We start from the raw sequence: 93,182 nt of genomic DNA, 5'->3' as shown, positions 1-93,182 counted from the left end.
TCGCGGGGAGGGCGAGCAGGGGTGTTGGACGGCGGGCGCGACGAGGGAGGAACTGGCTCGGCTCCGGCTGGTGTGCGCCGCGGGGCGGGGGTGGGCGTGCTCATCGCGGGGCTTCTCCTTTGTGGCTGCAAAGGTGGGCGCTCGCGGGGGCGAGCAGGGTGTCGGAGGCGTTGGAGGGCGGGCTGCGAACTGGAGTGAGCTGGCGCGGTTGAGGTGAGGGTGTTTTCGGCAGCGGTTGAGGTGAGGGTGTTGTCGGCAGCAATGGGGCCGTGGGCTTGCTCATCGTGGGGCTCCTCGTCTTGTCAGGTGGGCGCTCCAGGCGGCGCCGGTGGTGATCAGTGCTGTGCCGAGCAGGAGGAGGGCGTTGCCGCTCGGGGTGGCGAACAGGATGTGCGTCGGGTGGGCTCCCATGCCCTCGCCCAGCAACAGGCCGAACACGGGCAGAGCGGCGAGGACCATCGCGCTCGCGCGGGGGCCGGACATTGCTGCCTCCGACTGGCTGGTGAACCGCAGCTCGGCCGTGATGTCCTGGCGGACCGCGTCGAGCAGATCGGCCAGTGGAAGGCCGTGGCGTTGACTCAGCGACCACGCTCGCACCAAGCGTCGCCGCGCTGCCGACAGTGGTTCGGCCGTGGTGACCGTCGCCAACGTTTCGTCGAGGTTCCCGCCAAGGCGGGCGGCGCCGGCCACCGCGTCGAGGATCTCGGCGACCGGCCGAGGTGCATCAGCCGCGGCGGACTCGGCGGCCAGCGCGGGCGTGGCGCCGGCCCGGAGGTCCACCACCATCGCGTGCAGCGCCTCGGCCATCGCCCGGCGCATCGCGAAACCGGACTTCGACCGGCGGCGCGCGTGCCATTGGCGCCAGCCGGCCAAGCCGAGCAACGCGCCTGCCGCCCACACCATCGGCGGCACGACGAACAGCAACGGCACCAACCCGAACGCGAACGCCTTCCGCGGCTTCGGCAATCCGCGGCGTTCCCGAGACGGCGCGAGCACTCCCAGGCGCGCCGCCGAGCCCCGCACCGGAGGCCAGCACAAGGCGGCCGCGGCCGCGCAGGCCAGTGAGTGGGTCAGCACGGCCGGCCTCCCCGGGGCAGCAACGCGGTGAACAACACCCGCCGCTTGGTCCATCCACCGTCCTGCCACACCGGAAGCACCCGGACGTCCCCGTTGTCGCTCCGGCTCAGCACGCCGACCTCCGACAGTTCCCGCTGCCCCGACGACGACCGGCGCATGTGGAGGACGACCTGCACGGCGGCCGCGAGCTGGCTGTGCAATGCCGAGCGGGACAGACCACCCAGCGCGGCAAGCGCTTCCAGCCGGGCAGGCACCTCCGCCGTCGAATTCGCGTGCAACGTTCCGGCGCTGCCGTCATGACCGGTGTTCAACGCATTGAGCAGGTCGCACACCTCCTGGCCACGCACCTCGCCGACCACGAGCCGGTCCGGCCGCATCCGCAGCGCTTGGCGCACCAGGTCCCGCAGGCCGACCTCGCCCGCGCCCTCGACGTTGGGCGGCCGGGCGGTCAGCCGCACGAACTGCGGGTGCGCGGGCTGGAGTTCGGCGGCGTCCTCGACGCACACGATCCGCTCGGCCGGGGACGCCGCACCGAGCATCGCGGCGAGCAGAGTGCTCTTGCCCGCGCCGGTGCCACCGGTGACGAGGAAGGCCAGCCGGGCGGCGACCACCGACTCGACCAGCTCCGCGCCTTCCGCCCCGAACGTGCCCAGCTCGCGCAACGCGGCGAGGTCGTGCACGGCGGGACGGAGGATCCGCAACGAGATGCAGGTGCCGTCGGCGGCGATCGGCGGCAGCACGGCGTGCAGCCGGACGCGGCCGTGCGGCCCGAGCCCCGGCAGCCAGCCGTCGACGTAGGGCTGGGCATCGTCGAGCCGCCGTCCGGCCGCCAGGGCCAGCCGATGGGCGAGACGGCGCACTCCCTCCTCGCCCGAGAAGTGGGCCTCGGCGCGGCGCAACCCGTCGGACCCGTCCACCCACACGTCGTCGGGCCCGGTGACCAGCACGTCGGTGACGCCGGGCAGGGCGAGCAACGGTTCCAGCGGACCGGCGCCGGCCAGCTCCTGCCGGATCAGCCGCAGCGCGTCGAGCGCCTCCGTGTGCCCGACCGGACGCCCGGCTTCGGCGCGGACCGCGTCCGCCACCGTCGCCGGGTCCGTCCCGGCCCCGGCGCCGGCCAGCCGGTGGCGGACCCGCTCGACCAGTTCGTTGTTCATGCCGCCAGCACCTGCTTCGACTGCGACTGCTCCAGGATGAGGCGCGCGGTCTCCATCAGCGCGCCACGCGGCCGCGGGAGGAAGTTGCCGCGCTCGATCTCCCGGTCCAGTTGGCGTTCGACGGCCATCGACGTCAGCAGTGGCAGCCCGATCGCGCCGGCCGCGACGCTCGGCTCGAGGTCGCCCGGCGCGGGCCCGCGGACGACGAGCCGGACCCGGCCTGCCGGGTCACCCAGCTGCTTGACCACCCGGCGGGCGGCCAGGCAGGCGCGCATCTCGGCCGGGATCACCACGATCACCAGGTCGGCGCGCGCGACGACGGCGAGGCCGGGCCCGTCGAGGTGGCGCGGCAGATCGCACACCACCGTGCGGCCCGCCCGGCGCCCGGCCTCGATCACCGCCGCGACGCCCTGTCCCGTCGGCCCGTCGCCGTTGCGGTGGCAGGACAGGAACGGCAACCGCAAGCCGCGGTACCGGAACTCGGGCAGCGATTCCAGCAGCGCCGGCATCGACAACCGGCCGGCGCCGGGCCGCAGCTCGGGCCAGCGGAGCCCCTCCGTGTTCTCGGCTCCCAGCAACGCGTCGATCCCGCCGGACAACGAATCGCAGTCCACGAGCAGCCCGCCCGGATCGGTGCGGCACGCGACCAGCGCGGTGGCCGCCGCCAGGACGGACGCCCCGGCTCCGCCGCGGCCGCCCAGCACGCCGATGATCCGCCCGCCCGGCAGTCCCGGCCCGTCGACGACGTCGGCGAGCGCCGACGCCAGCGCCGACTCGTCCTCCGGCAGCGACACGACTCCTTCGACGCCGGCGCGGAAAGCCCTCCGCCACGTACGGGAATCCGGCGCGCCCTTGGTGATCAGCAGGATGCCGGGGCGCCGCGGCAGCTCCACCTCACCGTCGACGGCCTGCTCGTCGACCAGCACCAGCGGCGCGTCCGGCCACCGCGGCCGGGCGGCGAGCAGATCGGGCGCGCGTTGCGTCTCGCAGCCCACAGCCGCGGCGACGCGCAGGATTTCGTCGAGCATGACCTCGTCGTGGGCGATGACGAGCGGACGAGCGTGTTCCATGACGGCCCCCAGTGGTGATCGGTGTTTGACCTGACTCCACCGTCGTGCTCGCGCCGTGCCGCGACAAGGAGCTCCGGCGGGACCTGTGGACAACTGGGGTCTTGTGGACAACTCGCGACCGGGGCGGGTCGGCAGAGCGGGATCGTCGGTGCGCTGTGGCAGGATCCGCGCCCGCGCGCGAAGAAAAAGGGGCGACCCCCGCCAGGGGGGAGGGGCGGGGGCCGCCGAGGGTTCAGCCCCGGGGGGTTGGACTGAACCGCCGGTGGGAACACCGGATGCGGTCCACTGTAACTCCGCCGAGCGGCCCGCAACGCCGCTCGCGACACCCACAATTCGGTAACGGCACCGGCAATCGATTTCCCCCGCGGGCAACCAATTTCCGACCGGGCGACACCGTTCGTGGTCACCTCACCGCCCGCCGACGATCTACTCCTATCCTGAAGCGGTGGCAGAACCTCCCAGCTCGCCGCCGGGCGACCGGCGCGCCGCGACCGGAACCGGCGTCGCGGCCTTCTTCGACCTGGACAAGACGATCATCGCCTCCTCCAGCGCGCTGGCGTTCAGCAAGCCGCTGCTGCGCGAGGGGCTGATCAGCAAGCGGGCGGCGCTGAAGAGCGCGTACGCGCAGTTCGTCTTCTCCCTCTCCGGCGCGGACGCCGACCGGACCGAGCGGATGCGCGCGGAGATCTCCGCGTTGTGCACGGGCTGGGACGTCGCCCAGGTTCGGGCGATCGTCAACGAGACGCTGCACGACATCGTCGACCCGCTGGTGTACTCCGAGGCCGCCGAGCTGATCGCGTGGCACAAGGCGGAGGGCCACGACGTGATCGTGCTGTCGGCGGCGGGCGACGAGGTGGTGACGCCGATCGCGGCGATGCTCGGCGCGACGGGCAGCGTCGCGACGAAAATGGCCGTCGTGGACGGTCGCTATTCCGGGGAAATCGCTTTCTACTGCTACGGCGAGCAGAAAGCGGTGGCGGCGAAACAATTGGCTGCGGAGAACGGTTACGACCTGGCGGAGTGTTACGCCTATTCCGATTCCAGTACCGACGTCCCGCTGCTGGAGGCGGTCGGGAAGCCGCACGCCGTGAACCCGGACCGCCTGCTCCGCCGGACCGCGCTCGACCGCGGCTGGCCGGTGCTCGAGTTCACCAAACCGGTCTCGCTGCGGAGCCGGTTCCCGGCGCCGTCGACGGCGACGCTGGCCGTCGGACTCGGCCTCGGCGCGGTCGCCGCGGCGGGGGTGACCTGGTACGGGCTGACGCGCAAACGCCGTGGGGGAGCATAGAAGTCTAGTCGCTGAGGGTGCCCGCCTCACCGGATCGAGCGTCTGTACCGGTGCACCCGTCCGACCCCTTGAAGTGACGGCGGTCACTGGGTACAAAGTGAAGTGCGGACGTTGTTCGGCCCAGGGCGAGACGAAGATGAGTCTCGTTCCTCCCCGAGAACCTCCGTGCGCGGACTCCAGGCACCCACGCGCAGCGCGCCGCGGGAGGCTTGTCGTCGAGGGACTGCGTACCGGGACGCCGGACGCCGAGTCCCCGTAGGTACGACACGAGTTGCAGCTTGGTCACCTGAGCAGTCCGCGCGGGCGGGCGCCGCCCGGCACATCGCCGGCGGCGCCCGCGCATTTTTATGTCCAAGGGATTAGCCCGCGAGAGTGACAGAACCTGAAAGACACTTTCGGACTCCTCCGAAAGTAAGGCGGTCGTTGACCTCGTCCCGAGCGACTGAGTAGCTTCCCCCAATGCCGGCTCGTCCGCCGGCGATCATCACAGGGGAGGGTTCGCGATGCGCCGGAGGAGTCATGTGCTTGCCGCGATCGTCGTGGGGGTTCTCGGCGTGAGCGCGGTCGGCGCGTCCTCCGCCGCAACGGGCCGCCAGGACGGCTGGGCCGAGCAGACGCTGCGGAAGATGTCGCTCGAGGAGAAGGTCGGCCAGCTCTTCGTCGCCGACGTCTGGGGCAAGTCCGCCGACCAGGCCGACGAGGGCAACCGGAAGAAGTACGGGGTGGACACGGCCGCGGAGGTCGTCCAGCGCTACCACCCGGGCGGTGTCATCTACTTCAACAACTCCGGCACCGACAACGTGGACGACCCGGCGCAGGTCGCGCGCTTCTCGAACGGGCTGCAGCAGGCCGCGCTGTCGTCGGGCGCGAAGGTGCCGCTGATCGTCTCGACCGACCAGGAGGGCGGCCGGGTCACGCGCATCGCCGCGCCCGCGACGGAGTTCCCGTCCAGCATGGCCATCGGGGCGGGCCGCAGCGCCGCCGACGCGCGGACGCTGGCCACGGTGAACGGCCACGAGCTGCGGGCCATGGGCATCAACCAGGACTTCGCGCCCGACGCGGACGTCAACTCCAACCCGCTCAACCCGGTCATCGGCTCGCGGTCGTTCTCCGCCGATCCGGCGCTGGCCGGCGAGCTGGTCGCCGCGGAGGTCGACGGCTACCAGAACTCGGGGCCGGCGACGGAGACGGTGTCCGCGGCGGCCAAGCACTTCCCCGGTCACGGCGACGCGGCCACCGACAGCCACACCGGGCTGCCGGTCATCAACCGCACGGAGGAACAGTGGCGGCAGATCGACCTGCCGCCGTTCCGGGCGGCGATCGACGCGGGCGCCGACGTGATCATGTCCGCGCACATCACCGTGCCCAGCCTGGACCCGTCCGGGGAGCCCGCGACGCTGTCGAAGCCGATCATGACCGGCATCCTCCGGGACGAGCTGCGCTACGACGGGGTGGTCGCGACCGACTCGCTGCAGATGGCCGGCGTGCGCGAGCTGCACACCGACGCGGAGATCCCGGTGCTGGCACTGGAAGCCGGGGTCGACCAGATGCTGATGCCGCCGGACCTGGGGCTGGCCGTCAACAGCGTGCTGGACGCGGTCAAGAGCGGCAGGCTGACCGAGGAGCGGATCGACCAGAGCGTGCTGCGGATCCTGAAGCTCAAGGACAAGCGCGGCATCGTGGCGAGCCCGCTGGTCAACCCGCGGGCGGTGAAGCAGGTCGTCGGCAGCCCGGCCAACCGGGAGAAGATCCAGGCCATCACCGACCGCACCACCACCGTGCTTCGCAACGACGTCGGCCTGCTCCCCCGCCGCGAGCCGGGCAAGGTCCTGGTGACCGGCTGGAACAACCCGAACTACCCCGGCTACCCGGCGGAGCCGGTCCGGGCACTGGCCGAACGGCTCGGCGGCACGGCCGTCTCGACCGGCGCCAAGCCGAACGCCGCGAAGATCGCCGAAGCGGTGGCGGCCGCCGGCGAAGCGGACACGGTCGTCGTGCTGACCAACGGGCTGCGCAGCGACACCGCTCAGGGTGATCTTGTGCGTGAACTGCTCGCGACCGGGAAACCGGTCGTCGCAGTGAGCGTCCAGGAACCGTACGACCCCGGCTACGCCGACGTACCGACCTGGGTGGCGACGTACGACTGGCGGGATGTGACGATGGCTTCGCTGGCCAAGGTGCTGACGGGCGAGATTTCGCCGCAGGGCAAGCTGCCCGTCGACATCCCGGCCGGCGACGACGCCGGGCAGATCCGGTATCCCTTCGGCACAGGACTGACATGGTGAGCTTCAACCGGCGCGGGTTCCTGGTCACCGGCGCCCTCGCGACACCCCTCTTGACCGGCGGCTCCGCGCTGGCGGAACCGGCACGCGTGTTGCCGGCCGCGTCGCGGGGGCCGGTCGTGACCGGAGCCGACATCCTCGCCCGGCAGGGCTGGCGCTCGCTCGCCGGCCGCAAGGTGGGCGTGCTGTCGAACCCGACGGGCGTGCTGGAGAACGGCGACCACATCGTCGACTCGATGATCGCCGCCGGTGTCCGGCCGGTCGCCGCCTTCGGGCCGGAGCACGGTTTCCGGGGCAGCGCGCAGGCTGGTGGTTCGGAGGGCGACTACACCGACCCGCGCACCGGCATCGCGGTGTACGACGCGTACGGCGCGGACGCCGCGAAGCTGGCCGGGATGTTCACCAAGGCAGGCGTGGACACGGTGGTGTTCGACATCGCCGATGTCGGCGCCCGCTTCTACACCTACATCTGGTCGATGTACACGGCGATGGTCGCGGCGGGCCGCACGGGCGCGGCCTTCGTCGTGCTGGACCGGCCCAACCCCATCGGCGGCAAGGCCTACGGCCCGATGCTGCGCTCGGAGTTCGCCTCCGGGGTCGGGCTCAAGCCGATCGTGCAGCAGCACGGCATGACCGTCGGCGAGCTGGCGAAGTACTTCGCCGCGGAGCTGCTGCCCGCCGAGGGGGTGCGGCTGGCGGACCTGCAGGTGGTGCAGACCGAGGGGTGGCGCCGGGACATCTTCTTCACCGGCACCGGGCTGACCTGGACGCCACCGAGCCCGAACATGCCGACCGCGGACACCGCGCTGGTCTACCCCGGCACGGGCATGTTCGAGGGCACGGTGTTCTCCGAGGGACGCGGCACGACGCGGCCCTTCGAGATCATCGGCGCCCCCGGCATCGACTGGCGCTGGCGGGACGAGCTGACCGCGCTGGGGCTCGCGGGCGTGCGGTTCCGGGAGACCTACTTCGTCCCGACGTTCGGCAAGTTCGTCAACCAGACCTGCGGCGGGGTGCAGCTCACGGTCACCGACCCGGCCTCGTTCGACGCCATCCGCACGGCGGTGGCCATGCTGGTCACGGCCAAGAAGCTGCACCCGGACCTCTTCGCCTGGCGCGCGGACAACGGCATCGACAAGCTCACCGGCTCGGACCGGCTGCGCACGATGGTCGACCGCGGGGCGGGGGTGGACGAGATCGTCGGGTCCTGGCAGGCGGAGCTCGACGAGTTCACCGCCCGCCGTCGGCCGCATCTGCTCTACTGGTGAGGCCGGCGTGCGAACGGGCAAACTACTGGTCGCGGCGGTGCTGACCGTTTCCGCCCTCACCGTCCCCGGAGCGAGTACCACCATCACCGAACAGGCGCACACCGGGCGGATCGACCGTCCGCAGTACGAGTTCGCACCGGCCGACACGGTGCTGCGCCCGGGCGCGCCCGCCGAGGTGGGGCTCGATCCCGCGCCGCTGCTGGCCGCCGAGCAGTTCCTGAGCGACTGGGCCAAACCGGATCCGGTTTCCGGGCACCCGCACTTCTCCGGCGCGGCCGGAATCCTCGCGCACGACGGGGTGATCGTCGAGGAGACCGCGACCGGCGGGGCGCTCCGGTACGCCGACGCCGCGGGCGCCGAGCTGCCGCCCGACCAGCAGGTGCCGGTTCGCGCCGACACGATCTTCGACCTGGCCTCGATCACCAAGGTGTTCACGTCCCTCGCGGTGATGCAGCTCGTGGAGGACGGCAAGGTCGCCCTGGACCGGCCAGTCGCCGAGTACCTGCCCGAGTTCGCGGCGAACGGGAAGCAGCAGGTGACCGTGCGGCAGCTGCTCACCCACACGTCTGGTCTGGCCGCCGACCCGCGCCCGTCCCTGTGGGAGGGCTACCCGGACATCCCGTCCCGGCGGAAGGCTGTGCTCGACAGTCCGCTGACGAACGAGCCGGGCACGACGTACCTCTACTCGGACATCAACCTGATGACGCTCGGCTTCCTCGTCGAGCGGATCGCCGGGCAGCCGCTCGACGTCGTGGTGCGGGACCGGATCACCCTGCCCCTCGGGATGACCGACACGGCGTTCAACCCGCCCGCGGAGAAGCTCGGCCGGATCGCGGCCACCGAGTTCCAGGCGGATCCACCACGCGGCATGGTGCGCGGCCAGGTCCACGACGAGAACGCCTGGGCGCTGGGCGGGGTATCCGGTCACGCCGGCATCTTCTCCACGGCGCCGGACCTGGCGGTGCTCGCGCAGACGATCCTCAACGGCGGCGCCTACCGGGACGCCCGCATCCTGCGCCCGGAGACCGTGCGGGACATGCTGACCGACTACAACCAGGCCTTCCCCGGTCACGCGCACGGGCTCGGGTTCGAGCTGGACCAGCGGTTCTACATGGGAGCGCTGTCCGCCCCCACCACTGCGGGCCACACCGGGTTCACCGGCACGTCGCTGGTCATCGATCCGGTGTCCCGGTCGTTCGCGATCCTGCTGACCAATCGCGTTCACCCGACCCGCGACTGGGGTTCGATCAACCCGGCCCGCGAGAAGTGGGCGAGCTCGCTGGCCGAAGCGCGGTGAAACCGGTCCGCCTGTAGGCCGAATTACCCGCGGCCGGACAGGTGATCTTTCGGCGAGCGGACACGCACCGTGCATCCGGGTGGTGTGCCACCAACCAGCGCCAACGAATTTCGGACACTCGCGTCCGTCACGAACAGTTAACGGACGGCTGCTCCATTCGTACTTAAAGTGCGCAGACTCGCGTCATACCATCGTGGCGGGGAAGTCCCTATCACTGAGACGCGAGCGGGAGCCACCGACGATCGTCGGCTGTTTCGGGAACCATCGGAAGTTGCCAAGTCGTTAACTTGATGACGTTAACAACCACGACGTAGTTGGCGACTTTCCGGGCAACTGAGTCACCGCAGCTCGGCCGTGCAGGGGCGGGCGAGTTGCGATCATCCCTAAGGATGTGGGTAACCTTGTCTCAAATGCCTACGGTTAGTAAGTTTCCCACGGAAACGGATACCGATTCCGTGACGGGGCAGGCACCGAGCGAGATCGGTTCGGTCGCACGCGAGTCCGAAACCAGTCCCCTGGTCCGGATCCGGTCGCTGCTGCCCGGTCTGGCCAGGGCGGAACAGCGTGTAGCCAAGGTCGTCCTGGATGACCCGTCTGCAGTAGCGCGCCGGTCGATCACGGAGGTGGCTCTCGCGGCGAACACCAGCGAGACCACAGTGACCCGGTTCTGCAAGGCCGTGGGGGTCGGCGGGTACCCGCAGCTGCGGATCGCGCTGGCCGCGGACACCGCCCGCTCCGAGGCGCGATCGGCTCGCAACCTGGGCGGCGAGATCGCCGTGGACGACGACCTGGCCGCAGTGGTCGGCAAGGTCAGCTTCGCCGACGCCCGCGCGGTGGAGGAGACCGCCGACCAGCTCGACATCGCGACCCTGCAGCGCGTGATCGAACTGCTCGCGAACGCCGGGCGCACCGACGTCTACGGCGTCGGCGCGAGCGCGTTCGTCGCCGCCGACCTGCAGCAGAAGCTGCACCGCATCGGCCGCGTGTGTTTCGCCTGGTCGGACACGCACATCATGCTGACCTCGGCCGCCGTGCTGGGCGCCGGCGACGTCGCGATCGGCGTCTCCCACACCGGCGCGACCACCGACACCGTCGAGGCGCTGCGGGTGGCCCGCGAGCACGGCGCGACCACGGTGGCGCTGACCAACTTCCCGCGCTCGCCGATCACCGAGGTCGCCGACTACGTGCTGACCACGGCCGCACGCGAGACGACCTTCCGCTCGGGCGCGACCGCCAGCCGGATCGCCCAGCTCACGGTCATCGACTGCCTGTTCATCGGCGTCGCGCAGCACCACATGGAGAGCGCGTCCGCCGCGCTGGAAGCCACTCGCGACGCCGTCGGCGGTCACCGCCTCGGCGTGCGACCGGACGGCCGGAGGCGGCCGCGAGAAACCGGAAAGTGAGCACGAAGGAAACGGTGAGACGCATGATGACGGTGCCGAGTCAGGTGGTCCACGTCGATTCCCCGACCGAGCAGCGCAACCCCCGCACCACCGAGATCGACCGGATGTCGACCCTCGGCATCCTGACCATGATCAACGACGAGGACCGCCGGGTCCCCGATGCGGTCGCCAAGGTCCTGCCCGAGCTGGCGGACGCGGTCGATCATGCGGTGGAGGCGCTGCGCACCGGCCATCGTGTGCACTACGTCGGCGCCGGCACGTCCGGCCGTCTGGCGACGCTGGACGCCGCCGAGCTCGTGCCGACGTTCAACGTGCCTGCCGACTGGTTCGTCGCGCACCACGCGGGCGGCGACCGGGCGTTGCGCGAAGCGGTCGAGAACGCCGAAGACGACGCCGCCGCGGGTGCCGCGGAGATCTCGGCTTCGGTGCGGGCCGGCGACTTCGTGCTGGGCCTGACCGCGTCCGGCCGCACCCCGTTCGTCATCGGCGCGCTGCAGGCGGCCGCGCGGCTGGGCGCGACGACCGGCCTGGTTTCGGGCAACGCGCGTGCGGCCAGGCCGTCCGGGGTCGACGTGTTCATCTCGGTGGACACCGGTCCGGAGGTCATCGCGGGGTCGACGCGGATGAAGGCGGGCTCGGCGCAGAAGATTCTGCTGACCGCGTTCTCCACGGCCACGATGATCAAGCTCGGCCGGACCTACTCGAACCTGATGGTCAGCCTGCGTGCGACCAACGCGAAGCTGCGCGGCCGGACGCTGCGCATCCTCAGCGAGGCGACGGGCGCGGACGAGCGGGAAGCCGCCGAGGCCCTGGCAGAGGCGAACGGTGACCTGAAGGTCGCGCTGGTGCACCTGCTGTGCGGGGTGGACGCGGCGACGGCGGCGGACATGCTGGCCGCGAACGGCGGGCACGTGCGGGAGGCGCTGCTCGCCTGCGCGACGACCTGAGGTCGCGCAGTCCCGGGGAGGTGCGCGGGGAGCGTCGCACTTCCCCGGAATTGCGCGACTGCGAGCGGTTGACGACGGCCCGCGCACGGCACCGCGGTCAACCCCGCCCCACCGCCGCGTGCGGAACGCGGCCCGCCGACGAGGCAGTTCAGCCGGCGGCGTCGGCGATGCTCTTGGCCTCCCGCGCACCGGCTTCCAGCGCTTCACAAACGAAGAGGAGCCACGAGCGCACGCCGTCGGGGCTTCCGGTCGCGAAGGCTGCCGCCGTCTCTCGGTACCGCGCTGACCGGCGGAGGAAGGCGACCTCGGGGACGCTCAGGCCCTTCGGGTCGACGCCAGTCGCCGTCATGGTCAGGCGAGCCGCGGCGCGGGCCAGCACGCCGTCCGCCGTGCCGAAGGGCCGCAGGCTGAGCAGCTCGCCGTGCACGACGGCGGTCAGCACGGGGCCTGGCACCGACGTCGCGCCCGTGACCAGCTGCGTCAGCAGGTCCAGGCGGGCACCGGCGGCCGGGTCGGGGCGGCCCAGCGCGTCCTGGTGGTCGACGAGATCGGCCGCGGCCAGGACGTGCATCCGGGCCAGCGCCTGTCGCGGGGCGCGGCGCCAGGTGGGCAGCAGCGACTCGCTCGCCTCCGCCACCCGCAGCGCGCCGGCCAGGATCGGGTCCTTCACCTCGGCGTCCGCCGGGATTTCCGGGTCCGCGCCGTCGAGCGCGGCCGACGCCCGGGCGCCCCGGACAGATGCCTCGGCCGCGGTGGCCGAGCCGCCGCGCAGGTTCACGGGGAGCCGGTGCACGGCGAAGACCGCGTCCTGCGCCTTCTTCGCCGCCTCGGCCACGCCCTCCAGTTCGAGCAGCGGCGCCAGTGGGTCGCTCATGCGTCCAGCACCTGCCCCTCGCGCCGGATCACCGGCGGCTGCTTCGACCAGGCGAAGTTGATCCACCGGTCCGTGCGCCGCCAGACGTACTCGCACTTCACCTCTGACCAGGGCTTTTCGTACACCACCGCGCACCGCACGTCCGCCACGTGGTCCGCGCAGAAGTCACGCACCAGCTTGAGCGTGGCGCCGGTGTCGGCGACGTCGTCGGCCACCAGGACCTTCGCGCCGGTCAGGTCGACGGCGTTCGGCACCGGCGGCAGCATCACCGGCAGTTCGAGCCGCTCGCCGACGCCGGTGTAGAACTCGACGTTCATGACGTGCAGGTTCTTCACGTCGAGCGCGTAGCCGAGCGCGCCGGCGACGAACAAGCCGCCGCGGGCGATGGACAGGATCACGTCCGGCTCGTACCCGCTGTCCGCCACCTGCTGGGCGAGCTCCCGGCTGGCCGAACCGAACAACTCCCAGGTGAGCTCTTCCCGCTCAGCCACTCGGACCTCCTTCGACGCGTCCCCGCGAGCATATGAGGCGACGAAGTGGACCTTGAAAGCAAGCCAGAACTGGCACTGCCGAAAGACCATTTCGGACAGGTACCGTCCCCGCGTGAACTGGCACGACCGGCCCGCGCTGCGCGGCAAGCACGTCCACCTCGAACCGCTCGGCCAGGAACACGCCGAGGGCCTGCACGAAGCCGGCCGCGACCCCGAGGTCTGGCGCTGGCTCAGCCTCCGCCAACCGGCAACCCTCGACGACACCAGGGCCATGATCGACGACATCCTCGCCGAGCCCGGCCGGATCGCGTGGGCACAGGTCGACGCCACCACCGGCCGCGTCGCGGGCACGACCTCCTACTACGAGATCGTCCCGCGCCACCGCGGCCTCGCCATCGGCTACACCTGGATCGGCAGTCCGTGGCAGCGCTCGGCGCTGAACACCGAAGCCAAACTCCTGCTGCTGGAACGCGCCTTCGACGTGCTCGGCGCACGGCGGGTCACCTGGCACACCGACCACCGCAACGAGAAGTCGCAGCGTGCCATCGAGCGGCTCGGCGCCAGCCGGGAGGGCCTGCTGCGCGCGCACCGCATTCGCCCGGACGGCAGCCGCCGCGACACCGTCGTCTACTCGCTGCTCGCCGAGGAGTGGCCTACGACACAGGAGAAACTGCTCGATCGCGTGCGGTGATCGACGCGGGACGTGCCGTGAGGTGCTGCGCTCTTTCGTCGCGGGGGCTAACGTCGCTACCGTGCATCCGGCGTCAGCCAGTGATGAGTGACTTCAGGAGGCCGTGCACCATGACAGAGCAGTCCCCCGCGCTGGACAACCTGCTCACCGAGAACCGGACGTTCCCGCCGACCGACGAGTTCGCGGCGCAGGCCAACGCGAAGGCCGATTGGTACGAGAAGGCCGACGCCGACCGCGAAGCGTTCTGGGCCGAGCAGGCGGAGCGGCTGCACTGGGACACCAAGTGGTCCCAGGTCCTCGACTGGTCGGGCGCGCCCTTCGCCAAGTGGTTCGTCGGCGGCAAGCTGAACGTCGCGTACAACTGCGTCGACCGGCACGTCGAGTCCGGGCACGGCGAGCAGGTCGCCATCCACTGGGTCGGCGAGCCGGGCGACACCCGCGACATCACCTACGCCCAGCTCAAGGACGAGGTGTCCAAGGCCGCGAACGCGCTGGCCTCCCTCGGTGTCACCTCCGGCGACCGGGTCGCCATCCAGCTGCCGATGATCCCCGAGGCGATCGTCGCGATGCTGGCCTGCGCGCGGCTGGGCGCGATGCACAGCGTCGTCTTCGGCGGGTTCTCCCCGGCGGCGCTGCGCTCCCGCGTCGACGACGCCGAGGCCAAGGTCGTGATCACCTCCGACGGCCAGTACCGCCGCGGCAAGGCCGCGCCGATGAAGACCAATGTCGACGAGGCCCTCGACGGCGCCGCGAGCGTCGAGAAGGTCATCGTCGTGCGCCGCACCGGCGAAGAGGTCCCGATGAGCGAGCGGGACGTCTGGTGGCACGAGCTCGTCGACGGCCAGTCCACCGAGCACACCCCGGAGGCGTTCGACTCCGAGCACCCGCTGTTCATCCTCTACACCAGCGGCACCACCGGGAAGCCGAAGGGCATCCTGCACACCTCCGGCGGCTACCTGACCCAGGTCGCCTACACCCACCACGTCGTCTTCGACCACAAGCCGGGCGAGGACGTCTACTGGTGCACCGCCGACATCGGCTGGGTGACCGGCCACTCCTACATCGTCTACGGCCCGCTGGCGAACCGCGCGACCCAGGTGGTCTACGAGGGCACCCCCAACACGCCGCACGAGGGCAGGCACTGGGAGATCATCCAGAACCACAAGGTCTCCATCTACTACACCGCGCCGACCCTGATCCGCACGTTCATGAAGTGGGGCGAGGACATCCCGGCGAAGTACGACCTGTCCAGCCTCCGCGTGCTGGGCAGCGTCGGCGAGCCGATCAACCCCGAGGCGTGGATGTGGTACCGCGAGCACATCGGCGCGGGCAAGGCGCCGATCGTGGACACCTGGTGGCAGACCGAAACCGGCGCGATCATGATCTCGCCGCTGCCGGGCGTCACCTCGACCAAGCCCGGTTCGGCGCAGCGCCCGCTGCCCGGCATCTCAGCGAAGGTCGTCGACGACACCGCGACCGAGGTCGGCAAGGGCGGCGGCGGTTACCTGGTGCTGGACAAGCCGTGGCCGTCGATGCTGCGCGGCATCTGGGGCGACGACGAGCGCTTCCGCGACACGTACTGGTCGCGGTTCGCCGACCAGGGCTTCTACTTCGCCGGTGACGGCGCGAAGTACGACAACGACGGCGACATCTGGCTGCTCGGCCGGGTCGACGACGTCATGAACGTGTCCGGCCACCGCATCTCCACCACGGAGGTCGAAAGCGCTCTCGTGTCGCACCCGACGGTCGCCGAAGCCGCGGTGGTGGGCGCCTCCGACCCGACCACCGGGCAGGGCATCGTCGCGTTCGTGATCCTGCGCGGCTCCGCGGCCGAGGGCGGCGACGAGGCGGTGCAGGAGCTGCGCAACCACGTCGCCAAGGAGATCGGTCCGATCGCCAAGCCGCGGCAGATCATGGTCGTGCCCGAGCTGCCGAAGACCCGCTCCGGCAAGATCATGCGCCGCCTGCTGCGCGACGTGGCCGAGAACCGGCAGATCGGCGACGTCACCACGCTGGCCGACTCCAGCGTCATGGAGCTGATCTCCAGCGGCCTGAAGTCCGGCAAGGAGGACTGACGCACGAACAAGGGCCCTGCACCTCGCGGTGCAGGGCCCTTGTCATGGGAACCCGAGGAAAGAGTGGATCAGCCGGTGACGTCCAGGTGGGCCTTCACCGGGGTCGGCCGCGGGGCCTTGCCGTTGGCGTCGGGCTTGTCGCCCGCACCCGAGCCGGCGCCGCCACCGGAGCTGGTCTTCGTCGAGGTCGGGGTGCTGGTGCCCGGCTTCGAGGTGCTCGTCGTCGGCTTGGTGGTCGGGGTCTCGCCACCGCCGTTGTCGTCGTCGCCCGGCGCGCAGGTGACCGACGCGATGTCCAGCGTCTGCAGGTTGTCGATCTTGATGGAGATCGCGGTGACGGTGATCGAACCGTCGTCCTTCTTGGTCTGCTTGTTCAGCACGACCGAGAGCAGACCCGGCACGGCGACCGTGGTGTTGGTCGGCGCGGTCACGTCGAGGGTGATGTCACCGAGCTTCGCCTTGGCCAGCGACGAGGTGCCCTTGCCGCCCTCGCACTCCGCCTCGATGGCGGTCGCGGTCAGCAGCGGCTTGCCGACGCCGAGGCCGACGTTGACGTCGGCGACGCTGGCGCGCGCCTGGCCGGCGCCCGCCGAGGCGTTGAGCAGCTTGACCTGGGCCAGGCCCGGCACGTTCAGCGTGGCGAGGGACTTCTGCTCGAAGCCCTTCTCGTCGGTCACGTACGGGCTGGGGTCGATCCCGAGGAGGCCCTTGGCGGCGATCGCGTAGGCGGAGTTGACGCCGTCCGTGGTGGTCGTGGTCGCACCCGCGGCGGGCGCGAGCAGCACCGAGGTGGCGAGCGCGGTCGCGAGCACGCCGACGCCGCCGGCCACAGCCTTCTTTCTGGACAAGGAATTCCCTTTCGTGAAATGGAAATGCGGAATGAAGCCGGCGGCCCCCCCGTGGTGCATTCCGACCGCCAGCGAAGTGCGAAGAAGCTCAGGACGTCACGTGATGTTCACGATCGTGCCGAGCGGCAGTTTGACGAGCTCGTCGAGCGCCTCGGAGGGCACCCGGATGCAGCCGTCGCTGTTCGCCTGACCGGCGAAGCTGTTGTTCGGCCAGGTGTGCAGTCCCACCGTGCCCGGGCCGCCGCCGAAGGTCTCCAGCGAATCGGAGTGGTAGCTCAGCGGCAGCACGATCGGGCTGTAGGTGTTCTTCGTTTCCTCGATCGAGGCGATGATGTAAGCACGCCCCGCCGGGGTCGGGTGTTCGGGCTTGCCGGTGCCGATCGTCCACTTGCCGATCGACTTGCCGCTCTCCAGGATCTCCAGGCTGAACGCGGCACGGTCCACATTGACCACGTAGTCGTTCTGCGCGGATTCGGCGGCGCCCTCGCTCAGGTGCACCCAGCCGGACGCGGCGTTGGGCCGGGTCGGCAGGAGGACGTGCGCCCAGTCGCCCTGCTCCGCGATCACCGGCACCCACGTCGGCGATCCCATTTGGATGGACGGCAGCTTCGCGATCGCTTTGCCGCCAACGGAGTCGTACACGACCATGTCGGCCTTGGGGTGGATCACGCGGCCGGCCGTCGCGCCACCGGATGGCTGCGGGTCGAGCGGGGCGTTCGCGACCGTGGCGAACGTGGTCGCCTCCGGCAGCTGGGTCAGGTCTTCCTGGCTCACCGCGGCCGGCTTCACGCCGTCCTCGTCGCCACCGGAGCACGCCCCGGTGAGCAGTGCCAGGGTCGAGACCCCGGCCACGGCGAGGAGCCGGACCGGGAGCCGTCCGCGGCGCGCAGAACCCGTCTGCGTGCGCGAGCTGCACGTCATGCGCATTACCACAATCCTTGAGGACCTACATCGGACAAGAATTCACCAAGGCGGTCTCCCCCGAAGACATGCGGCACCGCAGGTGCGCCTTGGGCCTTATTGCTATCAGGACCCCCCTAGGTGATCAAACTCCCGGGTGACGGGGGTCGGTTAGGGAGAGCAGGGCAAATGCTGCATTTGCCGAGGTCGCAGGAAAAACGAGATACACCCGATCGGGTACAGATAAGTAACGCCCACTTCCACCTGCCCCCATCGAGCGACACCGCTTCCTCACCCTGGCGGGTGATGGCGGCAGCGTAGCGGTACCTCCGGACGCGGCGCCCCGGGGGTACGCGGAAGTAGGTAGCGCGGGACAATCGCCAGGCACACCCCAGCGAGCGGCTATCGAACGCCTGTTCTAGAATTCGGGCCGACGTAGCCGGACCCCACGAGAGGGAGACCGCAGCACCGATGAGCTTGGACACCACGACCACCCCGCAGGAGCAGGACACCCCCGTCACGCCGGCGCCGGTCACGGACGACTCCGCAGCCGCTCCCGCTCCCGCCGCCACCTCCGCCGAAAGCGAGGAAGCCAAGCCCAAGCGCGGCCGCCCGAAGGCCTCCGCGGCGAAGAAGACCCGCACCGTCGAGCTCACGCTCACCGTCACCGGCACCGCCGACGGCGAGTGGCAGGCCGAGCTCAAGCACGGCTCGAAGTGGGTCGCGCAGGGCCTGAAGATCCCGGCCTCGGCCGTGTCCCGCGCGGCCAAGGAGCTGCACGAGGACCTCTCGACGCCGATCGACGAGGTGATCAACGCGGCCGTCGAGCAGCAGAAGGCCAAGGTCGCCGCGCTGGAGGCCGAGCTGGAGCAGGCCAGGCAGGCCCTCGCCGAGCTCGACGGCTGACCTCACCGGCGTCTACCTGGTCGGCGGGCCGAGCCGCATGCTGCTCGTCGCGGCGCTGCTCGCCGAGCAGCTCGGCGTGCTGCCGACCACCCAGGACGAGCCGGAGACCGCCGTCTCGTTCGCCCGCCGGAACCGACCGCCGACCGGCGATTCCGAGACCCGCCGGGGCGGATATCCATCGATCAGGCATCCGCCCCGGCGTTCTTTTCCCACCGGACACTTTCCGCGTACCATCTGTATACAACGTGTATGGAGGGAGCCCGGATGCCGGCGACGAGCAAGCCCGCCCAGTCCGGGCGGGCGAAGGCCTACGACTACCTGAAGAACACCGTGCTGGCCGACCCCGACGCCGAGGGCGGCTTCATCAGCGAACAGGAGGTCGCCGAGCGCGTCGGCGTCTCCCGCACCCCCGTGCGCGAGGCGTTGCTGCAGCTCGCCGCCGAGGAACTGGTGCAGCTCGTGCCCAACCGGGGCGCGTACATCGCGCCGCTGACCGGGCGCGACCTGCGGGACCTCGTCGAACTGCGCGGGCTGCTCGAACGGTTCGCGGCCGAACGCGTGATGGCGGCCGGGACCGTGCCGTGGCGGGCGATGCAGCAGGTCCTCGAACAGCAGGAGCGCTGCGACGACCCGGCGTCGGCCAAGGAGTTCATCGAACTCGACGCGCACTTCCACACGCTGCTCGTCGAGGCCGCGGGCAACTCGATGCTGAGCCGGACCTACACCGCGCTGCGAGCCCGGCAGGTGCGTGCCGGGCTCGTCGCGCTGCGGCGGTCAGGCACCCGGCACGCGGAGGTCATCCACGAGCACCAGGCCATCGTGACCGCACTGGCCAACGGTGAGGTCGAGGCGGCGCTGGCCGCCATCGACGACCACCACGCCCAGACCCTGAAGCATCAGCTGACGACCACCTGAGTCTCGTCGCGGGCCTCCCGCGCGAGCGCGATGCCGACGATGCTGACCACCGCGGTCACCACCACGTACAGCGCGAGCGCGACCCAGCTGTCGAAACCGGCCAGCAGCGAGGTGAACAGCAGCGGCGCGATGGCGCCGCCGATGACGCCGGCGAGCGTGTAGGCCAGCGAGCTGCCGGTGTAGCGCAGGCGCTCGGTGAACTGCTCGGTGATCAACGCGGCCTGCGGACCGTACAGCGCGGCGTGGATGACGAGCGCGATCACGATGCCGACCAGCAGCAGGCCGAACGAGCGGCCGGACACCAGCGGGAAGAACACGAACGGCCAGATCGCCGCCGCGATGGTCGCGAAGAGGTAGAGCTTGCGGCGGTTCATCCGGTCCGACAGCGCGCCGAACGCCGGCATCAGGATGAGCTGTCCGGCAGACCCGATCATGACCGCGGTGAGGCCCTGGCTGCGGGACATGCCCAGCTCCTGGGTCATGTAGGTCAGCACGAAGACGGTGAACAGCGCGTACAGCACGTCGGGGCAGACGCGGACGAAGATCGCGGCCAGCAGGGCCCGGCGCTCGTACTTGAAGACCTCCGAGATCGGGGCGCTGGGCCGCTCGCCGCTCTCCGCGATGCGCTTGAAGACCGGGGTCTCCTCCAGCTTGAGCCGGATCCACAGGCCGAACGCGACGAGCACGGCGGACAGCAGGAACGCCACGCGCCAGCCCCACGAGTCGAACTGCGCCTCGGTCAGCAGCAGGGCCAGCAGCGCGAGCACACCGTTGGCGAGCAGGTTGCCCGCGGGCGGGCCGACCTGGGCGGCGGAGGCCCAGAACCCGCGCTTCTTCGGATCGCCGAACTCGCTGGACAGCAGCACCGCGCCGCCCCACTCACCGCCGATGCCGACGCCCTGGGCGAAGCGCAGCAGGACCAGCAGCACCGCCGCCGAGCCGCCGATCGCGGCGTGGGTCGGCAGGACGCCGATGAGGAAGGTGGCGATGCCGGTGAGCAGCAGCGTGATCACCAGGACGCGCTTGCGGCCGAGCACGTCGCCGAGACGGCCGAAGACGAACCCGCCGAGCGGGCGGGAGAGGTAGCCGACGGCGTAGGTGGAGAACGCGGCCATCGTGCTGACCAGCGGGTCGCCGGCCGGGAAGAACTGGTGTCCGAACACGGTGGCCGCGGCCACCGAGTAGGCCGCGAAGTCGTACCACTCCAGCGACGTGCCGGACAGGCTCGCCAGGAAGGCACGCCGTAGCGACGCCCTGTCCACGGTCGGCGTTACCGAGGTCATTGCTCACATCCTGATCTATTCGGTGCCACGATGCTGTAATACTCGTTGTATACAACCTGCATGCGCAACCCCTCGCAGGTAAGAACTGGGTTACCCGAAATTACGGAGGACGACATGCCGACGCTGAGCTTCGACCTGCCCGACGGCACGACGGTGACCACTCCGGTGACGACCTTGCTGAACGCCGGGTACGCGGGCCGCGACCAGGCCGACGTCGCCGCGCACGTCGCCGAGCTGGCCGAGCTGGGCGTGCCGGCGCCGAAGGTCACGCCGGCGCTGTACCCGGTCGCCCCGTACCTGGCCGCCCAGACCGACGAGGTGCCCGCCCAGCACGACCGCACGTCCGGCGAGGCGGAGTGGGCGCTGGTGATCACCGCGGACGGGGTGCTGCTCACCGTCGCGTGCGACCACACCGACCGGGAGCTCGAGGTGCACGGGGTGGCGTGGAGCAAGAACGCGGCGCCGGACGTGCTGGGGCGCCAGGCGTGGCGGCTGGACGACGTGGCGGACCGGCTGGACTCGCTGACGCTGCGCGGCTGGGCCGACGGGCAGCTGATCCAGGACGGCACGCTCGCGGAGCTGCTGACGCCGCAGCACTGGCTGGACGTGCTGCGCGAGCGCGGGCTGTACGAGCCGGGGGTGGTGCTGATCTCCGGGACGATCCCGATGGTGCCGGGGGTGAACCAGTTCGCCGGCGAATGGCGGGTCGAACTGGGCGACCCGGCGACGGGCAACACGATCGAGGCGGCCTACCGCGTCCGGCGCTTGCCGGAGGCGATCGGCTGACCGGGCGCCCGGCTGGGAGCGAGTCCTGGCACCCGGGTAGGTATCGGCGCGGGGTCGCCGGAGGCTGCCGGTGGCAGCTGCCTGTGCCCGCGGAGCGGGCATGCCCGGGAGGGTGGGCGGAGTCCTGGCACCCGGCGGGGAATGGGTCGCCGGCGGCCACCACCCGGCAGGGGGCTACCGCACCCGCGCTGCCGGGCATGCCCGGCAGCGCGGCCGGAGCCCTGGCACCCGGGTGGGTAGAGGCTCGGGGTCGCCGGAGGCCACCACCCGGCGGCAGCTGCTGCCCCCGCGGAGCGGGCACGCGGCCGGAGCCCTGGCACCCGGCGGGGTAGAGGCGCGGGGTCGCCGGAGGCCATCGCCCGGTGGCAGCTGCTGCCCCCGCAGAGCGGGCACGCCCGGGCACGTGGGCGGAGTCCTGGCACCCGGCGGGGGCAGAGGCGCGGGATTGCCGGCGGCCACCACCCGGCGGCAGCTGCTGCCCCCGCAGAGCGGGCACGCCCGGGCACGTGGGCGGAGTCCTGGCACCCGGCGGGGGTAAAGGCGCGGGATTGCCGGAGGCCACCACCAGTAAGGGGCTCCGCGCCTGTGGAGCGGGCCCCTCAGCGAGCGTGGCCGTGCCAGCGCCCCCAGCGCAGGCAGCTCTCAGCGTCCCGGCGCGGGCAGGGGTGCGCCGGGGCGTTGGGGAGTTGGCGCGTCGGGGCGACGGTGCATCGGGGCGTTGAGGCGTTGGGGCGTCACCCTCGCAGCCTCGTGTTCAGTCGTGCGGCTTGGCGGGTCAGGTGGTCGCGTTCGGCGAGGTTCGTCGCCTTCGTGGCGGCCTCCGCGTACAGCCGGGCGGCGCTCGCCAGGTCACCATCGCGTTCGTGCAGGTACGCCGACACCGCGGCGTACCTCGGCAGCCCCTCGTCCAGGGCCGCGAGTTCCGCCAGGCCCGCGCGGGGGCCGTCCGCCTCGCCGACCGCCACCGCCCGGTTCAGGCGCACCACCGGGCTGTCCGTCAGCCGCACCAGCTCGTCGTACCACTCGACGATCTGCACCCAGTCGGTCTCCTCGGCGGTGGGCGCGTCGGCGTGCAGGGCGGCGATCGCGGCCTGCGCCTGGAACTCGCCGAGCCGGTCACGGGCCAGCGCCGCCTGCAGGATCTCCACGCCCTCCGCGATCAGGCGGGTGTCCCACCGGCCGCGGTCCTGCTCGGCGAGCGGCACCAGGCTGCCGTCGGGCGCGGTCCGGCTCGCGCGCCGGGCGTGGTGCAGCAGCATCAGGGCGAGCAGCCCGGCCACCTCGGGGTGGTCGATCACCGCCGCGAGCTGGCGGGTCAGCCGGATCGCCTCGGCGGCCAGGTCGACGTCACCGGAGTAGCCCTCGTTGAACACCAGGTAGAGCACGCGTAGCACGGTGGCGACGTCGCCGGGCTGGTCGAACCGCACCCCAGCGACCGTCCGCTTGGCGCGGCTGATCCGCTGCGCCATCGTCGCCTCCGGCACCAGGTACGCGGCGGCGATCTGCCGCGTCGTCAAGCCGCCGACGGCACGCAACGTGAGCGCGACCGCGGACGACGGGGTCAGCAACGGGTGCGCGCACAGGAAGTACAGCTGGAGCGTGTCGTCCACCCCGACGGCCTGCCCGGGCTCCGGCTCCACCTCGACGAGGTCCTCACGACGGCGCCGCGCCGCTTCCGCGCGGGTCGCGTCCAGGAACTTGCGCCACGCCACCGTGACGAGCCAGCCCTTCGGATCGCGCGGCGGGTCGTCGGGCCACACGCGCAACGCCTCGACCAGCGCCTCCTGCACCGCGTCCTCGGCCGCCGCGAAGTCGGCTCCGCGGCGGACGAGGATCGCGAGCACAGTCGGGGTGAGGCCCCGGAGCAGGGCCTCGTCCACCGCAGGGCTCATTCCGTGACCGTGGGCGGCTCGGCGAGGAAGGGGCGCAGCTCGAGCCACTCGTGGATCGGCTTCCCACCCGCCCCCGGTGCGGCCGACAGCTCCCCGGCCAGCTCCACCGCACGGTCGTAGCTGTCCACGTCGATCACCATCCACCCGGCGATCAGGTCCTTGGTCTCCGGGAACGGACCGTCGGTCACCGGCGGACGCCCCTCCCCGTCGTAGCGCACCCACGTGCCCTCCGGCGCCAGCGCCTGACCGTCGACGAACTCACCGGTCTCCTCCAACCGGGCCGCGAAATCCCGCATGTACTGCACGTGCGCCGTGATCTCCTCCGGCGCCCACTGGTCCATCGGCACGTCGTTGACCGCCGCCGGAGCGCCCCGGTAGTGCTTGAGCAGCAGATACTTCGCCATGATCGTCTCCTCGGTGTGGTGCGACCCATTCTGGCCGCGTTCGCACCGGGGACGGAGCCGTTCACGCGTTCTCGACACCGACGACCGGACTTTTTTTCCGCGTGCCAGGATCGCGGGGTGACCGATCCCGTCTCCGCGCTGGAAGCGCACGTCGAGGCGTTCAACGACCGCGACCTCGCCGCCCTGATGGCCGGGTTCACCGACGACGCCGCCTGGATCACCGGCACCACGACCGTCCGCGGCAGCGCGGAGCTGGCCGACCTGTTCGAGGGCGCGCTGCGCGGGCTCCTGCCGACGCTGACACTGGACAACGTCATCGCATCGGGTGACCAGGCCGCGGCGCAGCTCACCGAGACGCTGACCGCCGACGGCGCCGAGCACACCTTCGCGATTGCCGGTTTCTACCGTTTCCGCGACGGCCGGATCTCCGCCGCGAAGATTTACCGCGAGGGTTCCGCGGAGATTTAGGTAAGACTCAGCTAATGGGGACGATCGGCCCCGGGATGCTTCAATGACAACGTGACCGAAACGAAGGACGCCGCCGAGGCGCACGCCCACGAACCCCACCGCGAGAGCCTGGGCAGCAGGCTGAACTGGCTGCGTGCCGGGGTTCTCGGGGCCAACGACGGGATCGTGTCCGTCGCCGGGCTCGTCGTCGGCGTCGCGGGCGCGACCACCGACCACGGCGCCATTCTGATGGCCGGAATAGCCGGACTGGTCGCAGGCGCGCTTTCCATGGCGGGCGGGGAATACGTTTCGGTGAGCACGCAGCGCGATACCGAACAGGCCGCGCTCAAGCTGGAGAAACAAGAACTGAAGACGATGCCGGAAGCCGAGGAGCGGGAACTCGCCGACATCTACGAGGACAAGGGCCTGTCCCGGGAGCTCGCCGAGCAGGTGGCCCGCGAGCTGTCGCAGAAGGACGCGCTCGCCGCGCACGCGGAGGCCGAGCTCGGCATCGATCCCGACGAGCTGACCAACCCGTGGCAGGCCGCGTGGGCGTCGTTCGTGTCGTTCTCCGTCGGCGCGCTCATCCCGCTGCTGGCGATCGCGCTGCCGCCCACGTCGTGGCGGGTGTGGACGTGCGCGATCGCCGTCGTCGTGGGCCTCGCGCTGACCGGGTACACCAGCGCGCGGCTCGGCAGCGCCGCGCCGGGCCGGGCGGTCGCGCGCAACGTCGGCGTCGGCGCGCTGACCATGCTGGTCACCTACTACGTGGGCACGCTGTTCGGCATCACCGCCGGCTAGCGCAGAACGCGGTAGCGGATGTGGGTGGCCTCGGGCGTGTCGATCACCTCGAGGATCTTCAGCTCGATCCGCGCGGGCAGTACGTCGAACAGCCTGCGGCCGCCGCCGAACAGGACGGGGATCTGGTGAATCTGCACCTCGTCCAGCACGCCCGCCCGTGCACCGTGGTCGCCACCCCAGTGGTCCACCTCCTCCGCGGTCCGCCGCCCGGTGATGACCGCACCGGCCGCGCCGATCCGGTCCATCAGCTCGGCACTCGGACCGCATCAGCGCGGTTGGAAGTCCGGGGTGAACGCCCATCCGTGCAGGCGCATGAAGCCGTCGCCGCCGGGGTTTTCCCGGTCCGTCGTTCAGGCCCGCTACATAGCCGTCGAACGACACCCGACGGATTCGACCGGCTAGCGCACGCCCGACATCAGCTTCCGCACGAACGGGCTGATCAGCGCCAGCACGACACCGATCAGGACGGCCACCCCGCCGACGATGCCGAAGTACGCCGTCTCGTGGTCGGTGTCGTAGTACTCGGCCAGCGAGCCGGACAGCGCGGTGCCCAGCGAGACCGACAGGAAGTTCAACGCGACCATCTGCGTGCGGAACGCGTCCGGCGCCAGCTTCGTCGACAGCGACAGCCCGACCGGCGACAGCATCAGCTCCGCGACGGTGAACACCAGCAGGATCCCGACGAGCGCGAGCAGCGGCGTGCTGTTGGCCGCGCCGCCCGCGAAGAACAGGAACAGCAGGAACGCCACACCCATCACGGACGTGCCGAGCGCGAACTTGATCGGCGTCGACGGCTGCCGCGAGCCCAGCTTGACCCAGATCGCGGCGATCACCGGTGCGAGCAGCAGGATGAACACCGGGTTGATCGACTGCACCCAGCTGACCGGCATCTCCCAGCCGAACAGGTCGCGGTCCAGCCGCTGGTCCGAGTACACCGCGACCACCGTGAACTGCTGCTGGTACAGCGCGAAGAATGCGGCGCTGGCGATGAACATCGGGATGAACGACAGCACCCGCCGCCGCTCGATGGCGGTGATCTTGCTGCTGGTCAGGATCACCGCGAAGTACACCACCGACGCGATGCCGACGATCCACACGACCACGTCGGACAGGTTGGCCGCGGTGACGATCCCGGTCAGCACGGCCGCCACGATGACGGCGACCAGCACCAGCAGCACCCCGCCGACCGCGGGCCGCCGCTGCGCGGGCAACGGGTTGGGCACCTCGCGCGCGGTGTCGGGCAGGTTGCGCCGGAAGATCGTGTACTGGGTCAGGCCGATCGCCATGCCGATCGCGGCGAGCCCGAACCCGAGGTGGAAGCCGACCTCGCTCTGCGCCAGCCCGGTGAGCAGCGGGCCGACGAACCCGCCCAGGTTGACGCCCATGTAGAAGATCGTGAAGCCGGCGTCGCGCCGCTCGTCCTTCTCGCCGTAGAGCGTGCCGACCACGGCGGTGGCGTTGCCCTTGAGCCCGCCGCTGCCGACCGCGACGCACACCAGGCCGACGCCGATGCCCAGGAAACCGGGCAGGAACGCGAGGCTGATGTGCCCGATCATGATCAGCACGGCGCTGTAGAACAACGTGCGCTCGGACCCCAGCAGGCGGTCGGCGACCCAGGCGCCCACGATCGTGGACAGGTACACCAGACCGCCGTAGGCCCCGACGATGCTGGTGGCGGTGGCCTCCGGCATCGCGAGGCCGCCCTCGGCGACCGAGTAGTAGAGGTAGATCGGCAGGATGCCGAGCATCCCGTAGTACGAGAAGCGTTCCCACATCTCGACGCCGAACAGGTTCGCGAGCCCGATCGGGTGCCCGATGAACCGGGTGTCGCGCTTCGCCTCGGTGGAGGTCGTCACTGCCGCCGCCCTTTTAAGGTCTAGACAACGTTGGCGAGTGACATGCTACGACTCCTGTTGGGCATCATGTTACCGGCCCGTAAGGTACGATGGTCCACGGTGCGCCGGGAAGTCTGGTCGGCAAGACTCGGTCCGATCGATCCCGGAGGAGCCGTCCCGTGGGCCAGCCGCGCCGCCCCGCCAGCGAATTCGTGCGTTACCTGCGCACCGAGACCACCGGCGGGATGATCCTGCTCGCCGCCACCGCGATCGCCCTGATCTGGGCGAACTCACCGATCGGCGAGTCCTACCGGGTGGTGCGCGACTTCCACGTCGGTCCGCACCTGCTGCACCTCAACCTGTCGGTCGGCGACTGGGCCAAGGACGGCCTGCTCGCGCTGTTCTTCTTCGTCGCCGGGCTGGAACTCAAGCGCGAACTGGTCGTCGGCGAGTTGTCGCAGCTCAAGAAGGCCGTGCTGCCGATCATCGCCGCGGTCGGCGGGATGGTCGTCCCCGCCGTGGTCGCCCTGCTCGCCGGCGGTGGCGCGGAGGGCATGGAGCGTGCGTGGGCGATCCCGACCGCGACCGACATCGCGTTCGCGCTGGGTGTGCTCGCACTCACCGCGTCGAACCTGCCGAGCAGCGCCCGCGTCTTCCTGCTGTCGCTGGCGGTCGTCGACGACCTGGGCGCGATCATCCTCATCGCCGTGTTGTTCACCACGTCCTTCAACCTGGTCGCCGCGCTGGTCGCGGTCGCCGCGCTCGCGCTGTACGCGTTTCTGCAGCACAAGCGGGTGCGGGCGTGGTGGATCTACGTGCCGCTCGCGGTCGTCGTGTGGGTCGCGGTGCACTCGGCGGGGGTGCACGCCACGATCGCCGGGGTCGCGCTCGGCCTGCTCACCCGCGTCCGGCCGGACCCGGACGAGGAGCACGCGCCGGCGATCCGGCTGGAGCACCGGCTGCAGCCGTGGTCGGCGGCCGTGGCCGTGCCGGTGTTCGCGTTGTTCGCGGCCGGTATCGCGGTCAGCGGCGACTCGCTCGGCCGCGTCTTCACCGAGCCCGTGCCGCTCGCGGTGTTCCTCGGGCTGGTCGTCGGCAAGGCGATCGGGATCTTCGGCGCCTGCTTCGCGGCGGTGAAGCTGCGGCTCGCGGAGAAGCCGCGCGGGGTCGGCTGGCGGGACATCGCGGCGTTGTCGCTGCTCGGCGGCGTCGGGTTCACGGTGTCGCTGCTGATCGCGGACCTCGCGCTGGAGGGCGAGGCGAGTGAGCTGGCCCGCACGGCGGTGCTGCTGGCCTCCGCCGTGTGCTCGCTGACCGGGGCGGCGGTGCTGCTGCGGCGCAACAAGGTACACGCCGCAGCGGAGGACTAACCGAGCCCCGTGCTGGGTCTTCTGGCACGATGACCCCCGTGAGCAGCCAGGAGCACGAACGCAACGGTCGGGATGCCCACGGGGCCGTGCCCTACATCCCGCTGAGCCCGGAGGCCGAGTCCGCCTCCGACGGCCAGTCGATCGGCAGCCTCGTCAGCCAGGCCACCCAGCACCTGTCCACGCTGGTCAGGGCCGAGGTCGAGCTGGCGAAGTCCGAGGTGATGGGCGAGGTCCGCAAGGGCGCCAAGGGCAGCGTCTTCTTCATCGTCGCCGGGGTGATCGGGCTCTACAGCTCGTTCTTCTTCTTTTTCTTCCTCGGCGAGCTGCTGTCCGAGTGGCTCAAGCGGTGGGCCGCGTTCGGCATCGTGTTCCTGCTGATGCTGCTGGTCGCGGGGCTGTTCGGCTTCCTCGGCTACCGCAAGGTCAAGAAGATCCGGGCGCCGGAACGCACCATCACCAGCGTCAAGGACACGGCCGCGGCCCTCAAGCCGCGCCGGGACGCCGTCCCCGAACACAGCTGAACCGCTCAGGCGCGACCGTGACGCCGCCCGACCCGTCCATCGTCCGGATCGACGGGTCGTGGGCGCACCGCGACGTGTCCGCGAACGGCATCCGGCTGCACGTCGCCGAGGCCGGGCACGGGCCGCTGGTGTTGTTCCTGCACGGCTTCGGGCAGTTCTGGTGGACCTGGCGGCACCAGCTCACCGCCCTCGCCGACGCTGGTTACCACGCGGTGGCGGCCGACCTGCGCGGCTACGGCGATTCGGACAAACCCCCACGGGGCTACGACGCGTGGACGCTCGCCGGTGACGTCGCCGGCCTGGTCCGCGCGCTCGGCGAACGGCAGGCGCACCTGGTCGGGCACGCGTGGGGCGGGCTGCTGGCCTGGACGGCGGCCGCGCTGCACCCGCGGGTCGTGGCGTCGGTGACGGTGCTGGGCGGCGCGCACCCGATGGCTCTGCGCAGCGCGATCGCCCGCACCGCGTTCCGGCGCAAGGGGTCCAACCAGACGCGGGCGCTGGCGCACCTGTTCCGCTTCCAGGTGCCGATGGCGCCCGAGCGGTGGCTCACCGAGGACGACGGCGCCAACCTGGAGGGCCTGCTGCGCGCCTGGTCCGGTCCACGGTGGACGGCGACGCGCGACTTCGACACCAGCGCCGCGCTGTTCCGCGAAGCGGTGCGGATCCCGGGTGTGGCGCACAGCGCGCTGGAGTACTACCGGTGGGCGTTCCGGGCCCAGTTCCGCGGCGAAGGACGCCGGTTCGCCGACGCGGTCGGCGCCCGGGTGGCGGCGCCGGTGCTGCAGATCCACGGCGCGGCGGACCCGTGCGTGCTGCCGGAGACCGCCCGGGCGTCGGCTCCGTGGCGGGGCCCGCACTCGGTGCTGGAGGAACTGGCGGACGTGGGTCACTTCCCGCAGCTGGAAGCGCCCGACGAGACGACGAAGGCGCTGCTGGACTTCCTGGCGAAGGCCTGACGCCGGGACTCGTGCGGCTAGCGGGACTCGCGGCCGGAGCGCACGACCCGCACGGCCGAGCGCGGAACCAACGGCCGGGAGCGCGGGCGTCGCGGGGCCAGGCGCGGGAGCGGCGTCCAGCAGCGCGGGACTCGCGCGGCTGAGCGCGGGACCTACGTCCGGCAGCGTGAACTCGCCGGACCAATCGCAGAACTGGCGGCCGGCAGCGCGGCACTCCCGCGGCCGCGCGGAACTCGCGCCCGGGAACGCGAAATCCGCGCGCCCGAGCGCGGAACTCGCGGCCCAGAGCGCGAAACTCGCGCGTGGGTCAGGCGGCACAAGCCCCGGTGGAGACCCGGGCGCTCAGTGACGGCGCGGATTCGATCACCGGGCGCACCTGGTTGCCGGTCAGGGTGAAGCCGGTGTCTGCGTCCTCGACGGACGCCCCGAACACCACCCCGACGACCTGGCCCTGCGGGTCGACCAGCGGGCCGCCCGAGTTGCCGCTGCGCACCTGCGCCCGCACGGTGTACACGTCGCGGCGCACGGTGCGGGAGTCGTAGATGTCCGGGCCCTGCAAGGTGATCTCGTTGCGGATGCGGGCCGGCGTCGCGCGGTACGGGCCGTCCAGCGGGTACCCGAGGACGATCGCGCTGTCGCCCGCCTTCGCCGGCTCCGGCGCCAGGCTCAGCGGCGTCGCGTCCAGGCGGGGCACGGCGAGCACCGCGACGTCCACCTCGGGGTCGAAGTACACGACCCGCGCGGGCAGCCGCCCGGCCGACGTCTCCACCGCCGTCGTCTCCGTGCCCGCCACCACGTGCGCGTTCGTCATCACCCGCTGCGGCGCGATCACGAACCCGCTGCCCTCCAGCGTGCGCGAGCACGACTCGGCGGTGCCGCGGATCTTCAGCACGCTGCCACGCAACTGCTGCACCACGGCGCTGTCCTGGAGCGTCGTGTCCGGCGGCGCGGTGTCGTTGATCTGCGTCTTCTGAAACGGGTCCACAATGGACGGGAACCCGGAGACGTCGAGCAGTTTCCGCAGCTCGCTGGGCAGGCCCTCGGCGGCGGGCGGCATCGCCTTGTCGACCGTGCCGAGCACCGTCGAGTTGTTGATCGCCCGCGCCAGCCCGGGCAGCGCGGCGACACCGGTCAGCGGCACCGCGATCAGCCACGCCACCACGAACACCACGACGGCCTGCACGATCGCGCCCAGCGTCTGGTCGATGCCGGTCAGCTTGTCGGTGTTGAACCGCCGCTTGACCGCGTACTTGAACCGCCGCCCCAGCCACACGCCGAGCGTCTCGCCGAGCGCGACCAGGAACACCACCGTCGCGACCGCGAAGGCGACCTTGGCAGCCGGGTTCTCGAACAGCTCGACGACCCACGGCGCGATCCGGATGCCCAGGATCGCCCCGCCGATCACGCCGACCAGCGCGGGCAACGCGATCACCACGCCCTGGCGCGCGCCGGAGACGGCCGCCACCAGCGCCAGCAGAATGACCAGGACGTCGACCCAGTTCACCGCGTCTCCTCAGTCGGTCGCGAGCAGATGATCGCGCAACGCTACGTCAAGATCCCGGACGTCGCCGCGATCCCACTCACGTGCCCAGCCGCCCAGTTCGAGCAGGACGGTCAGCAGCCCCGCGGTGAACCCCCACACGAACAGCCCGTTCACGGTGAAGGCCGGGCCCTTGTAGGCGGTCCCTGGCCGGCGCACCTGGAACCGGTTGGCCGGATCGGCCAGGTCGGCCACCGGCACCCTGGCCACCGCCGCCGTCTCCGCCGGGTCGACGGCGTGCACCGGCGACGGCGCGTGCCAGTGGGCGAGCACCGGCGTCACGGCGAACTTGGACACCGGGATGAACAGCTCCGGCAGGATCGCGACCGGCCGCACACCGGACGGGTCCACCCCGGTCTCCTCCTCGGCCTCGCGCAGGGCGGTGGCGACAACGTCGGCGTCCTCCGGGTCGGCGCCGCCGCCCGGGAAGGCCACCTGGCCCGCGTGCGAACCGAGCGTGTCCGCGCGGCGCAGCAGCAGCACGTCCGGCCCTCGCTCGCCGTGGCCGAACAGGATCAGCACCGACGCGGCGCGCGTCAACTCGTCCTCGGGCGGGGTGAAGCGGGTGAACGCGGTCGAGTCGAGCTTCCCGCTGATCTCGACCAGCGGGCGCAACCAGTCCGGCACCGACGCCGGTTCGACGAGCGGTCCCTTCACGACAGCCTCCGCACGACCTCGCGCACCTGCTCAGGATCGGTGAAGGTGCGTGGGCTTTCGATGAGGCGGACCTGCCCGTCCGCGGCGACCAGGTAGGACGCGGGCAGCGCGGGCGGCACCTTGAGGGCGCTGCGCACCGGGCCGCTCCCGCCGTCGCCGTCGAACACGGTCGGCAGCCGCACACCCAGCTCGGCGAGCAGTTCGAGGCCGTCGTCCGGCTTGCTCTGCACCTGCACGGTGAGGACCCGAACTGCGCCCGGCTCGCTCGCGTACCGCTGGAGCACGGGCAGCTCGGTCCGGCACGGCTCGCACCAGGTGGCCCACACGTTGACCAGCGTCACCTGCCCGGCGAGCGCGCTGCCCAGGTCGACGGTGGTCCCGTCGCCGAGGCATTCGGCACGGACGCCGGCGAGCTGGGCGACCTCGCCGGTGCCGGACGGGCACGGCGCCAGCGCGGCGGCGGCCCTGGCCGCGGTCAGGTCCGGGCCGGCGGCCGGGCTGTCCGAGCGGACCTGCGGCAGCACCGCGACGATCACCGCGAGCACCAGCACCCCGGCGACGAGCGCCCACCTGGTCGCCGTCGTCACCGCTTGGTCACCATCGCGAGCAGGTGGTCCCGCTCCGGGCCCTTGACCAGCTTCGCGGCCTCCTCGAACCCGGTCGGGCCCGCGCCGTAGGAGGGGCAGTCACGGGCCAGCGGGCACGCGCCGCAGGCCGGTTTGCGGGCGTGGCAGACGCGGCGGCCGTGGAAGATCACCCGGTGCGAGAGCATCGTCCACTCCTTGCGGGGGATCAGCTCGCCGATCGCGTGCTCGACCTTGACCGGGTCCTCCTCCGCGGTCCAGCCCCAGCGGCGCACCAGGCGGCCGAAGTGGGTGTCCACCGTGATCCCCGGCACGTCGAAGGCGTTGCCGAGCACGACGTTCGCGGTCTTGCGGCCGACACCGGGCAGCGTGACCAGGTCCTCCAGCTTGCCCGGCACCTCGCCGTCGAACCGCTCGACCAGCGCGGCGCCGAGGCCCATCAGGGAGTTCGCCTTCGCGCGGAAGAAGCCGGTGGGCCGGATCAGCTCCTCGAGCTCGGTGCGGTCCGCGCCCGCGTAGTCGGCGGCGGTGCGGTAGCGCGCGAACAGGGCGGGGGTCACCTCGTTGACCCGCACGTCCGTGGTCTGCGCCGACAGCACGACCGCGATCAGCAACTCCAGCGGCGTGGTGAAGTCCAGCTCACAGTGTGCGTCGGGATACGCATCGGTCAGGCAACGAAGCATGCGGCGCGCGCGTCTCACGAGTGCGAGGCGGCTCTCGGTGCCCTTCCGAGGGCTGACATGAGACGCATTCGGCACACCGCTAGCCTACGGAAGCCGACACGCCGGACCCCTGACACCACCCCTGAAGCCGTGATGAGCGAGGATCAGAACCGATGACTGTCTGGTTCGTAGTAGCGGTGCCACTCGTGATGATGTTCTTCGCCCTGGCGATGGAACGAGTGGAGAACCGGCTGCGCCACGTCGCGGTCCAGGAGGAAGAGGTCGAGGAGTTCCTGGAGCAGGCCCGGCCGAACGAGGTCAGGGCGCTGTACGGGCACGGCATCGGCCGCGCGCTGGAGCTGTTCCGGCTGCGCCGTCTCGGTGGTCGCGCGGCCAAGATGCGCCCGCGCAAGAGCCGTGGCTGAGGCCCACTGACCTCGACCGATTCAGCGAGGATTACTCTGTCCGTTCGGAGCGAGATCGCCCTCGCCCGGCCGGGCGGTGATCGGTCTGTCCTCGGCGTGCCCTGAGGCGATCTCGTCCGAACGGCCTAGACTGCACGCAAGTGATCGGCGACACGCCCCGGTTCGCGGGAACACGGTCGCCACCGACGAGGAGGCACGAGGTGGACGAGACCCTGGCCCGGGCGGGCATCTTCCAGGGGGTGGAGCCGGCCGCGGCTGAGGCGCTCGCCCAGACCCTGGAGACCGTGGAGTTCCCGCGGGGTCATGTGATCTTCTCCGAGGGTGAGCCCGGCGACAAGCTGTACATCATCCTGTCCGGCAAGGTGAAGATCGGCCGCAAGTCGGCGGACGGCCGGGAGAACCTGCTGTGGATCGCGGGCCCCTCGGACATGTTCGGCGAGCTGTCGATCTTCGACCCGGGCCCGCGCACCTCGACCGCGACGACGGTCACCGAGGTGCGGGCGGTGTCGATGGACCGGCCGTCGCTGCGGAAGTGGATCGCGAACCGGCCGGAGATCGCCGAGCAGCTGCTGCGGGTCATCGCCCGCAGGCTGCGCCGGACGAACAACATGGTCGCGGAGCTGATCTTCACCGACGTCCCCGGCCGCGTGGCGCGGGCGCTGCTGCAGCTCGCACAGCGCTTCGGCAGTCAGGAGGCCGGCATCCTGCGGGTCACGCACGACCTGACGCAGGAGGAGATCGCCCAGTACGTCGGCGCCTCGCGGGAGACCGTGAACAAGGCGCTGGCCGACTTCGCGCACCGCGGCTGGCTGCGGCTGGAAGGCAAGTCGGTGCTGATCCTGGACCCGGAGCGCCTGGCCCGCCGCGCTCGCTGACACCGGCAAAAACAAAAGAACCGGGCGCCACCCCCGACGTGGCGCACCGGTTCTTTTGCATTTCGCGCGGGCCATCCCCCGACAGACCGCGCTCCCCGCCCTCCGGTTCCGGCCCCGACCCTTTGCCGGAGGGAGCTTTATCTACTTGTCAACCTTGCCACGGCCCATACCCCGAGGTTCAAGGCCGTTCACCCCCATAGACGCGCCCGTTGCGGGTTCGTTGCGTGGGTCCGGCAAAAAGTTCGCGCCCGTTACCGAACCGAGACCTGAGCGGTAAGTAACTGGTACCCCCGTACCAATATGAGGCATACTGGTACGCGTGTCCCAGACTTCCCTCGCCGACTACCGCGCCGCCCTGACCACGCCGGGCGCGACCCGTCCGATGGTCGCGTCCATCCTCGCGCGCCTGCCGATCGCGATGATCGGCCTGTCCGCGCTCCTCTACGTGCAGCAGGAGATGGGCTCGTTCGCCGTCGCCGGGCTGGTGTCGGCGAGCTCGCTGGTCGGTGTCTCGGTGGGGTCGGTCGTGCAGGGCAGGCTGATCGACCGCTTCGGCCCGACGCGGCCGCTGCTGTCCACGGCGGCGATGTTCGCGGTGATCCTGGTGACGCTCGCGCTGGCGATCGAGGCGCACGCGGCGACCCTGGTGCTGGTCGCGCTCGCGTTCGGGATCGGGATCACCGAGCCGATGGTCGGCTCGGCGTCGCGGGCGCTGTGGGGACGCCTCGTGCCCAGTGAGGCCGCACGCAATGCGGCGTACGCCTACGAGGCGATCAGCATGGAGGTGTTCTTCATCCTCGGGCCCGGCCTGGCCGGCCTGCTGGTCGCCGCGCCGTGGCCGGGCACCGGGATGGTCGCGGGCGGCGCGTGCATGGTGGCCGGCGCGGTGTTGTTCGCGCTGAGCCCGGCCGTGCGGGCGTGGGGACCGGCCGGACGGACGCACCACTCGCTGCTGGGCGCGCTGAGCAGCCCCGGCATGCGGACACTCGCGCTGGCCGCGCTCGGGTTCGGCGTGGTGATCGGGTTCGTCGAGGTCGCCGTGCCCGCCGCGGCCACCGAGGCCGGGTCGCCTGCGCTCGGCGGCGTGCTGCTGTCGGTGTGGTCGGTCAGCTCGGTCGCCTTCGGTGTGGCCTACAGCCTGCGGCCGTGGCCGCGGGAGATGCCGTTGCGGCTGCCGGTGCTGCTGGCCGGGTTCGGCGTGCTCGTGGCGCTGCTGGCCTGGCCGTCGACGCTGTGGGGCCTCGCGATCGCGATGCTCGCCGCGGGCGCCCTGATCACCCCGCAGTCGGCGACGCACTCGGCCGCGATCGAACTGGTCGCCCCGAAGGGCACCGCGGCCGAGGCGTTCGGCTGGGTGCTGACCGCGGTGACGCTGGGGCTCGCGTTCGGGCAGTCGATCAGCGGCTACCTGGTCGAGCACGCCGGCCCGTCGGCGGCGTTCCTCGCGGCGACCGCGGCGGCGCTGGTGATCGCCGCGGTGGTGTACCTGCTGCGCGGCACGGTCAAGGCACCGCGCGAGCACGTGCTGGCCGCCTAGAGCGCCGTGACCTGAGACGTTGCGGATGCTCAGGGGGTAAGGCTGCCAGGGCGTAGGCGAATTCGGAGCAGGGTGCGGCTTCGCCGTCGGTCCAGGGACAGCCGGGTTTGGTGAACCGGCGGCGGCACCCGATGACGACACAGGACACGGCCGACGGTGGGGGCCACCAGCCCGAGCTGCCCGGCGAGAAACACCGCACCCCGATGGCACCGCTGCTCGTCCCACGACCTCACGAGTCACGACGCCTAGAGCGCCGTCGAGCGGCTGACCTCCTCCCACGTGTCGAGGTCGGCGCGCAGCGCGGCGTGCTTGCCGCGCAAGGCCTCCACCGCGTCCGCGCCCAGCGCGAGTCGCAGTGGGGGCTTTTCGGCGTCCAGCACCCGCACGATCGCCTGCGCGGCCTTCGCCGGGTCGCCGGGTTGCGTGCCGTCCATGGTGTCCACCGCGGCCCGGGTCGGCAGGTCGCGGTAGGCCTCGATCTCCCGCGACCGGTGCATCCGCGCGCCGCCGAACTCGGTGCGGAACGCGCCCGGCTCGACGATCAGCACCCGGACCCCGAACGGCTCGACCTCCGCGGCCAGCGCCTCGGACATCCCCTCCAGCGCGAACTTCGCCGCGCAGTAGGCGCCGAACCCGGGCATCGACAGCTGCCCGCCCATCGAGCTGATCTGCACGATCGCGCCGCTGCCCTGCTCACGCAGGTGCGGCACCACCGCCTTGGTGACCGCGACCGCGCCGAAGAACATGACCTCCATCACCGACCGCAACTCGTCCATCGTGAACTCCTCGACCGCGCCGACCGACCCGTGACCGGCGTTGTTCACCACGACGTCGATGCGGCCGAACTCGCGCAGCAACGCCCGCACGGCCTCCGCCACCTGCGCCGGGTCGGTCACGTCGAGCGCGTGCGTGCGCACCCGGTCGCCGGCGAGGTCGGCCAGCTGCTCGGGCCGCCGCGCGGTCGCCATCACCCTGTCCCCGGCCGCCACCGCCGCGCGGACCAGCTCCCGCCCGAAACCCGCGGAGCACCCGGTGATCAGCCAAACCCGTTCCGTCCTCGTCATGCCACCAGCCTCACCAAGATCACCCGGAGCGTCCAACACGCGTTTCCGCCCGCGGCTACAGTCATCCCCTGTGAGGCTTCCCGAGCTGCGGCAACTGCGGTACTTCGTCGCGGTCGCCGACGAGTTGAGCTTCACCGCGGCCGCCAGGCGGCTCGGGATCGCGCAGCAGTCGCTGTCGCAGCAGATCACCGTGCTGGAGCGCAGCCTCGGCGCCCGCCTGCTCGACCGGGACAGCCGCGGCACCCGCCTCACCGACCTCGGACGGCAGTTCCTGCCGGAAGCGAAGGCGGTGCTCGACCGCGCCGAACAGGCCGTGACGACCCTCGCCAGGGCCGGGCGCGGCGAGGTGGGCGAGCTGACGGTGGCCTTCCTCGCGAGCACCGCGAACTACCTGCTGCCGCCGGTCGTGCGGGCCTTCCGCGAGCGCTATCCGGACGTGCGGCTGACCACGGAGGACACCTCGGTCGCCACCCTCGTCGACGGGCTGCGCGACGGCCGATACGACGCCGCGTTCAGCCGTCCGCCGCTGGTGGACGGGCTCGCCGCGCGCACGCTGGCCGTCGAGGAGGTGTGCGCCGTCCTGCCGGAGGGCCACCCGCTGGCCGATCGCGCGTCGCTGACGCTCGCCGACCTCGCGGACGAGCCGTGGGTGCTCACCGAGCGCGGTTCGTGGCCGCCGTGGCACCGCAAGTACGACGAGGACTTCCGGCGGGCCGGCTACGAGCCGAACGTCGTCCAGCGGGCCGGCAGCGTGCAGAACCTGCTCGGCCTGGTGGCCGCCGGGGTGGGGGTGTCCCGGCTGGCCCGCTCGGCGCACAGCCTGCGCCGCACCGGGGTGGTGTTCGTGCCGCTGGCCGGTGAGCAGGCCTCCACGCAGGTGCTGTGGCTGCCGGACGCGGACAAGCCGGCCCTGCGCCGCCTGCTCGAAGTGGTCACCGAGCTGGCGGCGCGGACCGACCTCACGCAGTCCGGTTAGAGCGGATTTCGAAGCGGCGGAGCCGCTTGGAGTGGGCCGTGCGCTGACACCGCCGCGGGTCTGAACGGGCAGAGCCACGCGGAGCGCGTCCGTTGAGGGTGGCAGTGGGCGACGGGTGGGAGGTTCCTGGCGAGGACAGCGCCGACGTGGTGTATCGGCATACATGAGGAGGCGATCCCACAGCCAGGGGCCGCCTCAGGTTCCGCCACCCGCACCGCCACACAAGCCGCGTCAACCTCTCCTGAGGTACTCCAGCTGCGCCTTGACGCTGTGCTCGGCCGGCGCCCAGAGCGCCCGGTCGATGTCGGCGTAGACGACCTCCACCACCTGCCGCGCGGTGGCGTCCGCGCCCAGCTTGTCGAGCGCCGCCCGGACCTGGTCCAGCCGCTGCTCGCGGTGGTCCAGGTACTCCTGCGCGATCACCCGCAGGTCGGCCATCTCCGGGCCGTGGCCGGGCAACGTGAGCAGCCCGGACGGCAGGTCGACCAGCCGCCGCAGGGAGTCCAGGTAGGAGCCGAGGTCGGTGAGCACCGTGGTGCCGCGACCGAGGATGGTGTCGCCGGTCAGGACCTGGTCCCCGACGCGCAGGCACACCGAGTCGTCGGTGTGGCCGGGCGTGTGCAGGACCTCGATGTCCAGGCCCGCCGCGGAGATCACGTCACCGTCGGCGAACGGGTCCGCGTCCCGGCACAGGGCCGCGTCGAAGGCCCGCACCGGCGCCTGCACCCGCTCGGCCAGCCACGGCGCGCCCTCGGTGTGGTCGGGATGGTGGTGGGTGAGCAGGATCATCGCGACCGGGCCCTGCTCGGTGAGCAGCGGCAGGTGATCGAGGTCCTCGTACCCGGGGTCCACGATCACGCACTCGGCCGAGCCGGGCGCCCGCAGGATCCAGGTGTTCGTGCCGTCCAGCGTCATCGTGGACGGGTTGTTCTCCAGCACGACGGCTGCGGAAGGCGAGACCTCGCGGCGCACGCCGTAGGCGGGGTGGCTCATTCCGCGACCACCCGGATCACGTCGCCCTCGCGGATCAGCTTCGGGATGATCGCCTCGACCGTCCGCTCCGCGGCCAGCGCCTCCGCGGCGGTGCCGAACCAGGCCAGCTCGGTGAGCGTGTGCCAGGTCGGCGGCATCAGCATGCTGCGGCCTGCCTCGGCGTCGGCCAGCGCGTCGGCAGGCCGCCACCAGCCGGACGACTCCGCCTCGGTGGTCTTGCCGTCGGCGTCCTGCCCCGCGGGCAGGACCGCGGCGAAGAAGCGGGTGTCGTAGCGGCGCTTCTCCTGCACCGGGGTGATCCAGTGCGCCCACGGACGGAGCAGGTCGGAGCGCAGGGTGAGCCCCTCGCGAGCCAGGAAGTCGGCCAGCGACAGCTCCCGCGACACCAGCTCGTCCCGCGCGCCCGCGTACCGGGCGGTGTCGGTGACGACCTCGTCCGCGGTGCCTGCCAGCAGCACCCCGGACTCCTCGAAGGTCTCCCGCACCGCCGCGCACACCAGGGCACGCGCGACCTGCTCGGTCCCGTTGAACCAGCCCGCCCAGTCCGCGGCGGGCGGACCGGCCCAGGCGATCGTCGCGTCGGCGTCGCGCTGGTCCACCCCGCCACCGGGGAAGACCGTCATGCCCGCGGCGAACGCCATCGCCGCCACGCGCCGCTGGAGGAAGACTTCGAGACCGTTCACGCCGTCCCGCAGCAACAGCACCGTCGCCGCGTCGCGGGGCACGGCCGGTTCGGCCGGCTCCGCGACGGAGAAGTTCATGCTCCCCGGGATCCGGAAATCAAGTTGCACCACACGACGCAACTTACGTGGGAATCACGAGCCGGAGAAGCCGTCGACCCAGCGCGGGTCGTCCTCGGACCGGCTCGAACCGTTCGCCCGCACCTTGGCGGCCTCGGCGCGCTCCCGCTCGGCGAGCTCGGCGTGCAGCTCACGCAGGAGCTGGCGGTCGCGCTCGGACAGCTGCGGGTCGTTGAGGTCGAGCTCCGGGATTTCGATCACTTCACCCGGGCCGATCGTCGCCGAGGCCACGGCTCTGGGCTTCTCGCCGTCCTCCGCCGCCAGCTGCGCCCGCAGCTGCGCGACCTCCTCGGACGTCATGTCCATCGTGTTCTCCACGCGGCTGGGCTCGGGGCCCTCCTCGCGCGGCTTGAACACGTGGCCCGGCCCGCTCGGGGACGCGACGACCTCGGTGGGCTCGGTTTCCGCTGCCGCTTCGGTGGTGGTGGTCTCCTCCGCGGCCGGAGGTTCGGGCTCCTCGGGCTCGTCCCCGGCCGCGACCGTGGCGTGCGCCACGTGACGGCCGGAGCCCTGGCGCTGCGCCGGCGCCGTGGGAGCGGACGACGGGACGGCCCCGCCGGAGAGCCACACCGCGGTGGCCGCGGTGAGCGCCTGCTCGTGGTAGCGGGAGCGCTCGGTGGACGGCCCGGTGACTTCGACGACCGACCGGATCCCGGCGCGCCGCAGAGCGGCGTCGATGCGGTACGCGGCGGCAGGCGGGTTGCCCTCCGGGCCGATCTCGACGAGCACCACGCGCTGCGGCAGCGGGCCCGGCACGCTGCCGGCCGGGGTGTTGCGCCACACCGCGTGCACCGACCGCAGGTCCGGCAGCACCTGCAGGGTGCGGTCGAGCGCGTCGGCGATGCCGTGCTCGGGCTGGTTGTCACCGGTGAACCGGTGCAGGACGCCGGTCTCGGCCTCCGGGTCGTTCACCACCAGCTGGTCGGCGAGCGTCGCGTCGGACCGCGTCAGCTCCAGCACGAGTGCCAGCTCGTGCCGCTCCGCCTCGCGGACCGGCAGCCTGCCCGCGATCAGCGCGCCCGTGGTCAGCTCGGCGGCCTCGTCGAGGCGCGCTCGCGCGATCAGCTCGCGCGCCTCCGACAGCAGGCTGTCGTCCAGGCGTCCTGCCAGACCCAGCAACAGGTTGTGCAGGCGCAACGGCACCGCGAACCCGTCGCCCGCGATCCCGTCGTGGACGTCCACCATCTGACTTTCTCCCTCCAGCTCGGCAGGAGTGCCGTTACGCGGCGACGAGCCGGTTCCCGGTGTCCACCGCACCGACGCAGACGAGCTCGGAGCTCGCCAGTGCGGCCTGGTGGTACTCCGGCAGCTCGAACCGCGGCGGCATCACCTCGACGCTGGGTTCCTCGTCCCCCAGCACCCGCAGGACCCGCTGCAGCTCCCCGGTCAGCCTCGGCAGCCCCGACAGGGCCGTGATCAACAGCACGCGCTTGGATTCCTCCCCCGTGCGCTGACGCCAGCTCTGCCGCACCTCGCCGACGTCCGGCCGACCCCGCAGGGTGGCGTGAACCAGCGCGGACACCGAGTCAACCGAGTTCACCTGATCGGGTGCACTCGGGGTGAATGTGTACCGGTTCTCGCCGACCTCGTCCACCCCCAGGGTCGAACTCACCTGGTGCCAGTCCGCGCCGTGGGGCACGAGGCCCGCCACGAGCAGGCGATACTCCGGCTGGTCGAGATCGATGTTGTGCTTGAGCAACGTGCGCGGCAACGTTCGAGCCAAGGTCGACATCGCGCCCTCGCCCAGCCAGTCCCGGTAGCGCCACAGCAGCCGGTCGGGCATGCGCCCGGCCAGCCGCAGCAACAGCTCGTGGCACGCGGCCTCGATGTCCGGGTCCATCAGCTCACCTCGACAATCAGTTCGACCTCGACCGGTGCCCCCAGCGGCAGCTCGGCCACACCCACCGCCGAGCGGGCGTGCGCGCCCGCGTCGCCGAAAATCTCGCCGAAGAGCTCCGACGCGCCGTTGATCACGGCGGGCTGACCGGTGAAGCCCTCCGCGGACGCGACGAACCCGACGACCTTCACGATCCGGACGATCGACTCGAGACCGACGAGCGCGTCCACCGCCGCGATCGCGTTCAGCGCCGCCGTCCGAGCGTGGCGCTTGGCCTCCTCCGGGCTGACCTCGGCCCCGACCTTGCCGGTCGCGGCGAGCTCGCCCCCGACGAACGGCAGCTGGCCCGACGTGTAGACCATCGACCCGCTGCGCACGGCAGGCACGTAGGCGGCCACCGGCGCGGCGACGCCCGGCAGCTCGATCCCCAGTTCGGCCAGGCGGTCGCCCCAGCTCATGCCGCCTCCTCTCCGGACGCGGCAAGCCGCGGCAGTATCACCACGTCGGCGAGCATGGTGCTCGATGATTCGGTCGCAAGCTCCCTCATGCCTTGGCCCGCTTGAGGTAGGCGACGTGCTGCTCCCCGCTCGGGTTCGGCAGCACGGTGACCAGCTCCCAGCCGTCCTCGCCCCACTGGTCGAGGATCTGCTTGGTCGCGTGGATCAGCAGCGGAACCGTGGCGTACTCCCACTTCGTGGCGCTCATGGGGGCCAATCTAGTGGTGATGGGAAGCTCTCCTCGCGGCGGCAGCGTGATCGCTGGCTTACGCTGGATCGTGTGAGCACACCCCTGGCCGGATGGACCGACGAGCTCGCCCGCGCCCGGTTGCACTTCGTCACCGGCAAGGGCGGCACCGGCAAGACGACCATGGCCGCGGCACTCGGGATCGCGCTGGCCAGCCACGGACGCCGGGTGCTGCTGGTCGAGGTCGAGGGCAGGCAGGGGTTCGCCCAGCTCTTCGACACCGAGCCGCTGCCGTACGCGGAGCAGCGGATCGCGGCCGTGCCCGGCGGCGGTGAGCTGCGGGCGCTGCACATCGACGTGGAAGCGGCGCTGCTCGAGTACTTCGAGATGTTCTACAACCTGGGCTTCGCGGGCCGGACGCTGCGCCGGATGGGGGCGATCGAGTTCGCCACCACGCTCGCGCCGGGCCTGCGGGACGTGCTGCTCACCGGCAAGATCAAGGAGTGCGTCGGGCGGACCGGCCCGGACGGCAGGCACGTCTACGACGCGGTCGTGGTCGACGCGCCGCCGACCGGTCGCGTGGTCAAGTTCCTCGACGTCACCAAGGCGCTGACCGACCTGGCGAAGGCGGGCCCGATCCGCGGCCAGGCCGAGGGCGTGGTGCGGCTGCTGCACTCCGAGGAGACGGTCGTGCACCTGGTGACCCTCCTGGAGGAGATGCCGGTGCGCGAGACCGTGGAGGCGGTGGCCGAGCTGGACGGCGCCGACCTGCGGCCGGGCGCGGTGCTGGTCAACCGGGTGCGGCCGCCGCGGCTGCCCGCCCGGTCGATCTCGCCTGCCGCGGACGGGCGGGTGGACGCCTCGCGGGTGCGCAGCGGGCTGGCCTCGGCCGGGCTCGAACTGCCGGACGCCACGATGGACGCGCTGGTCGCGGAGACCGTCGAGCACGCGATCCGGCTCGCCGCCGAGCAGCGGGCGCGGGAGCAGCTCGCCGAGGCGGACCTGCCGACGCTGGAGCTGCCGGAGGAGTCCGGCGGCATCGACCTCGCCGCGCTGTACGACCTCGCGGAGTCGCTGACCGACCAAGGGGTGCGCTGATGACCGAGCGGCTCGACGTCGACGCGCTGATCGACGACCCGACGACGCGGATCGTCGTGTGCTGCGGTTCCGGCGGGGTGGGCAAGACCACCACCGCCGCGGCGCTGGCGTTGCGCGCGGCCGAGCGCGGCCGCCAGACGGTGGTGCTCACGATCGACCCGGCGCGGCGGCTGGCGCAGGCGCTCGGGCTGCGGGAGCTGGGCAACCACCCGCGGCAGGTGTCGGTCGCCGGCTTCGAGCCCAAGGGCGAGCTGTGGGCGATGATGCTCGACATGCGGCGCACCTTCGACGACATGGTGCGCACCCACGCCGGTCCGGAACGCGCCGAGGCGCTGCTCGCGAACCCCTTCTACCAGACCATTTCCACGTCGTTCTCCGGCACTCAGGAGTACATGGCGATGGAGAAGCTGGGCCAGCTCGCGGCCACCGACGAGTGGGACCTGATCGTCGTGGACACCCCGCCGAGCCGGTCCGCGCTGGACTTCCTGGACGCGCCGAACCGGCTGTCCAGCGCGCTCGACGGGCGCATGATCCGGCTGCTGACCGGGCCGGCGAAGGCGGGCGGCTGGGGTCTGCGGAAGGTGGTCAGCACCGGGTTCTCGATCTTCGCGAAGGCCGTGTCGACGATCATCGGCGGCCAGCTGCTCGCCGACGCGTCGGCGTTCATGCAGGCCTTCGACAGCATGTTCGGCGGGTTCCGGGAACGCGCCCGCAAGACCGCCGAGCTGCTGCGCTCGGAGGGCACGTCGTTCCTGGTGGTGGCCGCGCCGGAGCCGGACGCCCTGCGCGAGGCGAGCTACTTCGTCGAGCGGCTGGGTGGCGAGAGCATGCCGCTGGCCGGGCTGGTCGCGAACCGGACCCACCCGGTGCTGGCGGACCTCTCGGCGACGGCGGCGCTGTCCGCGGCCGAGAAGCTGGAGTCGACCGCCCCGCTGGCCACCGCGGTGCTGCAACTGCACGCCGACCGGGTGGCGCTGGCGGAACGCGAGAAGCGGCTGCTGGCGCGCTTCACGCGCGCCCATCCCGGAGTCCCCCTCGTCGAGGTGCCCGCGCTCCCCAGCGACGTCCACGACATCGGCGGACTCCGGGAAATCGGCGAACGGCTGGCGTCCTAGGACGCCTCCACGAAGTCCTTCCGCGCGGAGTCCAGCAGCTCCGACCAGGATTCCACCTCGGGGCGCCGTCGCAGCAGGGCTCGGCGTTCCCGTTCGGTCATCCCTCCCCAGATGCCGAAGCTGATGCGGTTGTCCAGCGCCTCGGCGAGGCATTCGGTGCGCACCGGGCACCCCATGCAGACCAGTTTCGCCCGGTTCTGGTCCGCTCCCCGCACGAACAGCTCATCCGGATCCGCGTCCCGGCAGAGGGCGCGGACGCGCCAGCTCTGTGGTGTGGATTCCATCCCCCAAGCTCCCCTCGTGATGTGCCTGCTCACCCGGAGCCTCCCCGGCTCCGCACTACGTGAGACGTTGACGGACTGTAGAGGCCGACGGTTCCCGCCGCCAAGAGCCCGATGGAAATTCGTTACCGGAATACGTCGCGAGCCCGGCGTTCCCGTGGTATTCAGGCGACGCGGCGCGGCGGGGTGACGCCGGTTCCCACTACTCTGGCAATGTGCGCAAGACGGATGGTCTGTTCAAACTGCTCGGCCTGTGCCTGCTCGCGGGAATCCTCGTCGCCGGGGTGCTGTTCCCCGTGGTCGGCGCCGCGGGGGTGGCCTCCAACAGGGCGAGCGAAACGGTCGACAGCATGTCCGCCGAACTCGCGAACGTCCCGCCGCCGCTGGTCACCACGATCACCGATTCGGCGGGCAACCAGATCGCCACGCTGTACGACCAGTACCGCATCCCGACGGCCAGTGACGAGATCAACGAGGCCATGAAGTGGGCCCTGGTATCCACCGAGGACCGGCGGTTCTACGAGCACCACGGCGTGGACTGGAAGGGCACGCTGCGCGCCGCGCTGAGCAACAGCGCGGGCGGCGACACCCAGGGCGCGTCGACGCTCACCCAGCAGTACGTGAAGAACTACCTCATCAACGTGATCTACCGGGACGACCCGGTCGGCCAGCAGAAGGCCCAGGAGCAGTCGATCGCCCGCAAGCTGAAGGAAGCGCGGATCGCGATCCAGCTCGAGAACCAGATGAGCAAGGACCAGATCCTCACCAGCTACCTCAACGTCGTCGAGTTCTCGCGCAAGATCTACGGCGTCGGGGCGGCCGCGCAGGCGTACTTCAACACCACCGCGGACAAGCTGTCGGTCACCCAGGCCGCGCTGCTCGCCGGCATGGTCAACAACCCGCCGTTCTACGACCCGTGGAGCCACCCGGACCGCGCCACCGAGCGCCGCAACCTGGTGCTGGACCGCATGGTGGACAACCTGAAGCTGTCCAAGGCGGACGCCGAGCGGATGAAGACCGAGCCGCTGGGCGTCGTGCCGGGCGGCCCGTCCAAGCCCGCGTCCAACTGCGTCGGCGCCGGGCCGGAGAACGGGTTCTTCTGCCAATACGTCGAGGACTACCTGCTGTCGCACGGCATGGACAAGGACGACCTCTACACCGGCGGCTACACCATCCGCACGACGATGGACCAGCGCGCCAACCACGAGGCGAAGATGTCCGCGCAAACGCAGGTCAGCAAGACGCAGAAGAACGTGGCGAACGTGCTGTCCCTGGTGCGGCCGGGCAAGAACCGGCACGAGGTGGTCGCACTGGCCGCGAACCGCGACTACGGCACGGACGCCAGCGCGGGCCAGACGACGTACGCGCTGCCGTCGGGCGTCTACAACACCGGCGGCGCCGGGTCGAGCTACAAGATCTTCACCTCGGCGGCGGCCATCCAGAACCGCGTGATGGGCATCTACGACACCATCGAGGTGCCGAACTTCTACGTGTCCAATGTGTTCACCGGTGGCGCCAGGGGGCGGTGCCCGCTCGTGGCGCAAGGGACTTATGCGTACTGCCTGGGCAACGCCACCGACTACGAGGGCGGCACGCGCACGATGACGCTGCAGCAGGCGCTGCAGACCTCGCCCAACACCGCGTTCGTCATCCTCGAGGAACGCACCGGCATGGGCCCCATCACCGACATGGCGAGCAAGCTCGGCCTGCGCGAGACGATGTCGCGGAACCTCGGTGGTGGCGCGGTGAAGCCGGAGTCGAAGAACGCCGGTGAGAACAAGACGCAGACCGCGTTCTTCGGGCCGACGGACAAATCGCCCGGCCAGGGTTCGTTCACCCTCGGCGTGTCGGCGACCAGCAACCTGGAAATGGCGAACGTCGCGGCGACCATCCTCAGCGGCGGCGTGTGGTGCCCGCCGACGCCGATCGCGCAGGTGCAGGACCGCGACGGCAAGCCCATCCCGATCAGCGAGCAGCCGTGCGAGCGGGTCATGGACGAGGCCGCGGCCAACAGCCTGGCCCAGGGCATGAGCAAGGACGACCTGCCCGGCGGCACCGCCGCGGCGGCGGCCGCCCAGGTCGGCTGGAACCGGCCGATGATCGGCAAGACCGGAACCACCCAGAGCAACGGCTCCGCGGCCTTCATCGGCGGCACCCCGCAGCTCGCCGGCGCCGCGATGGTCTTCCGGCCGGAAGGCGGCAGCGGCGGCCTCTGCGACGGCGGTCCCGGCAACGTCTACACCTGCGGCGAAGGCAACATGTTCGGTGGCAAAACCCCGGCGCGCACCTGGTTCGGCGCGGTGAGCAAGATCCTCGGGCCCAACGACCCGATCCTGCCGCTACCGCCGTCCGACCCGCGCTACGAACGGGTCCGCTGACGCACCGCCCCGGGCACTCGCCGGTGCCCGGGGCGCCCCGCCGACCCGTATCCTGGGCTGCGTGAGCACGGTCCGTGACAGCCAGAAGCTGACAGCCAAACGCCTCGCCGCCGGGACGGTCGCTCTCGGGGCCGCCGCGTTCGGGTACGCCTCCGGCATCGAGCGGCGGCACTACGTGCTCCGCACCGCCGAGCTGCCCGTACTGGCGCCCGGCGCGCAGCCGATGCGCGTCCTGCACATCTCCGACCTGCACATGCTCCCCGGGCAGCAGGCCAAACAACGCTGGGTCGCCGCGCTCGACCGGCTCGAACCCGACCTGGTCGTCAACACCGGCGACAACCTCGCCCACCCCAAAGCCGTGCCTGCCGTCCTGCGCGCCCTCGGCCCCCTCCTCGAACGGCCCGGCCTGTTCGTGTTCGGCAGCAACGACTACTACGCGCCCAAACCCAAGAACCCCGCCCGCTACCTCATGCCCCGCGGCAAGAAGAAGCGCATCCACGGCCGGAAACTCCCGTGGCGCGACCTGCGGGCCGCCTTCCTCGAACACGGCTGGCAGGACCTCACCCACGTGCGCCACACCCTCACCGTCGCCGGGCAGACGGTGTTCGCCGCCGGCCTCGACGACCCCCACCTCCGCCGCGACCGCTACGGCGAGATCGCCGGCCCCGCCGAACCCGCCACCCTCCGCCTCGGCGTCACCCACTCGCCCGAACCACGCATCCTCGACCCCTTCGCCGCCGACGGCTACGACCTCGTCCTGGCCGGCCACACCCACGGCGGCCAGCTCCGCATCCCCGGCATCGGCGCCCTCGTCACCAACTGTGAGCTGGACCGCAGCCGCGCGCGAGGCGCCTCCCGCTGGGGCGCCCACATGTGGCTCCACGTCTCCGCCGGACTGGGCACCTCCCCCTACGCCCCGGCCCGCTTCGCCTGCCCACCCGAAGCAACGCTGTTGACCCTGGTAGAACGCGGCCGGACCACGGCGAACACAACGAAGGCCACCCCCCGCAAATCCCCCCGCGCCATCCGCTAAACTCTTCTTCGACCCGCTAAGCAGTACATCGGGGTGTGGCGCAGCTTGGTAGCGTGCCTCGTTCGGGTCGAGGAGGTCGTGGGTTCAAATCCCGCCACCCCGACGGAAGATCCGGAGATCCCCTGTCCGCCGAAATAAGGCGGACAGGGGATCTTCCTTTGTGTTCTCTGGGGGTCGAACCCCCAGACCCCCGCCAGGGGGCAAGCCCCCTGGACCCCCCGCGGCGAAGCGCGGGGAGATCGGGTGCCGCGCGTGGCGCGTGTCGCGGGGCGACATCCGCGCCGGAAGCCGCGGGAACCTTCAAAGTCGCCTTCCGGGCGTCGAGAACCGGCGGCCGTGTGCGTGGCTGGGCCCACTCCACCAACCACACCCCCTCCGGACCCGATCCCCAGCCTTCTTCGGTTGGTGGGGTGTCGGGTCAAGGCACGCTTTCCCGCCTTGACGCGACGCCCCGCCAATCGAACAATCGAGATCGGGGCAGGTGGGGGTGCCGGGGCGTAGCGGAGCGAAGCCGGCGCCCTCCACGAACCCGCGTAGCGGCTACTTGACCGCCAAAAGCTCAACCCAGTACTGCGCGAATTCGCCGTCGCCGCCGTGGGACCAGGCCCAGGCTGAGCGTGCGGCGGAGGCAAGTTGGTCCCGCTCCAGCGGGGAGGCGCTCAGGGCGGCGTCCAGGCGGGCCTCCACGTAACGCGCCAGCTGCCGGTAGCCCATGTCCGAACGGAAACGGCCGTGCGTGCGGATGTCGCGGAAACCGGCGGAAGCCACCCACGACGCGACGTGCTTGCCGGCGAACGGGTCGCCGCCCGCGCGGCGGCGCAACAGGTAGTGACCGCGTAAGGCCGCGGCCACGTTCGCGGTGCCGGGGCGCAGGCGGGCGCGCGACCAGTCCGAAGTGGACAGCGCGACCGTCCCGCCGGGGCGCAGGACCCGGCGGATCTCCGCCAGCGCGTCCACGGGACGGGCCAGGTGCTCGAACAACGCGTGCGCGAACACCACGTCCACGCTCTCGTCCGCCACCGGCAACGCGTACACGTCCCCGGCCACGAACTCCACTTTGGACGATTCCGGGAACTGGCCCGGCTCGCGGTCCACGCCCAGCACGTTGCCCCGTCCGGCGATCGTCGCAAAGCCCGCGGTGATCGTGCCGGGTCCGCACCCCACGTCGAGCACCCGCATGCCCGGCCGCAGCAGTCGCAACACGTATTCGGCACGGTCGGCTGCGGTGCGTGACGCCATGACCGACAGCGCGTCCTGCTCGAACCCGGCCGCGTATCCCTCCAGCACACGCACACGGTACGGGCAGGAGCTGGCAGGATCGAGGGGTGACCACTCAGCACCCGCCCGCGAACATCCCCGACCGCCTCTTCGACGACCCCGAGGGCGAGGCCCGCTGGCGCGCGCGGTTCCACGCCCCGCGCGTGTCGGTGCCGGACTGGTCCCTCGACGCGCCGCACCGCAACATCTACGTCTCCAACGCCAGCGGCGTCTGGGAGGTCTACTCCTGGGACCGCGCCACCGGCGAGCACCGCCAGGTCACCGACCGCCCCAACGGCACCCTGCACGCCACCACCTCGCCCGACGGCAGCGCCATCTGGTGGTTCAACGACACCGACGGCGACGAGTTCGGCACCTGGATGCGCCAGCCCTTCGACGGCGGCCCCGCCGAGCCCGCCCTGCCCGACGTGCACGCCGGCTACCCGGCCGGGCTGGAGATCGGCCACCGCATCGTCGCCAGCGGCGTCTCCACCGACGACGGCAGCGAGCTGTTCACCACCCGCGACGGGCAGACCACCCGCTTCTACTCCCATGAGCAGGACGCCGGCATCGCCGCGCTGTCCCGCGACGAGACGCTGCTCGCGATCTCGCACGCCGAGCACGGCGACTCCCGCCACCCCGCGGTCCGCGTCCTGGACACCACGGGCTTCAACACCGTCGCCGACAAGTGGGACGGCGAGGGCAAGGGCCTCACGCCGCTGGAGTTCTCGCCCGTCGCCGGCGACCAGCGGCTGCTCGTCCTGCACGAGCGCCGCGGCCGCGAGGAGCTGCTGATCTGGGACGTCGCCGCGGACACCGAGCGCGAGCTGGACCTCGGCCTGCCCGGCGAGGTCGTCGCCACCTGGTACCCGAAGGCCGACGCGCTGCTCGTCGTGCACTTCCACGAGGCACGCAGCAGCCTGTACCGCTACGACCTGACCACCGGCGAACTGTCCGCTGTGGACACGCCTCCCGGGCGCATCGGCGGCGCCGGGGTCCGCCCGGACGGCACGATCGAGTACTCCTGGTCCAGCGCGGCCGAGCCGGCCGTCATCCGCGCCCGCGCGACCGACGGCGCCGACACCGTGCTGCTCACCCCGCCCGGCGACCCCGCGCCCGGTTCGGCGCCGGTCACCGACGCGTTCGTCGAGGGCGCGGGCGGCCGCATCCACGCGCTGGTCGCCCGCCCGCTGAACGCGCCGGACGGGCCGCTGCCCACGGTGTTCACCCTGCACGGCGGCCCGCACGCGGCCGACGAGGACCGCTTCTCCGCCTACCGCGCGGTGTGGCTGGACGCCGGGTTCGCCGTCGTCGAGGTCAACTACCGCGGCTCGACCGGCTACGGCTCGGCCTGGCGCGACGCGATCGAGGGCCGCCCCGGCCTGACCGAACTGGAGGACGTCGCCGCGGTGTACGACTGGGCCGTCTCCAGCGGCCTGAGCGACCCGGCGCGGATGGTCGTCTCCGGCGCCTCCTGGGGCGGCTACCTGGCCCTGCTCGCCGTGGGCACCCAGCCGGACCGGTGGGCGGCCGGGGTGGCGAGCGTGCCGGTGGCCGACTACGTCGCCGCCTACGAGGACGAGATGGAGCAGCTGCGCCAGTTCGACCGGGCGCTGTTCGGCGGGTCGCCGGAGGACGTGCCCGCCGTGTACCAGGAGTGCTCGCCGCTCACGTACGTGGACGCGGTGAAGGCGCCGCTGCTGGTGCTGGCCGGCGACAACGACCCGCGCTGCCCGATCCGGCAGATCGAGAACTACCTGGAGCGGCTGGCCAAGCGGGACCTGCCGTACGAGTTCTACCGCTACGACGCAGGCCACGGTTCGCTGGTGATCGCCGAAACGATCAAGCAGACCGCGGCCGAGGTGCACTTCGCGATGAAGGCGGTCGGCCTGGCCTAGTGGTGGAAGGCCGTGCTGGTGGCGGGCTTGTGCTGGGGCCGGTCCTGCTCGGCGAGTTCGGGCAGGACCCGCTGCAGGTCCTCGACCAGCAGGTCGGCCAGGTCGTGCGTGAAGCCGTTGCGGCAGACGATCCGCAGCACGGCGAGGTCGGTGCGGTTCTCCGGGAACGTGTAGGCGGGCACGAGCCAGCCGCGTTCCCGGAGCCGCCGCGACACGTCGAACACGTCGAAGCCGGTCACGTCGTCACGGGTGGTGAACGCGAACACCGGCAACTGGTCGCCGCGGGTGAGCAGCTCGAACGGCCCGAGCCCGGCGATCCGGTCGGCCAGCCGGGTCGCCACGTCCCGGCAGGCCTGCTGCACGACCCGGAAGCCCTCGCGGCCGAGGCGGACGAAGTTGTAGTACTGCGCCGCCACCTGGGCGCCCGGCCGGGAGAAGTTGAGCGCGAACGTCGGCATGTCGCCGCCCAGGTAGTTGACGTTGAACACCAGCTCGGACGGCAGCGCGTCGCGGTCCCGCCACAACACCCAGCCGACGCCGGGGTAGACCAGTCCGTACTTGTGCCCGGAGGTGTTGATCGAGGCGACCCGGGGCAGGCGGAAGTCCCACTCCAGGTCCGCGTCGAGGAACGGCGCGATCATCGCCCCGGACGCGCCGTCTACGTGCACCGGGATGTCCCAGCCGCGCTCGGACTGCACCCGGTCCAGCGCGGCGGCGATCTCCGCGACCGGCTCGTAGCTGCCGTCGAAGGTGGAGCCGAGGATCGCGACCACGCCGATCGTGTTCTCGTCGCAGCGCGCGACGGCCTCCTCGGCGGTGAGGTGGAAGCGGTCGCCCTCCATCGGCACCAGCCGCGGCTCGACCTCCCAGTACTCGCAGAACTTCTCCCAGCAGACCTGGACGTTCGCGCCCATCACCAGGTTCGGCCTGCCGGTCCGGCCCAGCTTGCTCCAGCGCCGCTTGAGCGCCATCCCGGCGAGCATGCACGCCTCGGACGAGCCGGTCGTGGAGCAGCCCATGACGGCCTCCGGGTCCGGCGCGTGCCACAGGTCGGCCAGGATGCTCACGCAGCGGCGCTCGAGCTCCGCGGTCTGCGGGTACTCGTCCTTGTCGATCATGTTCTTGTCGGCGCAGTCGGCGATCAGCTCGCGCGCCTGCGGCTCCATCCACGTGGTGACGAACGTCGCCAGGTTGAGCCGCGCGTTCCCGTCGAGCATCAGCTCGTCCCGCACCACCTGCAGCGCGGTGTCGGCGGGCAGGGTCTCCTCGTTCAGCCGGCTGCGGGGCGGCGTGTAGGTCGCCGCCAGCGCCGGATTCGTCACCGCGTGCAGCGGGTTGCTCCCGCCCGGCCGGTCGTCGGCTCCCTGTTTGCCCGCGTGCAGCACCATGAGCCGAATCTAGCCCGGAAAACGGGCCCCGGAGCGCATTCCGGGGCCCGTTCGTGAATTCGGGTCAGGCGGTCTGCGCCTGCCACATCCAGTGGGCCTTCTCCAGCTCGTGCGTGATCTCGATGAACAGGTCCTGGGTGACCAGGTCGCTCTTGTCCGTCTCGTCGATGCGCTTGCGCATGCGCTGGATCAGGTCGGCGAGGATCGCCACGATGTTCTCGATCGTGGACTCGACGCTCTGCCAGTTGTCCGGGTAGTCGGGCAGGCCGGAGCTCTCCACGACCGTCTTGGCCTTGCCGTTCGGCGAGATGCCGATCGCGTTGGCCCGCTCCGCGACCTCGTCGACGTAGTTCCGCGCGGTGCTCACCAGCTCGTCGAGCTGGAGGTGGACGCTGCGGAAGTTCGACCCGACGACGTTCCAGTGCGCCTGCTTGGCGATCAGCGACAGGTCGACCAGGTCGACCAGCGCTGCCTGCAGCGCGTTACCGGTGATTTCCTTGTCAGCCGGGCTGAGCGGGCTCTGGATGGGTGCGTTCGCCATCGAAAAAATCCTCCTTGTCGACAACTCTTGGTCAGGTCGTCGCGGTGATCTCGACCTGGATGTTTCCCCTGGTGGCGCGAGAATAAGGACACACCTGGTGGGCCTGCGCCGCAAGTTCGCCCGCCTTGTCCTGCTCCAGGCCGGGCAGGTGGGCCACGAGCTTGACGGCCAGTTCCAGGCCGTCGCCGTTGCGGCCGATGCCGACCTCGGCGGTGACGGCGGAGGAGTCCACCCCCACGTCGGCCTTGCGCGCCACGAGCTGCAGGGCGCTGTGGAAGCAGGCGGCGTAGCCCGCGGCGAACAGCTGCTCCGGGTTGGTCATCTCGCCGCCCGGCCCGCCCATCTCCTTCGGCACGGCCAGGCGTTCGTCGATGACGCCGTCGGAGGAGGTGACCTCCCCGTTCCGACCGTCACCGCGGGCGGTCGCGACCGCTGTGTAGACCGGTTCCACGTGTTCCCCTCCGCCGACGGCAGGTGTCAGCGGGTGGATACCCCGTGGCCGGGAGGACGAATCCTCTAGCGGCGGCGGGCGAAGTCCACGACCTGCCGCCCGATCAGCTGCAGCGTCCGCACGGCCTTCTCCTCGGAAGCGCCGCCGACCTCGTCGAACTTGACCTCGGCGGAGTTGATCGACCCGCCGAGTGGCGTCGGCCACCCGCGCAGGGCGTGGGTGATGGTGCGCAGCTGGTCGAGGGTGGTCACCGCGGCCTGCCAGCCGTAGGCGACCGCGGCGAGCCCGACCGCGCGGCCGTCCAGGTAGGGGCGCTCGTCGGGCCGCAGGTCCTCCACGTAGTCCAGGGCGTTCTTGATCAGCCCGGACAACGCGCCGTGGTAGCCGGGCGAGACGATGACCAGCCCGTCGGCCCGGCGGATCGCCTCGACCAGGCGCACCGCCTGCGGGGTGCGCTCGGTGATCGCGGAGTCGTAGAACGGCAGCACCAGGTCGTCGCCGGTCAGGGCGAGCGTCTCGGCCCCGGCCGCGGCCGCGCTGTCCAGCGCGATGCGCATGGCGCGCTCGGACTGGGAGCCCGGGCGCAGGGAACCGCCGATACCGACCACATTGACCGCCGCACTAGTCACGCGTTCGAGGCTAACCCCTCCACCTAAGTGGAGGACCAGCATTTGGGACGGAGGCGGCCGTCACACCTACCCAACTCGCCTACCCGTGAGTAACCTCTGTCCCCATGGCGACCTCACTGCGGAGCCGCGCCGAAGCCGTCGCGGCTCAACTGATCTTCGGGCTCCCGGAGCCCCTGCGCCGGTTGATCGCCGGGCGCCCGATCCGGCTGGACGGGCAGGAGCTGGCGCTGGACGCCCAGCTGCTGCTTCGGCTCCAGCAGCTGAACCGGGTCACCATGAGCGCGGGCACGCCAGAAGTCGCCCGGCAGCGGATCATCGACTCGGGCCCCCTGGTCAGCGGCAAGCCGATCGAGCCGGTGCGCACGCAGGAGATCGTGATCCCGGCCGAGCACGGCCCGCTCCCGGCGACGCTCTACGTGCCGGACGGGCTGCCGTCGCCGTCGCCGCTGCTGGTGTTCTTCCACGGCGGCGGCTGGGTGGTGGGCAGCCGCGCGAGCCACGACAACACCGCGCGTTACTTCGCCAAGCACGCGGGCGTGCGGGTGTTGTCGGTCGAGTACCGGCTCGCGCCCGAGCACCCGTTCCCGGCGGCGCCCGAGGACGCCGTCGCCGCGTTCGACTACGCCCACGCGAAGGCGGCCGACCTGGGCGTGGACCCGGACCGGATCGCGGTGGGCGGGGACAGCGCGGGCGGCAACCTCTCGGCGGTGGCCGCCCAGGTGACGACCGCGCGAGGCGGCCCGGCACCGGCGTTCCAGCTGCTGCTCTACCCCGGCGTGGACGCGAGCACGCGGCGCCGGTCGCGGGACATCTTCGGCAGCGGCTTCTTCCTCACCGACACCGACATGACGTGGTTCATCGACCACTACGCGCCGGCGGGCGTGGACCGCACCGATCCGCGGTTGTCGCCGCTGCTCACCGAGGACTTCACCGGGCTGCCGCCTGCCTACATCGCCACCGCCGGGTTCGACCCGTTGCGCGACGAGGGCGAGGAGTACGCGGCCAAGCTGCGGGACGCGGGTGTGCCGGTCACGTTGAGCCGCCAGCGCGACCTGATCCACGGTTACGTCAACTTCCTCGGCGTCGGCAGGCGGTTCCGGGAGGCAACCTCGGAGGCGGCCGGCGCGCTGCGAGTCGGACTGCGGGCGTAAAAAGACCGGGATCCGATGTGGACGTCCACATCGGATCCCGGTCCCCCCTGCCGGATTGCTTGTCAGGCCACCGGAACCGGCACCGGAACCGGGAGCGGCGGAGCGGAGCCGAGCAGCGACGCGAGCAGGCCCGTCACTGTCTTGAGCAGATTCTTGAGCAGGTTGCTGACGATGTTCAGCGGCGGCGGCAGGTCCGGGATGTCCGGCACCGGAGGCAACTGGCGGACCTCGCCCGCCTTCGAGGGATCGGCCAGGATGCGGCTCGCCTCGGCGGCGTAGTCGTTGCCGGTGGCGGCGGCCTGTTGCGCGTCGGACTGGATGGTGTACTTCTGCCCCGCGGCGAGGTCGCCGAGCACCGGGCTCATCTGGCCGAGCGAACGCTGGGTGGCCGGCACGTCTCCGGCGTAGGCCGCCCTGGCGAGCTGGTCACGCAGCTGGAGGACCTGTTCCGCGGCGGCCTGCGTGCTGGACGTCCCCTTGCCCCCAGCCGCGGCGACGCCTGCCCCGGACACCGCCAGCACGCTGCCGGCCACCGCCACAGCGATGATCCGGGCGAATTTGCCTAACATCTCCCTACCTCCTGGCCTCGGTGGACCTGTCAGGAAAATGCGTACCCGCCGTGTTGATCTCCCACCACTCGACACCCGAAGACGACGGTTTCCAACGCTCACGTGGCGAATTCGAGTGCGGACTTGAGACCCGCATCTGATGAACAAGGCCTTCGCCCGTTGATCAAGATCTTGACGACCGGGATCGCGCAGCGTGACCACGTCACCCGCACGCACCCCAAACTCACTCAACCAGATGCAAAACAAGCCCCACCCAACAACCGCCGCCCGGCAACGGAAGCAAGCCGACCACCCCAACCAGACCTCCCCCGCCCCCGATCCACAGCCGATCTTTAGTCGCCGATCAGCGGGGTCAAGGCACGCTTTCCCGCCTTGACGCCGTTGCTCGGCGACTGAAACTGGGGTTGCCCCGTTGTGGTGGACGGGTTTGGTAGGGCGGTCAGGTTGTGGTTGTTTCGTAGGTTGCTGGGCTTTGGTAGTTGAGGCTGGAGTGGCGGCGGTGGGTGTTGTACCAGCCTTCGATCCAGGTGAAGAGGGCGTGGTGGGCGGTGGCTCGGGTGGGCCAGGTGTGGTGGTGGAGTAGTTCGGTTTTGAGGGTGGCGAAGAAGGATTCGGCGACGGCGTTGTCCCAGCATTGTCCGCGGCGTCCGACGGAGAGGCGGATTCCGGCTTGGCGGGCGGTGTGGGCGTATTGCTGTGAGGTGTATTGGCAGCCGCGGTCGGAGTGGAAGATGACTCCGGGTTGGGGGCGGCGTTGGTGGAGGGCGTTGCGCAGGGCTTGATCGGGCAGGTCGGTGTGCAGGTGGTCGGCGGTGGCCCAGCCCACGACCCGGCGGGAGGCCAGGTCGAGGACGGTGGCCAGGTAGAGCCAGCCTTCGCCGGTGGGGATGTAGGTGATGTCGCCGCACCAGCGGGTGTTGATGTCGCTGGCGTTGGTGGTGAAGTCGCGGCTGATCAGATCGGGTGGGGTTGTGGCGGCGGGGTCGGGGACGGTGGTGGTGCGCCAGCGGCGGGGGGCGCGTCCTGTCCGGCCGGCTTGCTGCATCAGCCGGGCGATGCGTTTGCGGGAGTGCCGGTGCCCTTGGGCGGCCAGTTCGGCCTGGATCCGCGGAGCACCGTAGGTGCCGCGGGAGCGGTCGTGCGCGGCGATGATCTTCTCGGTCAGCGCCATGTCGGTCCGTTGGCGGGTGGATCCGCCGGTGGCGGCGCGGGTGCGGTGGTTGTAGTAGGCGGCGCGGGAGATTCCAAGCAGCTGGCAGGCCCGGGTGACGGTGCCTTGCCTGCGGGCGTTGTCCGCCTCGATGAACGGATACACGTTCACCGGGTCTCCCTCGCGAAGAAAGCCGTCGCCCGCTTCAAATATCGACATCCCGCTGCAACCGGGCGTTCTCCCGCCGCAACGCCTCCAACTCCGCCTTCTCCGACACCGCATCCCGTTGCGCCTGGTTCTGCGGGTTGGCCTCGGCCTCGGCCTGCGCGATCCACCGCCGCACTGCCGAATCGACCAGATCAAAATCCGTCACCACCTGCGAGATCGTGCGATCACCCCGCCGGCACAACTCCACAATCTCGGCCTTGAACTCCGGCGTGAACTCCCGCCGAGCCCGCCGCGGCTTCTTCTTACCCACAGGCACCATCATGGACATCCTTCCCAGGAGACGCGACATCCCCTAGCGATCGGTGTCCACCACAACGGGGCAAGACCAAACACACTCAGGGAGAGGGGGCGGGGGTGGTCGGAAGGTGACCTTTCGAGCGCCGTGAGGCGCTTTTTCCGCCCGCAGGGCGGGCTCTTCGCCGCGCGACAGCGCGGGTTTAAAGATCAAAAGAGTCCTCGCCGGACGGGCAGGCTCCGGGATGACCAGGGGTTGGGTGCCTCGGCTCACCTTGGGTGGGTGGCTGGGTGGTCATCCCGTCGCCTTCCGGTTTGTGCATATCACCTTGAGCCAGGGCCGCAAGCTTTGTGTTTTCGGCTGCCGGACCCAGCGCGGGTTGCGGCCCTGGCTCAAGGTGATCGTTGCGTGTCAGGCGACGGGATGACCACCCAGCTACCTTGGTTGTGGGCAAAGAAAAAGCCGGGCTCCGCGAGCGGAGCCCGGCTCTTCTGGCTCAGGCGGCTGGCACGGTGAGCGCCGGCGGCGGGGCGCCGGTCAGCGCGTTCAGCAGTTCCGTGAGCTTCTGGATCAGCGTCTTCAGCAGGTCCGCCACGATGTCCAGGGGCGGCGGGGGGTTCTGCAGCGGCGACGCCGACGGCGTCTGCTTGACGGTGCTCGCCTGGGACGGGTCGGCGATGATCCGGCTGGCCGTCTCGGCGTCGTTCTTCGCGGACGCGGCGGTTTCCCTCGTGTCCGACTGGACGGTGTACTTCTCACCCGCGGCGAGGTCGCCGAGCAGCGGGCTCATCTGGCCGAGCGCCCGCTGGGTGCCGGGGACGTCGGCCGAGTAAGCCGAGTCGACCAGCTGGGTGCGCAGCTGCAGCAGCTGCTCGCCGGCGGCCTGGGTGCTGGACGTGCCCTTCCCGTCGGCCGCGGCGACAGCGGCTCCGGTCAGCGCCAGAACGCTGCCGGCCACCACCGCGGCGACGACCCGGGCGAACTTGCCTCTCATTCCCTACCTCCTGGTGTGGGTGACCTGACCCGGGCGTGAAGTACCAACTTCGTCGCCGGTGAATCGCCGCGCCACCCGATCCGGGAGTGATCACCACCCGTCTGTGTGGGTGACCCCCGAAGCGAAAGCGGCCCGGTGAGCCACAAAGGACTCACCGGGCCGCTGCTCCGTGGTGGGAGACTACTTGCCGAACGCCTCGGCGACCTTGTCGCCGAGGGTCTTGTCGACGTTGCGCCAGTACTCGAACACGCGCTCCAGCACCGGCTCGGACACGCCCTTCTTGGCGTGGCCGATGATGTTGCTCGCGAGGCGCTCGCGCTGCGCGTCGTCCATCACCTTGCGCACCAGGGTGCCCGCCTGGCCGAAGTCGTCGTCCTCGGCGTGCAGCCGGTAGGCGGAGCGGATGACCTCGTCGACCACCCCGTAGGACGACACCGTCTCGCCGGCGTAGGCCGCGTCGGCGTGCGGGCCGCCGAACGAGTTCGGCGCGTACACCGGGTCGCCCGGGTTCTGGTAGCGCATCGCGCCGTCCCGGGAGTAGCTGTTCACCGGCGACTTCGGCGCGTTCACCGGCAGCTGGGCGAAGTTCGCGCCGATCCGGTAGCGGTGCGCGTCCGGGTAGGCGAACAGGCGACCCTGCAGCATCTTGTCCGGCGACGGGCCGATGCCCGGCACCATGTTGGTCGGCGCGAACGCGGCCTGCTCGATCTCCGCGAAGTAGTTCGACGGGTTGCGGTCGAGCACGTAGCGGCCGACCTTGATCAGCGGGTAGTCGCCGTGCGGCCACACCTTCGTCAGGTCGAACGGGTTGAAGCGGTAGTCCGCAGCTTCCTCGTACGGCATGACCTGGACGTAGAGGGTCCAGCTCGGGTGGTCGCCCCGCTCGATCGCGGTCCACAGGTCGCGGATGTAGTAGTCGGCGTCCTCACCGGCGATGCGGTCCGCGTCGGCCTGCGTCAGGTAGCCGATGCCCTGGTCGGTCTTGAAGTGGTACTTCACCCAGAACTTCTCGCCGCCCGCGTTCTCCCACAGGTAGGTGTGCGAGCCGAACCCGTCCATCTCGCGCCAGTTCGACGGGATGCCGCGGTCGCCCATCAGCCAGGTGACCTGGTGGGCCGACTCCGGGCGCAGGGTCCAGAAGTCCCACTGGATGTTGTGGTCGCGCAGGTGGTTGTCGGCGCGGCGCTTCTGCGAGTGGATGAAGTCGGGGAACTTGATCGGGTCCCGGATGAAGAACACCGGCGTGTTGTTGCCGACGATGTCATAGTTGCCCTGCGTGGTGTAGAACTTCACCGCGAACCCGCGCGGGTCGCGCCAGGTGTCGGGCGAGCCGTTCTCGCCGGCCACCGAGGAGAAGCGGATGAGGCTCTCGGTGCGGGTGCCCGGCTGGAAGACCGCGGCCTTGGTGAACTGGCTGACGTCCTCGGTGACCTCGAGGAAACCGAACGCACCGCCGCCCTTCGCGTGCACCACGCGCTCCGGGACGCGCTCGCGGTTGAAGTGCGCGTTCTTCTCGATGAGGTAGTGGTCCTGCAGCAGGATCGGGCCGTTGGCGCCCAGGGTCAGCGAATCGTTGTCGCTGGCCACCGGGATGCCCACGTTGTTGGTGGTCGGCTTGGTCACGCCGAGCCCTCCTTCTCGTGGTGGGTGGTGGAACAGGCGGGGCACAGGCCCCAGAAGACGACCTCCGCCTCCTCGACGACGAACCCCGCGGTGTTCGAGGGTTCGAGGCACGGTGCGGCGCCGTGGACGCAGTCGACGTCCTCGGCCCGGCCGCAGACGCGGCAGACGAGGTGGTGGTGGTTGTCCCCGGTACGCGTTTCGAACCGGGCCGGGTGCCCGGCCGGCTCGACGCGCCGCACCAGATCGGCGTTCGCGCAGGCGCCCAGGACGTCGTAGACCGTCTGGGTGGACACGGATCCGAGCACGTCCCGCACGCCGGCCGCGACCTGGTCGGCGGTCGAGTGGGGGTGCCCGGCGAGCCACTCGAGGACGGCGACGCGCGGAGCGGTGATCCGCAGGCCGACGGCTTTGAGCTGGTCCCGCACGGGGCTGGTCTGGTGGGGCATCGAGGTCCACAGTGCCCGCTAATCTGGAACGAGTCAAGATAAAAACTGGAACGAGTCCAGAAAACTGCCCAAGTGGGTGAGGCCCGCCTCGGTCACCGGGCGGCGAACTGGCGCTCGGCTTCCACGTCCTGCGCGCGGAACGGCAGGAACAGCGCGGCCAGCGCGGCACCGACCAGTGCGAGCGCAGCGGACACCCAGAGCGCGGCCGACATCCCCGAGACGAAGGCCGACCGCACCGACCCGAGCAGATCCGGTACGGACTCGGCGACGCGCGCCCCGCCGGCCGCGCTGTCCCGGACGGCCTCCGCGGACGGCTCGGGCAACCCACCGACATCCACCGACCCGCGGTAACCGGCGTTGAGGACTGTGCCCAGGATCGCCACGCCGAGGGTGCCACCGAGCTGGCGGATCACCTGCAGAACTCCGCCTCCCACGCCGCTGCGCCCCGGGTCCAGTGCTCCGAGCGCGTCGTCCAGAGCTGCGAAAACCGCGCACCCGAGTCCGACCCCCACCAGCGAAACCCACAGAGCGATGAAGCCGTAGCCGTGGCCGGATCCCGAGACAGCGCCGATGACGAGCCCTGCCGCCATCACCAGAAATCCCCCGGCACCGACGACCTTCACGCCCAGCCTGCGGTTCAGCGGATCAGCCACCTGCATGCCGACCGACATCCCCAGGACCATCGGGAGCAACTGCACTCCTGCTTCCAGCGCGCCGGCACCACGGACCGCGTCGAAGTACTGCGGCAGCAGGAACAACACACCCAACAGCACGAAGGACGTGAGCCCGCTGAGCAGGCCACCCCACCGGAACCCGGGCGTGGTGAACAGTCCGAGGTCCAGCAACGGGTATCGCACGCGCCCCTCCACGACGACGAACGCGCACAGCAACGCGACTCCGGCCAGGATCGGCCCGAGCGCGGAGATCGCGATCCACCCGCGGTCACCGGCTTCGATCAGCCCGAAAGTCAGCGCCACCACGCCCGCGCCGGACAACACGATGCCGGGGAGGTCTGCACGCCGCGCCCGGTCCACCGGCAAGGCCGGAACCAACCAGGCCAGCAACACGAACCCGACGACCACGAACGGCACGTTGAGCAGGAAGACCGAACCCCACCAGAAGCTGTCGAGAAGCCAGCCGCCGACCACCGGGCCGAGCGGTACCCCGACTGCCACCGCCACGGACCACACGGCGAGAGCACGGCCCCGGTCGGCGCCCGGGAACAAGACGTTGAGCACTGCCATCGACAACGAGACCAGGCAGGCGGCACCGAGGCCGAGGAACGCCCTGGCGACGATCAGGCTCTCGACCGAGTCCGCGAAGGCGCAGGCGACCGACGCCAGACCGAACAGCGCAAGGCCGCCGAGCAGGAACCGCTTGATGCCGAACCGGTCACCGAGCAAGCCCGCCGGAAGCAGCCCGGCCGTCAGGACCAGGGTGTACGAGCTCGAGAACCACTGCAGCTCACTCGCCGTGGCGTTCAGATCGACGGCGAGGACCGGCACCGCCACGGACAGCACCGTCATGTCCAGCCCGAAGGTGAGCAGGGCCGTGCAGAGCGCCCCCCAAGCCCACCACCGCCGGGCGGAACCGTTCATGCGAGGACACTCCCTGGTGCTGAGCCGTGATCACCAGCGAGTCTCGTCGCCGGTCGTCCCAGCCACCATCGGGTTCTGTTTCGCCCCCAAGCCACTTACAGCGGCAGCCCGTCCTCCAGCAGGGTGACCGCCTTGTCGATCACGTCCACCAGGTTCTCCGGGGCCTCGGCCGCGCTGAAGTACGCCGCGAAGACCACCCCGATCACCGCCCCGGACCAGACCCGCACGGTGAAGTCGCCGGGGTCCCGGCCTGCTCGTTCGGCCGCGGCCTCGGCCAGCATGCCCAGCCCCGCGGCGATGTGTTCGATCATCCGGTTGCGCAGTTCGGGCACGCTGAACACCAGCCGCTGCCGGGCGCGCTCCAGTTCGGACTCCTCGGCGTCCAGCCGCGCGAACACCTGGGCGCACGCGGCCCGCACCGCCTGGAGCGGGGTCAGCTCGGCCGGCTGCTCCACGAACGCCCGCATCAGCACCGGATCGAGGCGGTCGTAGAGGACCGTGTCCTCCTTGGTCGGGAAGTAGCGGAAGAAGGTGCTCTGCGACACCTCGGCCGCCGCGGCGATCTGCTCGATCGTCGTCTCCGCGTAGCCCTGCGCGGTGAACAACCGCAGCGCGTGGCTCTGGATCGCGGCCCGCGTGCGCGCCTTCTTCCGCTCCCGCAACCCGAGCGGCTGCTCATCCCGCGACGAACTCATGCCCCGATTCTGCCCCGGCCACGTCCTGCGCCTGGCGCGGCAGGAACAGCGCGGCGAGCACGGCGCCCACCAGCGCGAACCCGGCGCACACCCACAGCGTCGCCGACATGCCCGCGACGAAGGACTCGCGCACCGACCCGAGCAACGCCGGCACCCGCGCGGCGACCTGCACCCCGGCCGCGGCGCTGTCCCGCACCGCCGCGGCCACGTCGTCCGGCAACCCGGCTACGTCGACCCCGCCCCGGTACCCCGCGTTCAGCACCGTGCCGAGGATCGCGACGCCCAACGTGCCACCGACCTGCCGCATCGCCTGCAGCACGCCACCCCCGACGCCGCTGCGGCCCGGGCTCAGCGCCCCCATCGCGATGTCCATCGACGGCGGCAACGCGAAGCCCAGCCCGAGGCCGACCAGTGACACCCACACCGCCGCGTAGCCGTACCCGTCGCCGGTCCCGGTGGCGGTTCCGGCCACCAGCCCGCCGGTCATCAGCACGAACCCCGTGCTCACCAGCACCCGCGCGCCCAGCCGCGGACGCAACCACTCCGCGACCCGCACCCCGACGAGCAGACCGCCGACCACCGGCAACAGCCGCAACCCGGTGCCGAGCGCGTCCGTGGCGTGCACCGCCTGGAAGTACTGCGGCAACAGGAACAACGCGCCCATCATCGCGAAGGACGCCAGCGTCGCGAGCACCGCGCCCCAGCGGAAGCCGGGCGAGGCGAACAACCCGAGGTCCAGCAACGGGTGGGCGGCCCGGGCCTGGTGGACGACGAACCCGGCCAGCAGCGCGAGCCCGCCGAGCACCGGCCCGAGCACGGTGGCCGACCCCCAGCCGCGGTCACCCGCCTCGACCAGTCCGTAGGTCAGCGCGACCAGGCTCGCGCTGGACAGGACGACACCAGGGAGGTCGAACCGCCTGCCGCGGTCGCCGGGCAGATCCGGCACCAGCCAGGCCAGCAGGACCAGGCCGGCGAGCACCGCGGGCACGTTCAGCAGGAACACCGAGCCCCACCAGAAGTTGTCCAGCAGCCACCCGCCGACCACCGGCCCGAGCGGGATGCCGACCGCCATCGCCGCGGCCCACACGGCGATCGCCCGCCCCCGGTCGGCGCCCGGGAACAGCGCGTTCAGCACCGACATCGACAGCGGCACCAGTGCCGCCGCGCCCAGGCCGAGGATTGCGCGCGCCGCGATCAGCATCCCGGCCGAACCGGCGAAGGCGCAGGCCACCGAGGCCAGGCCGAAGACCGCGAGACCACCGAGCAGGAACCGCTTCGTGCCGAACTTGTCGCCGAGCAGGCCGGCCGGGAGCAGCCCCGCGGCGAGCACCAGCGTGTACGCGTTCGAGAACCACTGCAGCTCGCTCGTCGACGCCTCCAGGTCGACGGCCAGCGTCGGCAGGGCCACCGACAGGACCGTCACATCGAGTCCGAACGCCAGCAACGCCACGGCCAGCGCACCCAGCGCCCACCACCGCTTCGACCCGTCCATCCCAGCCTCCAAACTGATAGTCACTACTTTTTGATAGTAACTGTCAGTTTTCCGGAGCGGCAAGCGGCGCGAAAAGGAGTTGCACGGCCGTGCCAAAGTGGGAGCATGTCCCTCCAGCCGTACCGCCAGGTCCTCGCCCTGCCCGGGGTCCGCATGGCGATGCTGCTGTTCTTCTTCACCCGCCTGCCGATGACCGCCACCGGGATCACGCTGACCCTGCACGTCGTCAGCGACCTCGGCCGCGGGTACGGCCAGGCGGGTCTCGTCGGGACCGCGACGATGCTGGGCAGCGCCATCGGCGCGCCGGTCGTCGGCCGGATGATCGACCGCTACGGGCTGCGCGCGGTCACCTCGGTGTGCGGCCTGACCTCCGCGGCGTTCTGGCTGGCCACCCCGCACCTGCCGTACGCGGCGCTGCTCGTGACCGCGCTGCCGGCGGGCGCGCTCGTGCTGCCTGCCAGCTCGATCGCCCGCCAGGTGCTGACCGCGCTGGTGCCGCCGGAGTCGCGGCGCTCGGCGTACTCGCTCGACTCGATCCTGCTGGAGACGAGCTTCATGGTCGGCCCGAGCGCGGGCATCGCCCTGTCGACGCAGCTGTCCTCGACCGTCGCGCTGAGCGGGATCGGCGTCTGTTTCGCGCTCGGCACCCTCGCGCTGTGCTGGTTCAACCCGCCGATCCGGCACGAGGGCGAGACGGTCACCGCCGAGCGGCCGCCGATGCGGGAGTGGCTCAGCCCGCGGCTGGTCGGCGCCCTGCTCGTCGCGTCGGGGGCGCTGTTCTGCCTGATGGGCACCGAACTGGCGACGCTCGCCGCGCTGCGGGCCACCGGCGAGGTGGGCTGGACCGGCGTGGTGATCGCCGTGATGTGCGTCGCCTCGGCGGTCGGCGGGATCGTGCACGGGGCGGTGCGGAAGTCGCTGTCGCAGGCGCGGCTGATGGTGCTGCTGACCGTGCTCGTGATCCCGGTCGGGTTGGCCACCGGGCTGCCGTGGTGGCTGCTGGCGCTGGCGCTGGTGCCGACGAACCTGGCCTGCGCGCCGACGCTCGCGTCGACCGCCGAGGAGGTCACCGGCCTCGCGCCGCCACGGGTGCGCGGCGAGGCGATGGGCCTGCTCGACGCCGCCACCCGGCTCGGCATGGCGGCGGGCAGCCCGGTGGTCGGGTTCGTGATCGACCACACCGGCCCCGGCTGGGGCTTCGCGGCGGCGGGCCTGTTCGGGCTCGGCTTCGCCGCGGTGGCCTTCGGGCTGCGCCGCCGCTCGGCCAGGGTCCCGGCTGTGGCGCCGCTGTGAATGACCGATTTGACCTGTAAGTGCGGAACGCGGGTGGCGTGATCGCGCGTTGGCCCGGTATGGACAGCACAGCCGGCGCCACCTTGCAGATGACGATCGAACCGCGCGCGCTGCTGGTCATCGCCGGGCTGCCCGGTTCGGGCAAGAGCACGCTGCTGCGCAGCACGCAGGCCAGCCGCCCGGTCGAGGTGCTCGACTCCGACCAGATGCGCGACCGGCTGGCCGCCGCGCTGCCGCCCGGCACGCCGTACCGCCGCTACCGCCCGGCGGTGCACGTCCTGCACCGGCTGCGGGTGGTGCTCGCGGCGATCCGCACGCCCGGCCCGGTCGTTGTGCACGACCCGGCCATCGGCGCGGCGACCAGGGCGTGGCTGATGCTGACCGGGCTGCTCACCGGACGGCGGCGGCACCTGCTGTGGGTGGACTGCACCCCGGCGGAGGCGCTGGCCGGGCAACGCGCGCGCGGCCGGGTGCTGCGCAAGGCGTCCTTCTGCCGTCACCTGCGCCGCCTGCCGCGGGTCCGCGCCCTGCTGTTCGAGGGGCGGCCCCGCGGCTGGAACGAGACCACGGTCGTCGACCGGGAGACGGCCGGCCGGGGGCTCCACCTCGTGGTGCGTTAGGCGATCGCGTCGAGTTCGGCGATCGCGTCCGCGGGGAGGTCCAGGGACGCGGCGGCCACGTTCTCCCGCAGGTGGGCGACCGACGACGTGCCCGGGATGAGCAGGATGTTCGGCGACCGCTGCAGCAGCCAGGCCAGCGCGACGGCCATCGGGGTCGCGCCGAGGCGGGCGGCCACCGAGTTCAGCACCTCCGACTGCAGCGGCGAGAACCCGCCGAGCGGGAAGTACGGCACGTACGCGATGCCCTGCGCGGCCAGCGACTCGACCAGCTTGTCGTCCTCGCGGTGGGCCACGTTGTAGGCGTTCTGCACGCACACGACCGGCGCGATCGACTGCGCCTCGGCGACCTGCTCGGCGTTGACCGTGCTGATGCCGAGGTGCTTGATCAGCCCCTCCTGCTGCATCTCGACCAGCGCGGTGAACGGCTCGGCGATCGAGCCGGGCACCGCGGAGTGGCCGTCGTCCCCGCCGCCGACGCGCAGGTTGACCACGTCGAGCGCGTCGACGCCGAGGTTGCGCAGGTTGTCGTGCACCTGGGCACGCAGCTGCTCCGGCGAGCGCTGGTGCACCCAGGCGCCCTGGTCGTCGCGCACCGCGCCGACCTTGGTCACCACCACGATCCCGTCGTAGGGGTGCAGCGCCTCGCGGATGATCTGGTTCGTCACGTGCGGGCCGTAGAAGTCGGCGGTGTCGATGTGGTTGACACCCAGCTCGACCGCTTCGCGCAGGACCGCGACCGCGGCGTCCCGGTCCGCGGGCGGCCCGAACACGCCAGGCCCGGCCAGCTGCATCGCGCCGTAGCCCATGCGCCCGACGGTGAGCCCGCCTGCGAGGGTGAAGGTGCCGCCGGCCAGTGTGTTCGCTGTCATGGAAATCCCTTCTCGGCTTGTTCGGGCTCCACGATCCCCCGCGCGCCGCGGAACAGGCAGAGCCCCGGCGATCCTAGGAGTCCCGGGGACAGCCGGCCTGCCGCCGCCTCACGTGCAGGCCTGGCGCAGCCGCTCCAGGTTGGCGGTGTTCGTCTGGACCCAGTCGTTCACGTCGGACAGGCCCTGCGACTTGCGCTGCTCCAGCGCGACGTAGGAGTCGGCGATCGCGAACAGGTTCTGCTGCAGCGTCTGGTCGGCCACCCGGTTGCCGAGGTTGCGCAGCTCCTCGGCCTTCTGCTGCGCCTGGGCGGACACCTCCTGCGCCGAGGCGTACGGGTTGAGGTTCGCCAGCCCGAGGGCCTGCGAGCACGCGCTCACCCGGTCCGCCGTCTCCGCGGCTTCCGCACAACCGGCCAGCACGACCGCCATCCCGACGACTCCGAGCACCCGCAGAATTCTCATAACGCCCAAACTACCGGGTCACGCTCCCGGCTCGGCGGCCTTCCACCAGCGCACCCCGACGACCGCGCCGATCGCCGCCACGACACCGAACAACACCCACCCGACGGGGAACCCGCCGCCGCTCGTGGACTCCTGCGCGGCAGGCACGACCGCCGGACTGGCGCTGACGAGGCCGATCCGCACGGACAGGTCCTCCCGCGGCTTCGGGCCGACGGTCACCGGTCCGGCGCAGCCCGGGTCGCCGCCTGCGATGTGGAAGCCGCGGAACTCCGGGGCGAGGCCGGCGAGGTCGAAGCACACCCGGTACGAGCCGTCGGGCAGGTCGTCGAGCAGGTACGAGCCGTCCGCGGCGGTGCGGGTGGTCGCCACCGGGCGCCCTCCGTCGTCGGTCAGCGTCACCGGGACCCCGGCCGCGCCGGGCTCTCCCGCGTCCTGCGTGCCGTTGCCGTTGCGGTCCACCCACAGCAGGTCGCCGAGCCGGTTGCGCGCGGGCGACAACCCGACGCCGATGGTGCTCTCGTCGCGGTGGCCGACGCCGACGGCGACCGGCGGGGCGCACCCGCTCGCCAGGTCCACATCGGAATCCTTTGTGGACTCACCGGCGCGCGGCTTCGTGAACTGGTACCCGGCCACCGGCGCGGGCAGCGCGGCGCGGTCGACGCACACCTGGTACGCACCGTCCGGGATCCCGGTGAACCGGAACCGGCCGTCGGCGCCGGTGGTCGTCGACGCCTCCTCGCCGCCGCCGGCGCGGAGCAGCTTGACCGGCACCCCGCTCGAGCCGGACTCGGTGGCGTCGGCGATGCCGTTGCGGTTCGTGTCCGCCCACACCCGGTCGCCGATCCGGTTGGCAGGCGCGGCGAGCCCCATGTTCAGCGCGGTGTCCTCGCGCTTGCCGAGGCCGAGGGTCACCTGCGGGGTGCAGCCGGTCGCCGGGTCGGCGCCGGAGACCGGGCTCCCCTCAACCGGCGTGAAGTCGGCCGCGGCCTGCGGCAGGTTGGCCAGGTCGAAGCACACCGCGAACGAGCCGGACGGCAGGTCGTCGAAGGAGTACTTCCCGTCCTGGCCGGTGGTGGTCATGGCGACCTGGGTGCCGTCCGCGCCGCGCAGCTTCACCGGCACCCCGGCGATCCCCGGCTCCAGCGCTCCCGGCGCGCCGTCGCCGTCGACGTCCTGCCAGACCAGCGCGGCGATCCGGTTGACCGGCGGCGCCAGGCCGGCGTCCATCGTGAAGTCCTGGGTACGGCTCGGGGTCAGCTCGGTCGGCGCGGTGCAGCCGGTGGCCGGGTCGGGCGCGGAGTCCTGGCCCGGCGCGCCCGCGCGCTGCCTGGTGAGCTGGTAGTCGCCGTACTGCGGCGGGAGCTTCGCGGTGTCGAAGCAGACCTGGTAGCTGCCGTCGGGCAGGTGCGAGAACTGGTACTGGCCGTGCGGGCCGGTGCTCGTCCCGGCGACCGGGGTGCCGTCGGCCTTCTGCAGCCGCACGCCCACGTCGGCGATGCCGGGCTCGCCCTGGTCCTGCAACCCGTTCCGGTTGACGTCGGCCCACACCAGGTCGCCGATCCGGTTGAGGCCGCCGACCACGCCCGCGTCCACGGTGTGGTCGACCGAGCCGGGCGGGCCGATCGCGACCCGCACCGAACCGCTCTCGGGGTCCACATCGGAATCCAGCGACTGGTCGCCCGCGTGCGGAACGGTCCACTTCAGACCCTCGACGGGCGGGGATCCGGGCAGCGGGCCGGTGTTCACGCCGCCGAAGTCGAACCGCAGGGTGTAGCAGCTGTTGGGCTGCAGGCCCTCGGCCGGGCCGAACAGGTAGCGCCCGGCGGAGTCGGTTGTCTCCTCCGCCAGCGGCGCCCCGCCGCCGTCGCAGCCCAGCAGCTGCACCCGCACACCCGGCAGCGGCGGCTCGTCGCCGTCCTGCACGCCGTCGCCGTCGGTGTCGAACCACGTCCGGTCGCCGAGCTGGACCGGGCCGTCCATGCCGCCGACGCCCATCGTGAGCGTGACGGCCTTGCCGCCGCCCACGTCGACGAACTCGGTCAGGCTGGCGCGGCTCTGGTCCTCGGCCGCCGGCTTGACGTCCGGCATGGACGCCGGGATCGAGGCGTCCACGCGGTACTTCCCGCCGGACAGCGCGGTGGTCGTGAGCCGCGCCGTGCCGTCCGGCCCGGTGACGCCGCTGACGCTGGCGCCACTCGGGTCGGTGGCCACAACCAGGATGCCGCCGACCCCGGTCTCACCCCGGACGACCCGCACCGTGAGCGGGCCGTCGGTGTCGTCCGCGGTCGCCACGAGCAGGGGCGTGCCCATGCCGAGCACCACCGCCGCGCACACGAACGCGGCCAGGACATGCCTTGTCACCGCGAGCTCCCCGACTTCTCCCTGCCATTGACTCGGCCCACACTAGAAGCGGGCCGACGTCGGGCCAGGGAGAAGTTGCCTCACTGTCGAGTGAATTCAGCGAGGCCGGGGCAACTCTGCGTGGCCGTCAGCCGAACTCGGGAGCCAGCTGCTCGGCGATCTCGTAGGTGTTCAGCGCCGCGCCCTTGCGCAGGTTGTCCCCGCACACGAAGAAGTCGAGCGTGTTCGGGAAGTCCAGCGCCTGGCGCACCCGTCCGACGTACGTCGGGTCGCCGCCGACGACCTCGGCCGGGCTCGGAAACTCACCGTTGGCCGGGTCGTCGACCAGCACGATCGACGACTGCGCCGCGAACACCTTGTGCGCGGCCTCGACGGTGACCTCGCGCGCGAAGGTGGCGTGCACCGCGAGCGAGTGGGTGGTGACCACCGGGACGCGGACGCAGGTCGCGGACACCTTCAGGTCCGGGATGCCGAGGATCTTCCGCGACTCGTTGCGGACCTTGAGCTCCTCGGAGAACCAGCCGTCACCCTTGTAGGAACCGGCGGCCGGAACCACGTTCAACGCAAGCGGGGTGCCCGCGAACGGGCTGTCCGACAGCGGCAGGCCGGCCGACTCCAGCGCGGCCCGCACGTCGCCCGCCTTCGCGCCGAGGTCCTTTCCGGACACCGCGGCCAGCTCGGCCTGCAGCCGGTCGATGCCGGGCTGGCCGGCGCCGGACGCCGCCTGGTAGGAGGCGACCACCAGCTCGGTGAGGCCGAACTCGCGGTGCAGCGCGCCCAGCGCCGCCATCATCGACAGCGTCGTGCAGTTCGGGTTGGCGATGATGCCGCGCGGCCGCTCCCGCACCTTGTCGGAGTTGACCTCGGGCACCACGAGCGGCACCTCGTCGTCCATCCGGAACGCGCCGGAGTTGTCGACCGCGATCGCGCCGCGCTCGGCCGCGATCGGGGCCCACTCGGCGGACACCTCGTCCGGCACGTCGAACATGGCGACGTCGACGCCGTCGAAGGCCTCCGGGGACAGCGCGATCACGGTCAGTTCCTCGCCGCGCACGGTGATCTTCTTGCCGGCCGACCGCGGCGAGGCGATCAGCCGGATCTCACCCCACGGCACGCTCTCGCGCCCGTTGATGATGTCGATCATGACGGTGCCCACCGCGCCGGTCGCACCGACCAGAGCCAACGTCGGAGCCATTTCAGCGACCACTCCCCGCGTACACGACGGCTTCCTCGTCGCCGCCAAGTTCGAATGCCTCGTGGATCGCGCGCACCGCGTCGTCCAGCTGCGCGTCGCGGATCAGGACCGAGATCCGGATCTCCGAGGTGTTGATGATCTCGATGTTGACGCCGACCTTGGCCAGCGCCTCACAGAAGGTCGCGGTGACGCCGGGGTGCGAGCGCATGCCCGCGCCCACCAGCGAAACCTTGCCGACCTGGTCGTCGTAGAGCACGGAGTCGAACTCCAGCTCGCCCTTCAGCTTCTCCAGCTCCGCAACGGCCTTCGGACCGTTCGCCTTCGACAGCGTGAAGGTGATGTCGGTGCGGCCCGCGGTGTTGGAGACGTTCTGCAGCACCATGTCGATGTCGATCTCGGCGTCGGCGATGACCCGGAAGATCCGCCCCGCGGCGCCGGCGTGGTCCGGCACCCCGGTGACGGTGACCTTGGCCTCCGACCGGTCGTGCGCCACACCGGTGATCAACGCTTGTTCCACGGGGATCTCCTCAATCGAACCGGCCACGGTGGTGCCCGGCTTGTCGCTGTAGGACGAACGGACCCGGATCGGCACGCCGTAGCGGCGGGCGTACTCGACCGAGCGCAGGTGCAGGATCTTCGAACCGCTCGCGGCGAGTTCGAGCATCTCCTCGTACGGGATGGTGTCGAGTTTGCGCGCGTTGGGCACGATCCGCGGGTCGGCGGTGTACACGCCGTCCACATCGGAGTAGATCTCGCACGCGTCCGCGTTGAGCGCCGCGGCCAGCGCCACCGCGGTGGTGTCCGAACCGCCGCGGCCGAGAGTGGTGATGTCCTTGGTGTCCTGCGCGACGCCCTGGAACCCGGCGACCAGCGCGATGTAACCCTGGTCGAGGGCCTCGGTGACCCGGCTCGGTGTCACGTCGATGATGCGCGCGTTGCCGTGCACGCCCGTCGTGACCACACCCGCCTGGGATCCGGTGAACGACCACGCTTCGAAACCGTGTGCCGAAATCGCCATCGCGACAAGCGCGTTGGAAATGCGCTCCCCAGCGGTGAGCAGCATGTCCATCTCTCGTTCGGGCGGCACCGGGTTGACCTGCTGGGCCAGGTCGAGCAATTCGTCGGTGGTGTCACCCATGGCGGAGCAGACGACGACCACGTCGTTGCCCGCCTTCTTGGTGGCCACGATCCGTTCGGCCACGCGCTTGATGCGATCAGCGCTCTCCAGCGACGAACCGCCGTACTTCTGGACTACGAGCGCCACTTGTCTGCCGACCTCCTATTTCGCACCTTTCGGAGCAGCCTACCGGGGGTTACGGCCCTGGCCACCCCGTTATGTGGCTCCGGCCACTGCCACCGGCCGGACTCGTGGGAAAATGACCAACCGTGCAGGGCAGCAGCCAAACCGTTCGACGACCGGAGCAAGCGGCCCCTGGCCTGCTGCTGGACCTGGCCGACCGGATCACCAGACGCCGGGCGCTTCTGCTGCCCGCGGCCGTGTACCTCGGTGTGCGGGCCCTCGGTGTTGTGGTGCTCACGGTGTTCGCCGCGCTGCACGAGGACGACCTGTTGTCTAGGATCGCCGCCTGGGACGGCCAGTGGTACCTCAAGATCGCGGCGTCCGGCTACGAACTCGGGCCGACGACCGACGCGCTCGGCCACCCGAACCCGCACACGCCGCGGGCGTTCTTCCCCGGGTACCCGTTCCTGATCCGGCTGCTGGCGCCCGCGCTCGGATTTCCCGCGGCGGCGCTGGTGGTGTCGCTGGCCGCCGGGCTCTTCGCGGCGTACGGCCTGGCCCGGCTCGGGCGTCTCGTGCGCGGCGGCTCGCGCCGGGCCGGCTACATCCTGGTGGCCCTGTTCGCGGCGACGCCGATGAGCGTCGTGTTGACCATGGCTTACACCGAAGCGTTGTTCTGCGCGCTGGCGGTGTGGACGCTGGTCGCGGTGCTGGAGCGGCGGTGGGAGGTGGCTGGGCTGTGCTGCCTGGCGGCCGGGCTGGTGCGGTCGACGGCGCTGGCGCTGGTGGTCGCGGTGGTGGTGGCCGCGGTGATGGCGTTGACGCGCCGGGAGGACGGTGGGCGTCCGCTCGCCGCGCTGGCGCTGGCGCCCGCCGGGTTGTTCGGATACCTGTGGTGGACCGGGATGCGGGTGCGGCCGGAGTCCGGGTTCGAGGCGCAGCTGAGCACCTGGTCCGACCTGGAGTGGCAGGGGTGGCGGACCCGGTTCGACGGCGGGGTGTCGACGGCCCGTTTCGTGGCCGAGGTGCTGACGGGCAGCGATTCGGCGATGAGTGTGCTGACGGTCGCGGTGATCGCGGGTGCGCTGATCGGCATGGCGGTGCTGGCCCGGCGCGAGACGGTGCTGGCGGTGTACGCGGCCGGGGTGCTGGTGATGTGCCTGGGGTCGAGCGCGCTGATGCACGCGAAGCCACGGTTGTTGTTGCCCGCGTTCACGTTGCTGGTCCCGGTGGCGGTGGCGCTGGCCAAACGCCGGACGAACACCGTGCTGTGGGTCTGCTCGGGGGTCGCGCTGGCGAGCGCGTGGTTCGGCGCGTTCGCGCTGACGGTCTGGAAGTATGCGATCTGACCCGCGAGGAGGCGCGCATGACGAAGCCCGGTGACGCGGACAGCTACGTCGCCATCGATTCGCCGCTGCTGAACAACGGCAGGCCCGTGCTCCGGTTCGTCCGGACGACGGCGCGGGACGTTGTGACGTCGGTCGAACCGTCCGCCGCGGACATCGCCAAGGCGCACGCGGCACTGGCCCGCCAGGGCGAACTCTGACTCCGGCGAAACGGGAAGCAGGCGAACCGATGGACAAGATGGCCGATTCCAGCGTGCCCCTGACCGAGGTGATCGCGCACCGGTGGAGCCCGCGCGCCCTCGACGAGACCCGGGAGGTGACCTGGGACCAGCTGCGCGCCCTGCTGGAGGCCGCGCGGTGGGCGCCGTCGTTCGGGAACACCCAGCCGGCGCGGTTCCTGGCCGGCCGGCGTGGTGATCCGACGTTCCGGCAGATCCTCGGCACGCTCACCGAGCGGAACCAGGAGTGGGCGCACCGCGCGGGCGCCCTGCTGGTCGCGATCATGCTGACGCGCAACGAAAAGGGCGAGATCCCCTACGCGGAGTACGGGCTCGGGCTGGCCGCGCAGAACCTCGTGCTGCAGGCCGTCGCGGAAGGGCTCGTGGCGCACCAGATGGCCGGCTTCGACGCCGACGCCGTCCGCGAGCGGTTCGCGGTGCCGGACGGAGCCGTCCCCCGGGTCGCGATCGCCGTCGGGCACGCCGGCGACCCCGCCGTGCTGGGGGTGGACAAGCTGATCGAACGCGAACAGGGCCCGCGCAGCCGCCTGCCCCTCGGCGACCTCGCCTACACGGAAGCGTGGGGCACTCCCGCCTTCTAACTCGCCGTGAGGGCGGCCTTCCGCCCGATCAGGAACCACAACGCGCTGCCCAGGTAGGGCGCCACCAGGACGAACACCACCCAGACGAACTTCATGCCGCCGGACTGCGGCGAGCGCAGAATGCTCACCAGCGCCCCGACGATCAGGACCACGCACGCGACCACCAGCGCGATGATCAGCGCGGCCAGGACGTAGTTCCACGGTTTGCCGAGCACGGGTTCCCCGGCGAGCGCGGTGATGCGGTGCGTCATGGACCCCGACGCTAGGGAACCGGCAGGCGACGGGCATCGCACGACCGTGCAGACGATCTACGACTTTCGGCCGATCTTCAGAGCAGCCCGGCGTCGTGCACGGCGATCGCGACCTGGGTCCGGTTGCCGGCGCCCAGCTTGGCCATCACGTGGCCGAGGTGCACCTTCACGGTCGACTCGCTGAGGTGCAGCTCGGCCGCGATGCGGCTGTTGCTCAGCCCCCGCCCGACGGCCAGCGCGACGTCGCGTTCCCGGTCGGTGAGGGTGCCGACCCGGTCGAGGGCCGCCGCGCTGCCGCGCGTGAAGTGGCTCAGCAACCGCTTGGTCACCTTCGGCGAGATCATCGCCTCGCCGCGGGCCACGACGTGCACCGCGTGCACCAGTTCGCGCGGCGGGATGTCCTTGAGCAGGAACCCGGCCGCACCCGAGCGCAGCGCGGTGTGCACGTACTCGTCGAGGTCGAACGTGGTCAGCACGACCACCACCGGCGCACCGGGCAGCGCGGTCACCTTCGCCGTCACCTGGAGCCCGTCGACGCGCGGCATCTGGATGTCGGTGAGCACGACGTCGGGGCGGTGCCGCGCCACCAGGTCCACCACACCCGTCCCGTCGCCGGCCTCGGCGACCACCTCGATGTCCGGGTCGGACTCCAGGATGAGCCGCAGCCCACCCCGCACGAGCTCCTCGTCGTCGAGCAGGAGAACCCGTACCGTCACCCGGCCTCCTCGTCCTCGGTCAGCGGAAACACGGCCCGCACCAGGAAACCGCTCCCGGACCGGCCCGTGTGGACGGTACCGCCGGCGAGGCCGACCCGTTCCCGCATCCCCACCAGGCCGAAGCCGGAACTCGGCAGCTCGTGCGCGGGCGCGCGGTCGCCGGGGCCGTCGTCGGCGACCTCGACGGTCAGCTCCGCGCCACGCACGGCGACGGCGACCCGCGCACGTGCCCCCGGCGCGTGCTTGCCGATGTTCGTCAACGCCTCCTGCACCACCCGGTAAGCCGCGCGCCCGACCGGGATCGCGACCTCCGGCAGCGGATCGGGCAGGCTCAGCTCGGCGCGGGTGCCTGCCGCCCTCGCGTCGTCGACCAGCGCGCCCAGACCGTCCAGCCCGGACGGCGGGTGCACCTCCGCTTCCCCGTCACGCAGCACGCGGAGCACCTCGCGCAGCTCGGTCAGGGCCGCGGTGCTGTTCTGCCGGATCACCTCCGCCGCGGCGGCGGCCTGCCCGTCGCAGGTCACCGTCAGCGCGCCCGCCTGCACCGCGATGACACTCACCCGGTGGGCCACCACGTCGTGCATCTCGCCCGCGATGCGGCGCCGCTCGGCCACCACCGCCCGCTCGGTCAGCAGGTCGCGCTCCCGCTCGGCCTGCTCCGCGCGCTCGCGCAGGGCCGCGAGCAGCTTGGCCCGCTGGTGCCACCACAGCCCGGCCAGCAGCGGGACCAGCAGGAACACGCCCGCGCCCAGCAACACGTACGGCCAGTCCTCGCTCCACCTGATCCCGGCCGGGAGCAGGAAGGCGGCGAGCGCGACGGCACCACCAGCCGCGGTCTGCCGGCCGGGCCCGCGGCGCGAGGCCAGCGTGTAGACGGCGACGACGAGCGGCAGCAGGTTCGCCCCGGCCACCAGCGCCGCGCCGACGATCACCAGCGCGGCCAGCGGGAACCGGCGCCGCACCAGCAACGCGCCGAACACGGCGGCCGCGACGACGGGTGGCCAGGCGACCGGCGCGCTCACGTTCGTGATCGCGAGCCAGGTGAAGAACCCGGCCACCGCGAGGTCGAACAGCAGCGGACGCGGCCCGCCTGCCCAGCGGACGATGTGCGCCATCCGGCTCAGGAGGTGGCGCCGCCGATGCGCCGGACGATCCGCGTGACGATGGACGAGACCACCAGCCAGAAGATCGCCGCGATGCCGTAGTTCACCAGCACCCGCAGCTTCTCGTCGGTGGGCTCGAACAGGTCCTTGAACCCCAGCGCCAGGCCGTCGGACCAGTCGCGCACGAACGAAACGATCCCGTTGTCCGGGTTGGCGCCACCGACCACGAAGATCACGTGCAGCACCAGGATGAGCGCGAAGATCAGGCCGACCCAGCGGACGATCCCGGCGATCAGCCCGACCGCCTGGTCCTTCACGCGCCCCCACGGCACCTGGCGCTTGGGTCGCGGCGAGGCGTCTTCGTCGACGTCGCTCTTGGGCTTCTCGGCGTGCTCGGCCATGACGCCGAGTTTCCCACGCCACGCCCGCCTTGGCTACCTGCCAGTAACCGACCGGGTCGCTTTTCAACATCATCGCGACCGGGCTACAGTGAATCCGTGGCGCGTGCTCTCCTGCTTCGCTGCCGCGACGGGGCCTGATCCTGACCGGCCCCCCGTCGCGGGGCTTCGTCACGCCGCCGGTCGCCCGAAAACCCGGCAGGAGAGTTTCCCAGCAATGACCAGCTCCGATCCCACCGTGAGCCGCATCCGCAAGCCTTCGCGTCCCGCCCCCGCCGACCAGCCCGCGTGGAACCCGCAGCGCGGCAGCTCGATGCCGGTGCACCGCTACCAGCCCTGGTACAAGCTGGTGGAGAACATCGAACTGCCCGACCGCACCTGGCCGGACAAGCGCATCGAGCGCGCGCCGCTGTGGTGCGCCGTCGACCTGCGGGACGGCAACCAGGCCCTGATCGACCCGATGTCGCCCGCCCGCAAGCGCAAGTTCTTCGAGCTGCTCGTGCGCATGGGCTACAAGGAGATCGAGGTCGGCTTCCCGGCCGCGAGCCAGACCGACTTCGACTTCGTCCGCGAGATCATCGAGGACGGCGCGATCCCGGACGACGTGCGCATCCAGGTGCTGACCCAGTGCCGCCCCGAGCTGATCGAGCGCACCTTCCAGTCGCTGGAGGGCGCGCCGCAGGCGATCGTGCACATCTACAACTCCACGTCGATCCTGCAGCGCCGCGTGGTGTTCCGCGAGGAGCGCGAGGGCATCAAGAAGATCGCGCTGCAGGCCGCCGACCTGGTGGTCGAGTACGCGCAGAAGTACTCCGACACCGACTTCCGCTTCCAGTACTCGCCGGAGTCCTACACCGGCACCGAGCTCTCCTACGCCGCCGAGGTGTGCAACGCGGTCACCGACATCTGGCAGCCCACCCCGGAGCGGCCGGTCATCCTGAACCTGCCGGCGACGGTGGAGATGGCCACGCCGAACGTCTACGCCGACTCGATCGAGTGGATGGGCCGCAACCTGGACCGCCGCGACTCGGTGATCCTGTCGCTGCACCCGCACAACGACCGCGGCACCGGCATCGCCGCCGCCGAGCTGGGCTACCAGGCCGGCGCGGACCGCATCGAGGGCTGCCTGTTCGGCAACGGCGAGCGCACCGGCAACGTCGACCTGGTCGCGCTGGGCATGAACATGTTCAGCCAGGGCATCGACCCGCAGATCGACTTCTCCGACATCGACGAGATCAAGCGCACCGTCGAGTACTGCAACCAGCTGCCGGTGCACGAGCGCACCCCGTGGGGCGGCGACCTGGTGTTCACCGCGTTCTCCGGCAGCCACCAGGACGCGATCAACAAGGGCTTCGACGCGCTGCACCGCGCCGCCGAGAAGGCCGGCGTACCGGTGGACGAGTTCCCGTGGGAGGTGCCCTACCTGCCCATCGACCCGAAGGACGTCGGCCGCAGCTACGAGGCCGTCATCCGGGTCAACTCGCAGTCGGGCAAGGGCGGCGTCGCCTACATCATGAAGACCGAGCACCAGCTCGACCTGCCGCGACGGCTGCAGATCGAGTTCTCGCAGGTCATCCAGCGCTACACGGACAGCGAGGGCGGCGAGGTCGACCCGCGCACGATGTGGGACGCGTTCGCGAAGGAGTACCTGGAGCCGCAGACGCCGCTGCAGCTGATCAACCAGCACGTCACCGCGAACGGCGACTACCAGCTGCGCGCCACCGTGCGGGTGGACGGCGAAGAGCAGGAGATCACCGGCTCCGGCAACGGCCCGATCGCCGCGTTCTTCGACGCGCTGTCCACCGTGGGTTACGACCTGCGGCTGCTGGACTACAGCGAACACACCCTCACCCCCGGCGACGACGCCAAGGCCGCGTCCTACATCGAGTGCGCCATCGGCGACAAGGTGTTCTGGGGCATCGGCATCGACCCGTCCATCGTGACGGCTTCGCTGCGGGCGGTCGTGTCCGCGGTGAACCGCGCGCACCGCTGATCGCTGGAGAAGGCCGGCCGCTGGTGTGCGGCCGGCCTTTTTCACGTCAGTTCGCGACCGCGGCGGCGAACATGCCGGGCTGGTAGGAGCCGCCCTGGTTGCGGACGATCACGTTCAGCCGGTTGGCGGCGTTGATCATCGCGACCAGGGTGACCAGCGCGGCGGTCTGGTCGTCGTCGTAGTGCTTGCGCACCTGGGCCCACGTCTCGTCCGACACGCCCTGGTGCGCGTCGGCCAGGCGGGTGCCCTCCTCGGCGAGCGCCAGCGCCGCCCGCTCGGCGTCGGTGAACACCGTGGCCTCGCGCCAGACCGCGACCAGGTTGAGCCGCACCGCGCTCTCCCCGGCGGCCGCGGCCTCCTTGGTGTGCATGTCGACGCACGGGGCGCACCCGTTGATCTGGCTGGCGCGCAACGACACCAGTTCCTGTGTGGACTGCGGCAGGGCGGAGGTGTGCAGCACGGCGGCGACGTTCGCGAACCGCTTGGCGAGCTTGGCGCCGAGCTCGTTGGACATCATGTCGAATCGGGTTTCCACGGCTTCCTCCTCGTGTGGGGAACTTGCTCGAACACGAGGCACCGGCCGTGCCGTGGATGTGACAGTGATGCCCGCCACAGCGTCAGTCGCGGAGCCGGCCCGCTTCGCAGAGCCGGTCGCCTGAGGCGATCTCGGCGAGGTAGCCGCGCAACTCGGTGACCCGGCGCTCGGCCTCGGTCACCAGCCGTCGCGCGATCTCCGCCCAGTCCTCGGGGCCGGGGTCGGGCGGCAGATCGGCGAAGAGGTCCGCGATCTCCCGCACGGTCAGGCCGACGCCCTGCGCCAGCTTGGCCACCTTGATCCGGCACGCCGCCGACCGGTCGAAGACGCGGTGGTTGATCCCGCTCCGCCCGGCCTCGACAACGCCGTACCGCTCGTAAAACCGCACCGCCGAAGGGGCGACGCCCGCTTCGCCCGCGACCTCGCCGACCGTCAGGTTCCCGCTGTCCAACACGTCACCCACTCTGCCGCGACGGTGGGCTTGCCTTCAACAGTGGTTGAACTCGCAGGGTGGGGTCATGGCAGATCACTTGACAGCGATGCGGCCGGCGCCGGTCGCCACTCACCACGAGGACGCCGCGGCCCGCATCGACAGCTGGTGGCGGCTGCCGAGCGCGGCGGCCGCCGACGAAGCCGCGCGCGCGGCGCTGGCGGCGATGCCCCGCGCGGACGGCCTGCTCCGGTTCTCCGTGCTGCGGTCGCCGTCGGAGCCGCTGGTGTTCCTCCAGTCCCTGTGGACCAGCGCCGCCGCACGGGAGCACTACGTTCGGCACGTGGCTGCGAGCCCGAGGGCCTCGGTCGACGACAAGGTGCCCGGCATCGAGCGGGACCGGGCGCTGACGGAGGTGATCGGCGCGGTCACGATCGCCGACGCACCCGCCGCCAAGTGGGTGACCCGACGGCTGCCGGGCACGGACGTCCGCGCGCTGGCCGAGCGGGAACTCGCACGCCTCCGGACCGAACCGGGGCTGGTTCGCGTCGCTGCCGGTGCCGGGGAAGGTGAGGTCGTGGTCGTCGAGGAGTGGGCCGCCTCCGCCTCGCCGGACGGGGTCTTCTACGAGCCGGTCGGCGCCGTCGCGCCGGCGTGAGCCACCCGCACCATGGGGGGCCGGGCGGGGCCCCTGGCCGCGATCGGCGCCGTCGCGCCGGGCTAGGGCTGCTTCGTCACCGGGCGGCCCCGCCGTGCAGCGGGTCCACCACGGTCGCCGACGCCGCCGCCAAGTGCGTGACCCGGCAGCACTCCCAGCCGATCTGCGCCACCGCGCCGGGCTGGGGCTGCTTGGTCACCGCGGGGCCCAGCTTGCAGCAGGTTCCACCACGATCGCCGCCGCCAATGGGTGACCCGGTGGCACTCCTAGGGCTGCTTCGTCACCGCGGCGGCTTCGGCGTGCAGCAGCTCCAGCACGGTGGCCACCGGCGGTCTGGTGCCGGCCCCGGTGCGCAGGACGGCTTCGATGAGCCTCGCCGCGCGGATGCCTGCCAGCGGGCGCCGCACGATGCGGCGCGACCACGTGCCGGCCAGCGTGTACCGCGGCAGCAACGCGATGCCGTGCCCGCCGGCGACCAGCGCCTCGATGATCCGGAAGTCGTTGATCCGCTGCTTGATCTGCGGCCGCACACCGGTCCGCACCGCCAGCGAGCGCAGCACGTCGTCGACCGGGAAGCCGACGTCCACCGAGATCCACTGCTCCCCGGCCAGCTCGGTGAGGTCGACCCGGCGGCGGCGCGCGAGGCGGTGGCCCAGCGGCAGCGCGACGTCCAGCGGCTCGCGCAGCAGCGGCACCACGTCGAGCCGGTCCGGCGGGAACGGCTCGGCGTGCTCGTCCCGGTGGGTGACCACGATGTCGAAGTCGGCGACCAGCCCGGGCACCTCCGCCGGCGTCATGTCGACGTCGCGCACCTCGACCTCCAGGCCCTCGACCTCGGCGAACCGGTGCAGCAGCCCGGGCAGCAGCATCAGCGCCGCGGACGGGAAGATCGCCACCCGCACCCGCCCGCGCGGCAGGCTGCGGAACACGTCCAGCTCGGCCTCGGCCCGGTCCACCGCGGCGATCACCTCGTCCGCCCGCACCACCAGCGCCCGCCCGGCGTCGGTGAGCCGCAACCCCCGCCCCGCCGGTTCGGTCAGCACCAGCCCGACCTCCGCCTGCAACGCCCGGAGCTGCTGCGACACCGCCGACGGCGTGCAGTGCAGCGCTTTCGCCGCCGCCGTCACGCTCCCGCGGTCCGCGAACTCACGCAGCACCCGCAACCGACCGACGTCCATGAAGCAACGCTACACAGTAGATGCAAACAATCTCGATTGTTCTTCATAGTTGCGGCAGGCACGCTAAAGGAGTGCCGACCCGCGACCGCTTCCTCGCCCTGTTCGTCGTCGTCCTGTGGGGCCTCAACTTCATCGCGATGCACCCGATGCTCGAGCACTTCCCGCCGCTGTTCGCGGCGGCGCTGCGCTTCGCCGTGATCGCGGTCCCGACGATCCTGTTCATCCCACGCCCGAAGGTGAAGCTGCGCTGGCTGATCGGGTTCGGGCTCGGATTCGGCACCGGCCAGTTCGCGTTCCTGTTCCTCGCGCTGACCCACGGCATGCCGACCGGCCTCGCGTCGCTGGTGCTGCAGGCGTCCGCGCCGTTCACGGTCCTGCTCGGCGGGATCTTCCTGCGTGAACCGCTGTCCGCGCGGCAGCTGACCGGGATACTGGCCGCGGTGGCCGGGATGGGCGTGATCGCCTGGCACCGCGCGGAGAACGCCGTGCTGCTGCCGGTCTTGCTCACCCTGCTCGGCGCGCTGTGCTGGGCCGCGGGCAACCTCTGCTCGCGTCAGGCCAGGCCGGACAACCCGATCCACTTCACGCTGTGGATGTCGGTGGTCCCGCCGATCCCGATGTTCGCGTTGTCCACGATCTTCGAAGGCCCGGCCGTGCAGTGGCAGTCGCTGGTCACGCTGGGCACCGGCGAAGGCCTGCTCGGCCTGGCCGGGTTCGCCTACGTCGTGCTGATCGGCACGGTCCTCGGGTCGAGCATCTGGACCGTGCTGATGCGCCGCAACCCGGCCAACGTGGTCGCGCCGTTCTCGTTGCTCGTGCCGGTGGTCGGGATGTCCGCGGCGTTCTTCGTGCTCGGCGAGACCCCGGCGCTGGTCGAGGTGCTGGCCGGCCTGGTCGTGGTGGCCGGGGTGCTGTACGGCTCGCTGCCGAGGCGTCAGCGCTCGGCGGGCGCGCTGCCCGAACTCGTCTCCTCGTGACGGCGGCCCATCCGCTTCTTGACGACGAGGCTGACCACCACGCCCACCACGACGGCGACCGCCAGCGCGACGTAGGAGAACCGGGACAGCCACTTCTCCGCGACCACGCCGAGCGAGTACACCAGCGCCGTCGTGCCGCCCGCCCAGACGATGCCGCCGAGCGCGTTGGCGAACAGGAACCGCGGGTAGTGCATGTGCAGCGACCCGGCGAGCGGGCCGCACAGAATGCGCAGAATCGCGACAAAGCGGCCGAAGAAAACCGCCCAAACCCCGCGTTTCCGGAACATTCGCTCGGCGGCCGCGACATGCGCCGGCCCGAAATGCTTGGGGAATTTCCGCCCGGCCCAGTCGAACAGGCGCCGCCCGCCCTTCCGCCCGATCAGGTAACCGATGCTGTCCCCGGCGATGGCGCCGCCCGCGGCGACGGCGCCGATCAGCCAGGGGTTCAGCCCGTCGTGGTGCGATGCCAGGAGAGCCGCGCTGACCAGCACGATCTCTCCCGGCAACGGGATCCCGAGGCTCTCCGCGCCGATCACCACGCCGACCGTGAGGTAGACCAGGAGCGGCGGGATGGTCTCCAGCCACGCGTCGATGTGCACGGTGAAAGCCCCTTCGGATACCCCGGCGAATTCTCCGTCAGGGTACCCGCGTCAGGGCTCCAGCATTTCGGCCACCGAAGCGGCCTGCGGAATTCCCGCATCGGGTGACAACTGCGCGGTCACCAATTCCGGTTTCACCTCGTGCGGCGTGATCCGGCCGGCCTGGATGTCCTCCGCCCAGTGGCAGGCGACCCGGTGCCCGGCGGCGAGCTCCCGCAGCGCGGGCCGCTCGGTGTCGCACTTGGTCTCCTGCCGCCACGGGCACCGGGTGTGGAACCGGCAGCCCGACGGCGGATTGGCGGGCGAGGGCAGGTCGCCGGCGAGCAGGATCTGCTCGCGGCTGTCCTCGACCACCGGGTCCGGCACCGGGATCGCCGACAGCAGCGCCCGCGTGTACGGGTGCAGCGGCTCGGCGTAGAGCGACTCCGAGTCGGTCTCCTCGACCAGCGAGCCGAGGTACATCACGCCGATGCGGTCGGAGATGTGCCGGACGACCGCCAGGTCGTGGGCGATCACCAGGTAGGTCAGGCCCAGCGAGTCCTGCAGCTCCTCGAGCAGGTTGATCACCTGCGCCTGCACGGACACGTCCAGCGCGGACACCGGCTCGTCGGCGACGATCAGGTCCGGCTCGACGGCCAGCGCCCGCGCGATGCCGATGCGCTGGCGCTGCCCGCCGGAGAACTCGTGCGGGTACTTCCGCAGCGAGCTCTCCGGCAGACCGACGGCGTTCAGCAGCTCACGCAAACGCTTGCGCGTGCTCTCCCGGTCCTTGTCCAGGCCGTGCGCCCGCATGCCCTCGATGAGGATCGACTCCACCGACTGCCGCGGGTCGAGGCTGGACAGCGGGTCCTGGAACACCATCTGCATCCGCCGCCGCATCTTCCGCAGCGACTCGCCCTTGAGCGTCGACAGGTCGGTGCCGTCGAACACCGCGCGGCCACCGGTCGGCTCCACCAGCCGCAGCAGGCTGCGGCCCAGCGTCGTCTTGCCGCAGCCGGACTCGCCGACCAGGCCGTACGTCTCGCCGCGCTGGATCTCCAGATCCACCCCGTCCACCGCGTAGACGTGCCCGACCGTGCGGTCCAGCACGAGCCCGCGCTTGATCGGGAAGTGCACCTGCAGGCCTTCCACGCGCACCAGCGGTTCCGACATCAGCGCACCCCCTCGCCTGCCGCGACCGGACGGCCCACCGGATTGTGGCACCGCAGCATGCCGTTCGAATCGGGTTCGAGTTCCGGCGTGACCTCCCGGCACAGGTCCAGCGCGTTCGGGCAGCGGGGCGCGAACGCACACCCCTGCGACCAGGGGATGTTGTCGGCGACCGACCCCTTGATCGGCACCAGCTTCTCCCCGCGCGGCGCGTCCAGCCGCGGGATCGAGGCCAGCAGCCCGTGCGTGTACGGGTGCCGGGCGGAGGCGAACAACGCGTGCCGCTCCGCCCGCTCGACCACCCGGCCGCCGTACATGACGTTGACCTCGTCGCACAGCCCGGCGACCACGCCCAGGTCGTGCGTGATCATGATCAGCGCGGTGCCGGTGTCGCGCACCAGCTCGGACAGCAGCGCCAGGATCTGCGCCTGGATCGTCACGTCCAGCGCGGTGGTCGGCTCGTCCGCGATCAGCAGCCGCGGACGGCAGGCCAGCGCGATCGCGATGAGCGCGCGCTGCCGCATGCCGCCGGAGAGCTGGTGCGGGTACTCCGACAACCGCCGGTTCGGGTCCGGGATGCCGACGCGGTCGAGCAGGTCCGCCGCCTCGACCGTCGCCTGCTTGCGGTCCATCTTCCGGTGCCGTTCCAGCACCTCGGTGATCTGCAGGCCGATCGGGATCACCGGGTTCAGCGAGGACAGCGGGTCCTGGAACACCATGCCCAGGTCGCGGCCGCGCCGGTCGCGCAGCTGCTTGTCGGACAGCCGCAGCAGGTCGGTGTCCTCGAACATCACCTGGCCGGTGACTTTCGCGCCGCGCTTGGGCAGCAGGCCCATGATCGCGAGCGCGGTCACCGACTTGCCGCTGCCGGACTCGCCGACCAGGCCGACCGTGCGACCCGGCTCGACGTCGAAACTGACCCCGTCCACCGCGGTGAACGGGCGGGTTCCCTTGCGGGAGAAGACGACCGACAGGTCGCGTACTTGCAGGAGACTCAACGCGCTACCGCCTGTTCTTCGGGTCGAGCGCCTCGCGCAGCGACTCGCCGAGCAGCGTGAACCCCAGCGCCACCACGACGATCGCGATGGCCGGGTAGAACGCCAGGCTCGGCTTGACGTCCAGCAGGGTCTGGGCCTGTGCCAGCATCAGCCCCCACTCGGCGCGGCTGGGATCGTTGTCGCCGAGGCCGAGGAACGACAGCGCCGCAACGTCGATGATCGACGTCGCCAGCGTCAGCGTCGCCTGCACGACCACCGGCCCGAGCGAGTTCGGCAGCATGTGCCGGAACACGATCGTGCTGCGCCGCACGCCCAGCGCGGTCGCCGCCAGCACGTGGTCGCTCGATCTCTGCGAGAGCATCGCGCCGCGCAGCAGCCGGGCGAAGATCGGCACGCTCACCACCGCGACCGCGATGATGACCGTCCACTGTGTCCCTTGCGAGAACAGCGCGGCCACCGAGATCGCCAGCAGCAGCGAGGGAATCGCGAGCAGGATGTCGGTGAACCGCATCAGCAGCGTGTCCACCCAGCCGCCCAGCGCGCCGGCCAGACCGCCGATGACCATGCCGACCGCCAGCCCGATCAAGGTGGCGACGACACCGACGATCAGTGTCTGCTGCGCGCCGACCAGCAGGCGGGAGAAGAAGTCGTACCCGCGGTGGTCGCTGCCGAGCACGAACCCGTCCATCGGGCCGGGGATGAAGTCCGGCCGCAGGTTCACGCGCAGCTCGTCGTAGGGGATGTAGGGGTTCTTCGGCGCCAGGAACGGGGCCAGGATCGCCAGCAGCACGAACAGGACCGTGATGACCGCGCCGGTGATCGCCACCGGGTTCCGCAGCATCCGCCGGACCGCGTCCGCGGCGAGGCTGGTGCCACCGGCCTCCGCCAGGTCGTCGATGCGTTCGGCCTTGCGCCGCAACATGGAGGTCATCGCACCCGCACCCTCGGATCGATGATGGCGTAGGAGATGTCCACCAGGATGTTGACGACGACGTACACCAGCGCGGCCAGCAGCAGCAACGCCTGGAGCCGCGGGTAGTCGCGGCGCTCGATCCCCTGCGCGAGCAGGGATCCGAGCCCGTTCCAGTTGAACACCTTCTCGGTGAGCACGGCCCCGGCGAGCAGCAGACCGGTCTGCAGGCCGATCGTCGTCGACACCGGCAGCAGCGCGTTGCGCAGCACGTGCCGCTGGCGGATCGTCGTCGTGGTCAGGCCCTTGGACTCCGCGGTGCGCACGAAGTCCTCCTGCTGCACGTCCAGCACCGAGGCGCGGGTGATCCGCACGATCACCGCGAACGGGATGCTGGCCAGCGCGATCGAGGGCAGGATCAGGTGCTTGATCGCGTCCCACGTCGCGTCCAGCTCACCGGTGAGCAGGCCGTCCAGGGTGAAGAAGCCGGTGATGTGCGTGGCGTCGATGGTCACGTCCTGGCGCCCCGACGGCGGCAGGATGCCCAGCTTCTGCGCGAACACGTACTTGAGCAGCACGCCGAAGAAGAACACCGGCACCGCGACGCCGACCAGGGTGGTCAGCACGGTGGCGTTGTCGAGGAACCGGCCCCGGTAGCGGGCGGCGAGGTACCCCATCGGGATGCCGAAACCGACCGCGAGGACCAGCGCCGCGAGCGCGAGTTCGATGGTGGCGGGGAAGGCGCGCCCGATCTCGGCGAGCACGGTGTCGCCGCTGATCAGGGACGAGCCGAAGTCACCGGTGACGACGCGGCCGAGGAACTTGAAGTACTGGACGAAGATCGGTTGATCCAGTCCGAGCACGCTGTTCAGGGACGCGATCTTCTCCGGCGTCGCCTTGTCGCCGAGCAGCGCGGTGGCGGGGCCACCGGGCAGCAGGCGGAGCCAGGCGAAGACCAGGATGGAGAGCACGAGGAGCGTCGGGATCGCTTGCAGCAGCCGACGCGTGAGGAATCGGAGCATGTGAGTGCCTCGGAGACCGCACCGAAGCGGGAAAGCGCGCCGGGCGCGCTTCCCCGCCCTCGGTGGCGGAACTCAGCCCTTGGTGACCGTGTAGAAGCGCTCGTCGGTCAGCGGGGTCGGGATCAGGCCCTGGACATCGGACCGCACCACGATCCCCGGCGGCGACGACGAGATCGGGACCGCCGGGACGTACTGCGAGATCAGCACGCTGGCGCTCTCGTAGGCCGACTTCTTGGTCTCCGGCGTCGTCTGGGCGTCGGCGTTGGACAGCGCGTCGAAGATCTGCGGGTTGTCGAAGCCGAACTCCGGCTTGGTGCGCCCGAAGAACGTGCCGACGAAGTTGCCCGGGTCGGCGTAGTCACCGGTCCAGCCGAGCAGGTGCAGGTCGTGCTTGCCCGCCTTCTGCACGGAGTCCTTGTACCCGCCGTTCCACGGCTCCTGGACCACGTTGACCTTGATGCCGACGGCCTTCAGGTCGTCGGTGATCGCGGCGGCGATGTCCACCGGGTTCGGCATGTAGGGCCGGGTGACCTCGGTCGGGACGTAGAAGTTCAGCGTCAGGTCGGTCGCGCCGGCCTCGGCCAGCAGCTGCCGGGCGGTGTCGGCGTTGTAGCTGTGCTTCTCCACCGCGGGGGTGTAGCCGGGCACGTTGTTCGGCAGGAACTGGTCCTGCGGGTAGGCGCCGGACGGCATCCGGTTCTTGACCAGCTGGTCCTTGTTGATCGCGAACTCGATCGCCTTGCGGACCCGCACGTCCTGCAGCTTCGGGTTGTTCTTCTGGTTGATGCCCAGGTACAGGATGTTGAAGGCGGGCCGGATCAGGACCTGGTCGCCTGCCTGCTTGAGCGAGTTGTAGTCCGCCGGGCTCGGGAAGTCGTAGCCGTCGATGGTGCCCGCGGCCAGCTCCTGCTTGCGGGCGTTCTCGTCCGGGATGATCTTGAAGATCAGCCTGGCCGTCTTGGCCTTCTCGCCCCAGTAGTCCTCGTTGCGGACCAGGGTGATCGTGTTGTTGGCCTTGTCGAAGCTCTCGAACTTGTACGGTCCGGTACCCGTCGGGTGGTCCGTGGCGTAGGCCGGGTAGGTGAACGCCTCACCGCTCTGGGTCACGTTGTCGGCGTCGTACTTCTTCAGCGCGTCCGGGCTCGACATGGACAGCGAGGTCAGGCCGAACGCGTCCGGGAAGGCGCCCTTGGCCTTGTTGAGGTTGAGGACGGCGGTGTGCTCGTCCTTGGCCTCGCAGCTCTTGTAGACCGGGTCGCCGCTGATGTCGCCTTCGTTCTGCGCGAAGCCCTCGAAGACGTCGCCGTAGTAGATCATCTGGCTCTGGGCGGCGGCGCCCTTCATGTTGTACCAGCGGTCGAAGTTGAAGCAGACCGCCGCGGCGTTGAACGGGGTGCCGTCGTGGAACTTGACGCCCTGCCGCAGCGTGAAGGTCCAGGTGGTGTTGCCGTTGCTCGGCGTCCACGCCGTGGCCAGGCCGCCCTCCAGTTCGGTGGTGCCCGGCTTGTAGGTGACCAGGGTGTCGAACATCTGGCGGGCGGGGCGGAAGCTTTCGCCGTCGTCGTTGAAGATCGGATCGAAGTTCTTCGGGGCACCGGCCGCGCCGAAGATGAAGGTGTCGCTGGCGCTGTCGCCCGAGCCGCGCTCGGAAGCGCAAGCGGCCGTCGTGACCGCGAGGGCGCCGGCAAGCCCGATCAGGGCGATGCGGCGCAACCCAACTGCCCGCGTTGGGAGCATGGTGGCACTCCTAGGAGAAAGTTCGGGTACGTGATCGACGACCCTAGTCCGCATGTTGGGAATTCGTTAAGCGCGTGAGGTTACGATCGCGCTACGTCAAACCGGACGTGCGAACACATTTGGCTTACGGGGTTACGTTCAGTGCTCACCCTGCGTAAGTTCGGATGAAAGTACTAGGCCGTTCGGGTGTACGTACTGGTGGGTAAGGTCAACGGCGAACCAACCACATTCGAACCGCTGCCACGCGGTCAGCGGGCCTCGAATGCCCTCGCCGTCCCTCGACACTGCCCGTTCGAGCCGAGTTTCGGCGTCCGGGCCCGCGACCCAGCACAGCGCGGACAACCGGGGCCGGATCGAGGCGCGGCCGGAGGACACCCCTTCGAGGACGACTACGTCGACCGGGTGAACCGTGCGGACGGGCCCCGGCCGCGGCTCACCGGTGGTCCAGTCCAGCGGGCGGTAGACGGCGGGACGGCCCGCGGCGAGTGGGTCGAGGACCTCGGAGACGAGCCGCGGCCACCAGGCGACCGGGTCGTCCCACGTCGCGTAGTGGTCGGTGGCGACGACCGCGGTCGCCGCGCCGCGTGCCCGGAAGTCGGCGGCGAGTCGCGCCGCGAAGGTGGTCTTGCCCGCGCCGGACGGGCCGTCGACGGCGACCAGCCGGACCCGCCCGCAGCGGGGCGGGCCGGCCAGCACGTCGTCGGCCAGTGTCAAAGGGCGCGGCGGCCGGAGAGGGCGCGGCCGAGGGTGAGCTCGTCGGCGAACTCGAGGTCGCCGCCCATCGGCAGACCGGACGCGAGCCGGGTGACGGTCAGGCCGGGGAAGTCCCGCAGCATCCGCACCAGATAGGTCGCGGTGGCCTCGCCCTCGGTGTTCGGGTCGGTCGCGATGATCACCTCGGTGACCTGTTCCGCGCCGAGCCTGGCCAGCAGCTCGCGGATGCGCAGCTGGTCCGGGCCGATGCCGGACAGCGGGTCGAGCGCGCCGCCCAGCACGTGGTAGCGGCCCTTGAACTCGCGGGTGCGCTCGACGGCGAGCACGTCCTTGGGTTCCTCGACCACGCAGATCAGCGACGTGTCACGCCGGGCGTCCCGGCAGATGCGGCACTGCTGCTGTTCGGAGACGTTGCCGCAGATCTCGCAGAACTGCACGCCCTCGCGGACCTTGCCGAGCACGTCCTGCAGCCGGGCGATGTCGGCCGGGTCGGCGGCGAGCAGGTGGAACGCGATCCGCTGCGCGCTCTTCGGACCGATGCCGGGCAGGTGTCCCAGCTCGTCGATCAGGTCCTGGACTACGCCTTCGTACAACGGGGCCCGCTACTTCAGGCCGGGCAGACCGAGTCCGCCGAGGTCGGGCATGCCGCCGCCACCGCCGAGGGCGCCGGCGACCGGGCCGAGCTTCTCCTCGGTGAGCTTCTGGGCGCTGCTCATCGCGTCCCGCACCGCGGCGACCACCAGGTCGGCGAGCGTCTCGGTGTCGTCAGGGTCGACCGCCTTCGGGTCGATCTGCAGGGACTTCAGCTCCATGCCGCCGGTGACGGTCGCCTTGACCAGGCCACCGCCGGAGGTGCCGGTCACCTCGGTGCGGGCGAGCTCCTCCTGCGCGGCGACGAGCTGCTGCTGCATCTGCTGCGCCTGCTGCAGGATGGCCTGCATGTCGGGCATTCCACCGCCGGGTTGCACCATGATCCCCGTTTCGTCGTGCTGTCCTGTGGGTCCCAGCGTAGCTCGGTCGGCTGTGGCACCGTGTTCGCCGTGCGCAGTCTCGTGGGGTTGGTGCTGAGCGGGGTGCTGCTGGTCGCGGGGTGCTCGTCGCCCGCGCCGCCACCGCCCGTTCCGTCCGCGGCGGCGCGGGTGTCTTCGGTCCCCGCACCGGCGTCGTCGTCGGTGGCCTCGTCGGTCGCGCGGGAGCCGGTGACGGTGGTGCTGGACCCCGGGCACAACGGCGGCAACGCGCGGCGGCCGGACGTGATCAACGCCCCGGTGCCCGCCGGACGCGGCGAGACGAAACCGTGCAACACGACGGGCACCGCGACCGACCGGGGGTACGCGGAGCACGCGTTCAACTGGGACGTGGCGCAGCGGGTGGGTTCGCTGTTGGAGGCGCAGGGGGTGCGGGTGGTCTACACGCGCGCCGACGACACCGGGGTGGGCCCGTGCGTGAACGAGCGGGCGGCGATCGGAAACCGAGCCGGCGCGGCGGCGGTGGTGTCGATCCACGCGGACGGCGCGACGTCGGCGGGCGCCCGGGGCTTCCACGTGGCGTACTCGGCACCCCCACTGAACGCGGCGCAGGGCGCGCCGTCGGTGGAGCTGGCCGAGGCGGTGCGGTCGGGTTTGCTCGCCGGGGGTTTCCCGTTGTCCAACTACCTGGGGTCCGACGGCTTGGCCCCGCGGGATGATCTGGCCGGGTTGAACCTGTCGGAACGCCCCGCGGTCCTGGTGGAGTGCGGGAACATGCGAAATGCCGCGGAGGCCGCGGCGATGTCCAGTGTGGACGGACGAGCCCGCTACGCCGCGGCGATCGCTTCCGGCGTGGTGGCTTTCTTGCGGGAGCACGCGGGTTTCTGATCCCTGGGCGGGTTTGGCTCGTTCCAGGGCATGCCGCACTCCGTGGGGCCAGCGGCTCCGGCCCGCATCCGCAGCCTCTATCCCACGCCACGCGCGGCTCCCGCCGCCTTCCCCACTTCGTGGGGCCAGCAATTCCAGCCCGGCAAGCCAGCCTGCCCACCGCGCAGCACTGGCCCGCTCCCGCGCCCACCAGCCCCACGCCGTTGGCCCCCTGCCGCGGAAGCGGCGCCACGCGCGGAGTCCGCGGCGCTTCGCGCAGCCCCACTCCGTGGGGGCCACCGGCTCAGGCAAGCCGCCGTCGCACAGCACACCGCGTTGGCCCGCTCCCGTGGCCGCCAGGCCACACCGAGTGCGGCCCCCGCAGCCCTTCACGCAGCCACCGCGCACCGTGAAGCCACTCCCGCAGCACCAGCCCCCGCCGGGTGCCGCCTCCGCAGCCACCGCGCAGTGTTGCCCACTCCGTGGCCGCCAGCGCCCGGCCGCCCGCCGCGGGGGTCAGTCGATCGGCTGTGCGCCTAGGTGTTCGGCCAGCAGGCGGCGCGCCTGTTCCTCCGGGTCGTTCTGCGGTGCGGGCGCGATGTCCGGCACCGGGCCGCCAGTTTCGGCCATCATCGATTCCTCGTCCTCCGGCTCGGGCGGGAGGGGGATGTCGTCCGCGGGCTCCGGGGGCGGCTGCGGCGCCCTCGGCGCGGGCTCGGGCGGTGGGGCCGGGGCGGCCGCCGGCGTCGGGCGCTGGAAGGTTCGCTGTTGCTGCTGCGGGGCCTCCCGCGTGGGCGGGTTCGGGCGCGGGCTCGGGCCGCCGTCGCGGCGGGCAGAACCTCCTCCGCCGCCACCGCCGTGCACGCACCGCACCTGCCACGTTCCGCCGAGCACCTCGTGCAGCGCGCCGGCGATGAAGTCAGCGTTGCGCGGCTCCGACAACCGCCGCGCGAGGGGCTCTGCGCTGTGCGCCAGCACGACGGTCGAACCCTCGACGCTCTGCACCGTCGCGTTGATCATCATCGCTTCGGTGCTGCGGCTCGTCTTGCGGATGGCGGCCAGCAGGTCCGGCCAGACCCGGCGGATCGCGGCCGCGTCGATCCCG

The 93,182-nt window shown here is 71.3% G+C and carries 95 protein-coding genes, 1 tRNA gene and 1 pseudogene; 36 read left to right on the top strand and 61 right to left on the bottom strand.

Features of this window, described 5'->3' with window-relative positions; translation table 11 throughout:
- Positions 1-279 precede the first annotated feature (279 nt).
- From AMY39116_RS0324970 to ssd, 3 genes are read right to left on the bottom strand one after another with little or no spacing between them, the layout of a single operon-like run.
- A complete protein-coding gene (locus AMY39116_RS0324970; RefSeq protein ID WP_027936208.1) occupies positions 280-1,077 on the bottom strand; it encodes a type II secretion system F family protein in 798 nt (265 codons plus the stop codon).
- A complete protein-coding gene (locus AMY39116_RS0324965) occupies positions 1,071-2,234 on the bottom strand; it encodes a TadA family conjugal transfer-associated ATPase (protein WP_020420349.1) in 1,164 nt (387 codons plus the stop codon). The genes AMY39116_RS0324970 and AMY39116_RS0324965 overlap by 7 nt, the downstream gene beginning before the upstream one ends.
- Positions 2,231-3,304, bottom strand: a complete 1,074-nt coding sequence (gene ssd / locus AMY39116_RS0324960; protein ID WP_020420348.1) for a septum site-determining protein Ssd — start codon at positions 3,302-3,304, stop codon at positions 2,231-2,233. Before ssd ends, AMY39116_RS0324965 begins: the two co-directional genes overlap by 4 nt.
- A 445-nt stretch (positions 3,305-3,749) precedes the next feature.
- Between ssd and AMY39116_RS0324955 the strand changes: the two genes are divergently transcribed.
- The 6 genes from AMY39116_RS0324955 (at position 3,750) to AMY39116_RS0324930 (ending at position 11,789) form a co-directional block, all read left to right on the top strand.
- Positions 3,750-4,592, top strand: coding sequence for an HAD family phosphatase (locus AMY39116_RS0324955; protein WP_020420347.1), 843 nt, complete (start codon positions 3,750-3,752; stop codon positions 4,590-4,592).
- A 521-nt stretch (positions 4,593-5,113) separates the two neighbouring features.
- Positions 5,114-6,877 (top strand): glycoside hydrolase family 3 protein, encoded by a 1,764-nt coding sequence (locus AMY39116_RS0324950; RefSeq protein ID WP_020420346.1) that lies wholly within the window; start codon positions 5,114-5,116, stop codon positions 6,875-6,877.
- Positions 6,871-8,142, top strand: a complete 1,272-nt coding sequence (locus AMY39116_RS0324945; RefSeq protein ID WP_020420345.1) for an exo-beta-N-acetylmuramidase NamZ domain-containing protein — start codon at positions 6,871-6,873, stop codon at positions 8,140-8,142. Before AMY39116_RS0324950 ends, AMY39116_RS0324945 begins: the two co-directional genes overlap by 7 nt.
- 7 nt (positions 8,143-8,149) lie before the next feature.
- Positions 8,150-9,439, top strand: a complete 1,290-nt coding sequence (locus tag AMY39116_RS0324940) for a serine hydrolase (protein WP_020420344.1) — start codon at positions 8,150-8,152, stop codon at positions 9,437-9,439.
- A gap of 410 nt (positions 9,440-9,849) precedes the next feature.
- Complete coding sequence (locus tag AMY39116_RS0324935) at positions 9,850-10,842, top strand: MurR/RpiR family transcriptional regulator (RefSeq protein ID WP_027936206.1); 993 nt, start codon at positions 9,850-9,852, stop codon at positions 10,840-10,842.
- A gap of 23 nt (positions 10,843-10,865) precedes the next feature.
- Complete coding sequence (locus AMY39116_RS0324930) at positions 10,866-11,789, top strand: N-acetylmuramic acid 6-phosphate etherase (RefSeq protein ID WP_020420342.1); 924 nt, start codon at positions 10,866-10,868, stop codon at positions 11,787-11,789.
- 148 nt (positions 11,790-11,937) lie between these two features.
- On the opposite strand, the gene AMY39116_RS0324925 is transcribed toward AMY39116_RS0324930, so the two are convergent.
- A complete protein-coding gene (locus AMY39116_RS0324925; RefSeq protein WP_020420341.1) occupies positions 11,938-12,663 on the bottom strand; it encodes a hypothetical protein in 726 nt (241 codons plus the stop codon).
- Positions 12,660-13,154, bottom strand: coding sequence for a phosphoribosyltransferase (locus tag AMY39116_RS0324920; RefSeq protein WP_017985479.1), 495 nt, complete (start codon positions 13,152-13,154; stop codon positions 12,660-12,662). The genes AMY39116_RS0324925 and AMY39116_RS0324920 overlap by 4 nt, the downstream gene beginning before the upstream one ends.
- Before the next feature lie 112 nt (positions 13,155-13,266).
- Between AMY39116_RS0324920 and AMY39116_RS0324915 the strand changes: the two genes are divergently transcribed.
- Positions 13,267-13,845: a GNAT family N-acetyltransferase gene (locus tag AMY39116_RS0324915; RefSeq protein ID WP_020420340.1), complete on the top strand. Its 579-nt coding sequence runs from the start codon at positions 13,267-13,269 to the stop codon at positions 13,843-13,845.
- A 110-nt stretch (positions 13,846-13,955) separates the two neighbouring features.
- Positions 13,956-15,920, top strand: coding sequence for an acetate--CoA ligase (acs, locus tag AMY39116_RS0324910; RefSeq protein WP_020420339.1), 1,965 nt, complete (start codon positions 13,956-13,958; stop codon positions 15,918-15,920).
- Positions 15,921-15,988: 68 nt separating this feature from the next.
- Here the strand turns inward: acs and AMY39116_RS0324905 are convergent, their stop codons facing one another.
- Both AMY39116_RS0324905 and AMY39116_RS0324900 read right to left on the bottom strand, forming a co-directional pair.
- Positions 15,989-16,768, bottom strand: a complete 780-nt coding sequence (locus AMY39116_RS0324905) for a choice-of-anchor P family protein (RefSeq protein WP_235716217.1) — start codon at positions 16,766-16,768, stop codon at positions 15,989-15,991.
- Positions 16,769-16,864: 96 nt separating this feature from the next.
- The gene (locus AMY39116_RS0324900) at positions 16,865-17,695 is read right to left on the bottom strand and encodes a L,D-transpeptidase (protein WP_020420337.1); all 831 of its coding nucleotides are present in this window, start codon (positions 17,693-17,695) and stop codon (positions 16,865-16,867) included.
- A 444-nt stretch (positions 17,696-18,139) separates the two neighbouring features.
- Between AMY39116_RS0324900 and AMY39116_RS0324895 the strand changes: the two genes are divergently transcribed.
- Both AMY39116_RS0324895 and AMY39116_RS0324890 read left to right on the top strand, forming a co-directional pair.
- Entirely contained in the window at positions 18,140-18,574 is a 435-nt protein-coding gene (locus AMY39116_RS0324895) for a DUF6319 family protein (RefSeq protein WP_020420336.1), read from the top strand.
- A 264-nt stretch (positions 18,575-18,838) separates the two neighbouring features.
- Positions 18,839-19,489, top strand: a complete 651-nt coding sequence (locus tag AMY39116_RS0324890) for a GntR family transcriptional regulator (RefSeq protein ID WP_020420335.1) — start codon at positions 18,839-18,841, stop codon at positions 19,487-19,489.
- Here the strand turns inward: AMY39116_RS0324890 and AMY39116_RS0324885 are convergent.
- Positions 19,471-20,772, bottom strand: coding sequence for an MFS transporter (locus AMY39116_RS0324885; RefSeq protein ID WP_020420334.1), 1,302 nt, complete (start codon positions 20,770-20,772; stop codon positions 19,471-19,473). The two genes, AMY39116_RS0324890 and AMY39116_RS0324885, sit on opposite strands and share 19 nt — an antisense overlap.
- 114 nt (positions 20,773-20,886) lie before the next feature.
- Here AMY39116_RS0324885 and AMY39116_RS0324880 point away from each other — a divergent pair, with 114 nt between their 5' ends.
- Positions 20,887-21,558: a DUF2848 domain-containing protein gene (locus AMY39116_RS0324880; protein WP_020420333.1), complete on the top strand. Its 672-nt coding sequence runs from the start codon at positions 20,887-20,889 to the stop codon at positions 21,556-21,558.
- A 734-nt stretch (positions 21,559-22,292) separates the two neighbouring features.
- Here AMY39116_RS0324880 and AMY39116_RS0324875 read toward each other — a convergent pair.
- Together AMY39116_RS0324875 and AMY39116_RS0324870 are read right to left on the bottom strand one after the other, a co-directional pair.
- Positions 22,293-23,450 (bottom strand): RNA polymerase sigma factor, encoded by a 1,158-nt coding sequence (locus tag AMY39116_RS0324875; protein WP_235716216.1) that lies wholly within the window; start codon positions 23,448-23,450, stop codon positions 22,293-22,295.
- Positions 23,447-23,854 carry a YciI family protein gene (locus AMY39116_RS0324870; protein WP_020420331.1) on the bottom strand — a complete coding sequence of 136 codons (408 nt, stop codon included), beginning with the start codon at positions 23,852-23,854 and terminating at the stop codon, positions 23,447-23,449. The genes AMY39116_RS0324875 and AMY39116_RS0324870 overlap by 4 nt, the downstream gene beginning before the upstream one ends.
- A 117-nt stretch (positions 23,855-23,971) precedes the next feature.
- On the opposite strand from AMY39116_RS0324870, the gene AMY39116_RS0324865 reads away from it, so the two are divergent.
- Together AMY39116_RS0324865 and AMY39116_RS0324860 are read left to right on the top strand one after the other, a co-directional pair.
- Positions 23,972-24,322, top strand: a complete 351-nt coding sequence (locus AMY39116_RS0324865; RefSeq protein ID WP_020420330.1) for a nuclear transport factor 2 family protein — start codon at positions 23,972-23,974, stop codon at positions 24,320-24,322.
- 51 nt (positions 24,323-24,373) lie between these two features.
- Positions 24,374-25,102 (top strand): VIT family protein, encoded by a 729-nt coding sequence (locus AMY39116_RS0324860; protein ID WP_020420329.1) that lies wholly within the window; start codon positions 24,374-24,376, stop codon positions 25,100-25,102.
- Here AMY39116_RS0324860 and AMY39116_RS47000 read toward each other — a convergent pair.
- Together AMY39116_RS47000 and AMY39116_RS0324850 are read right to left on the bottom strand one after the other, a co-directional pair.
- Positions 25,099-25,347: a dihydrofolate reductase family protein gene (locus tag AMY39116_RS47000; protein ID WP_020420328.1), complete on the bottom strand. Its 249-nt coding sequence runs from the start codon at positions 25,345-25,347 to the stop codon at positions 25,099-25,101. The genes AMY39116_RS0324860 and AMY39116_RS47000 overlap by 4 nt on opposite strands.
- Positions 25,348-25,500: 153 nt before the next feature.
- Positions 25,501-26,958, bottom strand: a complete 1,458-nt coding sequence (locus tag AMY39116_RS0324850) for a peptide MFS transporter (RefSeq protein ID WP_020420327.1) — start codon at positions 26,956-26,958, stop codon at positions 25,501-25,503.
- Positions 26,959-27,047: 89 nt separating this feature from the next.
- On the opposite strand from AMY39116_RS0324850, the gene nhaA reads away from it, so the two are divergent.
- From nhaA to AMY39116_RS0324835, 3 genes are read left to right on the top strand one after another with little or no spacing between them, the layout of a single operon-like run.
- A complete protein-coding gene (gene nhaA / locus AMY39116_RS0324845; protein WP_193354387.1) occupies positions 27,048-28,307 on the top strand; it encodes a Na+/H+ antiporter NhaA in 1,260 nt (419 codons plus the stop codon).
- Positions 28,308-28,345: 38 nt separating this feature from the next.
- Positions 28,346-28,828 carry a phage holin family protein gene (locus tag AMY39116_RS0324840; protein WP_020420325.1) on the top strand — a complete coding sequence of 161 codons (483 nt, stop codon included), beginning with the start codon at positions 28,346-28,348 and terminating at the stop codon, positions 28,826-28,828.
- A gap of 17 nt (positions 28,829-28,845) precedes the next feature.
- Entirely contained in the window at positions 28,846-29,784 is a 939-nt protein-coding gene (locus tag AMY39116_RS0324835; protein ID WP_020420324.1) for an alpha/beta fold hydrolase, read from the top strand.
- Positions 29,785-30,091: 307 nt separating this feature from the next.
- Here AMY39116_RS0324835 and AMY39116_RS0324830 read toward each other — a convergent pair whose 3' ends face one another.
- Genes AMY39116_RS0324830 through nth form a run of 4 tightly spaced genes read right to left on the bottom strand, consistent with a single transcriptional unit; the run spans position 30,092 to position 33,248 of the window.
- Positions 30,092-31,288, bottom strand: coding sequence for a MarP family serine protease (locus tag AMY39116_RS0324830; protein WP_020420323.1), 1,197 nt, complete (start codon positions 31,286-31,288; stop codon positions 30,092-30,094).
- A gap of 9 nt (positions 31,289-31,297) precedes the next feature.
- On the bottom strand, positions 31,298-31,981 hold the full coding sequence (locus tag AMY39116_RS0324825) for a CoA pyrophosphatase (RefSeq protein ID WP_020420322.1): 684 nt from the start codon (positions 31,979-31,981) through the stop codon (positions 31,298-31,300).
- On the bottom strand, positions 31,978-32,568 hold the full coding sequence (locus AMY39116_RS0324820; RefSeq protein ID WP_020420321.1) for a TlpA disulfide reductase family protein: 591 nt from the start codon (positions 32,566-32,568) through the stop codon (positions 31,978-31,980). The genes AMY39116_RS0324825 and AMY39116_RS0324820 overlap by 4 nt, the downstream gene beginning before the upstream one ends.
- The gene (gene nth, locus AMY39116_RS0324815; RefSeq protein WP_020420320.1) at positions 32,565-33,248 is read right to left on the bottom strand and encodes an endonuclease III; all 684 of its coding nucleotides are present in this window, start codon (positions 33,246-33,248) and stop codon (positions 32,565-32,567) included. Before nth ends, AMY39116_RS0324820 begins: the two co-directional genes overlap by 4 nt.
- Before the next feature lie 152 nt (positions 33,249-33,400).
- Here nth and AMY39116_RS0324810 point away from each other — a divergent pair, with 152 nt between their 5' ends.
- The 3 genes from AMY39116_RS0324810 (at position 33,401) to AMY39116_RS0324800 (ending at position 36,064) form a co-directional block, all read left to right on the top strand.
- On the top strand, positions 33,401-33,652 hold the full coding sequence (locus tag AMY39116_RS0324810) for a hypothetical protein (protein ID WP_026153595.1): 252 nt from the start codon (positions 33,401-33,403) through the stop codon (positions 33,650-33,652).
- A gap of 200 nt (positions 33,653-33,852) precedes the next feature.
- A complete protein-coding gene (locus tag AMY39116_RS0324805; protein ID WP_017985500.1) occupies positions 33,853-34,527 on the top strand; it encodes a Crp/Fnr family transcriptional regulator in 675 nt (224 codons plus the stop codon).
- 319 nt (positions 34,528-34,846) lie between these two features.
- Positions 34,847-36,064, top strand: a complete 1,218-nt coding sequence (locus AMY39116_RS0324800; protein ID WP_020420319.1) for an MFS transporter — start codon at positions 34,847-34,849, stop codon at positions 36,062-36,064.
- Between the two features lie 245 nt (positions 36,065-36,309).
- Here the strand turns inward: AMY39116_RS0324800 and AMY39116_RS0324795 are convergent, their stop codons facing one another.
- Positions 36,310-37,128 carry an oxidoreductase gene (locus AMY39116_RS0324795; RefSeq protein ID WP_020420318.1) on the bottom strand — a complete coding sequence of 273 codons (819 nt, stop codon included), beginning with the start codon at positions 37,126-37,128 and terminating at the stop codon, positions 36,310-36,312.
- 70 nt (positions 37,129-37,198) lie between these two features.
- Between AMY39116_RS0324795 and AMY39116_RS0324790 the strand changes: the two genes are divergently transcribed.
- Entirely contained in the window at positions 37,199-38,104 is a 906-nt protein-coding gene (locus AMY39116_RS0324790; RefSeq protein ID WP_020420317.1) for a LysR family transcriptional regulator, read from the top strand.
- 231 nt (positions 38,105-38,335) lie between these two features.
- On the opposite strand, the gene AMY39116_RS0324785 is transcribed toward AMY39116_RS0324790, so the two are convergent.
- The 6 genes from AMY39116_RS0324785 to AMY39116_RS46285 form a co-directional block, all read right to left on the bottom strand.
- Complete coding sequence (locus tag AMY39116_RS0324785) at positions 38,336-39,097, bottom strand: MBL fold metallo-hydrolase (RefSeq protein WP_020420316.1); 762 nt, start codon at positions 39,095-39,097, stop codon at positions 38,336-38,338.
- On the bottom strand, positions 39,094-39,858 hold the full coding sequence (locus AMY39116_RS0324780; protein ID WP_020420315.1) for an NUDIX hydrolase: 765 nt from the start codon (positions 39,856-39,858) through the stop codon (positions 39,094-39,096). Before AMY39116_RS0324780 ends, AMY39116_RS0324785 begins: the two co-directional genes overlap by 4 nt.
- A 54-nt stretch (positions 39,859-39,912) precedes the next feature.
- Entirely contained in the window at positions 39,913-41,082 is a 1,170-nt protein-coding gene (locus AMY39116_RS0324775) for a hypothetical protein (RefSeq protein ID WP_020420314.1), read from the bottom strand.
- Positions 41,083-41,116: 34 nt separating this feature from the next.
- Positions 41,117-41,737, bottom strand: a complete 621-nt coding sequence (locus tag AMY39116_RS0324770) for a hypothetical protein (protein ID WP_017985507.1) — start codon at positions 41,735-41,737, stop codon at positions 41,117-41,119.
- On the bottom strand, positions 41,737-42,192 hold the full coding sequence (locus tag AMY39116_RS0324765; protein WP_017985508.1) for a RidA family protein: 456 nt from the start codon (positions 42,190-42,192) through the stop codon (positions 41,737-41,739). The genes AMY39116_RS0324770 and AMY39116_RS0324765 overlap by 1 nt, the downstream gene beginning before the upstream one ends.
- Before the next feature lie 85 nt (positions 42,193-42,277).
- Positions 42,278-42,439 (bottom strand): DUF4177 domain-containing protein, encoded by a 162-nt coding sequence (locus AMY39116_RS46285; RefSeq protein WP_017985509.1) that lies wholly within the window; start codon positions 42,437-42,439, stop codon positions 42,278-42,280.
- A 72-nt stretch (positions 42,440-42,511) separates the two neighbouring features.
- Between AMY39116_RS46285 and AMY39116_RS0324755 the strand changes: the two genes are divergently transcribed.
- Together AMY39116_RS0324755 and AMY39116_RS0324750 are read left to right on the top strand one after the other, a co-directional pair.
- Entirely contained in the window at positions 42,512-43,516 is a 1,005-nt protein-coding gene (locus AMY39116_RS0324755; protein WP_017985510.1) for an ArsA-related P-loop ATPase, read from the top strand.
- Positions 43,516-44,631: an ArsA family ATPase gene (locus tag AMY39116_RS0324750; RefSeq protein ID WP_020420313.1), complete on the top strand. Its 1,116-nt coding sequence runs from the start codon at positions 43,516-43,518 to the stop codon at positions 44,629-44,631. The genes AMY39116_RS0324755 and AMY39116_RS0324750 overlap by 1 nt, the downstream gene beginning before the upstream one ends.
- Here AMY39116_RS0324750 and AMY39116_RS0324745 read toward each other — a convergent pair.
- The gene (locus tag AMY39116_RS0324745; protein WP_020420312.1) at positions 44,628-44,915 is read right to left on the bottom strand and encodes a WhiB family transcriptional regulator; all 288 of its coding nucleotides are present in this window, start codon (positions 44,913-44,915) and stop codon (positions 44,628-44,630) included. The two genes, AMY39116_RS0324750 and AMY39116_RS0324745, sit on opposite strands and share 4 nt — an antisense overlap.
- 212 nt (positions 44,916-45,127) lie before the next feature.
- Between AMY39116_RS0324745 and AMY39116_RS0324740 the strand changes: the two genes are divergently transcribed.
- The 3 genes from AMY39116_RS0324740 (at position 45,128) to AMY39116_RS0324730 (ending at position 48,426) form a co-directional block, all read left to right on the top strand.
- Entirely contained in the window at positions 45,128-47,290 is a 2,163-nt protein-coding gene (locus AMY39116_RS0324740) for a transglycosylase domain-containing protein (protein ID WP_020420311.1), read from the top strand.
- Positions 47,291-47,351: 61 nt separating this feature from the next.
- Positions 47,352-48,323 (top strand): metallophosphoesterase, encoded by a 972-nt coding sequence (locus AMY39116_RS0324735; protein ID WP_020420310.1) that lies wholly within the window; start codon positions 47,352-47,354, stop codon positions 48,321-48,323.
- Between the two features lie 29 nt (positions 48,324-48,352).
- Positions 48,353-48,426: transfer RNA gene (locus AMY39116_RS0324730), tRNA-Pro, on the top strand.
- A gap of 437 nt (positions 48,427-48,863) precedes the next feature.
- Here AMY39116_RS0324730 and AMY39116_RS0324725 read toward each other — a convergent pair.
- Entirely contained in the window at positions 48,864-49,610 is a 747-nt protein-coding gene (locus AMY39116_RS0324725) for a methyltransferase domain-containing protein (protein WP_020420309.1), read from the bottom strand.
- 38 nt (positions 49,611-49,648) lie between these two features.
- On the opposite strand from AMY39116_RS0324725, the gene AMY39116_RS0324720 reads away from it, so the two are divergent.
- The gene (locus AMY39116_RS0324720) at positions 49,649-51,478 is read left to right on the top strand and encodes a prolyl oligopeptidase family serine peptidase (protein ID WP_020420308.1); all 1,830 of its coding nucleotides are present in this window, start codon (positions 49,649-49,651) and stop codon (positions 51,476-51,478) included.
- Here the strand turns inward: AMY39116_RS0324720 and AMY39116_RS0324715 are convergent.
- The 4 genes from AMY39116_RS0324715 to AMY39116_RS0324700 all read right to left on the bottom strand — a co-directional run bounded on the left by AMY39116_RS0324715 (position 51,475) and on the right by AMY39116_RS0324700 (position 54,466).
- Positions 51,475-52,866 (bottom strand): glutamate decarboxylase, encoded by a 1,392-nt coding sequence (locus AMY39116_RS0324715; RefSeq protein WP_020420307.1) that lies wholly within the window; start codon positions 52,864-52,866, stop codon positions 51,475-51,477. The two genes, AMY39116_RS0324720 and AMY39116_RS0324715, sit on opposite strands and share 4 nt — an antisense overlap.
- A gap of 64 nt (positions 52,867-52,930) precedes the next feature.
- The gene (locus AMY39116_RS0324710; protein WP_017985518.1) at positions 52,931-53,407 is read right to left on the bottom strand and encodes a Dps family protein; all 477 of its coding nucleotides are present in this window, start codon (positions 53,405-53,407) and stop codon (positions 52,931-52,933) included.
- Between the two features lie 31 nt (positions 53,408-53,438).
- Positions 53,439-53,858, bottom strand: a complete 420-nt coding sequence (locus AMY39116_RS0324705) for an organic hydroperoxide resistance protein (protein ID WP_020420306.1) — start codon at positions 53,856-53,858, stop codon at positions 53,439-53,441.
- A 65-nt stretch (positions 53,859-53,923) separates the two neighbouring features.
- A complete protein-coding gene (locus AMY39116_RS0324700; RefSeq protein WP_020420305.1) occupies positions 53,924-54,466 on the bottom strand; it encodes an NADPH-dependent FMN reductase in 543 nt (180 codons plus the stop codon).
- Positions 54,467-54,591: 125 nt separating this feature from the next.
- Here AMY39116_RS0324700 and AMY39116_RS0324695 point away from each other — a divergent pair, with 125 nt between their 5' ends.
- Positions 54,592-55,638 (top strand): alpha/beta hydrolase, encoded by a 1,047-nt coding sequence (locus AMY39116_RS0324695; protein ID WP_020420304.1) that lies wholly within the window; start codon positions 54,592-54,594, stop codon positions 55,636-55,638.
- Between the two features lie 62 nt (positions 55,639-55,700).
- Here the strand turns inward: AMY39116_RS0324695 and AMY39116_RS0324690 are convergent, their stop codons facing one another.
- The 9 genes from AMY39116_RS0324690 to AMY39116_RS0324650 all read right to left on the bottom strand — a co-directional run bounded on the left by AMY39116_RS0324690 (position 55,701) and on the right by AMY39116_RS0324650 (position 64,668).
- Positions 55,701-56,207, bottom strand: a complete 507-nt coding sequence (locus AMY39116_RS0324690) for a hypothetical protein (protein ID WP_027936205.1) — start codon at positions 56,205-56,207, stop codon at positions 55,701-55,703.
- Between the two features lie 439 nt (positions 56,208-56,646).
- On the bottom strand, positions 56,647-57,522 hold the full coding sequence (locus AMY39116_RS0324685) for an IS3 family transposase (protein ID WP_162146053.1): 876 nt from the start codon (positions 57,520-57,522) through the stop codon (positions 56,647-56,649).
- 40 nt (positions 57,523-57,562) lie between these two features.
- Complete coding sequence (locus AMY39116_RS43550; RefSeq protein WP_162146052.1) at positions 57,563-57,853, bottom strand: transposase; 291 nt, start codon at positions 57,851-57,853, stop codon at positions 57,563-57,565.
- A 463-nt stretch (positions 57,854-58,316) separates the two neighbouring features.
- The gene (locus AMY39116_RS0324675) at positions 58,317-58,814 is read right to left on the bottom strand and encodes a hypothetical protein (RefSeq protein ID WP_020420300.1); all 498 of its coding nucleotides are present in this window, start codon (positions 58,812-58,814) and stop codon (positions 58,317-58,319) included.
- 180 nt (positions 58,815-58,994) lie between these two features.
- Positions 58,995-60,437: a catalase gene (locus AMY39116_RS0324670; protein ID WP_020420299.1), complete on the bottom strand. Its 1,443-nt coding sequence runs from the start codon at positions 60,435-60,437 to the stop codon at positions 58,995-58,997.
- Complete coding sequence (locus AMY39116_RS43545) at positions 60,434-60,883, bottom strand: Fur family transcriptional regulator (RefSeq protein WP_039791736.1); 450 nt, start codon at positions 60,881-60,883, stop codon at positions 60,434-60,436. The genes AMY39116_RS0324670 and AMY39116_RS43545 overlap by 4 nt, the downstream gene beginning before the upstream one ends.
- A gap of 92 nt (positions 60,884-60,975) precedes the next feature.
- The gene (locus tag AMY39116_RS0324660; protein WP_020420297.1) at positions 60,976-62,481 is read right to left on the bottom strand and encodes an MFS transporter; all 1,506 of its coding nucleotides are present in this window, start codon (positions 62,479-62,481) and stop codon (positions 60,976-60,978) included.
- Between the two features lie 95 nt (positions 62,482-62,576).
- The gene (locus AMY39116_RS0324655; RefSeq protein ID WP_020420296.1) at positions 62,577-63,176 is read right to left on the bottom strand and encodes a TetR family transcriptional regulator; all 600 of its coding nucleotides are present in this window, start codon (positions 63,174-63,176) and stop codon (positions 62,577-62,579) included.
- The gene (locus tag AMY39116_RS0324650) at positions 63,157-64,668 is read right to left on the bottom strand and encodes an MFS transporter (RefSeq protein WP_020420295.1); all 1,512 of its coding nucleotides are present in this window, start codon (positions 64,666-64,668) and stop codon (positions 63,157-63,159) included. The genes AMY39116_RS0324655 and AMY39116_RS0324650 overlap by 20 nt, the downstream gene beginning before the upstream one ends.
- 105 nt (positions 64,669-64,773) lie before the next feature.
- Between AMY39116_RS0324650 and AMY39116_RS0324645 the strand changes: the two genes are divergently transcribed.
- Positions 64,774-65,961: an MFS transporter gene (locus tag AMY39116_RS0324645; RefSeq protein ID WP_020420294.1), complete on the top strand. Its 1,188-nt coding sequence runs from the start codon at positions 64,774-64,776 to the stop codon at positions 65,959-65,961.
- Between the two features lie 89 nt (positions 65,962-66,050).
- Positions 66,051-66,581: an AAA family ATPase gene (locus AMY39116_RS0324640; RefSeq protein WP_235716215.1), complete on the top strand. Its 531-nt coding sequence runs from the start codon at positions 66,051-66,053 to the stop codon at positions 66,579-66,581.
- On the opposite strand, the gene AMY39116_RS0324635 is transcribed toward AMY39116_RS0324640, so the two are convergent.
- The 5 genes from AMY39116_RS0324635 to AMY39116_RS0324615 all read right to left on the bottom strand — a co-directional run bounded on the left by AMY39116_RS0324635 (position 66,578) and on the right by AMY39116_RS0324615 (position 72,732).
- A complete protein-coding gene (locus tag AMY39116_RS0324635) occupies positions 66,578-67,450 on the bottom strand; it encodes an aldo/keto reductase family oxidoreductase (protein WP_020420292.1) in 873 nt (290 codons plus the stop codon). The two genes, AMY39116_RS0324640 and AMY39116_RS0324635, sit on opposite strands and share 4 nt — an antisense overlap.
- Before the next feature lie 108 nt (positions 67,451-67,558).
- Positions 67,559-67,912 (bottom strand): hypothetical protein, encoded by a 354-nt coding sequence (locus AMY39116_RS0324630; RefSeq protein WP_027936204.1) that lies wholly within the window; start codon positions 67,910-67,912, stop codon positions 67,559-67,561.
- A gap of 18 nt (positions 67,913-67,930) precedes the next feature.
- Positions 67,931-70,273, bottom strand: a complete 2,343-nt coding sequence (locus tag AMY39116_RS0324625; protein WP_235716214.1) for an SdrD B-like domain-containing protein — start codon at positions 70,271-70,273, stop codon at positions 67,931-67,933.
- 127 nt (positions 70,274-70,400) lie between these two features.
- Complete coding sequence (locus AMY39116_RS0324620) at positions 70,401-71,468, bottom strand: aspartate-semialdehyde dehydrogenase (RefSeq protein ID WP_020420289.1); 1,068 nt, start codon at positions 71,466-71,468, stop codon at positions 70,401-70,403.
- A gap of 1 nt (position 71,469) precedes the next feature.
- Positions 71,470-72,732, bottom strand: coding sequence for an aspartate kinase (locus AMY39116_RS0324615; protein WP_020420288.1), 1,263 nt, complete (start codon positions 72,730-72,732; stop codon positions 71,470-71,472).
- 122 nt (positions 72,733-72,854) lie between these two features.
- On the opposite strand from AMY39116_RS0324615, the gene AMY39116_RS0324610 reads away from it, so the two are divergent.
- Genes AMY39116_RS0324610 through AMY39116_RS0324600 form a run of 3 tightly spaced genes read left to right on the top strand, consistent with a single transcriptional unit; the run spans position 72,855 to position 74,874 of the window.
- The gene (locus AMY39116_RS0324610) at positions 72,855-74,057 is read left to right on the top strand and encodes a mannosyltransferase family protein (RefSeq protein WP_020420287.1); all 1,203 of its coding nucleotides are present in this window, start codon (positions 72,855-72,857) and stop codon (positions 74,055-74,057) included.
- A 17-nt stretch (positions 74,058-74,074) separates the two neighbouring features.
- Positions 74,075-74,254 carry a hypothetical protein gene (locus AMY39116_RS0324605; RefSeq protein WP_020420286.1) on the top strand — a complete coding sequence of 60 codons (180 nt, stop codon included), beginning with the start codon at positions 74,075-74,077 and terminating at the stop codon, positions 74,252-74,254.
- 29 nt (positions 74,255-74,283) lie between these two features.
- On the top strand, positions 74,284-74,874 hold the full coding sequence (locus AMY39116_RS0324600) for a nitroreductase family protein (RefSeq protein ID WP_020420285.1): 591 nt from the start codon (positions 74,284-74,286) through the stop codon (positions 74,872-74,874).
- Here AMY39116_RS0324600 and AMY39116_RS0324595 read toward each other — a convergent pair.
- The 4 genes from AMY39116_RS0324595 to AMY39116_RS0324580 all read right to left on the bottom strand — a co-directional run bounded on the left by AMY39116_RS0324595 (position 74,871) and on the right by AMY39116_RS0324580 (position 77,345).
- The gene (locus AMY39116_RS0324595) at positions 74,871-75,125 is read right to left on the bottom strand and encodes a PLD nuclease N-terminal domain-containing protein (RefSeq protein ID WP_020420284.1); all 255 of its coding nucleotides are present in this window, start codon (positions 75,123-75,125) and stop codon (positions 74,871-74,873) included. The genes AMY39116_RS0324600 and AMY39116_RS0324595 overlap by 4 nt on opposite strands.
- A 77-nt stretch (positions 75,126-75,202) precedes the next feature.
- Positions 75,203-75,841, bottom strand: coding sequence for a response regulator transcription factor (locus AMY39116_RS0324590; RefSeq protein WP_020420283.1), 639 nt, complete (start codon positions 75,839-75,841; stop codon positions 75,203-75,205).
- Entirely contained in the window at positions 75,838-76,956 is a 1,119-nt protein-coding gene (locus tag AMY39116_RS43540; protein ID WP_020420282.1) for a sensor histidine kinase, read from the bottom strand. The genes AMY39116_RS0324590 and AMY39116_RS43540 overlap by 4 nt, the downstream gene beginning before the upstream one ends.
- A gap of 5 nt (positions 76,957-76,961) precedes the next feature.
- Complete coding sequence (locus tag AMY39116_RS0324580) at positions 76,962-77,345, bottom strand: hypothetical protein (RefSeq protein ID WP_020420281.1); 384 nt, start codon at positions 77,343-77,345, stop codon at positions 76,962-76,964.
- Between the two features lie 214 nt (positions 77,346-77,559).
- Here AMY39116_RS0324580 and leuA point away from each other — a divergent pair, with 214 nt between their 5' ends.
- Entirely contained in the window at positions 77,560-79,335 is a 1,776-nt protein-coding gene (gene leuA / locus AMY39116_RS0324575) for a 2-isopropylmalate synthase (protein WP_020420280.1), read from the top strand.
- 46 nt (positions 79,336-79,381) lie between these two features.
- On the opposite strand, the gene AMY39116_RS0324570 is transcribed toward leuA, so the two are convergent.
- Together AMY39116_RS0324570 and AMY39116_RS0324565 are read right to left on the bottom strand one after the other, a co-directional pair.
- Positions 79,382-79,870: a carboxymuconolactone decarboxylase family protein gene (locus AMY39116_RS0324570; protein ID WP_020420279.1), complete on the bottom strand. Its 489-nt coding sequence runs from the start codon at positions 79,868-79,870 to the stop codon at positions 79,382-79,384.
- Between the two features lie 82 nt (positions 79,871-79,952).
- Positions 79,953-80,324 carry a MerR family transcriptional regulator gene (locus AMY39116_RS0324565; protein WP_202961459.1) on the bottom strand — a complete coding sequence of 124 codons (372 nt, stop codon included), beginning with the start codon at positions 80,322-80,324 and terminating at the stop codon, positions 79,953-79,955.
- A 64-nt stretch (positions 80,325-80,388) separates the two neighbouring features.
- Here AMY39116_RS0324565 and AMY39116_RS0324560 point away from each other — a divergent pair, with 64 nt between their 5' ends.
- Positions 80,389-80,958, top strand: coding sequence for a hypothetical protein (locus AMY39116_RS0324560; protein ID WP_157358681.1), 570 nt, complete (start codon positions 80,389-80,391; stop codon positions 80,956-80,958).
- 76 nt (positions 80,959-81,034) lie between these two features.
- Here the strand turns inward: AMY39116_RS0324560 and AMY39116_RS47905 are convergent, their stop codons facing one another.
- Positions 81,035-81,157, bottom strand: coding sequence for a hypothetical protein (locus tag AMY39116_RS47905; RefSeq protein WP_020420276.1), 123 nt, complete (start codon positions 81,155-81,157; stop codon positions 81,035-81,037).
- A 67-nt stretch (positions 81,158-81,224) separates the two neighbouring features.
- Positions 81,225-82,136, bottom strand: coding sequence for a LysR family transcriptional regulator (locus tag AMY39116_RS0324550; RefSeq protein WP_020420275.1), 912 nt, complete (start codon positions 82,134-82,136; stop codon positions 81,225-81,227).
- 71 nt (positions 82,137-82,207) lie between these two features.
- Between AMY39116_RS0324550 and AMY39116_RS0324545 the strand changes: the two genes are divergently transcribed.
- Positions 82,208-83,113, top strand: a complete 906-nt coding sequence (locus AMY39116_RS0324545) for an EamA family transporter (protein ID WP_020420274.1) — start codon at positions 82,208-82,210, stop codon at positions 83,111-83,113.
- Here AMY39116_RS0324545 and AMY39116_RS0324540 read toward each other — a convergent pair.
- The 9 genes from AMY39116_RS0324540 to AMY39116_RS0324500 all read right to left on the bottom strand — a co-directional run bounded on the left by AMY39116_RS0324540 (position 83,071) and on the right by AMY39116_RS0324500 (position 91,213).
- Complete coding sequence (locus tag AMY39116_RS0324540) at positions 83,071-83,712, bottom strand: DedA family protein (RefSeq protein ID WP_020420273.1); 642 nt, start codon at positions 83,710-83,712, stop codon at positions 83,071-83,073. The two genes, AMY39116_RS0324545 and AMY39116_RS0324540, sit on opposite strands and share 43 nt — an antisense overlap.
- Positions 83,713-83,763: 51 nt before the next feature.
- A complete protein-coding gene (locus AMY39116_RS0324535; protein ID WP_020420272.1) occupies positions 83,764-84,864 on the bottom strand; it encodes an ABC transporter ATP-binding protein in 1,101 nt (366 codons plus the stop codon).
- On the bottom strand, positions 84,864-85,859 hold the full coding sequence (locus AMY39116_RS0324530) for an ABC transporter ATP-binding protein (RefSeq protein WP_020420271.1): 996 nt from the start codon (positions 85,857-85,859) through the stop codon (positions 84,864-84,866). Before AMY39116_RS0324530 ends, AMY39116_RS0324535 begins: the two co-directional genes overlap by 1 nt.
- Before the next feature lie 4 nt (positions 85,860-85,863).
- Positions 85,864-86,790, bottom strand: coding sequence for an ABC transporter permease (locus tag AMY39116_RS0324525; protein ID WP_020420270.1), 927 nt, complete (start codon positions 86,788-86,790; stop codon positions 85,864-85,866).
- Entirely contained in the window at positions 86,787-87,791 is a 1,005-nt protein-coding gene (locus AMY39116_RS0324520) for an ABC transporter permease (RefSeq protein ID WP_020420269.1), read from the bottom strand. The genes AMY39116_RS0324525 and AMY39116_RS0324520 overlap by 4 nt, the downstream gene beginning before the upstream one ends.
- A 72-nt stretch (positions 87,792-87,863) precedes the next feature.
- Positions 87,864-89,528 carry an ABC transporter substrate-binding protein gene (locus tag AMY39116_RS0324515; protein WP_193354386.1) on the bottom strand — a complete coding sequence of 555 codons (1,665 nt, stop codon included), beginning with the start codon at positions 89,526-89,528 and terminating at the stop codon, positions 87,864-87,866.
- Between the two features lie 138 nt (positions 89,529-89,666).
- On the bottom strand, positions 89,667-90,224 hold the full coding sequence (locus tag AMY39116_RS0324510) for a uridine kinase (protein WP_020420267.1): 558 nt from the start codon (positions 90,222-90,224) through the stop codon (positions 89,667-89,669).
- A gap of 14 nt (positions 90,225-90,238) precedes the next feature.
- Complete coding sequence (gene recR / locus AMY39116_RS0324505; protein ID WP_017985548.1) at positions 90,239-90,835, bottom strand: recombination mediator RecR; 597 nt, start codon at positions 90,833-90,835, stop codon at positions 90,239-90,241.
- Between the two features lie 9 nt (positions 90,836-90,844).
- Positions 90,845-91,213, bottom strand: coding sequence for a YbaB/EbfC family nucleoid-associated protein (locus tag AMY39116_RS0324500; RefSeq protein ID WP_027936203.1), 369 nt, complete (start codon positions 91,211-91,213; stop codon positions 90,845-90,847).
- 60 nt (positions 91,214-91,273) lie between these two features.
- On the opposite strand from AMY39116_RS0324500, the gene AMY39116_RS0324495 reads away from it, so the two are divergent.
- Positions 91,274-92,098 (top strand): N-acetylmuramoyl-L-alanine amidase, encoded by an 825-nt coding sequence (locus tag AMY39116_RS0324495; RefSeq protein ID WP_020420265.1) that lies wholly within the window; start codon positions 91,274-91,276, stop codon positions 92,096-92,098.
- A gap of 495 nt (positions 92,099-92,593) precedes the next feature.
- On the opposite strand, the pseudogene AMY39116_RS46635 reads toward AMY39116_RS0324495, so the two are convergent.
- A pseudogene (locus tag AMY39116_RS46635) lies at positions 92,594-93,182 on the bottom strand (DNA polymerase III subunit gamma/tau); the annotation flags it as partial.

The organism is Amycolatopsis sp. ATCC 39116 (assembly GCF_000231075.2).
Lineage (GTDB): Bacteria > Actinomycetota > Actinomycetes > Mycobacteriales > Pseudonocardiaceae > Amycolatopsis_E > Amycolatopsis_E tucumanensis.
Note: the sequence above shows the minus strand (reverse complement) of the source record. Positions and strands in the feature narration are given on the sequence as shown.

What these genes read in the sequence shown, in the direction of transcription:
- AMY39116_RS0324780 (WP_020420315.1), bottom strand. Translation starts at nt 39,858, where the DNA reads ATGAACTTCTCCGTCGCGGAGCCGGCCGAACCGGCCGTGCCCCGCGAC.
- AMY39116_RS0324880 (WP_020420333.1), top strand. Translation starts at nt 20,887, where the DNA reads ATGCCGACGCTGAGCTTCGACCTGCCCGACGGCACGACGGTGACCACT.
- AMY39116_RS0324525 (WP_020420270.1), bottom strand. Translation starts at nt 86,790, where the DNA reads ATGACCTCCATGTTGCGGCGCAAGGCCGAACGCATCGACGACCTGGCG.
- AMY39116_RS0324695 (WP_020420304.1), top strand. Translation starts at nt 54,592, where the DNA reads ATGGCGACCTCACTGCGGAGCCGCGCCGAAGCCGTCGCGGCTCAACTG.
- AMY39116_RS0324595 (WP_020420284.1), bottom strand. Translation starts at nt 75,125, where the DNA reads ATGACGCACCGCATCACCGCGCTCGCCGGGGAACCCGTGCTCGGCAAA.
- AMY39116_RS0324635 (WP_020420292.1), bottom strand. Translation starts at nt 67,450, where the DNA reads ATGACAGCGAACACACTGGCCGGCGGCACCTTCACCCTCGCAGGCGGG.
- AMY39116_RS0324930 (WP_020420342.1), top strand. Translation starts at nt 10,866, where the DNA reads ATGATGACGGTGCCGAGTCAGGTGGTCCACGTCGATTCCCCGACCGAG.
- nhaA (WP_193354387.1), top strand. Translation starts at nt 27,048, where the DNA reads ATGGTCCACGGTGCGCCGGGAAGTCTGGTCGGCAAGACTCGGTCCGAT.
- AMY39116_RS0324710 (WP_017985518.1), bottom strand. Translation starts at nt 53,407, where the DNA reads ATGGCGAACGCACCCATCCAGAGCCCGCTCAGCCCGGCTGACAAGGAA.
- AMY39116_RS46285 (WP_017985509.1), bottom strand. Translation starts at nt 42,439, where the DNA reads ATGAGCGCCACGAAGTGGGAGTACGCCACGGTTCCGCTGCTGATCCAC.
- ssd (WP_020420348.1), bottom strand. Translation starts at nt 3,304, where the DNA reads ATGGAACACGCTCGTCCGCTCGTCATCGCCCACGACGAGGTCATGCTC.
- AMY39116_RS0324745 (WP_020420312.1), bottom strand. Translation starts at nt 44,915, where the DNA reads ATGGAATCCACACCACAGAGCTGGCGCGTCCGCGCCCTCTGCCGGGAC.
- AMY39116_RS0324645 (WP_020420294.1), top strand. Translation starts at nt 64,774, where the DNA reads ATGTCCCTCCAGCCGTACCGCCAGGTCCTCGCCCTGCCCGGGGTCCGC.
- AMY39116_RS0324600 (WP_020420285.1), top strand. Translation starts at nt 74,284, where the DNA reads ATGGACAAGATGGCCGATTCCAGCGTGCCCCTGACCGAGGTGATCGCG.
- AMY39116_RS0324885 (WP_020420334.1), bottom strand. Translation starts at nt 20,772, where the DNA reads ATGACCTCGGTAACGCCGACCGTGGACAGGGCGTCGCTACGGCGTGCC.
- AMY39116_RS0324620 (WP_020420289.1), bottom strand. Translation starts at nt 71,468, where the DNA reads ATGGCTCCGACGTTGGCTCTGGTCGGTGCGACCGGCGCGGTGGGCACC.
- AMY39116_RS0324515 (WP_193354386.1), bottom strand. Translation starts at nt 89,528, where the DNA reads ATGCTCCCAACGCGGGCAGTTGGGTTGCGCCGCATCGCCCTGATCGGG.
- AMY39116_RS0324580 (WP_020420281.1), bottom strand. Translation starts at nt 77,345, where the DNA reads ATGGCCGAGCACGCCGAGAAGCCCAAGAGCGACGTCGACGAAGACGCC.
- AMY39116_RS43550 (WP_162146052.1), bottom strand. Translation starts at nt 57,853, where the DNA reads ATGTCCATGATGGTGCCTGTGGGTAAGAAGAAGCCGCGGCGGGCTCGG.
- AMY39116_RS0324500 (WP_027936203.1), bottom strand. Translation starts at nt 91,213, where the DNA reads ATGGTGCAACCCGGCGGTGGAATGCCCGACATGCAGGCCATCCTGCAG.
- AMY39116_RS47000 (WP_020420328.1), bottom strand. Translation starts at nt 25,347, where the DNA reads ATGGACCGGATCGGCGCGGCCGGTGCGGTCATCACCGGGCGGCGGACC.
- AMY39116_RS0324715 (WP_020420307.1), bottom strand. Translation starts at nt 52,866, where the DNA reads ATGGTGCTGCACGCGGGCAAACAGGGAGCCGACGACCGGCCGGGCGGG.
- AMY39116_RS0324520 (WP_020420269.1), bottom strand. Translation starts at nt 87,791, where the DNA reads ATGCTCCGATTCCTCACGCGTCGGCTGCTGCAAGCGATCCCGACGCTC.
- AMY39116_RS0324810 (WP_026153595.1), top strand. Translation starts at nt 33,401, where the DNA reads ATGACTGTCTGGTTCGTAGTAGCGGTGCCACTCGTGATGATGTTCTTC.
- AMY39116_RS0324870 (WP_020420331.1), bottom strand. Translation starts at nt 23,854, where the DNA reads ATGGCGAAGTATCTGCTGCTCAAGCACTACCGGGGCGCTCCGGCGGCG.
- AMY39116_RS0324935 (WP_027936206.1), top strand. Translation starts at nt 9,850, where the DNA reads ATGCCTACGGTTAGTAAGTTTCCCACGGAAACGGATACCGATTCCGTG.
- AMY39116_RS0324890 (WP_020420335.1), top strand. Translation starts at nt 18,839, where the DNA reads ATGCCGGCGACGAGCAAGCCCGCCCAGTCCGGGCGGGCGAAGGCCTAC.
- AMY39116_RS0324560 (WP_157358681.1), top strand. Translation starts at nt 80,389, where the DNA reads ATGGCAGATCACTTGACAGCGATGCGGCCGGCGCCGGTCGCCACTCAC.
- AMY39116_RS0324690 (WP_027936205.1), bottom strand. Translation starts at nt 56,207, where the DNA reads ATGTTAGGCAAATTCGCCCGGATCATCGCTGTGGCGGTGGCCGGCAGC.
- AMY39116_RS0324605 (WP_020420286.1), top strand. Translation starts at nt 74,075, where the DNA reads ATGACGAAGCCCGGTGACGCGGACAGCTACGTCGCCATCGATTCGCCG.
- AMY39116_RS0324660 (WP_020420297.1), bottom strand. Translation starts at nt 62,481, where the DNA reads ATGAACGGTTCCGCCCGGCGGTGGTGGGCTTGGGGGGCGCTCTGCACG.
- AMY39116_RS0324895 (WP_020420336.1), top strand. Translation starts at nt 18,140, where the DNA reads ATGAGCTTGGACACCACGACCACCCCGCAGGAGCAGGACACCCCCGTC.
- AMY39116_RS0324535 (WP_020420272.1), bottom strand. Translation starts at nt 84,864, where the DNA reads ATGTCGGAACCGCTGGTGCGCGTGGAAGGCCTGCAGGTGCACTTCCCG.
- AMY39116_RS0324775 (WP_020420314.1), bottom strand. Translation starts at nt 41,082, where the DNA reads ATGGTGGACGTCCACGACGGGATCGCGGGCGACGGGTTCGCGGTGCCG.
- AMY39116_RS0324550 (WP_020420275.1), bottom strand. Translation starts at nt 82,136, where the DNA reads ATGGACGTCGGTCGGTTGCGGGTGCTGCGTGAGTTCGCGGACCGCGGG.
- AMY39116_RS0324650 (WP_020420295.1), bottom strand. Translation starts at nt 64,668, where the DNA reads ATGGACGGGTCGAAGCGGTGGTGGGCGCTGGGTGCGCTGGCCGTGGCG.
- AMY39116_RS0324770 (WP_017985507.1), bottom strand. Translation starts at nt 41,737, where the DNA reads ATGGACCCGGACATCGAGGCCGCGTGCCACGAGCTGTTGCTGCGGCTG.
- AMY39116_RS43545 (WP_039791736.1), bottom strand. Translation starts at nt 60,883, where the DNA reads ATGCCCCACCAGACCAGCCCCGTGCGGGACCAGCTCAAAGCCGTCGGC.
- AMY39116_RS0324795 (WP_020420318.1), bottom strand. Translation starts at nt 37,128, where the DNA reads ATGACGAGGACGGAACGGGTTTGGCTGATCACCGGGTGCTCCGCGGGT.
- AMY39116_RS0324765 (WP_017985508.1), bottom strand. Translation starts at nt 42,192, where the DNA reads ATGAGCTGGGGCGACCGCCTGGCCGAACTGGGGATCGAGCTGCCGGGC.
- AMY39116_RS0324675 (WP_020420300.1), bottom strand. Translation starts at nt 58,814, where the DNA reads ATGAGAGGCAAGTTCGCCCGGGTCGTCGCCGCGGTGGTGGCCGGCAGC.
- AMY39116_RS43540 (WP_020420282.1), bottom strand. Translation starts at nt 76,956, where the DNA reads ATGGCGCACATCGTCCGCTGGGCAGGCGGGCCGCGTCCGCTGCTGTTC.
- nth (WP_020420320.1), bottom strand. Translation starts at nt 33,248, where the DNA reads ATGCTTCGTTGCCTGACCGATGCGTATCCCGACGCACACTGTGAGCTG.
- AMY39116_RS0324785 (WP_020420316.1), bottom strand. Translation starts at nt 39,097, where the DNA reads ATGAGCCACCCCGCCTACGGCGTGCGCCGCGAGGTCTCGCCTTCCGCA.
- AMY39116_RS0324900 (WP_020420337.1), bottom strand. Translation starts at nt 17,695, where the DNA reads ATGCGCATGACGTGCAGCTCGCGCACGCAGACGGGTTCTGCGCGCCGC.
- AMY39116_RS0324875 (WP_235716216.1), bottom strand. Translation starts at nt 23,450, where the DNA reads ATGAGCCCTGCGGTGGACGAGGCCCTGCTCCGGGGCCTCACCCCGACT.
- leuA (WP_020420280.1), top strand. Translation starts at nt 77,560, where the DNA reads ATGACCAGCTCCGATCCCACCGTGAGCCGCATCCGCAAGCCTTCGCGT.
- AMY39116_RS0324925 (WP_020420341.1), bottom strand. Translation starts at nt 12,663, where the DNA reads ATGAGCGACCCACTGGCGCCGCTGCTCGAACTGGAGGGCGTGGCCGAG.
- AMY39116_RS0324630 (WP_027936204.1), bottom strand. Translation starts at nt 67,912, where the DNA reads ATGAGAATTCTGCGGGTGCTCGGAGTCGTCGGGATGGCGGTCGTGCTG.
- AMY39116_RS0324945 (WP_020420345.1), top strand. Translation starts at nt 6,871, where the DNA reads ATGGTGAGCTTCAACCGGCGCGGGTTCCTGGTCACCGGCGCCCTCGCG.
- acs (WP_020420339.1), top strand. Translation starts at nt 13,956, where the DNA reads ATGACAGAGCAGTCCCCCGCGCTGGACAACCTGCTCACCGAGAACCGG.
- AMY39116_RS0324655 (WP_020420296.1), bottom strand. Translation starts at nt 63,176, where the DNA reads ATGAGTTCGTCGCGGGATGAGCAGCCGCTCGGGTTGCGGGAGCGGAAG.
- AMY39116_RS0324640 (WP_235716215.1), top strand. Translation starts at nt 66,051, where the DNA reads ATGACGATCGAACCGCGCGCGCTGCTGGTCATCGCCGGGCTGCCCGGT.
- AMY39116_RS0324750 (WP_020420313.1), top strand. Translation starts at nt 43,516, where the DNA reads ATGACCGAGCGGCTCGACGTCGACGCGCTGATCGACGACCCGACGACG.
- AMY39116_RS0324965 (WP_020420349.1), bottom strand. Translation starts at nt 2,234, where the DNA reads ATGAACAACGAACTGGTCGAGCGGGTCCGCCACCGGCTGGCCGGCGCC.